The 93,293-nt window shown below is 59.3% G+C and carries 71 protein-coding genes and 1 tRNA gene; 40 read left to right on the forward strand and 32 right to left on the reverse strand.

Annotation, left to right across the window (positions count from 1 at the left end; genetic code table 11):
* Nucleotides 1–346 (forward strand): autotransporter domain-containing protein (locus RIB87_RS11865; protein ID WP_350146884.1); only part of this gene is annotated, 346 nt, incomplete at its 5' end.
* On the opposite strand, the gene RIB87_RS11870 is transcribed toward RIB87_RS11865, so the two are convergent.
* On the reverse strand, nucleotides 318–1,181 hold the full coding sequence (locus RIB87_RS11870; protein ID WP_350147025.1) for an SMP-30/gluconolactonase/LRE family protein: 864 nt from the start codon (nucleotides 1,179–1,181) through the stop codon (nucleotides 318–320). The genes RIB87_RS11865 and RIB87_RS11870 overlap by 29 nt on opposite strands.
* A gap of 424 nt (nucleotides 1,182–1,605) precedes the next feature.
* Here RIB87_RS11870 and RIB87_RS11875 point away from each other — a divergent pair, with 424 nt between their 5' ends.
* Nucleotides 1,606–1,905: a hypothetical protein gene (locus RIB87_RS11875; RefSeq protein WP_350146887.1), complete on the forward strand. Its 300-nt coding sequence runs from the start codon at nucleotides 1,606–1,608 to the stop codon at nucleotides 1,903–1,905.
* A 60-nt stretch (nucleotides 1,906–1,965) separates the two neighbouring features.
* Here the strand turns inward: RIB87_RS11875 and RIB87_RS11880 are convergent, their stop codons facing one another.
* Nucleotides 1,966–3,207 (reverse strand): hypothetical protein, encoded by a 1,242-nt coding sequence (locus tag RIB87_RS11880; RefSeq protein ID WP_350146889.1) that lies wholly within the window; start codon nucleotides 3,205–3,207, stop codon nucleotides 1,966–1,968.
* Nucleotides 3,208–3,788: 581 nt separating this feature from the next.
* Between RIB87_RS11880 and RIB87_RS11885 the strand changes: the two genes are divergently transcribed.
* Nucleotides 3,789–5,711 carry a lipoxygenase family protein gene (locus RIB87_RS11885; RefSeq protein ID WP_350146891.1) on the forward strand — a complete coding sequence of 641 codons (1,923 nt, stop codon included), beginning with the start codon at nucleotides 3,789–3,791 and terminating at the stop codon, nucleotides 5,709–5,711.
* 215 nt (nucleotides 5,712–5,926) lie between these two features.
* Here the strand turns inward: RIB87_RS11885 and RIB87_RS11890 are convergent, their stop codons facing one another.
* From RIB87_RS11890 to RIB87_RS11905, 4 genes are all read right to left on the reverse strand, one after another.
* Nucleotides 5,927–7,435 (reverse strand): hypothetical protein, encoded by a 1,509-nt coding sequence (locus RIB87_RS11890; RefSeq protein WP_350146893.1) that lies wholly within the window; start codon nucleotides 7,433–7,435, stop codon nucleotides 5,927–5,929.
* A 252-nt stretch (nucleotides 7,436–7,687) separates the two neighbouring features.
* Nucleotides 7,688–8,410, reverse strand: coding sequence for a lysozyme inhibitor LprI family protein (locus RIB87_RS11895; protein WP_350146896.1), 723 nt, complete (start codon nucleotides 8,408–8,410; stop codon nucleotides 7,688–7,690).
* Between the two features lie 220 nt (nucleotides 8,411–8,630).
* Nucleotides 8,631–8,762, reverse strand: a complete 132-nt coding sequence (locus RIB87_RS11900) for a hypothetical protein (protein WP_350146898.1) — start codon at nucleotides 8,760–8,762, stop codon at nucleotides 8,631–8,633.
* A 166-nt stretch (nucleotides 8,763–8,928) separates the two neighbouring features.
* A complete protein-coding gene (locus RIB87_RS11905) occupies nucleotides 8,929–9,132 on the reverse strand; it encodes a helix-turn-helix domain-containing protein (RefSeq protein ID WP_350146900.1) in 204 nt (67 codons plus the stop codon).
* A 114-nt stretch (nucleotides 9,133–9,246) separates the two neighbouring features.
* On the opposite strand from RIB87_RS11905, the gene RIB87_RS11910 reads away from it, so the two are divergent.
* The 7 genes from RIB87_RS11910 to RIB87_RS11940 all read left to right on the forward strand — a co-directional run bounded on the left by RIB87_RS11910 (nucleotide 9,247) and on the right by RIB87_RS11940 (nucleotide 15,971).
* Nucleotides 9,247–10,485 (forward strand): hypothetical protein, encoded by a 1,239-nt coding sequence (locus tag RIB87_RS11910; RefSeq protein WP_350146902.1) that lies wholly within the window; start codon nucleotides 9,247–9,249, stop codon nucleotides 10,483–10,485.
* A gap of 134 nt (nucleotides 10,486–10,619) precedes the next feature.
* Entirely contained in the window at nucleotides 10,620–12,044 is a 1,425-nt protein-coding gene (locus RIB87_RS11915; protein WP_350146904.1) for a DNA modification methylase, read from the forward strand.
* Nucleotides 12,041–12,454 carry a DUF5681 domain-containing protein gene (locus RIB87_RS11920; protein ID WP_350146906.1) on the forward strand — a complete coding sequence of 138 codons (414 nt, stop codon included), beginning with the start codon at nucleotides 12,041–12,043 and terminating at the stop codon, nucleotides 12,452–12,454. Before RIB87_RS11915 ends, RIB87_RS11920 begins: the two co-directional genes overlap by 4 nt.
* Nucleotides 12,444–13,895 carry a phage terminase large subunit family protein gene (locus RIB87_RS11925; RefSeq protein ID WP_350146908.1) on the forward strand — a complete coding sequence of 484 codons (1,452 nt, stop codon included), beginning with the start codon at nucleotides 12,444–12,446 and terminating at the stop codon, nucleotides 13,893–13,895. Before RIB87_RS11920 ends, RIB87_RS11925 begins: the two co-directional genes overlap by 11 nt.
* Before the next feature lie 202 nt (nucleotides 13,896–14,097).
* Complete coding sequence (locus tag RIB87_RS11930) at nucleotides 14,098–15,300, forward strand: Fic family protein (RefSeq protein WP_350146910.1); 1,203 nt, start codon at nucleotides 14,098–14,100, stop codon at nucleotides 15,298–15,300.
* A gap of 220 nt (nucleotides 15,301–15,520) precedes the next feature.
* Entirely contained in the window at nucleotides 15,521–15,676 is a 156-nt protein-coding gene (locus RIB87_RS11935; RefSeq protein WP_350146912.1) for a hypothetical protein, read from the forward strand.
* Between the two features lie 103 nt (nucleotides 15,677–15,779).
* Complete coding sequence (locus tag RIB87_RS11940) at nucleotides 15,780–15,971, forward strand: hypothetical protein (RefSeq protein WP_350146914.1); 192 nt, start codon at nucleotides 15,780–15,782, stop codon at nucleotides 15,969–15,971.
* A gap of 122 nt (nucleotides 15,972–16,093) precedes the next feature.
* On the opposite strand, the gene RIB87_RS11945 is transcribed toward RIB87_RS11940, so the two are convergent.
* Nucleotides 16,094–17,383 carry a Fic family protein gene (locus RIB87_RS11945; RefSeq protein WP_350146916.1) on the reverse strand — a complete coding sequence of 430 codons (1,290 nt, stop codon included), beginning with the start codon at nucleotides 17,381–17,383 and terminating at the stop codon, nucleotides 16,094–16,096.
* 594 nt (nucleotides 17,384–17,977) lie between these two features.
* On the opposite strand from RIB87_RS11945, the gene RIB87_RS11950 reads away from it, so the two are divergent.
* Entirely contained in the window at nucleotides 17,978–19,084 is a 1,107-nt protein-coding gene (locus RIB87_RS11950; RefSeq protein WP_350146918.1) for an NAD(P)/FAD-dependent oxidoreductase, read from the forward strand.
* Nucleotides 19,085–19,094: 10 nt separating this feature from the next.
* On the opposite strand, the gene RIB87_RS11955 is transcribed toward RIB87_RS11950, so the two are convergent.
* Nucleotides 19,095–19,928, reverse strand: coding sequence for a sugar transferase (locus tag RIB87_RS11955; protein ID WP_350146920.1), 834 nt, complete (start codon nucleotides 19,926–19,928; stop codon nucleotides 19,095–19,097).
* A 337-nt stretch (nucleotides 19,929–20,265) separates the two neighbouring features.
* On the opposite strand from RIB87_RS11955, the gene RIB87_RS11960 reads away from it, so the two are divergent.
* Entirely contained in the window at nucleotides 20,266–21,702 is a 1,437-nt protein-coding gene (locus tag RIB87_RS11960) for a mannose-1-phosphate guanylyltransferase/mannose-6-phosphate isomerase (protein WP_350146922.1), read from the forward strand.
* A gap of 13 nt (nucleotides 21,703–21,715) precedes the next feature.
* On the opposite strand, the gene RIB87_RS11965 is transcribed toward RIB87_RS11960, so the two are convergent.
* From RIB87_RS11965 to galU, 3 genes are all read right to left on the reverse strand, one after another.
* Nucleotides 21,716–22,354 carry an MlaC/ttg2D family ABC transporter substrate-binding protein gene (locus tag RIB87_RS11965; protein ID WP_350146924.1) on the reverse strand — a complete coding sequence of 213 codons (639 nt, stop codon included), beginning with the start codon at nucleotides 22,352–22,354 and terminating at the stop codon, nucleotides 21,716–21,718.
* Between the two features lie 134 nt (nucleotides 22,355–22,488).
* A complete protein-coding gene (locus tag RIB87_RS11970; RefSeq protein ID WP_350146927.1) occupies nucleotides 22,489–23,805 on the reverse strand; it encodes a UDP-glucose dehydrogenase family protein in 1,317 nt (438 codons plus the stop codon).
* 54 nt (nucleotides 23,806–23,859) lie between these two features.
* Nucleotides 23,860–24,729, reverse strand: a complete 870-nt coding sequence (gene galU, locus RIB87_RS11975) for a UTP--glucose-1-phosphate uridylyltransferase GalU (protein WP_350146929.1) — start codon at nucleotides 24,727–24,729, stop codon at nucleotides 23,860–23,862.
* Nucleotides 24,730–24,926: 197 nt separating this feature from the next.
* Between galU and RIB87_RS11980 the strand changes: the two genes are divergently transcribed.
* Entirely contained in the window at nucleotides 24,927–26,201 is a 1,275-nt protein-coding gene (locus RIB87_RS11980) for a lytic murein transglycosylase (protein ID WP_350146931.1), read from the forward strand.
* A 143-nt stretch (nucleotides 26,202–26,344) separates the two neighbouring features.
* On the opposite strand, the gene RIB87_RS11985 is transcribed toward RIB87_RS11980, so the two are convergent.
* Together RIB87_RS11985 and RIB87_RS11990 are read right to left on the reverse strand one after the other, a co-directional pair.
* A complete protein-coding gene (locus RIB87_RS11985; protein ID WP_350146933.1) occupies nucleotides 26,345–27,046 on the reverse strand; it encodes a glutathione S-transferase N-terminal domain-containing protein in 702 nt (233 codons plus the stop codon).
* A complete protein-coding gene (locus RIB87_RS11990; RefSeq protein WP_502943252.1) occupies nucleotides 27,046–29,109 on the reverse strand; it encodes a 3-hydroxyacyl-CoA dehydrogenase NAD-binding domain-containing protein in 2,064 nt (687 codons plus the stop codon). The genes RIB87_RS11985 and RIB87_RS11990 overlap by 1 nt, the downstream gene beginning before the upstream one ends.
* A 250-nt stretch (nucleotides 29,110–29,359) precedes the next feature.
* Between RIB87_RS11990 and RIB87_RS11995 the strand changes: the two genes are divergently transcribed.
* Nucleotides 29,360–30,310: an AAA family ATPase gene (locus RIB87_RS11995; protein ID WP_502943247.1), complete on the forward strand. Its 951-nt coding sequence runs from the start codon at nucleotides 29,360–29,362 to the stop codon at nucleotides 30,308–30,310.
* A gap of 23 nt (nucleotides 30,311–30,333) precedes the next feature.
* On the opposite strand, the gene RIB87_RS12000 is transcribed toward RIB87_RS11995, so the two are convergent.
* Nucleotides 30,334–32,205, reverse strand: a complete 1,872-nt coding sequence (locus tag RIB87_RS12000) for an autotransporter domain-containing protein (RefSeq protein WP_350146938.1) — start codon at nucleotides 32,203–32,205, stop codon at nucleotides 30,334–30,336.
* Nucleotides 32,206–32,396: 191 nt separating this feature from the next.
* On the opposite strand from RIB87_RS12000, the gene RIB87_RS12005 reads away from it, so the two are divergent.
* From RIB87_RS12005 to RIB87_RS12025, 5 genes are all read left to right on the forward strand, one after another.
* Nucleotides 32,397–33,875: a VWA domain-containing protein gene (locus tag RIB87_RS12005; RefSeq protein WP_350146940.1), complete on the forward strand. Its 1,479-nt coding sequence runs from the start codon at nucleotides 32,397–32,399 to the stop codon at nucleotides 33,873–33,875.
* Nucleotides 33,876–34,253: 378 nt separating this feature from the next.
* Nucleotides 34,254–35,432, forward strand: coding sequence for an SGNH/GDSL hydrolase family protein (locus RIB87_RS12010; RefSeq protein WP_350146942.1), 1,179 nt, complete (start codon nucleotides 34,254–34,256; stop codon nucleotides 35,430–35,432).
* Nucleotides 35,433–35,436: 4 nt separating this feature from the next.
* A complete protein-coding gene (locus RIB87_RS12015; RefSeq protein WP_350146944.1) occupies nucleotides 35,437–36,822 on the forward strand; it encodes an SGNH/GDSL hydrolase family protein in 1,386 nt (461 codons plus the stop codon).
* Between the two features lie 61 nt (nucleotides 36,823–36,883).
* The gene (locus tag RIB87_RS12020; RefSeq protein WP_350146946.1) at nucleotides 36,884–38,359 is read left to right on the forward strand and encodes an MBOAT family O-acyltransferase; all 1,476 of its coding nucleotides are present in this window, start codon (nucleotides 36,884–36,886) and stop codon (nucleotides 38,357–38,359) included.
* A 12-nt stretch (nucleotides 38,360–38,371) separates the two neighbouring features.
* Nucleotides 38,372–38,770, forward strand: a complete 399-nt coding sequence (locus RIB87_RS12025; protein ID WP_350146948.1) for a hypothetical protein — start codon at nucleotides 38,372–38,374, stop codon at nucleotides 38,768–38,770.
* Nucleotides 38,771–38,954: 184 nt separating this feature from the next.
* Here RIB87_RS12025 and RIB87_RS12030 read toward each other — a convergent pair whose 3' ends face one another.
* Nucleotides 38,955–40,382: a glutamate synthase subunit beta gene (locus RIB87_RS12030; RefSeq protein ID WP_350146950.1), complete on the reverse strand. Its 1,428-nt coding sequence runs from the start codon at nucleotides 40,380–40,382 to the stop codon at nucleotides 38,955–38,957.
* 70 nt (nucleotides 40,383–40,452) lie between these two features.
* Entirely contained in the window at nucleotides 40,453–45,144 is a 4,692-nt protein-coding gene (gltB, locus tag RIB87_RS12035; RefSeq protein WP_502943248.1) for a glutamate synthase large subunit, read from the reverse strand.
* Nucleotides 45,145–46,093: 949 nt separating this feature from the next.
* Here gltB and RIB87_RS12040 point away from each other — a divergent pair.
* From RIB87_RS12040 to ccoS, 13 genes are all read left to right on the forward strand, one after another.
* Nucleotides 46,094–46,390 (forward strand): BufA1 family periplasmic bufferin-type metallophore, encoded by a 297-nt coding sequence (locus RIB87_RS12040; RefSeq protein WP_350146952.1) that lies wholly within the window; start codon nucleotides 46,094–46,096, stop codon nucleotides 46,388–46,390.
* 200 nt (nucleotides 46,391–46,590) lie between these two features.
* Nucleotides 46,591–47,427 (forward strand): MNIO family bufferin maturase, encoded by an 837-nt coding sequence (bufB, locus tag RIB87_RS12045; RefSeq protein ID WP_502943249.1) that lies wholly within the window; start codon nucleotides 46,591–46,593, stop codon nucleotides 47,425–47,427.
* Entirely contained in the window at nucleotides 47,427–48,239 is an 813-nt protein-coding gene (locus RIB87_RS12050) for an HvfC/BufC family peptide modification chaperone (RefSeq protein ID WP_350146956.1), read from the forward strand. Before bufB ends, RIB87_RS12050 begins: the two co-directional genes overlap by 1 nt.
* A gap of 46 nt (nucleotides 48,240–48,285) precedes the next feature.
* Entirely contained in the window at nucleotides 48,286–48,759 is a 474-nt protein-coding gene (locus RIB87_RS12055; RefSeq protein WP_350146958.1) for a DoxX family protein, read from the forward strand.
* A gap of 58 nt (nucleotides 48,760–48,817) precedes the next feature.
* Nucleotides 48,818–49,201, forward strand: a complete 384-nt coding sequence (locus tag RIB87_RS12060) for a hypothetical protein (protein WP_350146960.1) — start codon at nucleotides 48,818–48,820, stop codon at nucleotides 49,199–49,201.
* Between the two features lie 377 nt (nucleotides 49,202–49,578).
* On the forward strand, nucleotides 49,579–51,294 hold the full coding sequence (ccoN, locus tag RIB87_RS12065) for a cytochrome-c oxidase, cbb3-type subunit I (RefSeq protein ID WP_350146962.1): 1,716 nt from the start codon (nucleotides 49,579–49,581) through the stop codon (nucleotides 51,292–51,294).
* A 14-nt stretch (nucleotides 51,295–51,308) separates the two neighbouring features.
* The gene (ccoO, locus tag RIB87_RS12070; RefSeq protein WP_350146964.1) at nucleotides 51,309–52,040 is read left to right on the forward strand and encodes a cytochrome-c oxidase, cbb3-type subunit II; all 732 of its coding nucleotides are present in this window, start codon (nucleotides 51,309–51,311) and stop codon (nucleotides 52,038–52,040) included.
* A 12-nt stretch (nucleotides 52,041–52,052) separates the two neighbouring features.
* Nucleotides 52,053–52,229 (forward strand): cbb3-type cytochrome oxidase subunit 3, encoded by a 177-nt coding sequence (locus tag RIB87_RS12075; protein ID WP_350146966.1) that lies wholly within the window; start codon nucleotides 52,053–52,055, stop codon nucleotides 52,227–52,229.
* On the forward strand, nucleotides 52,226–53,212 hold the full coding sequence (gene ccoP / locus RIB87_RS12080; RefSeq protein WP_350146968.1) for a cytochrome-c oxidase, cbb3-type subunit III: 987 nt from the start codon (nucleotides 52,226–52,228) through the stop codon (nucleotides 53,210–53,212). Before RIB87_RS12075 ends, ccoP begins: the two co-directional genes overlap by 4 nt.
* A gap of 148 nt (nucleotides 53,213–53,360) precedes the next feature.
* Entirely contained in the window at nucleotides 53,361–54,941 is a 1,581-nt protein-coding gene (ccoG, locus tag RIB87_RS12085) for a cytochrome c oxidase accessory protein CcoG (RefSeq protein WP_350146970.1), read from the forward strand.
* Nucleotides 54,942–54,955: 14 nt separating this feature from the next.
* The gene (locus RIB87_RS12090) at nucleotides 54,956–55,486 is read left to right on the forward strand and encodes a FixH family protein (protein WP_350146973.1); all 531 of its coding nucleotides are present in this window, start codon (nucleotides 54,956–54,958) and stop codon (nucleotides 55,484–55,486) included.
* A 2-nt stretch (nucleotides 55,487–55,488) separates the two neighbouring features.
* Nucleotides 55,489–57,726 (forward strand): heavy metal translocating P-type ATPase, encoded by a 2,238-nt coding sequence (locus RIB87_RS12095; RefSeq protein ID WP_350147032.1) that lies wholly within the window; start codon nucleotides 55,489–55,491, stop codon nucleotides 57,724–57,726.
* A 3-nt stretch (nucleotides 57,727–57,729) separates the two neighbouring features.
* Complete coding sequence (gene ccoS / locus RIB87_RS12100; protein ID WP_350146975.1) at nucleotides 57,730–57,903, forward strand: cbb3-type cytochrome oxidase assembly protein CcoS; 174 nt, start codon at nucleotides 57,730–57,732, stop codon at nucleotides 57,901–57,903.
* A gap of 6 nt (nucleotides 57,904–57,909) precedes the next feature.
* Here ccoS and RIB87_RS12105 read toward each other — a convergent pair whose 3' ends face one another.
* On the reverse strand, nucleotides 57,910–58,716 hold the full coding sequence (locus RIB87_RS12105) for a DUF2189 domain-containing protein (protein ID WP_350146977.1): 807 nt from the start codon (nucleotides 58,714–58,716) through the stop codon (nucleotides 57,910–57,912).
* Nucleotides 58,717–58,879: 163 nt separating this feature from the next.
* On the opposite strand from RIB87_RS12105, the gene RIB87_RS12110 reads away from it, so the two are divergent.
* From RIB87_RS12110 to RIB87_RS12120, 3 genes are all read left to right on the forward strand, one after another.
* The gene (locus RIB87_RS12110; protein ID WP_350146979.1) at nucleotides 58,880–60,736 is read left to right on the forward strand and encodes an autotransporter assembly complex protein TamA; all 1,857 of its coding nucleotides are present in this window, start codon (nucleotides 58,880–58,882) and stop codon (nucleotides 60,734–60,736) included.
* Nucleotides 60,736–64,941 carry a translocation/assembly module TamB domain-containing protein gene (locus RIB87_RS12115; protein WP_350146982.1) on the forward strand — a complete coding sequence of 1,402 codons (4,206 nt, stop codon included), beginning with the start codon at nucleotides 60,736–60,738 and terminating at the stop codon, nucleotides 64,939–64,941. Before RIB87_RS12110 ends, RIB87_RS12115 begins: the two co-directional genes overlap by 1 nt.
* A 117-nt stretch (nucleotides 64,942–65,058) precedes the next feature.
* Nucleotides 65,059–65,484, forward strand: a complete 426-nt coding sequence (locus RIB87_RS12120) for an Hpt domain-containing protein (RefSeq protein WP_350146985.1) — start codon at nucleotides 65,059–65,061, stop codon at nucleotides 65,482–65,484.
* 8 nt (nucleotides 65,485–65,492) lie between these two features.
* Here the strand turns inward: RIB87_RS12120 and RIB87_RS12125 are convergent, their stop codons facing one another.
* The 4 genes from RIB87_RS12125 to RIB87_RS12140 all read right to left on the reverse strand — a co-directional run bounded on the left by RIB87_RS12125 (nucleotide 65,493) and on the right by RIB87_RS12140 (nucleotide 70,570).
* Nucleotides 65,493–66,503 (reverse strand): alpha/beta hydrolase, encoded by a 1,011-nt coding sequence (locus RIB87_RS12125; RefSeq protein WP_350146988.1) that lies wholly within the window; start codon nucleotides 66,501–66,503, stop codon nucleotides 65,493–65,495.
* 260 nt (nucleotides 66,504–66,763) lie between these two features.
* Nucleotides 66,764–67,240 (reverse strand): Hsp20 family protein, encoded by a 477-nt coding sequence (locus tag RIB87_RS12130; RefSeq protein ID WP_350146990.1) that lies wholly within the window; start codon nucleotides 67,238–67,240, stop codon nucleotides 66,764–66,766.
* A 162-nt stretch (nucleotides 67,241–67,402) separates the two neighbouring features.
* Nucleotides 67,403–69,529, reverse strand: a complete 2,127-nt coding sequence (locus RIB87_RS12135; protein ID WP_350146992.1) for a TRAP transporter permease — start codon at nucleotides 69,527–69,529, stop codon at nucleotides 67,403–67,405.
* Between the two features lie 15 nt (nucleotides 69,530–69,544).
* On the reverse strand, nucleotides 69,545–70,570 hold the full coding sequence (locus tag RIB87_RS12140; protein WP_350146994.1) for a TAXI family TRAP transporter solute-binding subunit: 1,026 nt from the start codon (nucleotides 70,568–70,570) through the stop codon (nucleotides 69,545–69,547).
* A 366-nt stretch (nucleotides 70,571–70,936) separates the two neighbouring features.
* Here RIB87_RS12140 and RIB87_RS12145 point away from each other — a divergent pair, with 366 nt between their 5' ends.
* Together RIB87_RS12145 and RIB87_RS12150 are read left to right on the forward strand one after the other, a co-directional pair.
* Nucleotides 70,937–71,422, forward strand: coding sequence for a hypothetical protein (locus tag RIB87_RS12145; protein ID WP_350146996.1), 486 nt, complete (start codon nucleotides 70,937–70,939; stop codon nucleotides 71,420–71,422).
* Nucleotides 71,423–71,733: 311 nt separating this feature from the next.
* Nucleotides 71,734–72,558, forward strand: a complete 825-nt coding sequence (locus tag RIB87_RS12150) for a hypothetical protein (RefSeq protein WP_350146998.1) — start codon at nucleotides 71,734–71,736, stop codon at nucleotides 72,556–72,558.
* Between the two features lie 58 nt (nucleotides 72,559–72,616).
* On the opposite strand, the gene RIB87_RS12155 is transcribed toward RIB87_RS12150, so the two are convergent.
* The gene (locus RIB87_RS12155; RefSeq protein WP_350147000.1) at nucleotides 72,617–74,173 is read right to left on the reverse strand and encodes an acyl-CoA carboxylase subunit beta; all 1,557 of its coding nucleotides are present in this window, start codon (nucleotides 74,171–74,173) and stop codon (nucleotides 72,617–72,619) included.
* A gap of 20 nt (nucleotides 74,174–74,193) precedes the next feature.
* On the reverse strand, nucleotides 74,194–76,191 hold the full coding sequence (locus tag RIB87_RS12160) for a DUF4838 domain-containing protein (RefSeq protein WP_350147002.1): 1,998 nt from the start codon (nucleotides 76,189–76,191) through the stop codon (nucleotides 74,194–74,196).
* Nucleotides 76,192–76,330: 139 nt separating this feature from the next.
* Here RIB87_RS12160 and RIB87_RS12165 point away from each other — a divergent pair, with 139 nt between their 5' ends.
* Nucleotides 76,331–77,317 carry an alpha/beta fold hydrolase gene (locus RIB87_RS12165; RefSeq protein ID WP_350147004.1) on the forward strand — a complete coding sequence of 329 codons (987 nt, stop codon included), beginning with the start codon at nucleotides 76,331–76,333 and terminating at the stop codon, nucleotides 77,315–77,317.
* 31 nt (nucleotides 77,318–77,348) lie between these two features.
* Here RIB87_RS12165 and hisN read toward each other — a convergent pair whose 3' ends face one another.
* From hisN to RIB87_RS12205, 8 genes are all read right to left on the reverse strand, one after another.
* Nucleotides 77,349–78,167: a histidinol-phosphatase gene (gene hisN / locus RIB87_RS12170; protein WP_350147006.1), complete on the reverse strand. Its 819-nt coding sequence runs from the start codon at nucleotides 78,165–78,167 to the stop codon at nucleotides 77,349–77,351.
* A 60-nt stretch (nucleotides 78,168–78,227) separates the two neighbouring features.
* Complete coding sequence (gene typA, locus RIB87_RS12175; RefSeq protein WP_350147009.1) at nucleotides 78,228–80,066, reverse strand: translational GTPase TypA; 1,839 nt, start codon at nucleotides 80,064–80,066, stop codon at nucleotides 78,228–78,230.
* A 177-nt stretch (nucleotides 80,067–80,243) separates the two neighbouring features.
* Nucleotides 80,244–80,933 carry a YceI family protein gene (locus tag RIB87_RS12180; RefSeq protein WP_350147011.1) on the reverse strand — a complete coding sequence of 230 codons (690 nt, stop codon included), beginning with the start codon at nucleotides 80,931–80,933 and terminating at the stop codon, nucleotides 80,244–80,246.
* 94 nt (nucleotides 80,934–81,027) lie between these two features.
* A complete protein-coding gene (locus tag RIB87_RS12185; RefSeq protein WP_350147013.1) occupies nucleotides 81,028–82,137 on the reverse strand; it encodes a glycosyltransferase family 4 protein in 1,110 nt (369 codons plus the stop codon).
* Nucleotides 82,134–83,165 carry a UDP-2,3-diacylglucosamine diphosphatase gene (locus RIB87_RS12190; protein WP_350147015.1) on the reverse strand — a complete coding sequence of 344 codons (1,032 nt, stop codon included), beginning with the start codon at nucleotides 83,163–83,165 and terminating at the stop codon, nucleotides 82,134–82,136. The genes RIB87_RS12185 and RIB87_RS12190 overlap by 4 nt, the downstream gene beginning before the upstream one ends.
* A gap of 262 nt (nucleotides 83,166–83,427) precedes the next feature.
* Nucleotides 83,428–84,993, reverse strand: a complete 1,566-nt coding sequence (locus RIB87_RS12195; protein WP_350147017.1) for an FMN-binding glutamate synthase family protein — start codon at nucleotides 84,991–84,993, stop codon at nucleotides 83,428–83,430.
* Nucleotides 84,994–85,126: 133 nt separating this feature from the next.
* On the reverse strand, nucleotides 85,127–85,951 hold the full coding sequence (locus tag RIB87_RS12200) for a lytic transglycosylase domain-containing protein (protein WP_350147019.1): 825 nt from the start codon (nucleotides 85,949–85,951) through the stop codon (nucleotides 85,127–85,129).
* Between the two features lie 447 nt (nucleotides 85,952–86,398).
* Nucleotides 86,399–87,394 carry an N-formylglutamate amidohydrolase gene (locus RIB87_RS12205; protein WP_350147021.1) on the reverse strand — a complete coding sequence of 332 codons (996 nt, stop codon included), beginning with the start codon at nucleotides 87,392–87,394 and terminating at the stop codon, nucleotides 86,399–86,401.
* A 324-nt stretch (nucleotides 87,395–87,718) separates the two neighbouring features.
* Between RIB87_RS12205 and cpdR the strand changes: the two genes are divergently transcribed.
* On the forward strand, nucleotides 87,719–88,078 hold the full coding sequence (cpdR, locus tag RIB87_RS12210) for a cell cycle two-component system response regulator CpdR (RefSeq protein ID WP_350147023.1): 360 nt from the start codon (nucleotides 87,719–87,721) through the stop codon (nucleotides 88,076–88,078).
* Between the two features lie 103 nt (nucleotides 88,079–88,181).
* Nucleotides 88,182–88,256 (forward strand) — tRNA-Val (locus tag RIB87_RS12215).
* A gap of 161 nt (nucleotides 88,257–88,417) precedes the next feature.
* Here the strand turns inward: RIB87_RS12215 and RIB87_RS12220 are convergent.
* Nucleotides 88,418–93,293, reverse strand: a 4,876-nt coding sequence (locus tag RIB87_RS12220) for a calcium-binding protein (RefSeq protein WP_502943251.1), incomplete at its 5' end; no start/stop codon positions are given.

The following is a 93,293-nucleotide window of genomic DNA, read 5'->3' on the forward strand; positions in this document are numbered from 1 at the left end:
ACCCACCACCATCAACAGCATGAACATCACGTCTGTCAGGGCTGTGGCAGGTGTGGCAGCGCGCTACACCCACGAACTGGATAATGGCAGCCGGTTCCTGCCCGAGGGCTATGTCCGCGCGCTGCAGGAACTTGCAGACCCCGGCCAGCCAATCTCAGGTTCGGTTGTGGGCGGTGGCACGTTCATCTCAAGCCCCACCAAGCGCGACAAGTTCTCCACCGGGCTCGGCGCAGGCTTCACCTATGAGTTCACGGACGTGTTCTCCGTACGCCTGCTCTACGACGGCGAGTTCCAGGACGATTACCGCGAGGACTCAGTCACCGCTGCGGTGCGCCTGGAATTCTAGCCAGCGTCATTTTGCCAACCTGTGCGCGTGCTGTGGGGCCCGCGCACAGGTTGGTCTCAAATATAAACAGATGACCGGCCTGAGCGTCGCTGGGTGTGGTGCCCTGTTTGGCCGACGTTACGAACATCAGGTTGCCGGCAGGCCCACCAAGCGCTGGACAGGTGGGATTGTGTGTCGGCACCTGAAGCGCGTGAGTTCTGGTTCCGGTAGGATCCGTCGCCACAACGCGCCCCTCGCCCCAGTGCGCAAACCAATGGGTGCCAGCAGCATCTGTTATCGCGCCATCCGGTTCTCCATCAGCAACCGTTGTAAAAACCTGCCAGTCGCCAAGGGTGCCTGTATCGGCATCGTAGGGGCATTTGAGTATCTGGCGCGTGGGGCTGTCGGTGAAGTACATGGTCCGCCCGTCAGGGGCCCAGCAAAGACCATTTGAGATGCGGATACCTTCCTTCTTGATATCCAAAATTCCGTCTTTTCCTGTGCGGTAAAGCCTGCCTGAGGGCACAAGGTCCTCTGACATGGAGCCCACCCAAAAGCGGCCCTTGGGGTCTGTACGGCCATCGTTTAGGCGAAGGCTTCCGCCGAGTTCTTGTGGCTGATGCAGCCAGCGTACGTGGTTTTTGTCGGGCGCATAGATGGCGATGCCGGATGCAAAGGCTGCTAGGATTTCTTGGTCGGTGCCGCTCAGAAAGCTGAAGGAGCAAAGCCGTTCCGGCGTTTCATAAACGGTAAGGGCTAGGGATGGCCATGCGAGCCGATACAACCGGCAGGATTGAACGTCCGTCCACCAAACGCTCTGGTCGCTGTCGCGCCATAGAACACACTCACCGAGCACATTACCAACGCAGATTGTTTCTATGAGACCTGCTTGGAGACCCAAGTTCTTCCTACCTCAGTGTCGGGTGTCATTTTGATGATGTAACAATTTGCCGTTCCGCTGTCGCATGCCGATGGTGGCTGTTGTCACTGTGGGATTGTTGCGAACCGATGCCTTTAGAAATGCCATTCATTGCTATTGGAGAGTGCCATGGTAGAGTTTTTTCAATCAAAGGTTGAGATGGTCGCAACGCCCATCGCCTTGATTGTCCCGGGGGGACACAACAATGACACGCCTCACAAACAGAAAAAACAATGGTGTATTGGCTAGCATGCGTCGAGCATGGACAGCAGCTCTTCTGGCTTTGGGTTTCTTTGGCTTGGGCACTTTGTCCGCGGCTGCTCAGACCAACTCGCCTGAGCCATATCTATTGATCATATCCGTGACTGCTGAAGATGCCACGTTGGGAAGCGACGCTGATGAGGTCTATTTCTTGTTCAGCAGCGGCGAACGTCATCCTGAAGGCACTCATACGATCCGGTCCGGCGAAACGTGGGAACCACATTACTTCATGAGTGCTGCCAAGGAGATAAGCGTTTCATTGATGGAAAGCGATATGCTGGGTACCGATGATGTGATCGGTACATTCAAGATCACGCCGGACAACGCATACGGACGGTTTACCGAACGCATGGTCGGTGACTTTTCATCTTACGTCGTGATCTTTGAAGTGCGGCGCTAGGAAGTGCAGCGCTAGGTGATCTTGATCACGTAGCTTTTGCCCCTTTCCCGCTTCTTTTCGCTATCGAAGCGGGCGTGCGGGTATCCACATGCTCTCGACGCGGTCGCTGCCGTCCATCGCCCAGTCGATTTCCTGGGCGGTGCATTGCAGCGGCTCGTCGAGCGGCTCGTCCGCTAGAATGTTGGTACAAAAATCCGGGTAGTCACGGGACGGATAGGAGAATTCAGCCTCACTGCCATCCTCCTTTAGTGCGTCAGCCACCCTTTGGTAAAATGCCTTCGCCTGCTCAACCCCCGTCAGGCCAACCGGCTGGATCGCCAGGTCAGGCTTTTTCTCCGACATTATTTCCCAATAGTCAGTGCCCGAGGCACTTGAGTATCCAGCATTGGCCCCACCGGCAGGCCGCCTGAGGACGTCCGGGTCCGCCCGCAATACCCTGTTGCAGAGCAGCTTCAAAGATTTCCGCATCTCGGCAGTGGCTGCGACTGTCTTGTCGTTAGCATCATCGACTCTCGCGACCGCTGTTCGGCTCAGTGACCATTGCTTGATCAAATCAGCGCTATGTTGCGTCAGGCACCGGAACCGCCAGTCCTCCGCGTTCAGATCAGCGGGGCGGTGCAGCTTCCATGAAATAAGATCCATGCTGTAGTGCCATTCGATCTTCTCGGTACCGCATTCAGAACCGACTGGTTCAGATCGTTGCACATGAGACGCCGAGTAGGTGTCACCGATCATGTGCATGAAATTGCCAAACTTCCGCGCGCTCTGGTCGTTGTCCTCGTGCGCAAGAGAGACGCACAGAAACTGCGAGGCATTGAGAAGGATTTTGTTACGCACACCCTGATTGGTGTCGTAGGAATAAATTTCTACATCAAGCCGGTTATCCATCAGATCACTCTGGGGTAGCCGTGTAGCTTGTGCGAGTGCTTTCTGGTCATCCTCCGAGTCGGTGTAAATTGGTGCCGTTGGATTGGGGCTGCCATGGATCGACTGGGCTGCGATGCGGATCGTCGCGACATCGCGCTGCTTGCCGTATGAGCCGGGCTCCACCCGCTGCTTGAGCATCTGCAATGAGGAAAAAGCAAGATCGTCAGGCTCAAGAACGCCTTCAATCATTTCTTCGAGAACGTCATCGGAAAGTTCGACGCCATACTCGGCTACACAAATCCGCGCGCCCTCGACAATCGACTCTTCGTGGTTGTCCGGCGAATAGGCAGCTGCGGATGTCACGGGCCCAAACGCAAGTGCACCAATAAGCGGAACCGTAAGTGCGCGCAAATTGCGCAGAGGGAATAAGGCCATAATGCCTCCTTATGGTGCGTGCCGGGTCTGATTTGACGGCTCGCTTCTTGTTTTATGGACATCAGGAGTGTTGACCGAAACGAAACTGACTTGAGCCCTTAGATTTCCTCCAGGCATGAGCAGAGTGCGTCTTGAGTAGGAGCAGGTTAGTAGGAGCGCGACGATGACGCGATCAAGGTTCACTGAAGAGCAGAACATCGCGATCCTGCGAGAGCGGGATGAAGACAGTGTTCATCAAGCCAGGCTCTCCCTATGACAACGGATATAACCAACACTTCAACGGGCAACAACGTTGCGAATGCCTGAGTGTGGACCTGCTCAACGATCTTTGAGAAGCCAAAACCTTCATCGTATGCTGATGCTGCCACTACAACACCGTACGCCGACATGCCTCTCTTGGCTATAGGTCGCCGGCACCTGAGCCATCTCGTCGGCAAATCTGGCCTCCCTTCAAAGGAGCGCAAATGCGTGCTTAAGAGGTGGTTGTGCTAGTGGGGACTCGTCAAGTGAACTAATCAACGCTACCGTCTGAAACAGTGGACGCTGCGGTCCGTTCTTTCGCTCTTTTTGAAAGCTAGACCATGGCAACCAAATCACGCCTGACGATCAATCGCCGCCTTGCACTAGGCGGCGCGTTATCCTTGCCGTTTGTAACAACTGCATGGGCACGAGTCGACGTGTCCTTACCGCAAGACGCATGTGGTTCGGGGCAGTCTCGCGTGATAGAAAATGTCTATGAATTCGATTTAGACGGGAAACCTGTCGAGTGGGACTATCCCTCAGGTAAGGCATCTTCAAACGGATTGACGCTAAAAGGTTTGGGTTTGCAGAGGACCGGATCTGAAAAGAAAACGAATTCCGGCTTTACAGATACATCGGCGCTCGCGGATCGTTTTTTAAACATGGGCGAGTATGTGGATTGGCACCCAACATCTTTGTGGGCACTTCAGTTTGGTGCAAAAGCCGCTATCGCCTTGGACCGTGATGAGGATGTCACCGCCGCGACAGAGATTTCCGATCAATATTTTTCATTCCAAAGGGTCGGAGGCGTGCACCCTTGCATGCTTGAAAGGGTTGTCAGTGATCGTGATTTCAGTACGTTCATTCAGCCAGGGTCTGACTATTACATGGTGGACTACCATGCGCTCAGTACACTGAGGGACAATGCCAGCGTCAGTGACAGTGAAGAACATGGCGAAAGACAGAGACGTCGATATGGTTATCAGCCCAAAGCACTCTTTGTTGTCGTAGACGGACAATTGAAGCCCTTGGCGATTTTGATCCGCCGTGAAAACAAGGCGGAACTCGTTGAGCCTGAGGATCCCAACTGGCAAATCGCGAAATTTGTCGTGCAGAACGCTGACTTCAACCAGCATCAGTTGGTGGGACATTTAGGACGGACGCATCTTTGGATGGAAGCACTTGCTGTTTCGACCGGCATTTGCCTTCCAAAAGACGTTCACCCCATCAGCAAATTGTTGAGGCCGCATCTTGAAGGAACGATCAACATTACGGATTTTGCGACCACCGACCTCATCAACATAAGTCCCCAAAGCAACAATGGCGGCATATTCGACCACAACTTCACGGGCACTATGGCGTCCAATTTTCAGCACATCGCAGAAGAGGTCTTCGGACTTTATGATCAAGGCAAACTGGATTCAGATCCGCAACTGGCCCAAAGAGTTAGAAACCTCTTCAACGAGAATATTTTCCCCCGTGACATTGCCAACCGTGGCGTCGGGCATTTCAGGACGGAAAAAATAAGTCGTGATGGCGAACCGTCCTCTGCGCTGATCGATATTGATGTTCTACATGCATATCCAGGCCCCGAAGGGGCGAAAGGACTCGGCTTTTCCTATCCATATTTGGAAGATGGCAGCCTGCTATGGAACGCGATTACGGATTGGGTTTGCCGTTATGTGTCGGTCTATTACGCCGCCGATCTTGATGTCGAAAACGACTGCGAACTGCAGCACTGGGCTCAAACAATTGTCAGGGACGGCAAAATTCTAGGCTTTGGCGAATATCAAAATGGGCGCACGAACGAAGCCAAAATTTTGACCCGCTCCTATCTTGTTCAAGCTGTCTCGGCGATGATTTTTACGGCTTCCGCACAACACTCTGCCGTTAACTTTCCACAAGCTGACTTTGGCCATGTCATGCCTGCAGGTCTTTATCATGACTACTTTGGAAATGAGCCGGGATCGCTGTCGGACTACCTTCCGAATGCAAAGCATTTCAAAGAGGTTATGGAGTTGTGGAGTGTTTTATCAGCCTCACAATATACGACGCTCGGCAAGTACCATGACAACACATCGTCAGGAAAGAAGCTCAGGTCCGTCGACGACTACTTCGACAATAGGGCTGTGCGCGATTCATTAAAACAATTCCGGCGTACCCTGGAAAACATTGATGAGACGATATCAGAACGAGGCGCGATCGGCGGCTATCGCTACGACTATCTGCGGCCGTCATTGATTCCCCAAAGCGTAAACGTGTAGCTGGAGCCGCTGCATAGTCAGAGGTAACCGCAGTTGAACTGACACAAGACCTTATCGGTCCGCCAGTTAGTTCAAGTGACCGCCGCTTGCATAATTGATGTTTTGCAGTGTAGCGAGCGCTTCGGGACGGAATGGCGCCGGCTGCCTAGCGGTCGCACCAGCGTCAAAATCCGAATAAGTCAGTTGTCCTTCTGACAATGCCCTTGGTGCCGGTCCTAGAGCTCGGACGCGGCCTTGAGCCTAACGGTCTGCGGCGGCGTGCCATCGTCCCATGCCTGCTCACAGCCTTCCTTGAGCAGGCTCGACGATGGCCCATCGATGGCCGAACGGCCTGTGCAGTTTGGCAATAGGCGCTCATCATCAAGCGTTGAAGGTGGAAGCCCCAGCAGTTCGAGTATGAGTGGGGCGTAGCTGACCCACCGAAACGCTGCCGGCGTCCCGTCTGAGTTGTCAGGTGCAAAGCAACGCTCTGGATGCGCCTCATTGTCGACGCAGGCATTGCGAAGCTCGATGGGAATATCCGCCAACGCCTCGAATAGGGCTGGTGACATGGAGAGCTTTGCGGCATCGCTGCCCTCCAGGACAGCCTGATAGCCGTCAAAGAGAGACAGGATGGAATCTTCAACAGCTACTGATGTCCATTCGCCCTGTCCGGGGTTCAGACGCTTGTTGCCCTGGTATTCGTACAAGTCACCGTCCCCCAAAGCCCGCCAGATGTGCGGCAGGTCGCTATGGGGGCGCTGCGTTGTCAAACCAAACTGCGCGGCGCGTGACTTGAGGTTTCGAGCCTCAGCGCCAGCGGCGTTGAAATTATTGTGGAAATTACTCTCGTAACGAGCGTTGCGTATGGTGTTTGACTGCGGCCCCGTCAATACATCCAGATCATTGTCATCTGCCTTTGGGACGGCCCTAAACACCGGACTGCGGCGCAATTGGCCGTCCCGGGGCCCGCCGCCGGAGAATGTTGTTCCCCATATTTCCGCCTGCCACTTGGGAAACGGCGCATTGCGCTGGTCGTTTCCTGTAAGCATAACGTTGGTGGTTTCATAGCGATCTACCAGAACATGTCCTGGGGCAAACAGGTCGGTCAGACTATGAAGTGCGTGCCCTTCGTAATGCATGGCCTTCCAGATCAGGATGTCCCGCTTGTTGGGGTCGGTCTGTGTGGCGGCCTGGGCCATCAGGTAAAAAGCCTGGCGGTGCATGGCGACATACCAGCGCAAAGCTGTTGGCCCAAAATGCCAGTGATTGCCCTTGGCTATCTTGTAGAACTCATCACTCCACGCGCCTTGCGTATTCTTGCCTTCAATCACGCCCCTGTTCGTCAGGAGGACGGTGCTGGCCTGACTTGTAATCAGGTGATCGTCCCAAAAGTTCCATCCCTGTGCCAGATCTTTCATCGCGGCATACCGGGCCTTTTGAAAGGTAGCCTCGTCGTATGTGACAGGTAAGGGAGAGGGCGTATCTGTCAGGCGGCAATCGTTGTTGGTCGCCTTGGCGTCACAGGTGATTATGCGCCTGAAGTCACCGTAAAGTGAGACCAGGTCACCGAACGTGAACCACTCGCCTGAAGATTTGTCTGCTGCACCAACCCAGACAACCAAAGGCGTGTCGACTTCATGGGCGGCCTCGCGCGGAACATATGAACCGTTGAACCGCGGGTCGTCGGGAATGTCTTCGCGCACCACCCTGCGAATCTCACCCTCTTCGCTTTTCGTCTTCAAGAGGTGCGAATTCGCAAGGGTAGCTTTTATATGTGGCAGCGCTGCTTCGGACCCTAGATCCCCTACAGCCTTGTGTTCTTCTGGATTGAAGGCGCTTGCCGGCCCTGTTGTGCTCAACAGGGCATATGCGACAGCAATCAGAATGAATCGGTCCATTGTCAGGCCTCGTTTCTGGCGCCTGCGTAGCCGGGGGTTCAGCAGGGATTGCGTAGAAGTTGAAAGACTACGCGTCGCGCTAGCGCCACGCCGCGTCTAGTTTCCTTCGCCACTTGCACCCAACTGCCGCAGGCTCAGGGCCTGGCGGGCCGTTCTGTCCATCATGCAAAGATCGCCAGAAATAAAGGAGACGGTACCGCCTTTGAACGCATGGCTTAAAGGACAGTAGCTCTGCACGAACTTATTCCAAAGGCGCTGCGCGTCACGCAATTGGGATTTGTGTTCGTCTGACTCAAGTGACGCCATGAGCGCGCGGTAATCTTCGTTGAGGAGACTGTCCCATGCTGCAAATTCGCGATGAATGCACTGGCGCATGGCAGCCGTTGTTCCATTCTCTGGACGCGCCATGCATTCATCCGAGTACGTATTGATGCACGTCGTTGTGTCACGCCCGTCGTTTTCTGCCGTGTCTATGCAGCTCCTGATCGCGGCGCCAGCCTCCGCATCAAGCATTTCGTTGTCTTCATCGCTGTTGCCGTGCATGGGAGCTATGGCGTCTTCGCCTGCAAACGTATCATCTGCACCCATCTGTGCGTCGGCTTCATTGGCCATTTCAAACAGCGTCTGGATATCACCTTCGCATTCGGGCAGCACCTTTTGCCATTGTGCTTCGCCAACAAGGCACTCATTAGCCTGGGCATCACCACATATGTCGGAGAAGTTCTGCAGGCATTTTTCTTCAAGCCCTTGAGCGAAGCCCAAGGTGGTGAAAAATGATGCCGCCGCAATGCCGTAGAAGAGGGATGGGAGAGATCGCATGGATAAACGCCTTTATGTTGTTTTTTTATCGGCAAGATCACGACCTCAGCGTGCACTGCTGGTCCGCTTCGCGAAGCGTGCAGCCGCATTGCCTCGGGGTCAACCTGTAGCTTTTTGACCTCGAATGGCGACCTGCTGTCCTGGAGCTGGCGTGCCGCTATTGTGGGTCATGGCTAGTCATGGACCTGTGGTCCATGACCAGTGGTGATGTGTTGAGGGTCTAGCCGGGGTCTGTCTCAGCGATGCTGGTGACGGCGGCTGCTATCACCTGGGCGTTTGATATCGCCTGGTCGATAGAGATGCATAGGTCGACGGCCATGGCATCATCCACCGTTGCGTGTTGTCCAGCCATCGCCGCATCCAATGCGATTTCTAGATGTTTTGACATGCGCGCAAAGAGGTGCCGTACCAAGTCTTGGGTGGTGCTGTCCATTGCCATATCGAGCTTGTGTGTCTTGTCACACCAACGCTCGTATGGTCGCAGAAGTCCAGCGACTTCTTGGCATGAATGCCCACGATCAGTCGAGAAGCCGTCCTGGCGGCACGCCCAAAGCCTTGCCCAGCTTCTCCAAAATCAAAACTGACGGATTGCGCGTGCCGCGTTCGAGATCGCTTACATATGTGCGATGGAGGTCTGCTTGGTACGCAAATTCCTCCTGCGACCAGCCGCTTTCCTGGCGCAGTTTTCGTAAGTTCCGGGCTAGGCGCTTTCGTATTTCCACCAGTTAAAGGTCGGTGGAGTGTCGACATCTGGTCTACAGACGATCAGTCACATTTATCTTGACTTTGCACCTGAACAAATACGTTCTGTCGTAGGCAAAAGGCAGGGGATAGATTTGGCGAGGACGCAATACTCACGACCCTTTTTGGTGCCGGACGGCGCGCAAGCTGTCGGTCTCGATCGCATTCATCTTGGCGATGGACTTTATGACGAGGCATGGCTTCAGAACCAGATCCATCACCATCCTGAATGCTTACCGATCGATCAGATAGAACCGGCGCTCGATCGACTTGTTCCTGTGTGTTTGGAGATGGAGCTGCCAAACGGATATGTGGACAATGTTTTTGTGACCCCTTCAGGGGATGTTGTGTTGGCGGAAGTGAAGTTGTGGCGCAATCCCGAGATGCGTCGCAAAGTCGTGGCACAGGCTCTCGATTATGCGTCGTGCTTGTTCAAGATGGATTACGAAGCTTTTGAGACGGCGGTTCTCAAAGCACGTTCGCGAAATGGTGATCGTGACCTGTCCATCGCCAGCGGGCAATCACTGTACCAGTTAATGGCTGAGTATGATGCGCTGGATGAAGCGGGGTTTATTGATGCGGTTTCCAACAATCTCCTGAATGGACGTGTGCTCATTCTTGTTGTCGGTGATGGGGTTCATAGTCAGACAGAACAACTGTTTGCGCTCTTGGAGCATCACGCTGGATTGCATTTTACTTTCGCACTAGTCGAACTAGCTATCTTCGCGCTCCCGCACCTGCGCTCCCATCTAATCCTCCCGCGTACGCTTGCCCAAACAACAATGATCACCCGATCGGTGATCGAATTCGCGGACGGTCGGGGGATCATTGAGCAGCCGGTGCCGCATGGTGATGCAAGGACCGGTTCTAAGCTTGCTGCCTTGCCGGAATCCCCGCGTTCTATCTCTTCTGATCAGTTCTTCGATGCTATGAGTGAGATCAGCCCGGCCCTACCAGCCAAGATTCAAACATTTCTCAATGCCGTTTCTCCCTTGGGGGTGTTCCCGGATTTCCGCAAGGCTCTGATTCTTAGGTGGACATCACCACAAGGGATTACCTGCAATCTTGGATACATTCAGCGTGATGGCTTGGTGCAGACCGTCGACGTCCATGGAAAATTGCCGCGGCATCTCACCGAACAGTACATCGCCGATTTGGCAAATCGACTAGAAAAGCCCATTCAAAGTAATCCGGGGAACGGCCTTACATATGTCGGTGACGACCATCGAAAGACGCTTCACATTCATTCGATAGCGGACGACCTTGAAATCTGGCGAGACGCGATCGAGGCCTTCGCGGCAGCGGTAAAGGCGTACGAAGCACAAGATGGTTAGGCCAGCATAAGGTTTGACTGAATCGCCGGACTTGCCGAATCGCCGCGTGATTTGGTAAACTATCAAGGCCACGTCGTATCATGGACGGTTAGCGGCGGGCAGTTGGTGTTAACCGGCTGCTCTCGCTCGATCGGATGAGCTATGCAGCCAAATACAAGGCTGCTGCAATGTCTGACCATCCTAGAATATCCAAAAATTTCCTGACCTTTCGGCGTTCTGCTCAAGATGCACATGTCGAGTACGTGAATCCAGAGTCGCTTTGGATTTCAAACCGACGGATCCGAAAATCAGATCGGGGTCTCGTCCAAAAATGGACCAGAAACCTCGAGAAATTCGGCGTTCTTCTTCCATTCCTGGTTGATGAGACCAATCAACTGCTTCATGCCGAGCCGGCGCTGTCAGCTGCGATTGTGCTGAAGATCCCGCAAGTGCCGGTGGTGCGTGTATGCCATCTCGATGACGAAGACAAGCGACTCCTTCGCATCGCCCTGGATCGCCTCGGTGAGCTGCCTGAATGGGACGAAGCAGCGCTGGCGGAAGAATTTGCGGACCTGATTCGGCTGGACGCTGACGTGACGGCTTCTGGCTTTGATATGCCTGAGGTCGACCTCCTCATTCTCGATCATCTGCCCCGTCCACTGGCTGACGCGCTGGATGATGTGCCCAAAGTGACAAGCGGTGCACCCGTCAGCCACTTGGGTGACGTTTGGCGCGTGGGACGTCATTTGATCGGCTGCGGCGATGCACGTGATGGTGAGTTCGTGGAGAGCTTGATGGGTGGCAGGAAGGCGCAGGCGGTCTTTACAGATCCGCCGTACGGGATTCCGATTGCGGGGTTCGTGTCCGGATCAAGTGGTCCGCAACATGCCGATTTCGCTATGGGTGTCGGTGAGATGTCCGACGTCGAGTTCCATCAGTTCCTTGCTGACTTCATGTCTGTTGCCTCAAGCCATCTATCTGATGGTGCTGTGATCTTCACGTTTATGGATTGGCGTCACATTGATATCCTCGTGGGCGCAGGCAAATCGCTTGATCTGGATCTGCTGAATATCTGCGTTTGGAGTAAACCCAACGCGGGCATGGGCTCAATGTATCGATCTCAACATGAATTTGTTGCGGTCTTCAAAGTTGGCAAGGGTCCGGCCAAAAACAACATCCAGCTTGGAAAATTTGGTCGCAACCGTTCAAACGTGTGGGAATACTCGTCTGCCAACACATTCGACGCGGAAATGCGTGAGGCACTGGAGGACCACCCCACCCCAAAACCAGTCGCTCTTGTTGCTGATGCCATCCGTGATGTCTCGGATGTAGGTGACATTGTTTTGGATCCTTTTCTTGGCGGCGGGACAACTTTGGTGGCCGCACACAACACGCGAAGGACGTGCTTTGGTGTCGAGCTCGACCCTCGTTACGTGGATGTGTCGCTGAGGCGCTGGATCAAGTTGACAGGCAAACAGCCTACGCATTCGCACACCGGCCTTTCGTTTGATGAGACGGCCGCAAAGCGCTCGGCTGGGCCGTTGTCTTTGATCGGAGCCGAAGAAGGCGATCAGTCATGACAAAGTCAAGCGATGACGATAACTACGAGATTGGGTACGGGAAGCCGCCTAAGAAAAACCAATTTAAAAAGGGCAAGTCCGGCAACCCCAACGGTCGGCCAAAAGGCGGTAAAAATCTCAAGACAGATATCCTCGAAGAGTTGGCCGAGCGCATCGCCATCCAAGAATCCGGCAAAATCAAAAAAATCACAAAACAACGCGCCATGGTGAAATCCCTGGTGGCGAAAGGTATCAAGGGTGACGCGAAAGCGACTACCTCTTTGTTCGCCATGGTTTTGAAAATGCTTGGTGATGAAATCGACGCCAACGAGGAACTGCAGCCAACCGCAGGCGACTTGCAAATCCTGGAGCATTTTGAGGCGCGCCTTCGTGAAAAAATCGCAGCGGAGGCGAAGACCGATGGTAACTGATCTTTTGAAAGGCGTTCTCGCGCAGGATTTTCTTGCCTTCGTTGAAAAATGCTTCGAGCAACTGCATGGGCCAAACAAATTTGTGCCCGGCGAACACATTGACGTGGTGGCGTACCATGTCGAGCGCGCGATAGCTGGTGACCACAAGAGGCTCTTGATAAACATGCCTCCCCGTCACATGAAATCGTTCATCGTTAGCGTTTGTCTCCCGGCATTCTTGCTGGGACGAGCGCCCGATACGAAGATTATTCTTGCTACCTACGGTGAGAAGCTGTCGGTCGAGCATGCCAATAAGACACGCGCGATCATGTCCGCGGACTGGTACCAAAAAGTCTTTCCCAAAACCAAGATTGGGGTGAACACGTCAGTCGCAATGCTTCGCACGACACTCAACGGCTATCTGTTCGCGACGTCCGTCGACGGCCCTGCGACAGGTTTCGGTGCTGACGTCATCCTGGTCGATGATCTCGCAAAGGCGGACGCATCACCTTTAGAGCGCGAGAAGGCCAACAAATGGTTTTCTAGCACATTGATGACACGGTTTGATGATCCTAAGAACGGTATCACCATCGTGGCGATGCATCGTACCCATACGGACGATCTGTCAGGGTTTCTCCTTGACCAATCAGGTTGGACCCATGTCAAGCTACCTGCGATCGCTCAGGCTGCAGAGAAAATTGCAAAGGGAGTTGGTTCTTCTTTTTCAAGATCGATCGGTGATCCACTGCACCCTGCGCGGATGTCCGCAGCTGAGCTTAAAGCATTGCGTGTAACGCTGACGCCACCGGTGTTTGCTGCTCAGTTTCAACAAGAACCCGATGCAACCAGCGAGGCGCTTTTTGACAGCAAGTGGTTTAAGGCCATCCCGCAGATCATGCATTTGAATAATTACAATTTCGTTGTGCATTCTTGGGATGCAGCCTCAGGTGAGGGGCCTACGGCATCTTATTCTGTCTGCACTGTTTGGGGTGTTCTCGATGATCGATGCGACCTTGTTTCGGTGTATCGCAAACGCGTAAACTATACGCGGCTCAGACAGGCAGCTCTTAAGCTGGTTCGGACTTTCCCGCCCACGCACATCGTTATCGAAGATGCATCCTCCGGCAAAGCCTTGCTGGCGGATCTCAAGAACACCTTTGCCGGGCGCATTATTTCCTATACCCCGACCGACGGCAAAATTGAACGCGCTGAGGCTGTCCTCGATTTACTCCATGCGCATGGGATCAATTATCCTAAGGACGCGACTTGGGCGTCAGCGTTCTTGCAGGAAGTGCTTACGTTTCCGTCCAGTTTTAACGATGACCAAGTCGATAGCCTGACCCAGTTTTTGGCTCACAAGCGTCACGGATTCGCGCGGCTTCATGCCATACCAACGGCAATGCTCGGCGACTGGATTGACGACAATGGCGGTTATATTCAACCCCTCAGGGTCGATAGTTGATTGCTGCTTGCAGGTTCCTTTGTCCGCCGATGTCCGCCGATGTCCGCGGAGTGGCCGACGATCAAATGTGCAACTTGACCTCCCCCCCCCCGACGACCATCCAGGACAACCATCCGGTTGGAAACAGTGTCCTTTGATTATTTGCACTGCTATCCAACCTTGGACCACTCGGGTCTGGAGTTTTCCGCCCTTCCCAGGTCCGGTGGGCTGGTTTCACCGGCTGAGTTTGCCGCCGATTGCACGCCCGGTGACCAGAAACCGAGATAATGCGCCGTTCGACGCCACCGAGATGATGATGGCGTTATCGGGTATAATTGGGTATGGAATCGAATATCCCGGCGGCCCAAACATGAGGGAGCCAAACATCGTACTGGGCCACGACCCCGTTAAACTCATCGCAGAAATCGACGAGTTTAAGGGACGTTGGGACGCCCTAAAAACACTTTCGCCCGACCGCCTCAATGCGCTTCGCGAAGTGGCGACCGTCGAGAGTATCGGTTCGTCAACGCGTATCGAAGGCGCGAAGCTTTCCGATGCCGACGTCAAGACACTTCTTGCTAACATCAAAATCCAATCCTTCGCTACGCGCGGCGAGCAGGAGGTAGCAGGCTACGCCTTGGTGATGGACCTTGTGTTCCAAACCTATGACGATATGCGGCTCGCTGAGAACCATATAGGTCAGTTGCACCAGACCTTGCTTCGCCACAGCGAAAAGGACGAGCGGCATCGCGGATTATACAAAACGCTCCGCAACGATGTTGTCGCCTTCGATACGGACGGCAACGAGATTGGCGTCATCTTTGAGACGACGACACCGTTCGATACACCGCGCGAGATGGAGGCACTGGTCGCATGGACGCGGAAAGCCATCGAGGAGGAAAGCCTTCACCCGCTTCTCATCGTCGCGGTCTTCGTCGTGCGCTTCCTTGCCAACCATCCATACCAAGATGGCAACGGCAGGCTATCGCGTGTACTGACCACCTTGCTTTTGTTGCGGGCGGGTTACGTCTATGTGCCATATGCCTCGCTGGAGCGCGTGATCGAGGAGAACAAGGACCTCTATTATAAGGCGCTACGCCGCACGCAAACGACGCTGAAAAAAGACAAGCCCGATTGGGCGCCTTGGGTCGGCTTTTTTCTCCGCGCCCTGAAAAAGCAGAAGGACACGCTTGCGGTTCGGCTTGACCGGGAGCGCGAAGAGCAAGACAGCGAAGACGGCTTGCCGGAATTGTCATTGCAAATTTTGGCGCTATTCAAAACACGTGAGCGGTTGACCCTCGCGCAGATTGAAGAACTGACCGGCGCGAACCGCAATACCCTTAAAGTGCGTATGCGTGAGCTCGTTTCATCAGGCCGCATTTCCAAGCACGGCAAGGCCAGGGCGACGTGGTACACAAAGGCATGATCTTCCGAAAATTGCTGGAAGCATCCTGATCAGCCGGGCCGGGCTCACGTGAACCAGCCCAACGTCTCGAAAAGGACATGGCGGCGTTTCTGGGCTGGTTCGAAAAACGGCCCCGATATCGATCCGGTTCTAAAAGCCGGAATTGTGCATCTATGATTTGTGATAATCCCTCCCGTTTGACGATGGCAATGGCCGTATCGCCCGTGCGATTGCCGATCTGATGCTCGCGCGATCCAAGGCAAGCGCCCAGCGATTCTACCTCATGTCGGCGCAGATCAGGGTCGAGCGGAATGCCTATTACGACATTCTGGAATCCACCCAGAAATGCGGTTTGGATATCACGCCGTGGCTGGACTGGTTTTTAGGCTGTCTTTGATCGGGCTTTCGATCATGCCGAAGAGACTCTATCCAAAGTTCTTGCCGAGGCGCGCTTCTGGGAGCGGCATGCCGGTGCTCAGTTCAATGTCCGACAGAAAGATATGCTGGTACGCTTGCTGGATGGTTTCGTCGGCAAGCTGACGACCGGCAAATGGGCGAAGATCGAGAACTGCTCGTCGGATACGGCCCTTCGGGACATTACCGATCTCTTGGAACGCAGGATTCTGGTGAAGCAATCAGGCGGCGGGCGCAGTTCGAATTATGCGTTGAACGCTGACCTTCCCTTCGAATAGAGACGGGGGCTCGTCAGCGTAGCTGCGCGAATCCTGACCAGAGCCCCTTTTTGCCTGAGCTGGCAGCGTCCAAAGCATAGAGCGTATTGAAAAGTTCCCGAGCCAAGTTACCGTCCTTATAGCTATGGGGTGTTAGCTAGCCAGTAGTTGGTGCTACGCCCGCCTTCGGGAAGTTTTTCCAGAACACCTTTTTCAATAAGGTCCATGATGTCCCTGTAAGCCGTATCTTGGGAACATTTTGCGAGTTTGGCCCACTTTGTTGTGGTGAGTTTTCCTTCGAAGCCATCAAACAGTTTGTTGAGGATTTTCACCTGTCGCTCATTCAAGGGGGTGCCGCCCAGTTTTTCCCAGAACTGCGCTTTGCTCAGTATACTGTCTAATGTTCCACCGGCACCTTGGATGGCGCGTAGTAAGCAGTTGAGAAACCACTCAAGCCAATCGGTAATGTCCAACCCGCTTTTCTGCGTGTGTTCCAATATGTCGTAGTAGGCATTCCTTTCCTCCCGAATTTGCTTGGACATGCTGTAGAAGCGTTGAGACGTTTGATCTGCACGTGCCAGACATAAGTCAGCAATCGCGCGCCCAATTCGCCCGTTGCCGTCGTCAAATGGGTGGATGGTTACAAACCATAAATGAGCAATGGCTGCTTTTAGGATAGGGTCGTTTTCTTCATTGCTTTCCAGCCACGCTAGGAAGTGCGTCATCTCTTGTTCCAAGCGGTTGGCTGGTGGGGCTTGGTAATGAACTTTTTCGCGCCCGACTGGACCTGACACAACCTGCATAGGTCCGGCCTCATCGGTGCGATAGTGGCCAACGTTGATTTTTGTCATGCCACTGCGTCCGGTGGGAAACAGGCAGCTATGCCAGCCAAACAACCGCTCGCTTGTAACTGGAGAGAGATAATTGTTGGTGGCATCCAGCATCACTTCCACAATGGCATCGACGTTTCGATCCGCGGTAACGAAGCCACCCGCATCTATGCCAAGGCGTTGGGCGATAGAGGAACGAACCTGCTCATAGTCCAAGTTTTCCCCTTCAATCTCGCTGGTTTTGAGAACGTCCTGTGTGAGTGTTTGGAGGTGGGCTTCATTACGCTGCTGGAAACCAAGGGCTTCCATACGCCCCAGGAGCCGCCCCTGCGCGTGATGAACCGATTTCAGAAGCGTTTCTAGCTTTTCGCTGCTCCTCCTAAAGGTTGGCCAGTCGGCATTTTCCCACGAATACACAATATAATCTCCGCATTTTGTAATGGGATAATAGCCGATAATCTCCGCATAGGCAATTATAATCCGCAAATTATGCGGATATTGTATGCAATAATCTCCGCACCTCTGCTTCAACGGGTGGGGCGTTTTCGTGCCCGAGTGCATTCCGGTGATCGATGTGTCAGCCCACGAAGATGCTTGCACCATTTATCGCAAATCGTGGTTTCCGCTTAGTCGTACATTGTGCTTCGGATAGTGACCTAAGGCCCATTTGCTCTTGCACATTGTCTGTCTCTGTTGTGACAGACTCTCCATTCAAACGCGGGACCAAATGGGTCTCAGGTCAGCGTGACTTATTCCGCCACGGCGATAGAGCAGCTTGCGCACCGGCGCTTCGGGCTCGGTCATGAACTGTGCCCGCCAGAACGCCTCGCCGTAGCGTGCCCTTTGGTAATGATTGATCTGACATGCTCGATCTCCTCTCGCTTTGAAACAACAAAGCCGAGAAAATCGTGAATCTGCCAATGATGCCAAGTGTGTAGGAACTGGACGGTTACATTTTTTCCTGCTTGACGCTCGCTGCGACCTTGCAAGCACGACAAAATTCCCTGTTTTCTTTCTTAGGGAAAATTTGCTAGAGCGGCGCAGTATTCTTGGGGTTTTTTTCGTCTGATTTCGACAATTGGCGCTTTAAGAATGAAATTCCCAGTAAATTTCCTGTTAAACAGGGAACACGCGCTGCGGTGGGAAGAACCCCTGCGACAGCAGCCGCCTGCCTAACAATTGTTGAGCGCGACAGTCTTGGATCACTTTGAGACGGATACGGTCATTGCCGGGGCAGGTGTCATAGGCCTTGCGATCGCGCGTGCGCTGGCGTTGCTTGGCCAGGACGTGATCATCATCGAGCCCGAAACACTGATCGGCAGCCATACAAGTTCGCGCAACAGCGAAGTCATCCATGCGGGCATCTATTACCCCGCGGGATCACTCAAAGCCCGGATGTGCGTTGAGGGCAAACACCAGCTCTATGAATACTGCTCAAAGAGGCACATCCCCCACAAGAACTGCGGCAAGCTGATTGTTGCGACGTCGCCCGACCAGGTCTCGCAGCTTGAAGCCATCAAGGCGCGCGCTGAAGGCAACGGCGTCGATGATCTTGTTGTTCTGTCGCGCGACGACGCCCTGGCGCTTGAACCGCACCTGACATGCAATGCTGCGCTTTTGTCGCCGTCTACCGGCATCATCGACAGTCACGCATTGATGGTGAGCTATCGCGGTGAGGCAGAAGAAAACGGGTCAGTGATCGCTTTTGGGACATCGGTTGAGTGGATTGAACCGACCGATACGGGGTTCCTCATTGATACATCGGGCAGTGCTCAAGCGCAGATCTCCTGCCGCCGCTTCATCAATGCCGCCGGATTGTTTGCCCCGCAAATCGCGGCCCGTATCGCCGGGTTTGCGCCGGAATTCCGACCCCAAGCGCATTACTGCAAGGGCAATTATTATTCACTGCAGGGCCGGGCGCCGTTCGGGCGGCTGATTTATCCCGTACCGGAAGCAGCGGGACTTGGCGTGCATCTAACCCTTGATATGGGCGGGCAGGCGCGGTTTGGGCCGGATACGCAATGGATTGATGGGGTTGATTACACGGTGGACCCCAAACGGGCCGATGGGTTTTACGCTGCCATCCGCAGCTATTGGCCAGGTCTCAAAGAGGGTGCGCTGGCACCGTCTTACGCGGGCATCCGCCCCAAACTTTCGCCCGAAGGTTCAGGCGCGGATGATTTTCGCATTGACGGGCCAGCGCTCCACAAGGTGCCGGGTCTCGTAAACCTGTTTGGAATTGAGAGCCCCGGCCTGACAGCCTCCCTCGCCATTGCGGACGAAGTGGCTGCTTTGCTGGATTAGTAAGGCTGGATTAGTAGGCACCGTCTTTGGCCAGCACGGCAGGGACTGTCTTGAGCACGATTTCAAGATACGACACGACGCTGCGGGTCCGGGTCCACTCAATGTCGAGTGCGATGCGGGTCGCGTAATCGCAGTCGCTGCGGCCTGATACCTGCCACGGGCCCGTGAGGCCGGGGCGCACGGCAAGGTAGCCGGCAGCGTCCTTGCCATACATGGCCAGTTCGTCCGGCACGATGGGGCGCGGGCCAACAAGGCTCATGTCGCCTTTGAGCACGTTCCACAGCTGAGGCAGCTCATCAAGGCTGGTCTTGCGGATGAAGTGGCCAAGGCGGGTGATGCGCGGGTCGTTCTTGAGTTTGCGGTTTTCCGCCCATTCGGCTGCGGCCTGCGGATCGTTTTCCAGCACAGCGATAAGGCGTGCTTCGGCATCAGACGCCATGGAGCGCAGCTTGAAGCATTTGAAGCCCTTGCCGTTCTGGCCAACACGGATCTGGCCGAACAGTGACGCACCGCCGTCGCGGGTAATCATGAAGGCAAGCACGGCCAGAATGGGGGCGGTCAGAATAAGACCGGCCAGCGCCCCGGCAATGTCGAGGGCGCGGATAGCGATGTCGCGCCAGATGCGCTCCTCAACCTGCCGCTCAGCGTCGCGCGCGGCGAGCTGATCTGCAACCGTTGGGACAAGTTCGATAGTGGGTGCGGCTGGTGTTGCATATGCGGCGGCTCGGCGCGCAGTCTGGCGTGCGGCCGGTGCAAACTCTGTCGGTGCAAACTTGGCTGGTGCAAACTGGGCCGGTGCAAAGTGGGCGGCGGCTTTGATGTCGTCTTTGAGCAGTGCTGACATGGGGGGATGCCTCTGGTGCGCGTTAATGTCTGTGCTCTACAGATCAAGTGCCGTGCCACCGGCGGCTGAGGACTGGCGCGCGACTGTTTTTGGCTGTTTTCTAGTGTTTTTGCGCCATTTGTGATGGCAAGGCCGTGGTCAGCGCCGCCCTCACGTGCGGCGTGCGTTAACCTTTGGACCGTCCCACGGCCCCGTTTGGTGCAGACGATGTGCCGTATCGGGACGGTCGCGGGCGCCCCCAAAATCGGCGCGGTTTGTGCTAGAACCCTGCTGGTTATGTCCCGCTGATCTGTGGCGGGACATCTGTCAGGTTTGTGCGCAAAGGCATGGTTGCCCCATGAAACCCATTCGTCCTGTGATTTTGTCCGGCGGGTCCGGCACGCGGCTGTGGCCCACATCGCGCGCGTATCATCCCAAGCAGTTCATGCCGCTCACATCAGAACGATCGATGATTCAGGAGACGGCTTTGCGGGTGAGCAACCCGGAGCGGTTCCTGGCTCCGATCGTTGTGTGCAACGAAGAACACCGGTTCACGGTGGCGTCAGAGCTTCAGGCGGCGGGCATCAAGCCTGAAATGGAAGTGCTGGAGCCTGTGGGGCGCAATACCGCACCAGCCATTGCAGCCGCCGCCGCCCTGTGCGCGGCACAGGCGCGCGATGAAATGATGCTGGTGCTGCCCGCAGACCATCACATTGCGAGGCCTGATCTGTTTTTGGATGTTGTGGCTGCCGGGGCAAAACTTGCTGAAGACGGCAAGCTTGTCACCTTCGGCATCGTGCCCGATGCCCCTGAAACCGGATATGGCTATATTCGCGCCGGTGACACTGTGGCTCACGGTGGCTTTACCGTTGAGGCATTTGTTGAAAAGCCCGACGAGGCCACTGCGCAAACCTATCTTGATGCGGGCGATTATTACTGGAACTCCGGCATTTTCCTGTTCCGGGCCGACGCGATGATTGCCGAGCTTGAAGCTCATGCGCCTGAAATCTGGCGGCTGGCGGCGGCAGCCGTTGCGGGTTGCCAGCGGGACATGGATTTTTTGCGGCTCGCACGTGACGCGTTTGAACTTTGTCCGTCTGACTCGATCGACTATGCGGTGATGGAGCACACAAGCCATGCAGTTGTGGTGCCTGCTGACATTGGCTGGAGTGATGTGGGCTCCTGGACGGCGCTGTGGGGCATCGGTGAAAAAGACTTAGACGGCAATGTGCTGGCGGGCGATGTGATGACCCACGCAACCACCAACACCCTGGTGCGCGCTGAATCCCGGCTTGTGACAACCGTTGGCGTTGACGACCTTGTGGTTGTTGAAACGGGTGACGCCGTTCTGGTGGCCCACCGCGACAAGGTGAACGATGTGAAAGCCATTGTCGGGCGCCTCAAGGCAAACGGACGCCCGGAACAAAAGATTCATGCGCGCGTGCACAGGCCGTGGGGATTTTATGAAGGGCTGGATAGTGGTGATCGCCACCAGGTGAAACACCTTATGGTAAAGCCGGGAGGCAGCATTTCATTGCAGATGCACCATCACCGGGCAGAGCACTGGGTGGTGGTGGCGGGCACTGCGAAAGTGACAGTGGGCGATCAGACCCGACTGGTGGCTGAAAACGAGTCTGTTTACATTCCCATCGGCGCGACACACCGGCTGGAAAATCCTGGCATGATGCCACTCTCCATCATTGAGGTGCAGTCAGGCAGCTATTTTGGCGAAGATGACATTGTGCGCTTTGATGATGCCTATGGCCGTGTCGGCGACATGAACGCCGCTGAATAGTGCTTGCCCGATCTTAGCCTTCAGCAGCTACCGTTGTGGTGTCACCGCTGCGCAGGCGGGCGGACTCCTCATTGAGAAATTCGATCAATGCCTGCACGTCACCGCCGTTTTGGGCGATGTAGGAACCAAACTGGCTGCGCTGCTCAACCGCCAGCCAGATGCCGGCAATGCGCACGTCAAACAATTGCGGGCCGCGCGGAGTGGTCAGTACACGGAAAGCGACGTCAGCAAGTTGCTTGCCCTGTGCATTCTGAATCTCACCCGATACCAGCACGTCCGTATCCGTATTCACAATGGCCTCGGTGACGGAGATGGTCTGTCCACCGTAAAGGCCAAGGCGGCTTTCGTAGCTTGCGGTGGCATAGGCCGTGAAACTGTCAATATAGGCAGCAAGGGTTTGTGGATCCGTGCTCTTGCGATAATGGCCCAACGCGAACAGGGCAACGGATCGGGTGTCGATGATGTCCGCCACGAAAGTGCGAAAGCGGGCCGTGCGTGCGGGATCGTCGGGCTCTGTCTGCTTTAGAATGGCAATCCCCTGGTCAATGCCGTCGCGCACGAAGGCCTGTGCGTCAGCCGCCGGGTCGCTTGCGGCAGCAGGCAGGGTCAAAAGCGGCGTGAGAACAAGCAGTGTCAGTATTTTTTTGAGCATATTCTTTCCTAAGCCAAAAGACCCGCCGCTACGGGCTTGCCGGGTGTGCTGCATCATGTTCATGAGCAACCAGTTTGTGAGAACTCACCTGTGCCACACAAATGGGGCAAAAATCAGCGGGCGACAATCTGCCCTCAGGCCAGCGCCGGAGGGCGGCCCACGGAGTGATAGGAGAAGCCGTGCTTCACCACTTCCGCCGGCGTATAGATGTTGCGCAGGTCAACCACAAGCCTGCCGGGCATCATGCGTGCGACCCGATCCCACTGCAGCGCGCGAAACTCGTTCCATTCGGTGAGAATAAGTAGAATATCCGCACCGCTCATGGCGTTGGTCGCGGTGTCAGCCCAGGTCACGCCAGGGATCAGATTAGCGGCTTCCTTCATGCCCGCCGGGTCAAAGGCGCGAACCTGTGCCCCTGCGTCTATCAGAATAGGCAGAATATCCAGGCTGGGGCTGTCGCGCATGTCGTCGGTGTTCGGCTTAAACGTCACGCCCAACACGGCAATTCTTTTGCCGGTTACAGTGCCGCCCGCAGCCTCAATCACTTTGTGGGCCATCCGCTTTTTGCGGCTGGCATTGGCGTCCACAACCGCGCTTACAATTCCGGTTGGCGCGCCAACATCTTCTGCGGTTTTGACCAGCGCCAGCGTATCCTTGGGAAAGCATGAGCCGCCATATCCTGGTCCTGCGTGCAAAAACAATTTGCCGATGCGCCCGTCAAGGCCGATGCCTTTGGCCACGTCCAGCACATTGGCGCCGGTCTTCTCGCAGATGTCGGCCATCTCGTTGATGAAGCTGATCTTGGTCGCCAAAAAAGCGTTGCCTGCGTATTTGATGAGCTCTGAGGTTTGCCGGTTGGTGATAACCATCGGCGTCTCGCGTAAAAACAGCGGCCGATAAAGTTCACGCATCACGTCTTGCGCGCGTTCGGCGTCGGTGCCGACGACCACCCGGTCAGGCCGTTTGAAGTCCTCAATGGCCGAGCCTTCGCGCAAAAACTCCGGGTTCGACGCCACATCAAAATCGGCGTCGGGCGCAGCCTCGCGAATGATGCGTTCTACTTCGTCACCGGTGCCGACGGGTACCGTGGATTTGGTGACGACCACCGTATAGCCCGTAAGCAGCGGCGCAATTTCGCGTGCGGCGGCATACACATATGACAGGTCTGCGTGACCATCGCCACGGCGTGACGGTGTGCCGACGGCAATAAACACCGCATCTGCTTGTGGCACGGTGTTGGCAAGGTCAGTTGTGAACGACAGGCGGCCAACCTTCATGTTGCCGTTCACAAGTACATCAAGGCCGGGCTCATAGATGGGGATTTCGCCGCGCTCCAGTGTGTCAATCTTGCGCGCGTCTTTGTCAACGCAAGTTACTTCGTGGCCAAAGTCGGAAAAGCAGGCCCCGGAAACGAGACCCACATAGCCTGTACCGATCATTGCGACGCGCATGGCGCACCTCTTTAGGTGTTGGCGACCGTGGCCGCATTTGGTGTGGCGCGGAGGCTAGACGACAGTCCGCAGAAAGTCGCGCAGTTCATCCGCCATGTCGTCGCGCTCAAGGGCGTAGGCCACATTGGCGGCCATGAACCCCACCTTGTTGCCGCAGTCAAAGCGCACGCCGTCAAACTCAAGACCATGAAACGGCTCCTTGCCGATGAGCCGGGCCATGGCATCCGTGAGCTGAATTTCACCACCCGCGCCACGGTCCTGTCGCGAGAGGTGATCAAAGATTGTCGGTTGCAGAATGTAGCGGCCAACCATCACAAGCGTGGAAGGCGCATCTTCGGGCTTTGGTTTTTCAACCATGTCCTCGATTTCAATGATCTTGCCATTACGGGTGCCCGGTTTGATGACACCGTAACGGTCGGTGTGTTCGGGCGGGACATCCAGCAACCCAACGACATTGCCCTGTGTCTCGTTATAGGCCTCCACCATCTGCGCCAGGCAACCCGGTGACGATTTCAGCAGTTCGTCGGCCAGAATGACGGCAAAAGGTTCGTTGCCCACAAGGTCGCGGGCACACCATACGGCGTGGCCAAGGCCCGCAGGTTCCTGTTGGCGCAGAAACGACGCAGCCCCTGCGGGCGGGCGCATGTCAGTGAGCATTTTGAGTGCGTCAGTGTTGCCTTTGGAGGCAAGTGTTTGTTCCAGCTCGTAGGCGTGGTCGAAATAATCAGCAATCGCTGTCTTGCCGCGCCCGGTGACAAAAATGAAGTGCTCGATGCCCGCTTCCTTGGCTTCGTCCACGGCATATTGAATGAGCGGGCGGTCCACCACCGGCAACAGCTCTTTAGGGACGGACTTTGTGGCGGGCAAAAAGCGGGTGCCAAGACCTGCGACAGGAAACACAACCTTGCGGATCGGTTTGGACATAGGGAACCTTGTATTTGGATGCGGCGGACTTTGAGGGTATTTGCCACGCAAAGCCGCGCACCTGCAAGGCGCACGGGTTGCGGGCCTGACACAGGACTAATTGCCCGCATAGGCCCGTATAGCCCCGCATAGAATTGCCACAGTCCATCGCATATGGTTGCGCCACCTGATGATTCACAATAGCGGAACACATGATCATGCGGCAGATTTCAGCTCGTTTTTTGCCAGTTGCAGCGATCGCTGCTGTTCTGGGTGGGGGCTTTGTGACACCCGCTCCGGCCCTGGCCCAGGCGGGCCAGCCGGTGGCGGACGACGTGGTGGTGACGGCGGAAATGGAAGACCGGCTGGCGGAATGGCTGACCGGCTTCAGGCGTGAGGCGCTGGCGCAGGGCATCACGGCATCGACGTTCTCACGCGCGTTTCGCGGCATCTCGCTGGACGTCAAGGTGCTGGAACTCAACCAGAAGCAGCCTGAGTTCGTGCGGCCGATCTGGGGCTATCTTGGCTCTGCATTGTCAGACAAGCGCAAGGCCGACGGGCGTGAACAGTTGCGCGCAAATGATGCGCTGTTCGACCGGCTGGAAGAAACCTACGGCGTTGAGCGTGAAGTGCTGGCGGCGATCTGGGGCCTTGAAACACACTTTGGCACGTATATGGGCAGCCGCAATGTCATCCGTTCACTGACAACACTGGCCTTTGACGGCAGGCGGGCAGACTTTGGCCGCACACAATTGCTGGCCGCGCTCAAGATCATTCAGTCCGGCGATATCACGCCTGAGGCCATGAATGGTTCATGGGCCGGGGCGATGGGGCACACCCAGTTCATTCCCACCACCTACCTTGAACACGCCGTTGATTTTGATGGGGACGGCCGTCGCAATGTCTGGGAAAGCCACGCAGACGGGCTTGGGTCGGCAGGTAACTACCTGCGCGCATCAGGGTGGGACACCGGCGACCCCGCTGTGCGCGAAGTGATATTGCCGCAGAACTTTGACTATTCGCTGGCGGATGAAGGCACCCGCAAGACCGGCGAAGAGTGGCAGGCACTTGGCATTCGCGCCGTGGGCGGCGATACGCTGCCGGGCCGCGAGCGAACGCTTGACGCATCGTTGATTGTGCCGGCGGGATATCGCGGGCCGGCGTTTCTAGCGTATCCCAATTTCCGCACTATCCTGCGCTACAACAACGCCACGTCCTACGCGATGGCGGTGTCGTATCTGGCGCGGTACTTTGCCGATGAGCCTGGCATTCAGGCTACCTGGCCAGAGGACGAGCGACCTTTGACACTGGACGAAGCCAGGGAGATGCAGACGCGGCTCACGGCCATCGGCTTTGATACGGGCGGTGTGGACGGCATCATCGGGCCGATGAGTCGCCGCGCCATTCGCGGGTTTCAGGCACAGTTGAATACGCCGCAGGACGGCTTTGCCACCGAAAAGCTGCTTGAGAAAATCCGCGCGGCTTCGCGTTAGCGGCTGGTTCCCCCGATTTGCCTTTCCGCGGCTTGACCCCGGAATCCAGTGTGGCCGCCTAGATGCTTTGCTGTGTGGCTCTGGGCCCCGCGGACAAGCCGCGGGGAGGCAATGCTCTGGTCCGGTAGATTCAACACGCCGATCTAGGCGGCGATGTCATAGCCTGGCGTTGAACGGCCAAGCGAGCCATGCATTTCAAGAATGCGTTTATACCACTCAGCCACCGGCTCCTTGGGGGCAAACAGCTTGTTGGGATAAACAGCGCGGGCCCACATGAAGGTGCTGGCGGCTACATAGTCGGCGTAGCCCGGCTCCTGGCCATTGAGGTAGGGCGTGTCCATCAGCTTTGCCCGCAGCGGGCCAAGGGCAACGGACATGGCACCCAACCCTTCCTTGCCGCGTTTGTCCGCCTGTTCCAGCGTCATGCCGCCAAGCTGCTTTTCACGGCTTTCGCGCACATAGGCCTTGTCTTCGTCGCGGGCGTGTTCAAACACCTGTTTGACCATCGCCGGGAACATGGCGGTGAACACCTGCGTGAACAGCCAGCGCTCCACAAACTGCGCGTAGTGCAGTGCGTCGAGGCTGGGAAACAACGGCGGCGTGTCCTGAAAGGTCTGATCCAGATAGATCGCGATCTTCCAGCTATCACCGATGAACTGGCCATCATGCTCAATGACCGGAACAGTCCTGAACGACCCGTCACCGATTTTTTTGATTTCGCCAAAGCCGACCGGACGATCTTCCGCAGTGAGCCCCTTGTGGGCCAGCGCATATTTTGTGCGCCAGCAAAAAGGGCTCATGCGGCGACCGTCACGGCCTTCGAGGTCATAAAGAGCAAGCGCCATTAGCTTGCCTTCTTCTTGGCAACCAGGTCCTGCAGCATGGCAGCGGGCTTGAAGTCGTCGCCGTGCTTGTCCTGATAGTGGGTCATGCGCTCCAGCACTTTTTCAAGGCCGACCGAGTTTTCGCCCCACCACATCGGGCCGCCGCGATAGCGCGGCCAGCCATAGCCCATGATCCAGACAATATCGATGTCGGAAGCGCGAATGGCTTTGCCTTCTTCGAGGATTTTGTAGCCTTCGTTGACCATCGGCAGCAGGCACCGTTCGAGAATTTCTTCGTCTGAAATCTCACGCTGCTGAATCTGGCGCTCTTCTGCGTACTGACGAATGATGTCCTCGACTTCCTTGGACGGAGACGGAACACGATTTTCGTCATAGTCGTAAAACCCCTTGGAGGTTTTCTGGCCACGCCTGTCGCGCTCGCACAGAATGTCGCGCAGGGTTTCGCCCTTTGAGGTTTCCTTGTTCCAGCCAAGGTCGAGGCCTGCCAGGTCTGACATGGCAAACGGGCCCATGGGGAGGCCGAAGTCAAACAGCACGCGGTCCACGTCCCACGGCATGGCGCCTTCCAGAATGAGCTTGTTGGCTTCGCGCTGACGCTGGGCCAGCAGGCGGTTGCCGACAAAGCCGGGGCACACACCCACCAGCACGCCGACCTTGCCGATTTTCTTGGCAAGCGACATGGAGGTGGCAATCACTTCGTTGCTGGTCTTGTCGGCGCGGACGATTTCCAGCAGTTGCATGACATTAGCGGGTGAGAAGAAGTGCAGACCTATGACGGCTTCGGGCCGTGTGGTGGCGGTGGCGATCTCGTCAATGTCCAGCGCTGACGTGTTCGTTGCCAGGATTGCGCCCTGCTTGACGATCTTGTCGAGTTTGCCGAACACGTCCTTTTTCACGTCCATGTTCTCGAAGATGGCTTCGATGATGAGATCCTTGTCAGCAAGGTCTTCAAGGTTGGTGGAGCCGGTGAACATGCCCATGCGCTTGTCGACTTCGTCCATCGGGAAGCGGCCGCGTTTGGCTGAGTTTTCATAGTTCTTGCGCACCACGCCAAGGCCCGCGTCCAGACGCTCCTGAGCCTGCTCGATGATGGTGACGGGAATGCCGGCATTGACGAAGTTCATGGCAATGCCGCCACCCATGGTGCCCGCGCCGATGATGCCGACAGACTTGATGTCAATCTGGGGCGTGTCTTTAGGCACATCGGGGATCTTGGCAACCTGACGCTCTGCAAAGAACACATGGCGCTGGGCGGCGGACTGTTCGCCCGTTACCAGTTCGCGGAACAGCTTGGCTTCCACCTTCATGCCTTCGTCGAAGGGCAGGTTTACCGCCGCTTCAATGCACTGAATGTTGTATTCCGGCGCAAGGAAGCCCCGTGTCTTGCGGGCAATGGACTTGCGGAATGCTTCAAAGATTTCCGGCTTGCCACGGGCGTCAGCCACCTTGTCGTCGCGCTCACGGATTTTTGTCAGTGGCGCATTGTCAGCCACAATCTTTCGGGCAAAGGCGATGGCGCCTTCCAGCAGCTTGCCTTCTTCGACGATGGCATCAGCCAGACCGCTTTCATGCGCCTCTTTGGCGGAGGCGTGGCGACCTGATGTCATCATCTCAAGAGCTTTTTCAACGCCCGTGACGCGCGGCAGGCGCTGGGTGCCGCCGGCACCGGGCAACAGGCCGAGGTTTACTTCCGGCAGACCCATGCGGGCGCTGGGCACTACCACGCGGTAATGACACACAAGCGCTACTTCCAGACCACCGCCAAGGGCTGTGCCGTGAACGGCGGCAACCACCGGCTTGGGGGCGTCTTCAATCATTGCCTGCACTTCATGCAGACCGGGGCCTTTGGGTGCCTGACCGAACTCGGTGATGTCAGCACCTGCAATGAAAGTGCGCCCGTCGCAGATCAGCACAATGGCCTTGGCGGCATCGTCAGCGATCGCCGCCTTGAAGCCCTCAAACAGGCCTTCGCGCACATTGGCTGAAAGTGCGTTCACCGGCGGTGAGTTGAGCGTGACAACGGCAATGTCGCCTTCGCGGGTGAGAGTGGTGACATCGTTGATTTTGGTCATGTGGGCTGCCTCCCTGGGCGCTTTTAAGGCGAAGACTTATTGATGGGCGCGCGCTATGCGTCCCGGATTGCCGCGCATTCTAGTCAGCTTGGCGGATGATGCGAGTCTTGGATTCTGCGGATTGTTTCCTATGGGCACGCAACGGGCTTTGCATATCTGTGCCTTGCGCCCTCTGGTTGCCCATATCGGCGGTCTCGCGTATGCCAGTGCGCGAAACAGATAAAAACAGGCAGACCAAAACGTGAGTGACAAACTGAAGTCTGATGCGGTTCAGGCCGATATTGAGCTGATCCGCGAGGGGTTTGAGGTGAGCGGCTATGTGGCCAACACCCACATTGCAACCGCCGTTTTTCTGGCGCAGGCGCTGGACAAGCCCATTTTGGTGGAAGGCCCGCCCGGCGTCGGCAAAACCGAACTGGCCAAGGCCACCGCCGCCTATCTGGGCCGCGAGCTTATTCGTCTGCAATGCTATGAAGGGCTGGATGAAGCCAAGGCGCTGTATGAGTGGAAATACGGCAAGCAGCTTTTGTATACGCAGGTGCTCAAAGACAAACTGGCTGACCTCTTGGATGGCACCCACGGGCTGGACGAAGCCATGGAGCGGCTGCATTCGTTCGACGACACATTCTTTTCGCCGGAGTTTCTGGAGCCACGCCCGCTGTTGAAGGCGTTGCAGGTGCCCGGCGGCGGCGTGCTGCTGGTGGACGAGGTGGACAAGTCCGACCACGAGTTCGAAGCATTCCTGCTGGAAATCCTGTCGGACTTTCAGGTGTCGATCCCTGAAATCGGCACAATCAAGGCGGACGTAAAGCCGATTGTGTTTCTGACCTCCAACAACACCCGCGAGGTTGGTGACGCGCTGAAGCGTCGGTGCCTGCACCTGTACATTTCGTTTCCCGATCAGGCGCTGGAAATGCGCATCATCGAAAAGCGCGTGCCGGGCGTTGATGCGTCATTGCTGCGCCAGCTTGTGACGTTTGTGCAGGAACTGCGCACCAAAACCATCAAGAAGCTGCCGGCGGTGAGCGAGACAATTGATTGGGCACGTGCGCTGTTGCTGCTGCACACGCAGGATCTGGACGAGGAAATGGTGCGCAACACCCTCAACCTGCTGCTCAAGTTTGAAGACGACATTGAAAGCGTCGAAAACGAAATCCCCGGCATGGTGCGCCGGGCGCGCGAGGGTAGTTAAGTGCGCCGGGCGCGCGAGGGTAGCTAGAAGCCGAAATGCACCTGTAGCTGACCTGTGTAGCCCAGTGTGTTCTGCCCGATGCCGATGACACCTGCGTCAAAAGAGATGCGGCTTGACCCGCTGGTGGTGAGTGTTACGCCGGCACCAAGATTCGCGCCCCATCGATCGGACTCGATGACCTCTGTTGCGGACACACGGTAGCTCTCATCCTCGCGAGCGAAATAGTTCACTGTGCCGTTGAGGCGCGGGGTTACCCGACGAAGCCAGCCATTCTCGAAGGCGTAGCTTCGCGATGCTGTCAGCGCTGCGCTCACAGTCGTATCGCCCGACGAAGCGCCGGGAATAAAGATGCCGCGCGAGTCGGTATATCCATCGCGCTGGAAATGGGAATAGGTGACCGCCAGAGAGGGCGATAGCAGCACGGGCTGCAGATATACCGCTCCTTGTACGGATGATGAGATGGACCACAGGTCTATGTCGGCAGAACCACTGCCGGTGGGTGTTTTAATGTCCTGCTCGCCGGTTTCCCGGTTTGCCGAAAGGCCGACGCTCAGGCCCTGCATCAGCGCGTAGCGCATATAGGCGCCTGCACCGGCCTGGGTGGTATCGACTTTGGTATTGGAAATGTCTGTGTCGCTATGGGCGGCGAGGTAGGACCCGTATGCGCCGACGGTCAGCACGTCGTTCAGCCTCAGGGCCGCCCCGGCAAGCAGGTGGGCTGCCCAGCCATCGTAGCCCGCTCGTTTTTGGCGATCAAACAGGGTGCCTCGGCCACGTGCCCATATATTTACCGGCATGCCAGCAATCGTTAGCGAGGGGAGGGACGTAGGGGCGGTCCCGGTATCGTCCAGACGAAGGGCAAAATGCCGACGCAGGGCATCTGTTGATATCTCGAAGTTGACCCCCCGGCCATTCTGGTCCGGCGTGAACAGCACAATGTCGCCATCGCCCAGCTCTTCGGGATCGGCATCGACGTCGGGCTCGGGCTCGGGCTCGGGCAACCCGACCTGCGGCCTGGGGTCTGACATGGGCAGGCCCGCGTCCTCGAAACGCTTGCGGTATTTGTCAATAATCGCCTGGCGGTCGCGGCCATAGGTCCACCCCCGCCGCGTGTCGGCGGATTTTTGGTCGGAGGGGAAGGGCTGGCCGGCGTCGAACAGGCCAATGCCGCGCTTGAAACTCTCTATTGATTTTCCGGTGTCCGGGATGAACTGCTGCTGCTCTTCATGGTCGCGCACATACAGATCGTTCAGCGCCTTCTGGAACTCGTCCCACAATGCCACATGTTCCGTGCGGCTGGCCTGCTCGCGCGTTTGCGTCCGCGCCACCGTGCGGGGGCCAGCGCCGGGCAGGGCCGCAGGCGTGGTTGGCAGACGGTTGGCCATGACAGTTTGTGTTGACGAACTAATTGCATCTGACGTCTGAGAAGGTGTCATGACGTTTGTCGCAGCTGTAGCAACTGAGCTGCTGCTTTGGGGTGTTGCCGCTGCTGCGGTAACCGGAACGCATGTGATGGTGAGTGTGGCGGCCTGAGCGGCGGAGGCCAGAAGCGTAATCCCAAGGCCGGTGACGCCTGCTTCATTGATGGCTACGGTCTGAACCAGATTTGCTGCAGTCCCGAAAATGCCGGTATTGCTGGGCAGTAGCTGAACCGTCGCAAGGTTGGGGTTGCCCGCCGCCGTTATAGTCAGGCTGTCGCCCTGATCGAACGCGCCGATGATACCGACAGCATTTGCACCATTGGCAGGAACATTCTGGTCGAACGCGCCGGCATTGGCTGCCGTGCACCCGGCGGAAGCCGCAAGTGCCTGTGTTGGCGGGATTGAAAAGCACGCGATGGTTGCCAGTACGAAACAGCCCGCAGTTGGCCATGCATGTAATCTGACATCATTCATCACCTGTCCCCCGCTTTGTATCCAAGGCTGAATAATGGGAAGGCTGATATCAACCTACATCATCAATAGTGATGATGTTTTCACTATTTTCGTTTCGAGTCCGGTATAATCAATTCCGGTATTCTTGTGTGCTTAACCGCCGCATTTTCGGTAGAACGAGTGCAAACAAACGGGATCACAAGATGTCAAAAATGATGACCAGTTTCGTGGAGGCGTTGCGCGCAGCGGATGTGCAGGTGTCGCCCGCCGAAACGCTGGAGGCGATGCAGGCCGCAGACCTTGTGGGCTTTGGCAACCGTGCATTGCTGAAAGACACGCTGTCGCTCTCTATGGCCAAGACGCCGGAAGAAAAAGCGTTTTTTGACGAAACGTTTGACCGGTTTTTTTCGTTTGAGACGATGGAGAATGCAGCCGGCGCTGCTGATGGCGATGTCAACGAACAATCTGCTGTTGATGAAGATGCCGGCGAGGGCGATGAGGCGTCGCAGGATGATAACAACCTGCAAAATGACGGCGAACAGGGTGAAGGGTCGCCGAGCGGTGGACCCCCCAGTGGCATGGGTGGCGGCAAACCGTCTGATGAAGGCGAGCCGGGCGACGACGGCGTACCATCGCAAAGCCTGATGGAAATGCTGCGGTCGGGGGATCGCAATGCGCTGTCCATGGCGATTGCGCGTGCGGGCGAGGAAGTTGGCATACGGAACATTCGCTTTTTCACCCAGCGCGGGCTGTATGGTCGGCGCATCATGGAGCGCATCGGGCTTCAGGAACTGACTGACGAGATAATTGCCGCTGAACGCGCTGAAGGCGTTGGCGGGCCTCGGGTGGAAGCCCTCAAGGGTGTGCGCGAAATGCTGCGGCAGGACGTGGACAATTATGTGGAGCGCAATCTGGCGCTGTACGCCCAGCACGAAGGCAAGCGTCTGCGTGAGGAAGTGCTGGAAAGCGTGCGGCTGACAAATGTCGAGATGCGCGACTTTGCCATGATGCAGCAGCTTGTGCGCAAAATGTCGAAGAAGCTGGTGGCGCTGCATTCGCGCCGCCGCAGGAAGGCGCGGCGCGGGCACCTGGATGTGCGCCGCACGATCCGCCATAACGTTGCCTATGACGGCATGATGTTCGACACCCACTGGAAGCGCCGCAAGGTGGACCGGCCGGACGTGATGGCGATTTGCGACGTGTCCGGATCCGTCTCCACCGTCGCGCGATTTTTGTTGATGTTCCTGTATTCGCTGGGCGAGGTGCTTCCAAAAGTGCGGTCGTTCGCGTTCTCCGGGCATCTGGGCGAAGTGACCGAGCTATTTGAGACCATGGACATGGAACAGGCCATTCCGCTGATCCTGCGCGAGTATGGCGGCGGCTCCACAGACTATGGCGTGGCGTTGCAGGATTTTGCCGACATCGCGCTTGGCGACATCGACAACCGCACCACGGTGATTGTGCTCGGCGATGGACGATCAAACCATGTGGACCCGCGTGCGGACATCATGAAGCTGATTTATGAGCGCGCCCGGCGAGTGATTTTTCTCAACCCCGAGCCCGAAGGGCTGTGGGGCACGGGCGACAGCGAGATGCTGAAACTCAAGCCGTTCAGCCACCGCGCGCAGATGTGCGGCTCGCTGAAAGACCTTGAGCGCGTGGTGGACGACATCTTGCGCACGGCGACCTGACGGCCACCTGAAGGATTGGCGCTGATTGAGTTTACGTTAACGGGCACAGCGGTGCCATTTGTACCGTGCGCTGGACTGCGTCATGCGCGGCGCGGTCCTGATCTTGCACAAAATGTCATCAAGGCGTCATGCGGGGCGGGTTCGTTGTGCTGATTTGGCTGTTTCGCCTCGAAGGCCGCGTATCCAGCCTGCACCGTATGACGCTGTTGCCTCACTTTTGGGTCGTTTTGGGCCACAACAAGGGTGACTTGGCCTGCTATCTCGGGCACCATTTGGGTGCTGCGTGGGGGCGGCGATGTACAGGTAACGACAATGATGGCGTGCGTATTCCAGTACCCGGGCAGTTTTAGGGTACGAAGTCCTTGGGGGAGGGCGAACGTGACAGCAAACAGCCGATCTGCGTTTCGCAGTTTGCTTGTGACAGGGCTCGCAGCGCTTGTGCTTTCGGCTGGTGCAGGAGCACAGAGCGCGGCTGCGCAGACGTCAGGTGTTCAGTCCGCCAATCTTCCCGATATCGAAATCAGCGCGGCTCCCGAGGCTGCGGCCAGCATGGCACCTGTCGCGGATGCCGCACCGGCACCCAAGCGCGAGGGGCCGCTGAACGTCCATGTGTTCGGTGACAGCCTGGGAGATGGCATCTGGGCGGGTCTGTACCGTGAACTGCCAAAGGCCGACGGCTATCACGTCACCAAGCATTCACGCGTTTCCACCGGGCTGGTGCGCAAGGATTATTACAACTGGCAAAAGGCTGTCAGGCAGATTGTTGCCAAGCATCGCGTCGATGTGGCGGTGGTGATGATCGGCACAAATGACCGCCAGACGATTGTTGAAAATGGCCGTCACGCGCTGCGCTCTGCACGCTGGGAAGAGATTTACAAAGCCCGCATCGACGACGTGACGCAGGTTCTCAAGGACGAAGGCGCGGACATTTACTGGGTGGAACTGCCTGCCATGCGCTCGCCGCGCTTTGGCGGCGACATGCAGTATTTCAACGGCCTGTTTCGTGAGCGCGCTGAGGCCAACGGCATTGCCTTCGTGCCAACCCGTGACCGCACACTGGACGACAACGGCCAGTATTCCGCCTACGGACTGGACGAGGACGGCCGCACGCGGCAGATGCGCACCAATGACGGCATTCACTTCACCATGCGCGGCTACATCAAGCTCGCCAATTTCGTGACCGAAGCCATGGCACAGCCCAAAGCTGAGGTGCTGCCAGCACCCGACCCGGTGGTGAGTGATTTGCCGCCGGTTGATGGCCCGGTTTCAGCACCAGTGCAGATTGAGCGGCCAACAGCACCTGTTCCGCCTGCTGTTCCTGACGTTGCCCTGCCGCAGGATCCGGGCGCGGCAACGCCAATTCCCGCAGCCCGACCGGATGACCGGGCGGGCGCGCTGCCTCTGCGCCAGACCGGCGAGGATATTCAGCGGTCGGAGCGTGCGGGTATTTCGGATGTGGCCTCAGGCATTGCCAGCGCGCTGTCTGATCTGCGCGGTTTTGTAATGCCTGAACCACAGCCCGGCAGGGCGGATGATCTGCGCCAGCCGGCGGACTGAAGTCATGCGCGGGTTTGTCCGGTATGCAGTCGCGGCGGTATCTGTCGTGCTGTTTCTGGCGGCGGCCCCGCTCGCTGACGTGCCGGCCTCAGACGATATTCCGATGCGGCTGCCTCCCGCCCCTTTGCAAACCCTACCTGTTTCCAAAGCTGATGCGCTCAGCCGGTTTTTTTCGGCGCGTGCGGCAGGTGGTCCGCTGCGTGTGCTGCACATCGGCGACAGCCATATCGCCCGCGACGCTTTTTCCGGTGATCTGCGGGCGATGCTGACGGACGGACATACACCCGGTGCGCGCGGCATGATACCACCGGGTCCGGTGTATCCATTCTTCGCGGCGCGTGGCGTTGAAGTGGATATGTCCGACGGGTGGACGGTTCACCGTGCCCGCAATGACGATGCATCCGGCCCGTTTGGCCTGATGAATGCGCGGGTTGAGGCGGCACCTGCCACCAGCCCGTGGATTGTGCTGTCGGGCATTGACCACCCGGCGGACCGTCTGGTGATCGGCTATTGGCGACAGCCCGACGGCGGGGCCATTCAGGTGCGCGTCGATGCAGCGCTGCACGCTTTTCAGACAGATGGTAGGGAAGGCCCGGCGTTTGCTGCGGTTCCGGTGCCTAAGGGCACACAGATTATTCGGGTGTCTGCAGCGGGCGATGGGCCGATGGCGCTGCTGTCCCTGAGCCTTGAGGCGGGCGAGGCGGGCGTCACGCTCTCCAACACCGGCTGGCCGGGCGCTACCGCGCAGATCATGACCCGGTGGGATGACGATGTGCTGCGTATGGAGTTGGCGCGCTTCGCCCCACATCTGATTATCATCAGCTACGGCACCAATGAAGGCTTTGACGATGAGCTTGATCTTGCGGCCTATGAAACCACCTTGCGCAACCAGCTTATGCGCCTCAAACGGTTTGCGCCCTCAGCGTCGCTGCTACTCACCGGCGGGCCGGACGGCACGCGGTTGCCGTTTTACGCAGACACTGACGCCCGTGCGCCTCACGAATGGACCTGCGCTCCGCTGACGGACGCAGAGCGCCGCGACTACGCAGCCCTCATGGAAGCTGAAAGCGAAACGTTACTGCGCTGGCATGATCCACCGTATCTTTCTTCTGTGCTGGCGCTGCAAGAACGTGTGGCGCTTGAAGCGGGTGTGGCGCACTGGAACTGGCGGCAGGCGATGGGTGGCGCGTGTGCCGTGCATGACTGGCGGCTGGCCGAACCACAATGGGCGCGTCCCGACCATGTGCATCTGACAAGTGCCGGATACGCCGCGTCAGCCGCAGCGCTGGCGGCAGCGCTGAATGGCGCGTTTGTGGCATGGACTGCCTTACGGGAGGGCGAAACCGTTTCAGATCGGGACAGATCGCACTCAGGGGCAACAAAGGATTAAGATGTGTGGCGCGGTTTGACCCGTTCCATGTGTCTTCAATCCCAATGAGACACGTTCGGACATGCTGTTTCCGACACTCGATTTTGCGCTGTTCTTCGTCATCGTGTTCCTTATTGCATGGGAACTGCGGCGGGACATGGACGCGCGCAAACTCGTTTTGGTGCTCGCCTCCTACTTCTTTTACGGCTACTGGGATCCGCGCTTCACGTTGCTGCTGGCCGGGTCGTCGCTGCTGAACTACGCGGCCGGGCGCGCCATCGGCGGCATGAATGACGGGGCAATGCGCAAATGGGTGTTGGGCGTTGCCATTGCGCTCAACCTGGCTGTGCTGGCGTTTTTCAAATATTACGGCTTCTTCCTGGATTCGCTCGCCGACATGCTGGTGACGCTGGGCATCGAGCGCGACCTGCCGTTCCTGGAAGTCATCCTGCCGGTCGGTATTTCGTTCTTCACGTTCCAGGGCATCTCGTACCTTGTGGATGTCTATCGGCGGCACGTGGACGCCTCGCGCTCGGTCCTGGATATTTTTCTCTACATCTCGTTTTTCCCGCAGCTTGTGGCGGGGCCAATCGTCCGGGCTGCGCATTTTCTGCCGCAGCTTGAGCGCACACCGCACGTCAACCGCCGCATGGCGTCGCTTGCCGTGGTGCTCATACTGGTTGGCCTGTTCAAGAAGATGGTGATAGCCAACTATCTGGCCACCGAGGTTGTGGACAATGTGTTCTTCGACCCGACGATCTATGGCGGCGGTGATCTGCTGCTGGGTGTTTATGCCTATGCAGTGCAGATCTATTGCGATTTTTCCGCGTATTCCGACATTGCCATCGGCGTGGCAGCGTTGCTTGGCTATCGCTTCCCGCGCAATTTTGACCATCCGTATCGGGCGGCCTCGTTGCAGGAGTTCTGGCGGCGCTGGCACATTTCGCTGTCCACATGGCTGCGGGACTACTTGTACATTCCCCTTGGTGGCAGTCACGGCTCCACCTTCAAGACCTATCGCAATCTGTTTCTCACCATGTTCCTTGGTGGCATCTGGCATGGCGCTGCTTGGACATTCGTTTTCTGGGGCGCATTCCACGGCGCGATGCTGGGGGTCGAGCGTGCAGTGAGCAGACGTTGGGAAGCCTATGCAGGCAACGGCAACGGCTATGGCGGCGGAGTTCTGGGCACCCTGATGGGCATCGGCCGCGCCATTCAGGGGTCCATCGGTACTGTGCTTGGCATTGTGCTGACATTTCATCTTGTTTGCTTTGCATGGATATTCTTCCGTGCACCAACCTTCTCCAGCGCGTGGAACTATGTAATCGGGTTGTTTGACTGGTCGCAGCCCTCGCAATATGCGTCGCCATTCATTGTCGGCATGGTGGCTCTGTCACTGGCCGCGCACTTCCTGCCGTCAAACTGGGCGGTAGGTGTGGGACGCATGTTGCAGCGCGCGTCGTGGATTGTGTTGGGTTTGATGCTCGGCTTTGGCATTCTGGCGATTGAAGCCATGGCGCCTGAAGGCGTTGCCCCGTTCATCTATTTCCAGTTCTAGGGATATGTCGCGATGATGGAGCATATTGACCCGGAAGCCGATGCCTACGAACCTGGCTTCGAGATGAAGCCCAGGGCATCGCTCAACGCGGAAGCCGAAACCACGCGCACCTTCAAGCGCGTGCTGTACTCCATGCTGTTTGGCTTTGTCATTCTGGCGCTGTTTCACTCAGCGTCGCTGGTGACCTATGTGCGCGGTCTGCCGATCGGGCCGGTGGAAGACACGGTGATTGCCGTTAGTGAAGCCTGGCACGAGCAGATGCAGCGCAACGGCCTGACCGAGCTGTTCACGCTGATGGATGAGCGGATGCAGGCATTGCACGACGCCACATGGAACGATGTGGACGCGGTGCTTGATGGTCGCGCCGGTGCTGATGCGCCGGATGATTTGCGCGGAGGGGTGGCGGAGTAGGCTGCCACTAGGAACGGCGCTGCGTTGGTTGCGCTGAACGGAGCACGGGCAGGTGTTTCCACTTTAATGTTTATGCCTTTCCGCGACTTGATCGCGGAACCCAGGGCGACATTGCGAGGCTTGTCCGGGTAGCCCTGGACCCCGGATCAAGTCCGGGGTGCAAAGTCTTGAGTTTCAGTCATACCTACCGTGGCAGCGTGGTTTCACCCATCAGGAACTTGTCCACCGTGTGAGCGCACTGGCGGCCTTCACGGATCGCCCAGACGACCAGAGACTGGCCGCGGCGCATGTCGCCGCAGGCGAACAGTTTGTCCACGGAGGATTTGTAGCTGTCTTCGCCTTCGGTGTCGGCCTTGATGTTGCCGCGCTGATCCAGCTCCGGGTTCAGGGCTTCAATCATGCCCTCATGCACGGGGCTGACGAAACCCATGGCGAGCAGCACAAGATCCGCCTTGATTTCAAACTCTGAGCCTTCGATGGGCTGCATCTTGTCGTCCACGCGGGTGCAGATAAGGCCCGTTACCTTGCCGTCTTCGCCGACAAACTTTTTGGTCATCACGGCAAAGTCACGGTCAGCGCCTTCTGCCTGACTGGACGATGTGCGGAACTTCATCGGCCAGTGCGGCCAGGTCATCAGCTTGTCTTCTTTTTCAGGCGGCTGCGGCATGATCTCGATTTGCGTTACCGACACAGCGCCCTGACGGAATGATGTGCCGATGCAGTCGGAGCCGGTGTCGCCACCGCCGATCACCACCACACGCTTGCCCCCGGCCAGAATGGGGGCCGCATTGCCCAGATGCTCGTCGCCGACGCGGCGGTTTTGCTGCGGCAGAAACTCCATCGCAAAGTGAACGCCATCCAGGTCACGGCCTTCAATCGGCAGGTCGCGGGGCTTTTCCGCGCCACCGGCAAGTGCCACGGCATCAAACTGGGCCATCAGGTCGTCGGCGGTCATATCAACGCCAATATGCACGCCGGTTCTAAGCGTCACTCCTTCGGCGGTCATCTGCTCGATGCGGCGGTCGATGACGTGCTTTTCCATTTTGAAATCAGGAATGCCGTAACGCAGCAGGCCCCCTGCCTTCTGGTTTTTTTCAAACAGCGTCACGTCGTGACCCGCGCGGGCCAACTGCTGCGCGCACGCCATGCCTGCCGGGCCGGACCCGACGACGGCAACTTTTTTGCCGGTCTTGTGAGCGGGGATCTGTGGCTCAATCCAGCCGTCTTCAATGGCACGGTCCGCGATGGCGCACTCAATTGATTTGATTGTGACAGGTTTGTCGATGAGGTTGAGCGTACAGGCAGCCTCGCATGGCGCAGGGCAGATGCGGCCGGTCACTTCGGGAAAATTGTTGGTGGAATGCAGGTTGCGTGCTGCTTCCTCCCAATCGTCCGAATACACCAGATCATTCCAGTCGGGGATCTGGTTGTTGACCGGGCAGCCGTTGTGACAATAGGGGATGCCGCAATCCATGCAGCGGGCGGCCTGGCTTTTGACGCCCTCTTCGGACATCGGAATCACGAACTCGCGGAAGTGGCGCACGCGGTCTGAGGCCGGTGCTTCCGTGCGGTCCTGACGGTCGATTTCCATGAAGCCGGTGACTTTACCCATCTGGCTTACCCTTTGTGCTCAAACATCTGTGTTCAAATATCTTCGGTGATGCTGGTTCGTGACGGTGTGGCTATTCGCCTGCCGCCTTGAACGGTGTTGCATCGTTTTCGTTGACAGCCTTCATTTCTTCCAGCGCGCGGCGATAGTCCACCGGCATCACCTTCACAAACTTCGGCAGATAGGTATCCCACGCGTCCAAAATCATTTTGGCGCGGGCAGAGCCCGTGTAGTGGGCGTGGTTCTCAATGAGCTGACGCAGACGTTCAGCGTCAAAGCGCGTCATGTCGGTCATCACGTCCACACGGCCATGAGTCTCAAGGTCACCGCCCTGGTGGCCGCGCCGTTCCATGGCATCGTCCTCGGCGGGAATGTGCTCAAGCTCAACCATCGAGAGGTTGCAGCGGCGCTCAAAGTCGCCCGCCTCATCCAGCACATAGGCAATGCCGCCTGACATGCCGGCGGCAAAGTTGCGGCCGGTTTCGCCCAGCACCACCACAACGCCGCCGGTCATGTATTCGCAGCAATGGTCGCCTGAGCCTTCCACCACGGCGATCGCGCCGGAGTTGCGCACAGCAAATCGCTCACCCGCAACGCCGCGGAAATAGCATTCCCCGGTGATGGCACCATACAGCACCGTGTTGCCGACGATGATGCTCTTTTCAGGCACCACTTTTGCGGTTTCATGCGGATAGATGACAATGCGACCGCCAGACAGGCCCTTGCCCACATAGTCGTTGGCTTCACCGGCCAGCTCAAACGTCACGCCGTGGGCCAGCCATGCGCCGAAGCTCTGGCCTGCGGTGCCGGTAAGTTTTACCGATATCGTGTCTTCGGGCAGACCTTTGTGGCCATAGCGCCTGGCGACTTCGCCCGACAGCATGGCACCGGCGGTGCGGTTCTGCGAGTTGATGGTGGTCTCGATCTTTACCGGTGAGCGGTCGGCGAGCGCAGGCTGCGCCTCGTCAATCAGCTTGCGGTCAAGAATGTCCGTGATCGGATGTTTTTGCGCTTCAACGTGGCGAATAGCCACGCCGGGCACGTCTTCAGGCCGCTGGAACAGGCGCGAGACATCAAGCCCCTGCGCCTTCCAGTGGTTCAGCGCTCTGGTCTGGTCGAGGGCATCCATCAGGCCGATCATGTCTTCAAGTTTGGTGAAGCCCATCTCGGCCATGATGGCGCGCAGTTCTTCGGCCACATAGAAGAAGTAATTCACCACGTGCTCGGGCAGGCCGACGAAACGCTTGCGCAGAACCGGGTCCTGCGTGGCAACGCCCACAGGGCAGGTGTTGAGGTGACACTTGCGCATCATGATGCAGCCTGCGGCAATCAGCGGTGCGGTCGAAAAGCCAAACTCGTCCGCGCCCAGCAACGCACCGATGGCAACGTCGCGTCCGGTGCGCAGGCCACCATCCACCTGCACGGCAATACGGCCGCGCAGGCCGTTGGCCACCAGTGTCTGATGGGTTTCGGCAAGGCCGATTTCCCATGGCGAGCCGGCGTGCTTGATGGAGGTGAGGGGTGACGCCCCGGTGCCGCCTTCGTAGCCCGAAATCGTCACGTGATCGGCGCGTGCCTTGGACACACCTGCGGCCACCGTGCCGACGCCCACTTCCGATACCAGCTTTACCGATACCCAGGCATCCGGATTGACGTTTTTCAGGTCAAAAATGAGCTGCGCCAGATCTTCAATGGAATAGATGTCGTGGTGCGGCGGCGGCGAAATCAGGCCCACGCCGGGCGTTGAGTAGCGCACCTTGGCAATGACCGCGTCCACTTTGTGGCCGGGCAACTGGCCGCCTTCGCCGGGCTTGGCCCCCTGCGCCATCTTAATCTGGATCATGTCGGCGTTGACGAGATATTCCGCCGTCACGCCAAAGCGGCCTGAGGCCACCTGCTTGATGGCTGAGCGCATCGAGTCGCCATTGGCGAGCGGTGTGAACCGGTCCACTTCCTCGCCGCCCTCGCCGGTGTTGGACTTGCCGCCGATGCGGTTCATCGCCATGGCCAGCGTGGTGTGCGCCTCACGGCTGATCGAGCCGAACGACATGGCCCCGGTGGCAAAACGCTTGACGATATCTTTTGCGGGCTCGACGTCATCAATGGACACCGGCGCGCGGCCAAGTTCTTCCGCAGACTTCAAGCGGAACAGGCCGCGAATGGTCATCAGGCGCTTGGTCTGATCGTTGATCGACTTTGCAAACGCGTTGTACTTGTCCTGGCTGTTGCCACGCACCGCGTGTTGCAGGTCGGCCACCGTGTCTGCGGTCCACATGTGTTCTTCGCCGCGTACGCGCTGCATGTATTCGCCGCCTACGGTAAGGGCTGTTTTCAGCACCGGGTCGGTAGAGAACGTGCGGTGGTGACGGCGCACGGTTTCTTCCGCCACTTCGGCAAGCCCCACACCTTCAATGGTGGTGGCTGTGCCGTAGAAGTAGTCGTGCACGAACTGCGACGACAAACCAACGGCGTCAAAAATCTGTGCCCCGCAATAGGACTGATAGGTGGAGATGCCCATCTTGGACATCACCTTCAAAATACCTTTGTCGATGGCCTTGATGTAGCGCGACTTGATGGTGGCATCGTCAAGGTCTTCATCCAGCATGGACTTGCCGGCGACCAGCGTTTCGAACGCCAGATACGGGTTGATGGCTTCCGCGCCATAGCCTGCGAGCGCACAGAAGTGATGCACCTCGCGGGCTTCGCCGGTTTCCACCACAAGGCCCACGCGGGTGCGCAGCTTGCGGCGGATCAGGTGATGATGCACAGCGGAAGTTGCCAGCAGCGACGGGATAGCCACCCGGTCTTCGCTCAGCAGCCTGTCGGACAGGATGATGATGTTGAAGCCTTCGGTGACGGCGCGTTCAGCACGCTCGCACAGCGCGTCCAGCGCGGGCTTCATGCCGGATGCGCCGCGGTCTGCAGCGAAAGTCGTGTCCAGCGTCTTGGTCTGGAAATGATTGTCGGCGATGTCACCGATGGCGCGGATTTTTTCCAGATCCTCATTCGACAGGATCGGCTGGCGCACTTCCAGGCGGCGCAGATCGCCCTGGCTGTGCAGGTCCAGCAGGTTGGGGCGCGGGCCGATGAACGAGACGAGGCTCATCACCAGTTCTTCGCGGATCGGGTCAATCGGCGGGTTGGTGACCTGGGCAAAGTTTTGCTGGAAATAGGCAAACAAGGACTTTGACTGGTTCGACAGCACTGCGATGGGCGTATCCGTGCCCATTGAGCCGATGGCTTCTTGGCCTGTGGCGGCCATGGGCGCCATCAACATGCGCACGTCTTCCTGGGTGTAGCCGAACGCCTGCTGACGCTTGAGCAGTGGCACGTTGGGCTGGGGCGGGTTGCCGCCGATGTCGGGCAGCTCTTCAACCGCGATCTGCGCTTTGTCCAGCCATTCCTGATACGGCTCGAGGGCGGCAAGCTTGGCCTTGTTTTCCTCATCGGAAATGATGCGGCCTTCTTCAAGGTCGATGAGCAGCATCTTGCCGGGCTGCAGCCGCCATTTTTCAACGATACGGTCTTCCGGATACGGAAGAACGCCCATTTCAGATGCCAAAATCACGTGGTCGTCGTCGGTGACGAAATAGCGCGCCGGGCGCAGGCCGTTACGGTCCAGCGTGGCGCCGATCTGGCGACCGTCGGTGAACGCCATAGCGGCGGGGCCATCCCATGGTTCCATCAGGGCAGCGTGATGCTCGTAGAAGGCGCGCCGTGCCGGGTCCATCAGCTCATGCCCGGCCCATGCTTCAGGGATCATCATCATCATGGCGTGCGACAGCGAGTAGCCGCCCATCACAAGCAGCTCCAACGCGTTGTCGAAGCACGCTGAGTCCGACTGGCCCTCAACAATCAGGGGCCAGATTTTTTCAACGTCCGCACCCAGAACATCGGACGCCATGGAGCCCTGACGGGCTGCCATCCAGTTGACGTTGCCGCGCAACGTGTTGATCTCGCCATTGTGGCAGATCATCCGGAACGGCTGGGCGAGGCTCCAGGTGGGAAAGGTGTTGGTGGAAAAGCGCTGATGCACCAGCGCCAGCGCTGACACCATGCGATCGTCATGCAGATCCAGATAGTATTTGCCTACCTGGTCGGACATCAACATGCCCTTGTAGTTGAGCACACGAGACGACATGGAGGTGATGTAGGTGTCTGCCGCGCTGGTAACGTCTTCTTCCAGCAGCGAGTTCCAGATCTGCTTGCGGATAACAAACAGCTTGCGCTCGAACGCGTCCTGATCAGCACAGTTTTCGCCGCGCTGAATGAACAACTGCTTGTGATACGGCTCGGTGGGAATAACTGAATAGCCAAGGTCACGGTTGTCCACCGGCACATCGCGCCAGCCCAGAACCGTCTGGCCTTCAGCGGCAACCACCTGTTCGGCACGCTGTATCGCGTGGGCACGCCGGTCATCTTCCTGCGGCAGGAAGAAGTGCCCCACGGCGTAGTTGCCCTCCGCTGGAAGCGTGAAGCCAAGTTCGCCGGTGACAGCGCGCAGGAACGCATCGGGCATCTGAATGAGAATGCCGGCCCCGTCGCCAGCCTTGGGGTCAGCGCCCACAGCGCCGCGGTGTTCAAGGTTGCACAGAATTGACAGACCATCCTGCACGGTCTTGTGGGTTTTGATGTTCTTGATATTGGCGACAAAGCCGATGCCGCAGGCATCTTTTTCGTTGCGCGGGTCGTACAGACCCTTGGGCGCGGGCATACCTGCGGGGCGGAAACCGGGCCGGAACTTTTCATCCTGTGACTTCGTCATGCCGCCAACCTCTTCAAAATCCATATCTTCACATCCGTGTCTCAGGGCCGCTTTGGGGGCGTGCCTGTGACGCAAAACAAACCAGTTGCGGGCACTCATGTTCCCCTTCATGTCGGGGTATCTAGCGCCGTCGGGCAATCGCGCAACCGGCAAGCGTCCCCCGGTCGGCCCGTCATCTCCCGAAGCGCGCGCCCACACATGGGTGGCGCCGGAAGAGGACGCGGGTCGGCAGGAATGCCGCCTTGTCGCGAATTGACCTTGAACCCTCGCTTGGTGCCGCGCTGCCATCATGCTGGCCGGCTCCGGTCACAAGGGCCTTTTGCCTTGTCGGGCGGGTGCTGCCTGATGAGCAACCCAGCTTTTTCGCCCGAATGCTGCTGCCCTGCCTGATACACGGCCGGGTCTGCATCACGGCTGGATAGTGCCAGAGAGGGGCGGGATGAATCAAGGTCAGGAATAGTGACCTTTTTTGTCGCGGGCTTTGCCGTGGCCACCTGTAAAAACGGCTGTTTTCCGGCACAAATTGTGGCGGCTAAACTGTTCACGCTCATTCACACGGGTTTGAAGGCACTGGCGCGCCTTGTGAATTCACCTTTTGAAACGCTTTGGGCACTGTTGGCGAGTCGCAAGGGTGCCTGCCCGCCGGTGGTGTCCCCCGCCGCGTTTGTCCGGGGGGCGGGCACTTCTTGCGCGTTTTTTCCTCTCCTTGAAGTCGGAAAAGCCCGTTTGAGCCCGGCTGTGCCCGGCATGCTGCGCCGGTGCCTGCGGCCAGCATCACGGTCGCTCGCGCTTTTATCACACGGCCTCACAGTCGTTTGAGGCGGCGCGACGGCATCGTGAGTTTCTTTTTTTGAGTGCGGACACGAGGTTGAGGGGGCGGCGGAGACGCACTTCGCCCAACCAACCAACGTCTTCTTCTTATTCACTGTTCAACAAGGAAACGGATCCCATGAAAAACGCTTCAACAACCGCTTTCGCCGTCGCCGGTGCTCTTTCAGCCGCTGTCACAATGGGCGCGCTTGCCGCTTCTCCTGCTGCCGCTGCCGACATGGAAAAATGCTACGGCGTGTCGCTTGCCGGTGAAAATGATTGTGCTGCCGGTGCAGGCACATCGTGTCAGGGCACATCCACCATTGATTACCAGTCCAACGCCTGGACGCTGGTTCCTGCAGGCACCTGCGAAACCATTGAAACGCCAAATGGCACAGGCAGCCTTGAAGCCAGCGACGTCAACGTACCTGCGTAACACAGACCCCTCTTACGCGAGACATGTCCCGAATGACCTGTTCCCCTCACATACTTCCTGCTGGTGCGCAGCTGTTTCGCGCCTCCGCCCCGCCGTATGCCCCCGCGCGTGCACAGGGTGGGACGGGAGAGGTTCCTCAAGGGTCATTCGGGCATGCCGCAGGCGGGCATACCAGGAATGTGCATGAAGCGGTGGCAGGCGTGTCACTGAAGCCGCAGCATTATCAGGAAATTTTGAGCACTGATGATGCAGTGCCGGGCGTCGATTTTTTTGAGGTCCATGCAGAAAACTATTTTGGGGCCGGAGGTGCGCCGCATCGCTATCTCAGCGCTATTGCAGACCGTATGCCGCTTTCCATTCATGGCATTGGCCTGTCGCTGGGTGGTGCCTCGCCGCTGAACCAACATCACCTTGAAAACCTGCGTGCGTTGCTAGAGCGCTATCAGCCTATGCTGGTGTCCGAACATCTGGCGTGGTGCGAAAATGGCGGTGCCTATTTCAACGACCTTTTGCCTGTCGCGCTCACCCATGAAGCGCTGGCGATTGCCATTGACCATGTGCACCAGACCCAGGACGTGCTTGGTCGGCAGATACTGGTCGAGAACCCCTCCAGTTATCTGGCGTTTGCGGACAGCAAAATTGCGGAGCCGGAGTTTTTAAGTGTGCTTGCGCAACGCACCGGATGCGGGCTGTTGCTCGACGTCAACAATGTTGCTGTCAGTGCACATAATCTGGGCACAGACCCTTACGCCTATCTTGACGCATTTGATGTGGCATTGGTCGGCGAGATTCATATTGCAGGCCACAGTGTGGATGTGCGCGGAACAACGCCGCTGCGCATTGACGATCATGGCAGTCCGCCTACGGATGAAGTCTGGGCGTTGTATGCGCATGTGATTGAACGCGCTGGTGCGCGCCCAACCCTGCTTGAGTGGGACACGGATGTGCCGCCACTGAGTGAGCTTGCAAGCGAGGCGCGCAGGGCACGCGACACTATGCACGCGGTAGTGGCAGATGCTGTTGAAGAGCGTGTGTGATGACGAACCTTGAAACCCAGCAACGCCTGTTTGCAGCGTCTCTGCGCGACCCTGACAACAACATGATTTTGAACGAGATGGCGGGCGTGTCCGGTGAAATACTGCCCTCAAAGCCGCGGTTTGACGTGTATCGCAACAATGTATTCAGCAGCCTGACGGATGCGCTGGCGGCACTTTATCCGGTGTGTCAGCGGCTGGTGGGTCAGACGTTTTTCAGGGCGATGGCGCGTGCCTATCTGCAGCGGCCAGCGCCCGATGCATTGCCGCGTCAGGCGTCGCTGATCGGCTTTGCGCCTGACTTTGCAGGGTTTTTGGTGTCGTTCGAGCCTGCGCGCGGCATGCCTTATCTGCCGGACGTGGCACGGCTCGAATATGCGTGGCACCGGGTTTATCACGCAGCCGACGCAACGCCTGTCACCGCGCAGGATTTGCAAGTGGTGCTTGAGCGCGAAGGTGCGCAGGCGCTGGATGGGCTGCGGCTTGCGCTGCCAGCAGCGCATAGCCTGTTGATGGCGCCTTATGCGGTGTCGCGCATCTGGGAAGCCAACCAGCCTGCCAATGACGGCAAGTTAGATGTGACCACTGGCGACGTTGCCGAGCGGTTGTTTGTGGTGCGGCCCGGCGCGCAGGTGGAAGTGCGCCGGTTGTCGCCGGGTGCTTTTTCCTTTGTGTGCGCTGTTGATGGCGGTGTGACGCTTGGCCGGGCGATGATTTCAGCCTTCGAGGCCGAGCCGGACGCAGACCCACAGCTAATTTTTGCAGCACTTTTGACGGCGGGCAGTTTTGTCTGGCCCACGGATGCTGCTGCCTGATGCCATTTCATTTGACGATGTGCATTTTAAAACAGGGGGCGAACCCATGACGTATGCCAACCTTATTACGGCTAGCCAGAACGGACTTGTCGGATTTATCTCACGGGCCATCGACATCATGTCAGCGGTGCCGGAGTGGATATTGGCACTCGGTGCCCGCATCGCAGTTGGCATGGTGTTCTGGACATCCGCCCGTCTCAAGGTCGACGGTTTTGCGCTGAAAGACTCAACCTACTTTCTGTTTGAGCATGAGTATGCATTGCCGCTGATCCCCTCTGACTGGGCGGCGGTGCTGGGCACTGTTGGCGAGCACCTGTTTCCCCTGATGTTGTTTGTGGGACTGGGCGCGCGCTTCGGCGCACTTGGTTTGCTGGTGATGACGGCGGTCATCCAGACGTTTGTGTATCCCGGTGCGTGGGCGCTTCATCTCTTATGGGCCACAGCGCTGCTTTACATCATCATTCGCGGACCGGGCCTTCTGGCGATCGATAATCTGATTGCCCGGCGGTTTGGACGCTGACATGGCGGTGCTGTGGCGGTAGGCTTTGCGGGTCGTTTTCAAGAAGGGAGCAGACCCCATGATGACTCAAGCCATTGCCCTTGGATTTGGGCTCTACATGATTGCCGCCGGTATTGCCCTTGTCGCCACGCCCGACCGGGGCCGCGCCATGCTGCGGGATTTGCGCGAAAGCGCGGGTCTGTCGTTTGTGTGCGGTGTCTTGGTGTTTTTCATCGGTGCCGTGCTGCTGACGGCCCACCACAAGATTGACACGCCACTGGAGACGATAGTCACCATATTGGCGGCGATTACGCTGCTGGAGGGCTTCATCTTTCTCGCCATCGGCTCATCGTTCATGCGGCTGCTCAACCCGCTGGTGACGGGTCAGTTCATCCGGGCGTGGGGAATTTTGGCGCTTGGTGTCGGGGCCGTCCTTACATATGTCGGACTTGGCTGGCACTAGCACCACGCGTTTCGGACGCCTGTTTTCAGGCCCCGGTTTCAGGCCCCAGGTTCAGGTGACTAGCTGAAAGTAGGGTGCGGCACATCCGCCCGCCCTCAGCCCGCTTGGTCGTGTCGGGTGTGCCTGCCAACATGCCGCGCCAGGCCGCAACCCTCTGCCGATAAAGGATGATTGGTCTTGAGGGCTAAAAACCCCTGTTGCCTGTAAGGGTTTTTGTGGGTCAATGGGTCAGCCCGATTGACCAAGGTCAATGTTGTTTCCCGCAGAATCCTGCACCTACCCTGACATGTGCAGCGTTCGCGTAGGCCATTTGCGGCAGTGTATCGTCGGCACGCAGTTTCGATGCGGGACTTTTTAGGCAGGACACAGCGTAGGTCATGACACAAACAACAAATCCCCGGAACAACTCCGGAGCACCGCTCAGCGACGACGGTCGGCTGACGACCACGGGCTGGGGGGCGATCGCGCTGTTCGGCCTTGGCGCGTTTCTGGGTATTTTCGTGATCGCCGGTGCCACCAGCGGGCCGGTGGCGTTTCATGGCGCGCTCATCACGGTGTTCTGCCTGCTTGCCATCATGTGGATCGGCGACCGGCACTTTGATTTTCTCAAGCGCGGGCCAACACCCGCAGCGCCGGACGGCGTGCAGTACAATGACGCGGTGATCCGCTGGGGCGTGATTGCCTCCACCTTCTGGGGTGTTGTGGGGTTTGCGGCCGGGCTGGTGCTCTCCATCCAGCTTGCCTACCCGGACCTGCTGACCGGCATTGCCGAGCTGAACTTCGGACGCCTGCGCCCTGTGCATACGTCTGCTGTGATCTTTGCCTTTGGCGGCAACGTGCTGATCGCCACGTCGTTTTATGTGGTGCAGCGCACCTCCAAGGCGCGGCTGGCGGGCGACATTGCGCCGTGGTTCGTGTTCTGGGGCTATCAGTTGTTTATCGTTCTGGCCGCCACCGGCTATGTGCTGGGTGTCACCCAGTCCAAGGAGTACGCCGAGCCTGAATGGTACATCGACCTGTGGCTCACTATCGTGTGGGTGGTGTATCTGCTGGTGTTCCTTGGCACGCTGTGGCGGCGCCGTGAGCCGCACATCTATGTGGCCAACTGGTTCTACCTCGCCTTCATCGTCACTATTGCGATGCTGCACATCGTCAACAATCTGGCGGTGCCGGTGTCGTTTACCGGCGACAAATCCTATGTGCTGATGTCAGGCGTGCAGGATGCCATGACCCAGTGGTGGTATGGCCACAACGCGGTGGGCTTCTTCCTCACCGCGGGCTTTCTGGGCATCATGTATTATTTCATTCCCAAGCGCGCCGAGCGGCCGGTGTATTCGTACCGCCTGTCGATCATTCACTTCTGGGCGCTGATCTTTTTGTACATCTGGGCGGGTCCGCACCACCTGCATTTCACAGCGCTGCCTGACTGGGCACAGACGCTGGGGGCGACGTTCTCCATCATGCTGTGGATGCCCTCCTGGGGCGGCATGATCAACGGCCTGATGACGCTGGCCGGTGCGTGGGACCGTCTTCGCACGGACCCGGTGATCCGCATGTTGGTGGTGTCGGTGGCGTTCTACGGCATGAGCACGTTTGAAGGCCCGCTGATGAGCATCAAGGCTGTGAACGGTCTGTCGCATTACACCGACTGGACCATCGGTCACGTGCACTCCGGTGCGCTGGGCTGGGTCGGCTTTGTGAGCTTTGGCGCGCTTTACTGCATGACGCCGTGGGTATGGCGTCGTCAGCGGTTGTATTCATTGGCGCTGGTTGAATGGCACTTCTGGATCGCGACCCTGGGCATCGTGCTCTACATCACCTCCATGTGGGTGTCGGGCATTCTGCAGGGCCTGATGTGGCGCGCCTATGATGCGCTGGGCTTCCTTGAATACTCCTTCGTGGAAACCGTGGAAGCGATGCACCCGTTCTATGTCATTCGCGGGCTGGGGGGTGCGCTGTTCGTCGTCGGCTCACTCATCATGGCCTACAATCTGTACAAAACCGCCAAGGGTGAAATCCGCGAAAGCGAGCCCCTTGATGCAACCGCCGGCCGTGCTCCGCAGGGCCAGTTCGTTGCAGCGCCGGCGCAATAGGGAGGGCTGAACAGATGTCCTTATTCAGTCACGCCACCCTTGAGCGCAACTCGATCATTCTGGTGGTCGCCATTCTGGTGGTGGTGTCCATCGGCGGCATCGTGCAAATCGCACCGTTGTTCTTTCTGTCCTCCACCATTGAGGAAGTGGACGGAATGCGGCCCTATTCGCCGCTGGAGCTTGCCGGCCGCAACATCTACATCCGCGAGGGCTGCTACAACTGCCACAGCCAGATGATCCGCTCACTGCGCGACGAAGTGGAGCGGTACGGGCACTACTCGCTGGCGGCTGAGAGCATGTACGACCACCCGTTCCAGTGGGGCTCCAAGCGCACCGGGCCGGACCTGGCGCGTGTCGGCGGCAAGTATTCAGACGACTGGCATGTGCTGCACATGGCAGACCCGCGCGCCGTGGTGCCTGAGAGCATCATGCCGGAATACCCGTTTCTGGCAGAGACGCCGCTCAATTTTGAGGGCATTGCGGACCATCTCAGGACCAACCGCATTGTCGGTGTACCGTACACGGATGAAATGATCGAGAACGCGGAAGCTGACCTCAAAATCCAGGTGCAGCCGTTTGAGGATTATGACGCCATGCTGGCGCGCTATCCAAAGGCACAGGTGCGCGACTTTGACGGCAACCCCGACATGATTTCCGAACTCGATGCACTCATCGCCTACATGCAGATGCTGGGCACCCTCGTTGACTTCTCGGCTTACGAAGCCGAGGGCGAGAACATGCGCTAGGGGGCAGGCATCATGGGATATGACGAAATGAGAAGCATCGGCGGGGCCATTGGCCTGGTCGGGCTGTTTGTCGGGTTTGTCGGTGTCATCGTCTATGCGATGTGGCCCGGCAACAAAAAGAACTTCGACCGCGCGGCGATGGTGCCGCTTGATGATGATACGCCGGCAGATGAGGGGCGTTCAAAATGACCGATAATGCTGACAACAAGCCGGGACATGCCGAGCCTGATGCCCATGTGGATGCCTATACCGGTGTGCAGACAACGGGCCACGAGTGGGACGGCATCCGCGAGCTGGACAACCCGCTGCCGCGCTGGTGGTTGTGGACGTTTTATGCCTGCATCCTGTGGGCGGTCGGCTACTGGGTGCTGTATCCGGCGTGGCCGCTTGCCTCAAGCTACACAACGGGGTTGCTGGGCTACTCGCAGCGCGAACTGGTAACCGAGCAGGTTGCCGCCTCGCGCGAAGCGTTGCGCGAATATGATGTGCAGATACTGGCCGGCGCATTGAGCGATGTGCCGGGCAATCCTGCCGTGCACTCGGTGGCGCTGGCAGGTGGCGAAAGCGCCTTCGGTGACAACTGCGCACCGTGTCACGGACGCGGCGGGCAGGGCTTCAAGGGCTACCCCAACCTCAATGACGACGCCTGGCTGTGGGGCGGCACGCTGGAAGACATTCAAACCACGCTGCGCCACGGTATCCGCTGGGACATTGACCCGGACACCCGCATGAACGACATGCCGAAGTTCCTCGACGACGGCATTTTGAGCCGCGAGGAAGTGGCGGACACAACCCAGTATGTGATGTCGATTTCCGGCCGTGATGCGGACCCTGAGGCTGCCACGCGCGGAGCTGAGATTTTCGCGGCGCAGTGCTCGGTCTGTCATATGGACGACGGACGCGGCAACAAGGAGCTAGGGGCCCCCAACCTGACCGATGCAATCTGGCTGTATGGCGGCGACCAGCAAACCATCTATGCGTCAATAGCCCACAGTCGGCGCGGCGTCATGCCCGCTTGGCAGGGGCGGCTGGATGAGGCGACCATCGCCAAGCTGGCGCTGTATGTTCACTCGCTTGGGGGCGGTGAGCCATCCGCGCCGGTGGCAGAAGTGTTTGGCGACGTGCTGCCCGAAGAAAGCCTGCCGGCGACCGAAGGCGGGGTGCAGGAGTAATCCGGCGATCAGGTTGATCCGGGAACAGCAGGCCACGCTGCGGACTTTGCTGTGCGAAGGGGACACGGCTGTTTGGTCGTGCGTGTGCTGATCGTGCGTGTGCTGATGATGTGTTCCGGATAGGAGGGTCCGGACAGGAAGGATTGCGATGACTTCGAATGATCCAGGTTCGGGCCTTTCAGACCTTGCCCGCGAAGCGGTGGCAAATGTTGTCGCACCCGAACCACCTCCCGCTGCCGCGACAGGACCCGGCGATGGTCGCGCCCACGAAAAAGTGGAGCGCCATGATGTGGAGCCGGTCAACTCGGCTGCCTCACGGTCGCTGTATGAAAAACGCCGCGCCATTCATCCCAAACTGGTGCACGGGGTTTTCCGCAACATCAAATGGGTGGTGATGGCGGTCACCCTTGGCATTTATTATGTGCTGCCATGGATCCGCTGGGATCGCGGCCCCAATGCGCCGGACCAGGCCGTGCTGCTGGATATGCCGGGGCGGCGGTTTTATTTCTTCTTCATCGAAATCTGGCCGCAGGAAATCTATTACATCACCGGGCTGCTGGTGCTCGCCTCGCTGGTGCTGTTTTTGGCCACCTCGCTGTTTGGCCGGGTGTGGTGCGGCTATACCTGTCCACAAACCGTATGGACGGATCTGTTCATCATGGTGGAGCGCATGGTGGAGGGGGACCGCAACGACCGGCTGCGCATGGCCAAGCGCCCCTGGACGCTGGGCAAGTTTGGCAAAAAACTCACCAAGCATTCCATCTGGGTGCTGATCGCGCTGGCGACCGGCGGCGCGTGGGTGTTCTATTTCGCCGACGCCCCCACATTGGCCGTGCAGCTTGTCACGCTGGACGCGCCGGTTGTGGCCTATCTGTTTATCGGCGTGTTCGCCTCTACCACCTACCTGCTGGGTGGCCTCGCCCGCGAACAGGTGTGCACCTATATGTGTCCGTGGCCGCGCATTCAGGGTGCGCTGGTGGATGACCAGTCGTTTCTGGTCAGCTACCGGACAGACCGGGGTGAGCCACGCGGCGCGCACCGCAAGGGCGACACATGGGAGGGGCGGGGCGACTGCATTGACTGCAAGCAATGTGTTGTGGCGTGCCCGATGGGCATCGACATCCGCGACGGCGACCAGCTTGAGTGCATTCAGTGTGCGCTGTGCATTGATGCGTGCAACGACATCATGGACAAGATCGACCGCCCGCGCGGTCTCATCACCTATGATAATTTCGACAATATGGAGCGGCGCGAAAAAGGCCTGGCACCGCGCACGCGCTTGCTGCGTCCGCGCACCATTTTGTATGCGGCGCTCATTGTGCTGGTGGGGGCGATCATGCTGGCCGCGCTTGTCACCCGCTCTCCGCTGGACGTAAACGTGCTGCGCGACCGCAACCCGTTGTTCGTCATGTTGTCTGACGGGTCCATCCGCAACGGCTATGACGTGAAGATCCTCAACAAGCTGTCGGAAGAGCGGTTGTTCAACGTTACTGTCACGGGCCTTGAGGGTGCGCGGCTGTCCACGCTGACACAGACCGGCCTTGAGACTTTGCCGGTGGCCGTTGCGCCCGACCGGTTGCGCAATCTGCGGGTGTTCGTGTCAGTATCAGCCGAGCAGACAGGGCTGGTTGAAGACGGTGTGGCAGATATTGATTTTGTCATCACGGACATGATGGATGGCCGCGAAGTCCGCAACGCCACGACCTTCCGCGTACCTGACCAGCGCTAGGAGGCGCAAAACCAATGGTGCTTTTGAAAAATGGCCTGACCGGGTGGCATGTGCTGGGCGCGATGGTGGCGTTTTTCGGCGTCATCTTCGCAGTGAACGGGTTCATGACCTATCAGGCGCTGAGCACGTTTTCAGGCATCGAAACACCCAATGCCTATCAGGTGGGCCGCGATTTCAACCAGACCCTTGAGGCGGCTGAAGCGCAACGCGCGCGCGGCTGGCAGGTGACATTTGACGAGAAATTTGTCGCCATGCCTGACGGAACGCAGGCCCGTGTCGTGGTAACGGTAGCGGACGCAGCCGGATCAGCCATCAGCGGCCTTGACGGCACCCTCACCTTCTGGCGCCCTGTTGTGCAGGGCAAGGACGTGGTGGCGGTGCTCACGCCGTTCACCGACGGAACCTATGTGGCAGAAGCGGTTCTGCCCGCACGCGGCACATGGGATATGCGGCTGTCGCTTGAAGCCTCAACGGATATGCGGGCGGATGCCGACACAACGCCATATTATCTTGAGAAGCGTGTGTTTGCCGGCGGGCCTTCGTGACCATGACAGATGCTGCTGTTTCGCAAAATGCTCTGAGTACAGATGTTCCTGATATTCCGGAGCATTATGTCAGCACGCTTGAGGGTGGCGGCGCGGTTGTGCACTTTGTTGTGGATGGCGTGCATTGCGGTGGCTGCGTGCGCAAGGTGGAGCGTGCGGTGCATGAGGTGCGCGGTGTCAGTGATGCGCGCCTCAATCTCTCAACCAAGCGGCTGACGGTCAGCTTTGCGCCGGATGCCACCACCCCGCGCGCCATTGTGGCGGCTGTTGTAGGTGTGGGCTACGGCGCGCGGCCGTTTCACCCGCAGGCGCTACACTCCCAACAGGCGCGTGAGGAACGCGAACTGATTACCTGCATGGGGGTGGCGGGCTTTGCCGCCGCCAACGTCATGCTGCTGTCGGTTTCTGTATGGGCGGGCCATGAAGGCGGCATGGAGCCAGCCACGCGCGACATGTTCCACTGGATTTCCGGCCTCATTGCCATGCCGGCCATCGCGTTTTCAGGGCGGCCGTTCTTTCGCTCCGCCGTGCGGGCCTTGCGCGCCGGGACCATGAACATGGATGTGCCCATATCGCTGGCCGTTTTGCTGGCGGCCACCATGAGCCTGGCGGAAACCATTGCCGGTGCGAAGCACGTTTACTTTGATGCCTCGATCATGCTGCTGTTTTTCCTGCTGATCGGCCGTACACTGGATATAAAGATGCGCGGACGGGCGGCGCTGGCAGCGCAAAACCTGCTGGCGCTGCGGGCGGATGCGGCAACTGTCATCGGCGACGACGGCGTGGCGCGGGCGATGCCGGTTGAAGCGCTGCGCCCCGGCATGATCGTTGCGGTTGCCACCGGCCAACGCATCGCGGCTGATGGTGTGGTGGCGCAGGGCCGCTCTGACCTTGATACCAGTCTCATCACGGGCGAGACGGCACCGCGCGCGGTGGAGCCGGGCGGTCAGGTTTTTGCCGGCACGCTCAATATGTCCGGCCCGTTGCGGGTGCGTGTCACGGCGGGCGACGACGACACTTTGTTGAGCGAAATCGTGCGGCTGATGGAAGCTGCCGAGCAGGGCCGCGACAAATATGTGCGCATCGCTGACCGCGCGGCGCGGCTCTATGCGCCGATGGTTCATATTCTGGCAGCGGCCACGTTTCTGGGCTGGTGGCTGGCCGGCGGCATGGCGTGGGACGGATCGCTGAAAATCGCCATCGCGGTTTTGATCATCACCTGTCCGTGCGCCCTGGCGCTGGCGGTGCCGGTTGTGCATGTGGTGGCCAGCGGGCGCTTGCTGGCGCGCGGCATTTTGCTCAAATCATCGGACGCGCTGGAGCGCCTGGCCGAGATCAATACGCTGGTGTTTGACAAGACCGGCACCCTGACCGATGGCGCACTTGAACTGGTGCGCGAAGGTGTGGACGGGCGCACGCTTGAGGCTGCCGCCATGCTGGCGCGGGCGAGCACACATCCGCTCAGCCGGTCGCTGGCCCATGCAGCGGGTGCGGGTGTGTCTGCTGACGCTGTGAGCGAGCATCCCGGCCAGGGATTGATAGGTGACATCGACGGTGTGCCTGCGCGGCTTGGCAGTGCGGCCTTTGTGGGCGCTGATGGCGATGCGCACAGTGCCGGGCCTGAAATCTGGTTCCGTCTTGGCGATGATGCGCCGCAGCGGTTTGGTTTCTCGGACAGCTTGCGGGACGACGCTGCCGAAGTCGTATCATGGGCCAAAGCACGCGGCATGAAGGTTGTATTGCTATCGGGGGATCGCGCGCAAACAGTTGCCAGCGCGGCACGCGCGGCGGGCATTGACGACTATGCCGCTGAATTGATGCCGCAGGACAAGATTGCGCGGCTTGAAGCATTGGCCGCGTCCGGTGCGCGGGTGTTGATGGTGGGCGACGGGCTGAATGATGCGCCCGCACTTGCTGCCGCCCACGTGTCGATGTCGCCAGCCTCCGGCGCGGATGTCTCTCAGGCGGCGGCGGATCTGGTGTTTCAGGGGCAGTATCTGGCACCGGTCACCGTGGCGCTTGACGTTGCGCGCATCAGCCAGAAACTGGTGTTGCAAAACTTCGGCCTGTCGCTGGCCTACAATTTTGTGGCCGTGCCCATCGCGGTGGCAGGCTTTGTGACGCCGCTGATTGCCGCCGTCGCCATGTCATCATCATCCATACTCGTGACGCTGAATGCGCTGCGGTTGCGGCTACAAAAGATTGGGCTGCGCGGTGTCGGTACGGGAGGCGAGAGCTAGAAAATGGACGTACTTGCCCTGCTTATTCCCGCAGCGTTGTTTTTAGGCCTGCTGGGGCTTGCCGGTTTTTTGTGGGCGCTCAAGAGCGGTCAGTTCGATGATCTCGACGGGGCGGCAGAACGCATCCTGTTTGATGACGACGACGATCAGCCGCCCGCACCGCGAGATGAAAAATAGACGCTCTTACTCTGTTGGCGCTGCAATCACATCCTTGTAGGCGTGCCAGGTGGCGTGGCCCACAAGCGGGAATGTGATGATAAGCCCGACAAACAGCGTGGCGATGCCGAAGGCCGTCAGGATCAGCACCAGCCAGGCCCACAGCAGCATCGGCCCCAGGTTGAGCTGAACAGCCTTGATGCTGGTCAGCACCGCAGTGACTGCATCAATGTCGCGTTCCACCAGCATGGGAACGGACACAACGGCTGCGGAAAACACCACAGCCGCAATGGCACCCCCCACCAGCGTGCCGGTGACAAGAAGCGCCAGACCACGCGGCTCAAGAATGAGCGCCGGGAAGAACTCGCTGAAAGGCGGGAAGGATTCCATGCCGAAAAAGATCGCAAACAACAATGTGGCAATGCGGATCCACGCCAGCAACATGAGCGACAACATCACGCCGATGAAGGCAAGCTGCACGGGTGCCGCGGTGGAGACGATGGCCACGTCGGATGTGCTGATCGGTTCGCCGGATTGCAGGCGGCGCGATATTTCATACAGGCCCACGGCGAGCAGCGGGCCGACCAGCATGAAGCCTGCGGCCAGCGCCAGAATGAGCGAGAACAGTTCAAGGTAGAGCAGGCCCGCTGTTACACCGGCTGAGACCGCGACGAAAACCAGACCGTAGCCAAGGCTGAGGCCGGGGCGGCTCCACAGGTCACGCCAGCCCGCAGCCAGCCAGCGCCAGGGGGCGTCCATGGCAATTGTATTGACCACCGGCGCGGCCTTGGGGCCGGGCATGGAGTGGTCGATGGTCTGATCCGGTGTGCTCATTGGACAGTCTCTCCCCTTCAGTGGCCGACACTAAACGTGCCAGCGTCGGCATTATGCGCGATTTGGCGGATTAGTGAATTGATACGGCGCAAATTGGCGTGTTAGCTGGCCTATGGCATCGGCGGGTCGCACGTTCCGGCCGAAGCGGCTATATTGCAGGAATATGGTACTTTTTCTCGGTTTTTTGACAGGTTTGCGGCGCGCCGGGCTGAGCGCGGGCGCGTGCTTTTTTGCCGGTTGTCTGCTGGCAGGTGCAGCACATGCCGCCAACCACGTGCCGGTGGGCGAGCGCGGCTACACTGTGCGGGTTGTGGATGGGGCAGGCGTGCTGCTGCCCGCGCCACTTGCCGGACAGCTTGAAGAGATGTCGCAGCTCGTGGCGCGGCGCAGCGAGCCGCCGCCGGGCATCGGCGGCGTGCGGCGGCGTGCGCAGGGTGATGTGCAGCGTCTGGGCAGGGTGCTTCAGGCGCACGGCTATTTCGAAGGCACGGTGGCCTATGAGCTTGATCTCAAACCCTCCGCGCCCGATCAGCCTGTAAACGTGACACTGGTTGTCGAGCCGGGGCCGCAATATTTGTTGGGCACCAGCACGGTGTCCTACATGGATACGCAGGCCGATACGGCAAGCCTGCCGCAGGGTTTGGGCGACGCGGGCGTTGAGCCGGGCAGGCCCGCAATCGCGGCCGACATTCTGGCGGCGGAAACAAAGCTCGCGGCTGACCTTCGCGCGCGCGGGTTCGCCTTTGCCAGGGTCGCAGATCGTCGGGCACTGGCAAATGTGGAAACGGATGTTCTGGATGTCACGACCTTCATCAGCCTTGGCGACCGCGCACAGTTTGGCGCGCTGACCGTCGAAGGTCTTGAGCGGGTTGAACCGCACTACATCGAGCGGCGGCGCACGTTCAAGCAGGGCGAGGAGTTTGACCCGCAAAAACTTGCCGACATGCGCGCAGGGCTTGCGCGCTCCGGCCTGTTCAACGCCGTGCGGTTTGAAACTGCCGAAACACTGTCACCTGATGGCACGTTGCCCGTGACGTTGATGGTCAGCGAGCGCGCGCCGCGCACGGTGGGGGCGGGCGCCAGTTTCTCCAGTACGGAAGGGTTTGGCGTCAATGCCCATTGGGAGCATCGCAACCTGCTGGGTGGCGGACAGCATTTGCGGCTTGAGGCCACGCTGGCACAAATCGAGCAGGAACTGGCCGTGCTCTACCGGGTGGCCGGGTTCAGGCGTGCCGACCAGACCCTTGAACTTGGGCTTGCCGCCGGCCGCGAAGAAACCGACGTCTATACCCGTACCGGCGCCGTGATAACCACAACCATCGAACGCCCCCTGGCCGACAGGTGGACGGGGCGGGCGGGTCTGTCGCTTGATGTGGCACAGGTAGATGAAGAGGGCGAATCCAGCACCCGGTCCACGCTGGTGGGCCTGCCGCTTCAGGCTCTGTATGACGGCGCGGACAGTGCGCTGGACCCCACGCGCGGTGTGCGGCTTCGGGTGAAGTCCACGCCCTATGCCGGTCATTTTGACAAGGCACTGGCATTTCATGTGGCGGATGTGGAACTGCGCAGCTATGTGCCGCTGGACGATGACGGGCGGCTTGTTTTTGCCACGCGCGGGCGGCTTGGCTCCATTCTGGGCGCGCGCACGGGCGAACTGCCTGCCGACAAGCGCTTTTATGCAGGCGGTGCCGGCTCCATCAGAGGGTTTGAGTTTCAGGAGGTGGCACCGCTGGGTGCGGACGGAACAGCCGAAGGCGGGCGTGGACTGGCAGAGCTGTCGGCTGAGTTACGCTGGCGCTTTGCGGATGATTTCGGCATCGTGCCGTTTGTGGATGCGGGGCATGTGTCAGATGCGCCGATCCCTGATTTTTCAGACGAGATTGCCTGGGCGGGCGGTCTGGGGTTTCGCTATTACACGTCGTTTGGCCCCATCGGCATTGATTTTGCCTATCCCATCGCCACGCCGTCGGATGAAGATCCCAGCCTTAAATTCTACGTAAAGCTGGGCCAGGCTTTTTGATGTTTTCGTTTCTGGATGATGTGGATTGGCCGCGCGTGCGGCAGCTTGGCCTGCGCGGCCTGCGCTATGGCGGCATCGGTGCGGCGGGGCTTGGCGCGCTGACGCTGATGCTGGCGCTGAGTGCGTTTGTCGCGCTGCAGTTTGGCGGCGTGCGCTCTGCACTGGGTGACTGGCTGATTGCGTCGCTCGGCGAAGGCGACGGACTGACCATCGAGATAGACCGCTATCGCGGCGTATGGCCGGTCAGCTTCGGGGCGGACACCATCACCATCCGCGATGGCGGTGAGCTGCTGGCGGAAATCAGCAATGCTGACCTGTCGTGGAAACCGTTCGCGCTGCTGAGTGGCAGGGTTCACGTCACGTCGCTGGAAGCCTCCGACATCACCGTGCATTCGTTCGGCGCGGGCGATGATGCGCCGTCAGAACCCTCCCCGCTCATTCCCCAGCTTCCGGTGTCGGTGCAGGTGGACAGCCTGTCACTGCCGCAGATCACGCTGATGCCCGGTGTTGCGGGCGGTGCACCTGTGACGCTGGCCGTTGAGGGACGTGGCGGGCTGAGCGGCAGCGGTGCCACGCTGGCCCTCACCGTAGCGCGCACCGACGGTGGCCGCTTTGATCTTGATACCTCGCTGACCTACGCACCCGACACACAGACGCTGGCGTTTGACGTGTCGCTGGAGGATGGCAGCGCGGCTGCGCCGGGGCTGATTGCAGCGCTTACAGGCAACACCGACCTTACCCGTGTCAGTCTGAAGGCAACAGGCGATGGGCCAGTAGATAACTGGCAGGGACGCGTGCGGGCCCAGGCAGGACGTTTGGGTGATGTCGACATGATAGCCACAGGCGACCGCCGCGACGGGCGGCCGATGCGGGTTGCGCTTGACCTGCGGCTCGGTCCGGCAGTGGCGGGTGCGCCTGCCGCCGTTACCGCCAATGCCACGCTGGTGCGCGACAATGATCGGTATGCGTTTGATGACCTGCGTGTTGACGCGGGTGACGCCCGCTTTGACGGGCAACTGACTGTTACAGACCCATTGGGTGCACCGGGTGTTGACGCATCGGGCATTCTGGCAGGGCTGGCCGCCCTGCTGGACGCAGACACACACGAGACTTTGGCGGCGGACGCCGTGAATGTGGTGTTGGACATATCCGCCGATGACACGCTGACGCAGTTCGAGATTGCACGCCTGAGCGTTTCCACGCCTGCCACGGATGCAGCGCCGGTTCAGCAGGTGACGTTTGCCGGGGCAGTGGACACTTATGCGCGAACCCTGCGCGGGCAGGCCGCCGTTGCGCTGGATGAGGTTGCACCGTTTGCGGCCCTTGCCGGCATTGAGATGGCTGGCGCGCTGCGCGGCGACCTTGCAATAGACCAGGCAACCTTCGAGGGCGCTGCTGAGGGTACACTGGACGTGGTTTACACACCCACCAGTCTGCCAGACCCGCGCCTGCTGGGGCTTGTGGGTGAGCAACTGAGTATTGCCGCCCGCGTGAGCGCCACAAATGACGGGCAAACACGCATTGAAACCCTGACCCTTACACCCGCCAGTGGTAGTTTTGGCGGTGCAGCGTCGGGCCTTGTTTCAGCATCTTCAGCCGACCTGAACATTGTTCTGAATACGGATGATCTTGCCCCGTTCAGCGACCTTGCCGGCGTGCCGTTGACCGGGGCAGGCACTTTCACTGCGGCACTCACGGGGCCATTCGAGGCACTTCAGACCAACATTGAGGCAACGGTCGAGGGGGCGCAGGTAAGCGGCACACTCCTATCGGGTACGGCAACCACAACGCTGGCGCTTGCGCCCGCGGTCTCAGGCCCTGTTGCGTTCACCGGCACCGTTGCCGGTGCCCCCGCCACAGCGGCGCTGCAACTGAACACCGACGCGGGTGTAATCCGCCTGTCGGATATTTCGGCATCCTTGCTGGGTGTGGATGTGCGCGGCAACGTCACTTTGCCCGCCCGCGACATGCCGTTGGACGCTCAGCTTGAGGGCACAGTCACCGACCTGGCGATACTGGGACGGGTACTTGGCACACCGCTTCAAGGCACCGGCACATTTACGGCGACCAGTGCGCAGGACGCCGATGGTCCACTGACCGCCGATGGCACAATGACCGCCGATCGCCCAATGACCATTGAGGCGGCCCTGCGCGAGGTGTTGGTTTCCGGGGTGTCCATCGCCGCGCTCAATCTGGACGGGACGCTCGCGCAAACCGGTGAAGTTGCGGCACGCCTGCGTGCGCGTGTCATGAGTGTTGCGCACATAGACATTGAGCAGTTGCGCCTTGATGTATCCGGGCCTGTATCGCGGCTTGACGTGTCGGCCGCGCTGTCGGGCATTTCCACCCTTGAAGATGCGCGCGGCACCGGCGAACTGGCTGTGGCTGCGGTTTACAGCGCCACTACGGTGCGTGTGTCATCGCTGAACGGGCGCATCGGCAATGTGCCGCTGGATCTGGCGGCACCTTTCAACGTTGCGTTGGATGGCGGCGTTGAGGTTGCCCCGCTGCAGCTTGCAGTGGGCGAAGGTGAAGTGAATGCCAGCTTCAGCCGGTCTGCCACAGCGCTCGCCGCCACCGCCGAAATGCGCGACGTGCCGCTTCGTTTGATTGCCCTGCTTGCGGGCGACAGCAGCGCTGTGCGGGGTACGCTTGACGGCTCAGCGGAACTGTCCGCATCCGGCAGTACGGGCAGCGGCCGCGCCACGTTCAGGCTGTCGCCGCGTGTGCCCGGTGACGATGCTGATATTCCTGATGTGACGCTGGATGCCACATGGGATGGGCGTATGGCAGCGGGCACGGTGACGTCTGATGCGCCGGGCACGGACGATCTGGTGGCCAGAGCACAGCTTCCACTGCGCGCCCGCAACGGCATTCCCGGTGTGCCGTCTGACGCACGGCTTGAAGCGCTGATGAAAGGCTCGCTTGATGTCGGCGCATTCTGGCCGTTGGTTCCGGTGGACGGGCATCGCCTGCGCGGCGCGCTTGTGCTGGATGCGTCTGCGTCCGGTTTGCTTGATGATCTTGAGCTGTCAGGCACTGCCACCATGCGCGACGGGCTTTATGAAAACTACGATACCGGGCTGCTGTTATCGCCGCTGAATGTATCACTTGATGCGACGTCGCGCGGCGGTCGCGTGGAGGTGAGCGGGCGCGACGGATCGTCAGGCACCATGAGTGGACGCGGTGTGCTTGATCTGCGCGACAGTGCGCAGCAGCGCCTTGATGTGTCGCTTGCGCTTTCGTCCTTTGCCATCGCGCGCCGCGATGAGGTGACAGCACGCGCATCAGGTGACGTGACTGTCACCTGGCCGCGCGGTGAAGATGGCGCGCCGACGCCTGTTGTTGTGGGCGGGCACATTACCGTGGAGCGGCTGGAGGCAGTTATTCCGGACCGGCTCGCATCTGACGTTGAAACAATAAATGTCACCAGAGTGGATGCCGAAGGCGTGCCTTTGACGGGTGAGGCGGAGGCGGCATCCAGGCCCGCATCCGCGGATGCGCCGTCGGCCATCGAGCTTGCACTCACCATTGACGTTCCCAATCAGGCATTTGTGCGCGGGCGCGGGCTTGAGTCTGAATGGGCCGGCAACCTGGCGGTGACGGGCTCAACGGATACGCCAAATGTGCGTGGTGCTTTTGAAGTGGTGCGCGGCACGTTTGATTTTCTGGGCCAGACATTTGATCTGACCGGCGGACGCATCGAGTTTACCGGCGGGCGCGAGATTGACCCGCTGCTCAACGTCAAGGCTGTGTATGAAGATGACGGGTTTCAGGCCGTGGTTGCGGTGACGGGGCCTGCGTCTGACCCTGATATTGCCATTTCGTCCGTGCCCGCCCTGCCCGAAGAAGAAGTGCTGTCGCGCATCCTGTTTGGCACCGGCACCGGGCAGTTGTCGGCTTTTCAGGCCGTGCAACTGGCGCAGACGGCGGCAACTCTGACCGGCCTGTCAGGCGGCGGCGGTGGCGTGCTGGATGCCATGCGCCGCACGCTGGGCGTGGATGTATTGTCGGTCGGCGAGGGTGGCCTTGAGGTCGGCTCATATGTAAGCGACGGCGTGTATCTGGGGGTTGCGCAGGGGCTTGAAGCCAATTCCGGGCAGGTCACCGTTGAAGTGGAACTCACCGATGATATTTCCGTTGAAAGCGATGTGGGCGCTGCCGGGGATACCAGCGTGGGCGTCACCTGGGAGCGTGACTACTAGGCGTATGCGCGCTTTTTGCCTGCATGGCACGTGTTAGCGCCGGGTTAACGGCTCGTCTGCATACTTGAAAATCGGCCCGGCTTGAATGACCGGGCGTTCAATCACGCAGGTGCCCCGATGACTGATGCTGCGCTCGATGACGACATGCTTGCAGCAATTGCTGCCGCTGAAGCCGCCGTGGCAATGATGGCGGATGGCTATCCCGAATTGCTTTTGCAGGACATGGCAGCACTGAACACCGCCCTGGATATGCTTGGCTCAGCGCCGGTCGGCTCGGATGCTCATGCGGCGGCCTGCGTTGATGCGTTCGGTATTCTGCATGACATCAAGGGTCAGGCGGCCTCGTTTGGCTACACGGCGGCCACAGCATTGTGTGACCCGCTGTGCGATGCCTTGCGCGGTGTGCGGACGGTTGACGTACCGACGGTAGCGGTGTTGCGCGCCGCCGGAGCCCTGATGCAGCGGATGGCTGAAGAAGGCCCGTCACCGGTTTTTGACCGTGATGTGGCGTTGCTTGTCGGGCGGGCTAACCTGCCGGGCTAGTCACTGCTTTATTCGGCAGCCTGTGTTGTGCTGCTCTGAGGTGACATGGCAGGCGGCTTTGAGGTCGCTGCCGTTGTGATGGCAGGTGAGCCTATCTCGCCGCGCGCGCGGGCACCCAGAAAGTTGGCCAGCTTGCGGATGGCGGTGGCAGATTCAGGTATTTGCGCGAAAGCCTGAAACACATGCGGCATTCCGGCAAAGGTTTCCAGGTGTGTGTTGACGCCTGCCTGCTTTGCCTTGTCGTGAAGGCGAAGGCTGTCGTCGAGCAATATCTCGTTTTCACCCACCTGAATGGTCATCGGCGGCAGGCCCGCAAGGTCAGCATAAAGCGGCGAGGCAATGGGGTGTGTCGGGCTGGTGCCCTGCAGGTAGTGCCGCGCGCCCAGATTGGCAGACTCCAGCCGCAGCATCGGATCCTTGCGGGCATTGGTCAGCATCGTCCAGCCGGTAAGGGCCAGGTCTGTCCACGGCGACAGCAGGGCCGCACCGGCAGGCATCGGCAGATTTTTGTCACGCAGGGTCAAGAGCAAAGCCAGCGTCAGCCCGCCACCGGCACTGTCGCCTGCCACCACAATGTCTTTGCCTGCGTAGCCTTCATCCAGCAGGTAGCGATAGGCAGCTTCGGCATCTTCGACGGCGGCGGGAAACGGATGCTCAGGAGCCAGCCGATAGTCCGGCACCAGTGCGCGCAGACCTGCGTCCCGGCAGATGCGCGCCACCATGTAGCGGTGGGTGAGCGGACTGCACACGATGTAGCCGCCACCGTGCAGATAGAGCAACACCTTGCGGGCATTTTCATCCGTGGACGGAGCATGTTCGCCGGTTGTTTCCACCCATTCACCGGGCACGCCGTTGGTTGTGGCGGGCGTCACCTTTATCCAGTCGCGTTCCTTGTTGAAGCGCGCCGCCAGCCGGTTGACGCGGGCACGGGCATCAGCGGGCCTGGCGTGCGGGTCAATCCTGCGTTTGACGGTGACACGCAGGAAAAGGCTGGTGAGGATGCTTTGCCAACTGGCCATGGGGTGTCCTGAGATATGCTCGCGGTGGTAGTGGGTGTGGCTGATGAAAAGTCATCACGCATTTCATTATGCATTTCATCACGCAATGTCACGGAAGTGTCGCGTCACGCGACCGGCAAGTCCAGAAAAATGCTGCGCTGCCAGATATATCAGGAAATACCGCATACATTCCGGTACATATGTGCGGTGCACACGGGTGCAGGTGCAAGCAGGGCGCGCACCCTGAATTGGATGCGCGCCCCTTGTGGTGTCAGCCGATGCTAGGCAGCCTGAGCTTTGCCCTCAATCGCGGGACGGCTGGCTTTGCCGCCGGCCTCGATCTTGATGGTGCGGGGCTTGAGGCTTTCAGGGATTTCGCGGCGGGTATCCACGTGCAAAAGCCCGTTTTCAAGGCGCGCGCCGGTTACCTGCACGTGGTCGGCGAGCTGGAAACGGCGCTCAAAACCGCGCGCGGCGATGCCGCGATGCAGGTATTTGCGGCTTGCGTCCTCGTCGGCTTCGACCTTTTTGCCTGAGATTGTAAGGGTCTGATCCTTCACTTCGATCTCAAGCTCGTTTTCAGCGAAACCTGCCACCGCCATGGTCACGCGGTAATCGTTCTCGCTCACCTGCTCCACATTGTAGGGCGGGTAGGCGGGCGACTGGGCGTCCAGGCGGTTGGCGGTGTCCAGCAGGCCTGCAAGCCGGTCAAAGCCAATGGCACTGCGGTAAAGCGGGGAAAAATCGTAACTACGCATGAGACAAAACCTCTTTGAGTTGAGCGTATTGCTGTGCAGGCTGCCTGACGCCACGCGCTTTTTGGCCGCCCCGATTGGGCGCGACCAGCACTGGCGGGCAGCCATGTGGACCCGCACCATGCGGCGTCCACCTGCTATATCTGGGAACGGCTTTTTGGAGCGTCAAGAGGTCTGGAGTGGCGGGTTTGCAGGTTTTTTTGCCTGTAGGCGCCACAAAAAAGCCAGCGCAACGCTCAGCACTCCCGCCAGCGCCGCGTGCTCCCAAAGGCTGCCCCACGGCATGATGATGGCCGCGCCCGCCAGCCCCAACGCCGCGCGGTGGACGAGTGACAGCGGCGCATTCAGGTAGCCGTGCAGGCTGGCCGCCAGCGCCACGAAGGCCGGGGCGGCCATCACGGTTGTCACCAGCGGCTCAAGCCCGGTGCCGGTGATGAGTGGGTGATAGACAAACAACAGCGGCACCAGATAAAGCCCTTTGGCTATTTTCCAGGCAGCGAAGCCGGTTTCCATGGGGCGGGAGCCTGCAATGGAAGCGGCGGCAAAGGCGCATAGCGCCACCGGCGGCGTCACGTTGGAATCCTGACTGAGCCAGAAAATCACCAGATGCGCGGCCAGCAGCATCGAGGTGAGCAAAGCGGGGGCTATCAGCCCTTCGGCCAGCCCGGCACGCACATCAAGCGGCAGAGCCGCGAGGAGTGTCCGGGCGTCAGCCTCGCTCATGGTGCTGCCGATGCTGGCGGCAAGCTCAGGTGCTGTCAGCATCGCGTAGGCGGCAAGGGCGGGCGTGGTGGCCCCGGCCATCAGGGCACGCACCAGTTCTGCGTCCACCATCAGGCCATAAATCGCGGGCGCTGACAGGGTGGCCAGCACGATGTAGCTGGCGGTCACCGGCAGGCCCATACCCAGCACGAGGGAGGCGAGCGCCACAAAAACCAGTGTCAGCAACAGGCTGCCGCCTGCCCAGCCTGACAGCATGAGCGAGAACGTGTTGCCGACGCCGGTCATGCCGACAACGCTGACAATGAGCCCGACGCAGATCAGCAGCATGGCGGTGGGAGCCATCGCACGGGCACCGTCGGCGGCGGCGTGGGCGATGTCGGTGAGTTTCATGGGGGATTTTGACAGCCACGAGGCGGCCACAGTGACGGCGATGGCCGCAGCACCCGCATACACCGGCGTGAAGCCTGCGATCAGCAACCCGGCCAAAGCCGCAATGGGCAACAGGAAATGCCAGCCGTCGCGGATGACCGGCCACAAGGGTTCGATATTGGTATCGGATGAGAGGCCAAGACGGGCCGCTTCAAGGCGGACGAAAATGCCGACGGTGAAAAAATACAGCAGAGCCGGCAGTACCGACACGGCAATGATTTCCAGATACGAAATCTGTGTGAAGGATGCCATGACGAAAGCGCCGGCACCCATGACCGGCGGCATAAGCTGACCGCCGGTGGAGGCCGCAGCTTCCACGCCGCCCGCAAACTTCGGCGGGAAGCCAGCGCGTTTCATCAGCGGGATGGTGATGACGCCGGTCGAGACCGTGTTGGCGACAGCTGAGCCGGTGATCGACCCCATCAGGCCGGACCCCAGAATGGCCACGATGCCCGGCCCGCCGACCATGCGCCCTGCGGCGGCGCGCGCCAGCGCCAGAATAAAATCCCCTGCGCCGGAGCGTACCAGAAACGCGCCGAGCAAAATGAACATGAACACAAACGTCCACGAAATGCGCGCGATCGGGCCGAACATGCCATCGGTGCCAAAATAGCTGCGAAAGAAAAGCGTTTCCGCCGAGAGGCCCGCAAAGGCGAATGCACCGGGCACCAGCGGGCCCCAAAGCACCACATAGGAAAGCGCGAGGGCGGCCAGTATCGGCACTACCCAGCCTGTGGTGCGCCGGGCCAGCTCCAGCACAATGACAACGGCTATGATGGACGCGACCCAGTCAGACGCAATGAAGCTGACGCCGCGGTCATACAGAGCGTCCTCGGCAAGGTAGAGATAGACGGCTGCGCCCATGGCTGCGGCGGCGATGGTGCTGTCGATGGTGATGCGCAGCCAGCGCACGCGGCTTGCGGGAAACAGCAGCACACACAAAACAGCGAACAGACCGAAGTGAAAGCCCGCAGCCTGGAGTTCGGGAAGCGTTGCGAACGCATTGGCCCACAGATGGGCGAGCGAAACAAAAATCGCGAATCCAAACCCCGCGCGGCCAAGCGCCATAGGTTGCGGCATACCGCCTGAGGAAGGGCTGCCCGAAGACAGGTCGGAGCGTGTGCTCGACGGGGGTGTCACGACCTGCCTGCCCGATTATTCGCTGCGGGCAATAAGACGGTCCGGGATGGCCAGCCCTGCTTCTGAAAAAAAGCGCATCGCACCGGGGTGCAGCGGCAGGGGCAGCCCGTCGATGGCGTTTTCAAGGGCCATGTCCCTGGTGGCAGCGTGAATGCCCGCCAGAAACGGCAGGTTCTCATATAGCGCCTTGGTGAGGGCATAAACGTCTTCTTCGGGTACATCAGCGTTGACGGCCAGAAAGTTTGGCTGGGCGATGGTGGCTACAGGGGCGATCTGGCCGGGATAGGTGTCGGCGGGAATGTCGAACCGGCTCCACAGGGCGCTGTCATCTGACAGGGCGGTGTTGATGGCGGCAATCTGCTCATCAGTGAAACCAAGCACCACAAGGTCGCCGTTGGCGGCGGCAAAGGCGCGGGTAACGGCGCTGACGGGCACGCCTGCTGGCGTGTTCATGCCCGCAGCCTTGTTGTCCTGCATGGCGTCGGCGCTGGGGCCATAACCCAGATTGATGGTGTCAAAGTCAGTGCCGGGCTCAATACCCAGTGCTGCGAGAATATGCAGCGCCGAGCCTTCCGAGCCGGAGTTGCGCTTGCCCATGGAAAACGGTTTGCCGAGATTTTTGAGGTCGGAAATCGTGCCCGTCTTTGCATCCTCGGCGCGCAGCACAAAGTGCTCCACGTTGCGCCAGAGCATGGAGATGGAGCGCAGGTTTTGCTGCGGACCGTCATTGGCTATCTGGCCTGTGCCGGTGGCCGCCCAAGCGCCGTACAGGCCTTGAAGAATGGCAAACTGCGCTTCACCGTCGCGCATCAGCTTCACGTTTTCGCCGGAGCCTGCAGAACTGATGGCCGACAGGGAAAAGCCATACTCCGGTTCAAGTCTGATCTTGCTCAGCGTGGCGATGGCGACGCCGACGGGATAGTAGGTGCCGCCGGTGGTGGCGGTTGCCAGAATGTATTGCCGGTTATCAGCGCGTGCCGTGATGCTTGTGGACGCAACGAAAGCTGCGGCAATAAGGGCGAAAACTGAAAATCGACGCATGGGTTTTGTCCGTGTACTGGCAAGGGCAATGGTGTTTCAGGCGCCAGCGTAACATGCGCGAGGACGCGGTGGAGAGGCGCATTGCCGGGTCGCCGCCAAATCGCCTTTATTGGCGGCGATCGTGCCGACAATTAACCATCTAACCCATTCATCTGTATGATATTTTGGTCATGTTCGTGACCAACGGGTTAACGTTTTATGCAGGGTGGGTTCAGGCCAAATTGCAGAAACTCTTGTGCGTGGGGACATGCGCCTCGCATCCGGCGATGTACTGGCCGGGCGGCGCATCACACGGGACGCGTTTGGACCGGCGCTGTCAGGTGACACGCAGCAGGGCGTTCCTTAGAAAATGCAAGGAGTGCAGCGATGAAGAGATTTTTTGCTTATGCAGTGAGCGGCATATTGGGGGCGGCCGCACTTGGTGTTGTTGCCGCAACGCCAGCGCAGGCGGCACCGCTTGCGGCCGGGTATGTCGGCAGCGGCGATGTGAAGGCCGGTGTGACGCTGGCAGGCCACAAGAACCACCACGGCCACTACAAAAATCACGGCTACAACTATTATGGCGGCTGGCGGCAGTCCGGCTGGCATCAGCGCCATTACAACAAGCATCGCAACTATAATTACGGCCCCCGGTATCACCACCGCAGTTACGGCAATGTGCGGCCGTTCAGGAACTTTGTGCAGGCGCTGCGCCACAGCGGCTACCGCAACTTTCATCGTCCGCAGTTCCATGGCCACGGGCGCAATTGGACTCCTCACTATTTTGTGAGCGCCTACGACGGATATGGCCGGGGTGTGAACCTGCGGGTGTGTGCGTACACCGGAAATGTTTTGGGCTGGCGTTACCACTAGACAGCCAACACACACCAAACGGCTTGAATGCGGGCGTTTCCGATGATTTTGGAAGCGCCCGTTTTCTTTTTTGTCAGCGCATTGCTGGCGGTTTGTATCGGTTGGCTGAGTGTGCGCGTCGGCTGCGGTTCATCTGTGTGACGCGTGTCTTAACAGCCTGCCCAGAAAGGGTTCAGCGCGGCTTTGCAAATCTTTGTCTCACGCAACGGGGACACACCTTTCCCCGGCTTAAGACCAGCCACCGCAGTAGAGGTGGCTCCCTTCAGACCCGGTTCCAAACGCCGGATAATGTGAAAGACGGAGAGACCAAAATGAAAAAGCTTCTTATCCTCGCAGCAGTTGGTGGTGTTCTGGCCGCCACGGCCCCCGCACACGCCGGTGGGTTCTCATTCAAGATCAGCAACGGCCAGGGTGGCGGCATTGTGTTCAGCAATGGCCAGGTCCACCACTACAACGCCAACCAGCATTCAGGCTGGCACAAGACAGACTTCTATCATCAGGCCCGCAAAGGGCAGCAAAGCCAGCCGCGCCAGGGCTTCAACTATATTCCCAAGACCGTGAACCTGATCGAGCGGCGCACCGGCTCCACAGTGACGGACATCGTGTTCCGCAACGGCGTCTATCATGTGCAGGGCTTTGGTCCGCGCGGTCGCTTCAACCAGGCGAAGGCTGACCCCTATACAGGTCGCCTGTTTGATGTGGGCCCGGCGAACCCCCACGAAGTGCCCAACCGTCAGGTGATTGGCATCAACAAGATGCTGGCGGGCCTGCGCAACCAGGGTTTCAGCCGCTTCGACCGGGTGGACCTCAAGGGCAATGTGTACAAAGTGCGTGGCCTGAACAATCGCGGCAAGGCCAAGCTGATTACGGTCAACTCGCGCAACGGCCACATCAAGAATGTGCAAAATGCCCAGCGCTACAACCTGGCGTCCGCCCAGCCCCAGCGTAAGGCCTTCAACACCTTCCGTGGCGGTCTGCAGAACCAGAAATACTCGCACTTCTCCAATGCGCAGTATCACGCTGGTGACAACGACTGGACTGACCACTACCAGGTCAATGCGCGCCACAACAACCGTCCTGTGGATCTGCGGGTCTGCGCCTACACCGGCAGCGTGCTTGGTTACCGTTACCTCTAGACCAACACCACGCGACCAGAAGCGCCCGGACAGAAATGTCCGGGCGTTTTTCATGGGGTTAAGCCATGGGCCGCAGATAGGGGCCGCGCTGATGCTCCAAAGTGGGCCATGCCCAATCCAGCCAATCGTTGAGGCGGGCGCGGGTTTCGCGCGGGTCAATCAGTTCATGCACTGAAAATCCCTCAGCGCGCGGGAAGGGCGACTGTGCGGAGGCCAGCATTTCCTCCAGCTCGCGGCGTTTCGCCTCCGGATCCGCGGCGGCGGCAATCTCGCGGCCAAAGGCAACCGCGACGCCGCCTTCAACCGGCAGTGCGCCCGTTTCCGCACTGGGCCACGAAAACACATGCGCGTTGGGAGCAAAGTGAGCCGCACCCGCCACACCAAACACTTTTCGGACGATGACGCTGGCCCACGGCACGCGGCCATTCATAACGGCGGCGATGGCTTCCGCGCCTGCGCGGATGGTGCCCGTGGTTTCTGAATCAGGTCCGATCATGAAGCCCGGTTCATCCACCAGCGCGACCACGGGCAGGTTGAAGGTGTTGCAAAAATCAATGAAGCGGCGCGTCTTGCGGGCAGCATCTGCTGTCATGGCACCTGCGTAGTACGTGCAGTCATTGCCCAGAATACCGACGGGTCTGCCGCCAAGGCGGGCAAGGCCCGTAATAAGCGAGGGGCCGTAGCGGCGTGACATTTCAAACCACGAGTCCTCATCCACTACTGCCTTAATGATCTTGCGCATGGCGTAGGTCTTGCGGCGTTCACGTGGCACGATGGACAGCAGCTTGTCGTCGGCGCGGTCCACCGGGTCATCGGTTGTCAGCACCGGGGCTGCTTCCCAGACATTTTGCGGCAGGTACGACAGGAACTGCGCGATTTCATCCAGCGCTGCTTGTTCGGTCTCCGCCACACTGTCGATGACGCCTGATTTGGCGTGGATGTCTGGCCCGCCCAACTCCTCCTTGGTCATTTTGTGGCCTGTCGCGCGTTCCACCACGGCGGGGCCGGCGATCAGCACCTGCGCGTTCCTGGCCATCACAGTGAAATGCGATGAGACGAGCCGGGCTGCAGGCATACCCGCGACCGGGCCCAGGGCGGCGCTTGCCACGGGGATGGTGCCAAGGGTTTTTGCCAGCGAGACAAAGCGCGGCGTTGAAAACACCGGATCACCGACCGGGCGCGATCTGGCGCGTCCACCGCCGGAGCCTGCCACCGACCCACCACCACCTTCATGCAGGCGGATGAGCGGCACTTTGTATTGCAGGGCCACGTCTTCGGAATAGACGCTTTTGCGCAGGCCCGCCGGGTTGGGTGAGCCACCCTTGAGCGTAAAATCCTCGCCGCCAATAACGACACGGCGGCCACCGATTTTTGCAAAGCCCAGCACGAAGTTGGCAGGAGTGAAGCCCGTACGGTTGCCGTCATCGTCAAACTCAGGTGCGCCCGCGCCCTCGCCCAGTTCCTGGAAGCTGGCGGCATCGGCCAGATGCGCAATGCGCTCGCGGATGGTAAGGCGGCCTTTGGCGTGTTGTTTGGCAATCCCTTCATCGCCGCCCTGTGCCTTGGCCTCAGCGCGGCGGGCAGCGATTTCTCTTGCTTCTTGTTCCCAGCTCATCGGTATTTTCCTGTATGCAATCAGGTGGTCCACAATGCGCGACCACGGGCGAACCGTGCCTGCATGTCGCGTTGACGCGTTTGTCTCACAGCGTCGCGGGCAGCACCCGCTGGTGTGGCGTCTTCACGGATATTGTCGAGACGCAGCCGCCAGAACAGCCAATGCAGCAGCTTTGTGTTTTCGCGGTAGCGCGGGTCTGCGATGTTGATGTCGGCCCACTCGTCAACGGCATCACACACGGCATACGCCTCTGCCAGCGCATTCGTAATGTCGGTTTTCTGATGAACGGCGCTGTACAGCGACAGGCGCGCAAAGTGGAAATCAAACCACAGGCGCGTGAGTGCAAACTCAGCCTGAAGGCCGGCAATATGGCGCATGTCAGTTGCGCTGTTGCCTGCCTGAAAAAGTGCGTCCGCAGCGCTATCCAGCAAGATGGAGATGGCGGGCCGCAGCATCGCGCGTTGGGAAATATCGTTTGGTGTGGCGTGCCAGGGGTCGCCCATGTCGGTTGGGGGGGTATCCAGAAAATCAGCCGCACCGGCAGCAGCGCCGGGGCGCGCCTCGCGCGGCTCGAAGGTCAGGGCCATGGAAAACGCGTTGGCCAGCGCTTCATAGTGGCCGGTCAGGGCGTCGGCCGCAGCCTTGCCGACGAGGCCCGCACAAAATGATCGGGTCAGGGTTGCCGGGCTGGCATCAGGCCGCCACGCCAGATGCGCGAAGGCATAGGCGTTGATCTGCGGGGCACACCACGGCCGTCCACCCACCATGAGAGCCTGAAGCGTATGGACGCCCGCCGCGCGGTAACCTTTTGCATCCTGTGCCATCAGGTCGGCGAGGGGTGGCAATACGGATTTGAACAGGATGGCATCCAGATAATATTCGAATACCCGCGTCGGCGGCGCATTGGCCTCGTTGAACAACGCCATGTTGGCGGCAAGCTCGCCGGGGTAGCGATGGTTGACGGATGAGTTCTTGTCGAACGCGCCATCCGCATAGCTGCGCATCCGCGGGGCCCACAGCAGCGACACATTATGGCGTGGCCGCGCAGTGGTAGGTGCGGGCTCGGTATCGTGATAGGCGATGTGGGCAATTTGCGCGTCGGGGCTTATGGCGTTGAGTTCTTCCGCCAGCGCATTGGTGGCAATCAATGCCTGATCCGAGGCGCTTAGTCCCTCACATTCAGGGCTTTGCGACCAGCCGCCACCGGGAATATCGTCCGGCCACAGATGATATATGTCGGCACCGGGATTGGCCTGAAACCACGCATGAGCGTTTTTGCGAACTTCCGCCATGCCTTGCGCATTGAGCGGCTCAAGGTTGTGGTCCGGCGTGCGCACACCGTCTTTCATGCGGAAGGCATCCGGCATTTCATCAAACAGTGTGCGCGGCAGGAGGCGTGACAGGCCGTGCCCACCAAGCTCAAGGGTCATGCCGTAGTGTGTGCAGTGGGCGCGCACCTGCGTGCTCACGTCATGCCATTGACGCACCGGCACGGCACCCAGCGCCAGACCTTCTTCTGCGGTGTGAACAAAAATAGTGTTGAGGCGGTTGCGGGCCGCCCAGGTTATCCACTCCATGTATTCTGCCAAAAAGGCATGATGGCCAAGGATCAGGCAGCGACCTTCAAAGCCCGGTGACTCGGCGCTGGCGTGCGCGATGGAAAAACGTGAGCCTTTGGGCTGGCATGTGTCCTGCGGTTTGTGTCCCGGCCAACTGAACCCCATGGCCATCAAAAATGAATAGACGCAATACAAAAGCCCGCGCGCACTGTTGCCATTGAGGTGAACAACGCCGTCCTTGATGTTCCAGGTAAAACCATCTGACGATGATGTGCGATGTTGCAGAATGAACTGCACGGGTGCCTGGGTGCTATTTTGCGGCGCGAGTGTGGTGAGCGCGTCGTGAAGTTCGCGCGCTGCGGTGGCGGCTGGCGATATGTCCGGCGCGCGCGCAGCGTCAATGTGCCATCCCGCCGTCAGGTCCAAAGTCGCAAGATCAGAGTGGGCAGGGTTTGACATGGATGATGAGGTGCCGGGCATTGTTTTGAACTGTTGGTTTAGCGATGGGCCGCATCGGGTGATAGTGTAGGCCCACCGGTTGTAAATCCATACAAGCCTTGTTTTGCGTTGTTAGCCACCCAGGAAGGATAGTCCGCCCGTGTCGTCACCTGCGCCGCTTATTGATATTTCACAAAACCCGGTGCCGGATGGCGGGGAAGCGTTCTGGTTTGACGGTTTTGATGGCGGTCGGTTGAGAGGCGCCGTGTGGCCTGCGACTGCGGACACGCCTGAGGGAACGGTAGTGCTGCTGAGCGGGCGCACCGAGTTCATCGAGAAGTATTTTGAGACTGTAACCATGCTGCGGGAGCGTGGTTTCGCGGTTGCCACCCTCGACTGGCGCGGACAAGGCATGTCGGTGCGCGAGACGGACAATCCGTTGCGGGGCCATGCGGACCGCTTTTCTGATTTTGACCGTGACTTTGCACTGTTCCTCAAACAGGTTGCGGCGCGCAATTTGCCTGCACCGCTGATCGGGCTGGCGCACTCCATGGGCGGACACATCGCGCTGCGCTGGCTTTATCTGGCAGACACGCGCGCGGCGATTGCGCAGGGGCTGCCAAGGATCGGGCGCATGGTGCTGTCAGCGCCGATGGTTGATCTTGCCATCAGTGCGCGCGCGATGCTGGCCATGCGGCTGCTCAGTTTTATCGGTATCGCTGTGGGACTGGGTAAACGCTATCTGCCCGGCGGCAGTGACGACAAGGCCACCGGCAGTGATCCGTTCGAGGGCAATCTGGTGACGTCGGACCCGCAACGGTTTGCACGCCAGAATGCCATTGTAGCGGCCAAGCCTGACTTGCGGCTGGCGACGCCGACGCTGGGGTGGGGCGGCGCAGCGATTGAAAGCATGGATTTTTTGCAGTCAGACCAGTGTACTGACGCAATCACAACCCCGGTATTGTTCGCAGGCGCCAGCCGCGACGGGCTGATACGGCCCCGTGACGTAGAGGCGTATGCAAAGCGTCTGGCCAACGGGCGCTATATTTTGTGTGAAGGCGCGAAGCACGAGATTTTGATGGAGCGTGACGACATTCAAAAACCGTTCTGGGAGGCATTTGATGCGTTCGTCGGCGTGGACAGGTAGCGTGCTCCGTCAGCCTGCCACTAGCCTGCCACTAGCCTGCAAGTGACAGGTGCGCGACAGCAGCTTGATGAACGCGCCTGTCGCCCGCAGCCAGTGTCATGCCGCCGGAGCGATCAAAGTCCGCGCCTGACCGCAGGGGGCGTCCGGCCCAGTCGCTGACAATGCCGCCTGCGGCTTCAATAACCGGCACAAGCGGCAAAATATCGTAGGGCTGGTTGTAGGCCTCCACCACAAGGTCAATCTGGCCCAGCGCCACCATGGCGTAGTTGTAGCAGTCACCGCCATAGCGCAGCAGCTTGATGTCGGCGGCCAGTGCGGCAAAGACTTCCTTTTGAGGTGACATGCCGAACATGCGCGGGTCCGTTGCGGCCATCACGGCATCCTTGAGGCCTGCGCACGAGCGGACAGACATCGGCTGTTCGCCATCGCGGGTGATGAACTTTGCGCCTGAGGGGCCGCCAACAAAACGTTCGCCGGTATAGGGCTGGTCCATCACACCCACGACGGGCACGCCATCATGCATGGCTCCGATGAGCGTGCCCCAGGTTGGCAATCCCGACATGAACGCGCGGGTGCCGTCGATCGGGTCAATGATCCATGACACCTGCGACGCACCATCCTTCGCGCCTAACTCTTCGCCCAGAATACCGTGGGCTGGATAGGTCGCGCCAATCAGATCGCGGATCGCGCGTTCTCCCGCCCGATCGCCTTGCGTTACCGGATCAAACTGGCCGTGGGAGCGTTTGTCCTCCACCTCAAGGCGGGTGCGGAAATACGGCATGATGGCCGCGCCCGACGCATCCGCCAGCGTGTGGATGAAGGCCTCAAGCTCATGCAGGTTCTCATTCATGCGTCTTGGGTATCGTCCTCAGGTCGAGGCGACAAGCACTAATCGAAAAGCTGCCTTGGCTTACTGTGCCGCAGCAGCGGCGCTGCGGTTACGCTTGCGCTCATTGGGGTCCAGGTAGCGCTTGCGCAGACGTATGTTCTGCGGGGTTATTTCCACCAGCTCGTCGTCGCCGATGTAGGATATAGCCTGTTCCAGCGCCATCGGTTGCACGGTTGTGAGCTTCACGGCTTCATCGCGCGAGGTGGTGCGGATGTTGGTGAGCTGCTTGCCTTTGAGCGGGTTCACCTCCAGATCGTCGGGCCGCGAATTGGCGCCGATAATCATGCCGCGATAGACCTTGGTGCCCGGCGTAATGAACAGCGAGCCGCGGTCTTCGAGGTTCCACAGGGCATAGGCCACCGCTTCGCCATCACTGTTGGCGATGAGGACGCCATGGTGGCGTCCGCCAATCTCGCCCACGTAAGGCACCCAGCCATGGAAGATGCGGGACATGATGCCGGTGCCGCGCGTGTCGGTCATGAACTCGCCCTGATAGCCAATGAGCGAGCGGGCCGGGCAGATGAATGTGAGGCGCGTCTTGCCGGCGCCCGACGGCACCATGCCCATCAACTCGGCCTTGCGCTGGGTCAGCTTGTCGATGACAACGCCGCTGTATTCCTCGTCCACATCAATCTGAACTTCTTCGGCAGGCTCAATCTTTTTGCCGTTCTCGTCCTCGCGCATCAACACGCGTGGACGGGAGATGGATACCTCAAAGCCTTCGCGGCGCATGGTCTCGATCAGAATGCCAAGCTGCAACTCGCCCCGACCGGCCACCTCGTAGGCGTCGCCGCCGGGGACTTCGGTGATTTTGATGGCCACATTGCCTTCGGCTTCACGCAGCAACCGTTCGCGGATGACGCGGCTTTGCACCTTTGAGCCTTCGCGACCTGCCAGCGGGCTGTCGTTCACCATCATGGTTATGGCGAGGGTAGGCGGATCAACGGGCTTTGAATCAAGCGCTTCGGTAATGGAGACATCGCACAGGGTGTCTGACACGGTGGCGTTCTTGAGGCCGGCAATGGCAACAATGTCACCGGGTTCAGCGCTGTCCACCGCTTCACGCAGCGGGCCACGGAACGCCAGCACCTTGGTGACGCGGCCGCGTTCCCGCTCCTTGCCGTTGCGGGTCAAGACCTTGATCTGCATGTTGGGTTTGATAGTGCCCGCCTTGATGCGGCCTGACAGCAGGCGACCAAGGAACGGGTCGGATTCAATGCCGGTTGCTAGCAGTTCAAACGGCGCGTCGGTGTTGCCAAGGTCAACGGGGGCGGGCACATGCTCAATGATGGCATCCAGCAGCGCGTCCATGTTCTCGCCGCTGGTGGCCTCTGTGGCTGACGCCCAGCCTTCGCGGGCGGACGCATAAAGTACGGGAAAGTCCAGTTGCTCGTCGCTGGCTTCAAGGTTTGCGAACAGGTCAAACACTGCTTCATGCACGTAGTCGGCGCGCGCATCCTTGCGGTCCATCTTGTTGATGACCACGACCGGGCGCAGGCCCAGCGCAAGTGCCTTCATGGTCACAAACTTGGTTTGCGGCATGGCGCCTTCGGCGGCGTCCACCAGCAACAGCACGCCGTCCACCATGGAGAGAATGCGCTCGACTTCGCCGCCAAAGTCGGCGTGGCCGGGCGTATCCACCAGGTTGATGCGAACGCCTTTCCACTCGAAGCTGGCTACCTTGGCTGAAATGGTAATGCCGCGCTCGCGCTCCAGATCGCCCGAATCCATCGCGCGGTCTTCCACTTCCTGGCCTTCCCGGAACACGCCGGAGGCCTGAAACAGCTTGTCCACCATGGTGGTCTTGCCGTGGTCAACGTGGGCGATAATCGCAATATTGCGGCGTTCCTGAGCGGGCATAGGGGTGGTCTTTCGTGGGTTAAATCATATGTGCGCCCATGCAAGAAGGGCGCGGAATCGGGATGTCCCCATTTCCGCGCCCTTCTTATGAGGACGTTGCTGGCGCCGGTATAGGCTTTGGCGCGCGCTATGTCGAGAAAATGTTGCGGCGCAACACTTTAGCCGGTTTTTTCCGTATCAGCCTTCTTCGGCGGCATCGGCTTCCTCGCGGATGCCTTCAACCTGAATCATCAGGTCAATGTCCTTGCCGATGGCCGGAACCCCGTACTCCATGCCCCATTGCGTGCGATCCAGCGTGCCGGACGCTGAAAATCCGGCAACATATTTGCCAGAAAACGGGTGAGCCCCCGCCTGGTTGAACGTTACGTCGAGGGTCACCGGATGGGTCTGGCCCAGCAGGGTGAGGTCGCCGGTAACCGTGGCGGACATCTCGCCGGTCGGCTCAACGCTGGTGGAGACAAAGGTCATTTCAGGAAACTCTTCGGTTTTGAAGAAGTCGTCACCGCGCAGGTGCTCGTCGCGCGCATCCCAGCCGCTGTCGATGCTGGCTGTGTCGATGGTGACGGAGACACTGCTGGCGGCCAGATCTTCCGCGTTCAGCGTGAACGAGCCGGAGATTTTATCAAAACCGCCGATGGTGTCGGAGAAGCCAAGATGGCTGACCTTGAAGGCCGCGTGCACATGGCTTTCGTCAATGGTGAAGGTGCCACTTTCAGCAACCGCATCAGCGTCCTGCGCAAAGGCCGGGGATGCAAACGCTGCCCACAACAAGGCGATGGCAGCTAGAATGGCGGTCGCAGTCATGATGGCGGTGCGGGTGCGAGTGTCGTTCTGCGCTGCTTTGGCGCGCGCATGGTGGCGTGTCATGGATACGTCTCCCTGAATACACAACGGGTGTCTGTCACGGATCAGCCTAGCACGGCGGCGCGTGGTTGCCAGCGAAACCGGCGAGTGCGGATTGCTAGCGGTGCAGCAGGCGCGGCCGGGCACGACCGGTAGGCTCAGAGGTGCGCTGGATGGCGAGGTTGGAAACAAACTGCCGCGCGCAGGCTTCCCACGAGTAGTCCAGCGCAAAAGAGCGGGCACATTGCGGTGAAATGGTAACGGCCGTGCGTGCCGCGCTGGCCAGGTCATCCCGCAAGCAGCCAACAGGCGCATCGCCGATGACATCCTTTGGCCCCTGAACGGGGTAGGCGGCTACCGGTGTGCCGGATGCCAGTGCTTCCAGCGTCACAAGGCCGAATGTGTCGGTTTTGCTGGGAAACACGAAACAGTCGCTGGCGGCATAGTGCTCGGCCAGCTCCTCGCCGAACCGGGGGCCGACAAAATGCGCCTGGGTATATTTCCGGCGCAACGCATCAAGCTGCGGGCCGCTGCCCACCACGAGTTTTGAGCCGGGCAGGTCGAGTTCCAAAAACGCCTCGATATTTTTTTCAACCGCGACGCGCCCGACATAGAGCCAGATCGGGCGCGGCAGGCCAAGAAAATCAGCCGACCTCAGGTCAGGGCGCGGGCGGAACAATTCAGTATCAACACCCCGTGACCAAAGCGCTGTGGAGGGAAAATGCCGCGCCTTCATTTCGTCCTGCAACGAACGTGTGGCCACCATCATGGTTGTGGCCGGCCCATGGAACCAGCGCAGGAAATGGTAGCCGAACGACACCGGTATGCCGAAGCGGGCCTTGATGTATTCGGGAAAGCGGGTGTGGAACGATGTTGAAAACGGCAGGCCGTTGCGCACGCAATAGTTTCGCGCCACAAGCCCCAGCGGCCCTTCGGTGGCAATATGAATGGCACTGGGGGCAAATTCTTTCACCGTTCTGCGCATCCATGTCAGTGGCCAAAGAGACAGCCTGATCTCCGGATAGGTTGGCGCGGGAACCGTTTTGAAGTCTTGCGGTGTGACATAGCGGACTGTGTGGCCCATGTTGCACAGTTCGCCGCCAAGCTGTTGCAGAGAACGCACCACACCGTTCACCTGCGGATCCCAGGCGTCGGTTATAATGAGAACACGCTGCGGCGCCCCGCAGGCGGAACTTGCACCATGCTCGATGGTCTGGAGGAAAGTCATGCGGCGGTGCTTGCCGCTTCGGTGTCGGCTGTTTTGGTAACAGGCGCTGCGTCAGCGCATGACGGGCGCGCTTGCAGTGCGGCGCGTTCGGCCTCCACGTCCGCTGCAAACCGTGTCCAGTGAAGAACAGTGAAGTTCCCTGCATCGTCCTCGGCCAGCGCCGTGCAGCTTTCCACCCAGTCGCCGTCATTCATGTAAATGACGCCATCCATCTCGCGTATCTCCGCATGGTGGATGTGGCCGCACACCACACCGTCAACGCCGCGGTCGCGGGCTTCGCGGGCAACGGCGTCTTCATATTTCGAAATGTATTCGACGGCGTTTTTCACCTTGTGTTTGAGGTATCCCGACAGCGACCAGTAAGACAGGCCAAGGGCACGGCGGATACTGTGCAGGGCACTGGAGCAGGCAAGCGCGAAGTTGTAGGCACGGTCACCTGCATGGGCCAGCCATTTGGCATAGCGTACGACGCCGTCAAACTGATCACCGTGCAGCACCAGATATGACTTGCCGTCGGCGGCGCGGTGAATGTCTTCATTGATGACTTCCACTCCGGCCAGTGTCACGCCGACATAGTCACGCAGCGCTTCATCATGATTGCCGGGCACATAGATGACGCGGGTGCCCTTGCGGGCCTTGCGCAATATTTCCTGAATGACGTGATTGTGGGCATCGTTCCAGTACCACGCGCGCCTGATGCGCCACCCGTCAATGATGTCGCCCACCAGATAGAGCGTCTGCGCCTCATTGTGGCGCAAAAAATCAGCCAGCAACTCAGCCTTGCAGCCCGGCGTGCCCAGATGGGTGTCGGAGATAAACAAAGTGCGGTGGCGGGTTGGTTTGCGGACAATCAGGTGGCCGCGTTTGACACGCTTGCGGCCTTTGCGGCCCATGCTGAACAGCGCCAGACGCTTGCGGAATGACCGGGGCTTTGGCCCGCCGGCATCCGGAAGGCTGTCGTCGCCCGTATCCGCATCGCGGGCGTAGCGCGCCACTTTCTGCATCAGGGTTGCGTGGGCCATAGACATGGTTGCTGCCGCGTGTCCTTTGACGGGAAGGCGCGGGCGTAACCGCACGCGCTTTGGCCTGTTCATCTGCAAACGGCGTTGCTTGGCCGGGGAGGCGAATCAAATACGTCGGCAGCGACTTGCGCGGACTATTGCGATGCAGCTTGAAAGATCTGTGACGACTCGATGAACCATTTGTATGCGGACGTTAAATCCGCAAGGGATGGCGCACGGGGTGCACAAGGTGCCTGTGACCGAGTGGTATGTCTGCGCTGACGGGACGTTATTGCGCGGCGACGCTGCCGTCGGTGATGGTATCCGTCCGGTCGCGGGCGGGTGCGAAGCTGCCGCCGGGAGGGTACATTTCATGCAGGCCGATTGTGCGGCTGTTGGCCCCCATGATGCGACAGTGATGGCGCTTGAGCATACGCGGATCATCCACTCCACATGAGTGGGCAACCGTACCCACTTCCTTGTGCATTGTGGTGGCGTAGCGATAGACACGCTCGGCTTTGTCGGTGGCCACGAGGCCGCGCTGCAGGTGCTTCTTGTGGGTAGCCACGCCTGACGGGCACTCGTTTGTGTTGCACTGGAGTGCCTGAATGCAGCCCAGAGCAAACATGAAGCCGCGCGCGGATGTTATGAAGTCCGCTCCGGCGCACAATGCCCAGGCGACGCCAGAGGGAGTGGTGAGCTTGCCCGATGATATGACCTTGATGCGGTCGCGCAGACCATGCACCAGCAAGGCGTCCACCAGCGTCGGCAGGCTTTCCTGTATTTGCAGCCCCATATAGTCGATCAATGGTTGTGGCGCAGCACCGGTGCCGCCGTCAGCGCTATCCAGGGTGATGAAATCCGGCGCACTTTCAATGCCGCGCCGGTTGATTTCCTCGCACAGCCCGGACAGCCAGCCATAAGCCCCCAGCACCAGTTTGATACCGGTCGGTTTGCCGGTGATGCTGCGCACACGCTCGATGAAGTCAAGCAACTCGCCGACCGAGTTTACCTCCGGATGACGGTTGGGGCTGATGGAATCCTGACCCTGCTTGATGCCGCGAATCTCTGCGATTTCGCGCGAGACCTTTTCGGCAGGCAGAATGCCGCCCTTGCCTGGCTTGGCACCCTGGCTGAGCTTGATCTCGAACATCCGCACTTTTTCATGCGATGCGACGTCGCGGAGTTTTTCTTCCGACAATCCACCTTGCTCGTTGCGCACACCATATTTTGCAGTGCCGATCTGAAAAACAATGTCGCAGCCGCCTTCAAGGTGAAACGGCGACAAGCCGCCTTCGCCGGTGTTCATCCAGATTCCGGCCCGCGCAGCCCCGCGCGACAGCGCTTGTACAGCGGGTTTTGAAATGGCGCCGTAGCTCATGCCGGATACATGAAAATATTTGTCCGTGGTGTAGGGCGTGCGGCAGTAGGGCCCCACGGTAACGCCTGCGGGTGCCTCGCTGTCCTCGCCAAGCTGGGGGAACGGGCAGTTCACGAAAATCTTGGTGCCCACATGGCTGAGGTCGCGGGTGGAGCCAAAGGGCACTGTTGTGTCCACGCCCTTGGCGGCGCGATAGACCCATGCCCGCTGGGCCCGGTTGAACGGCAATTCCGAGCGGTCGTCTGCAAAGAAGTACTGGCGGAAATATTTGCCAAGATCTTCAGCGACATAGCGCAGTCGGCCGATCACCGGGTAGTTGCGGCGGATGGCGTGGGTGGTCTGCGTGCGATCAATGACATAGAGCACCAGCACCGTCAAAAAACCCGCGCCGATGGCAAACACAAACAGGGCGGACAGAATGTCCACCACATCTGTAACGGATGAAACCTGCATGGCAGCGATGATGTCGTTCATTCGTGATGTCCCCGGTGACGGTCATGAGTGCCACTGACCCTGGCGGCGCTGATGGCACGATACACAAGTGATACTAGGGTACTGGATGGCTCACGCGATAACACGATGATGCCATGTCTTTGTGAACGCCGTTTCAGCGTGCTGCAATTTGCCGTGACGTTTCAGACGCGGGACTGATTGCATTGCGCTTTGGCTTAGGCGTTTCCGGCATATCAAGACCGCGGCGCAGACCGGGAACCAACGTGGGTCGTAGCCCAAGATCAGCCACCGGCGTTATCGATGCGGTTGTGATCGGGTCGCCTTCTTCTTCGGCGGCTGATGGAAGAGGCGCGCGAACCGTACCAAGGCTCGCAAGCACCTTGCGCTCGCGCGTCAGTATCTTGTCCACCCGCGCGGAATATTTTTCCCGCAGGGCGGGATTGTAGCTGTGGTAGCGCGCGCTTGCGGCCCGCCAGTTGCCGTGCCTGTCTTTGAGGTTTTGCAGAAACGAAGCGGCATAGGCCATGTTGGCGGCAGGGTCGAAGGCTTCGTCAAGGCTGGTGAAGGCGCGCGGGTGGAAGCGCAGGTTTATCTGCATACATCCCACATCTATGGAGCGCACCCCGTCAGCCATCAACCGGCGAACGGCCCAGATGGCATCTTGTTTGGTGGCAAACCTCATGCCCTTGCCTTCAGCATTGATGGTCCACGGCCATGCCGTGTGGCGACCCTCAGGACCGCGACGGCCTGTCTCGACCAGCGAAATGGCCTGCAACAGGGCATGGGGCATATCGCGCGCGCGCTCCACCTTCTGGGCGGCGGTACGGCACATATGCCAATCAGTGTGGGGGGGCGCTGCGGCGTTGGTAACGGGGGCTGAAGCGGCAGGATAAGCGACGGCTAAGGCAAACACTCCGACCATGACCGCGCCGGCAAACAGGCGCAGACCATGTGCAAGGCCGTTGGGCGTCGATTTCATGCCGCGTGTCATCGCGCTGACCTCTGCGGTTTGCCACCCATACAGGCAGCAGGATGCAAAATTGCCGTTTCACAATGCTGCTCAAAGGGTTAATGGCCCCTTACCATGAAGTCGCCGGTGCGCCCGCCGGAGGGTCCGGGGAATTGTGCAGTGCAATCAATGGCTTGTGAGAATTGCACCAGAGATGCAGCTCCGCACACCTCCCATGCACTGTTATGCCAAGAGATTTTCCCGATTGTCCTTGAAGTTTGTGCGGCGCAATGCCAAATTGTTGCAATGCGGCATAGCAAGCTGTCCAGCCTGCGGTGCCGCTGCCCTTCCTGGGCGTTTCCTCCCTGAACTTGGGCCGTCTGGTTTTTACCAGACGGCCTCTTTTTTTGCCGTTTCAGGTTTCGCCGTTTCAGGTTTTGGCGTTTCAGAAGATGCCAACGCGCGGGCTGGCCGGATCTATTCGGCTGACAGGGCGCCGGGCGGTGCGGTTGGAGCCAGGAAGGCGCGATCCATGAGCGCCAGGCGGGCCACAAACTCGCTCATGTCGTGGCGCAGGCGCTTGAGGCCGTCCGACCGGGTCACCCGCACTTCATCCATGTATAGCGCGCGATTGAGTTCAATCTGCAGGGCATGAAGGCCCTGCGCGGGCCTGCCGTAATGCTCTGTATTGAACCCCCCTGCATAGGGCGTGTTGCGCACAACCGAATATCCAAGATCACGCAAAATGCGTTCAGCGGCGTCAGTCAGCGCCGGGGAGGCTGATATGCCATAGCGGTCGCCCAGCACGATGTCGGCGCGGGTGCCGCTCAGATCATCCTCCATCGGTCCGGCCATGGAGGGCATGGAGTGGCAGTCCAGCAGCACAGCACAGCCAAAGCGCCGGAACGTATCCTCCAGCAGGTCAGACAGGGTCTGGTGGTAGGGCATGTAGAGCGTACGGATGCGGTGGTCGGCTTCCGCATAGCTCAGGGGCGAACGATAGATTTCAGTCGAGTCAGCCACCACCCGCGCGATCGTGCCCAAACCGCCCGCAACGCGCACCGAGCGCGTGTTGGCGTGCGGTGGCAGCGCATCATGAAACATGGTGGGGTCAAGCTCATACGGCTCGCGGTTTGTATCAAGATAGGCGCGCGGAAAGTTGGCCTGCAGCAATGGCGCTCCCAGGCGCGGGCTGCCGCCAAAAACCTCGTCCACGAAACTGTCCTCCGAGCGGCGGATCGCCAGTGCGTCCAGCCGCGAGGCCGAGAGGAAGGCAGGCGGGTAGATGCGACCTGAGTGCGGCGAGTTCAGCACGAAGGGCACGGTCTGGGTTTGGGGGGCTGACACGGTGAACGGCGGGTTGAAGTCACGGTGGGCATCAGCATTGTCGCTGGCGCCATCGCCTCCGGTGTGCGCAGAGGGGCTGGAGGCCGGCACCATGGGGCCGTTTGCTTTAGGAGTGTGTCCCGCCATTCAAGGCTCCTGGCTCAAGTCGTACGTGCCGCCTCAATCTGGCAAAGGCTTAGGCGCGGGCGAAGCAGTGGGTGTTTCAGCCGCCGGTCTTTTGCAAATGTAGCACGCGGGCTGGCGTTTTTAATGCCGAAGCGCGGATTATGCGGCGAATTATCGGTAAAAGTGGCCGCATTCAAGGCTTGCAGCGGGTGCCGGGCCAACCAGCGATAACCCCGCGTTTACCATTTGGTTCCTATAAATCGAGGGATGGCGGGGCGGTTCTCAAGGGCCGATTCGCCTGTGGTAAGGCACTCAGGGTGCTGATTTTTCGGGGGCTTTTTACACATGGCGCGCATTCTGCTGGCGGAAGATGATGAAAGCATGAGGCGGTTTCTCGCCAATGCGCTGGAAAAAGCCGGCCATGAAGTCATTTCGTTTGGCAGCGGCGACCTGGCCCACGAAAAGCTGATCGGCGACGTATTTGACGTGTTGCTGACTGACATTGTGATGCCTGAAATGGACGGCATCGAGCTGGCCCGTCGGGCCGCTGAACTGGACCCGACCCTGCGCATCATGTTCATCACGGGGTTTGCCGCTGTGGCGCTTAATCCTGAATCAGAAGCGCCCAAAGACGCACGTGTTCTGTCCAAGCCGTTCCATCTGCGTGAACTGGTGCAGGAAGTGGACCGGCTGCTGGTTGCCTGACCTGCAACCCTGCGCCATGCGGCATGGTTGCGCGGCGCACACAATCCCGATATACGGATCGCCCTCACACGCCGCTGCTGTTTTCAGCATTGGCAGACGTGACGGGCGCGTAGCTCAGTGGGAGAGCACTACGTTGACATCGTAGGGGTCGCTGGTTCAATCCCAGCCGCGCCCACCATTTTTGGATTTTTTGTACTCACGGAAATCTCGTTTTGCTCGGCGTCTCCAAGGGGGGGCGGGCAACACGCCCGGGCTGCGGTCGCGGCCTTGGTGCCTGAAACAAAAACGGCGCTGCCTGGGTTTTCAGGCGGCGCCGTTGTTGTGTTTATCGGGCGGGTCTTACCATTCGATGCGTTCGATGCCTTCGAAGCTTATCTCGCTGCCGTCTGACAGGGTGATGATGCCTTGGGCACCGTCTGACAGCTCGATCGAGTCGCCGCCCTTGTCGATGATTGAACCTTCGTCGAGGGTCAGCGTCCAGTCGTCACCGGAAATGGATGTGCCGTCGTCGTTTTCAAGGCGGATGATGTCCGTCCATGAGCCGCCGCCGCCATCTGCCTTGTCAGAGCCACCGCCTGAGCCAAAGATGAATGTGTCGTCTCCATCCTTGCCTTCCATTTTGTCATTGCCGGCACCGCCGCGCAGAACGTCATTGCCCTTGCCGCCGTCCAGTTCGTCATTGCCGGAACCACCGTCAAGGTAGTCGTTGCCGTCATCGCCCTTGAGCTTGTCGTCATCGGCACCGCCAAACAGCGTGTCGTTACCGTCGCCGCCCTTGAGTTCGTCGTCGCCACCGCCGCCACGCAACTCATCGTCGCCGTCTTTGCCTTCCAGCTTGTTGTCAACAGAGCTGCCGACCAGCAGGTCATCGCTATCGCCGCCTTTGGCCTTGTCGTCATCATTGGCATAGATGACGTTTTCAGGTGTCCAGCCGTCCGGGGTACCGGCATCGCCAAGCGGTGTTGCACCATTATCACCGGAAGATGTCAGTTCCATATTATCCAGCCGGAAGGTTTCACTGCTGTCCGTCGTTTTGGCTTCAAACTCGATCGTGACCTTGTCGCCTTCGGGAATGTTGGTGAGCGTGAAGGTCTGTGTGCCGGACATGCCCGCATCACCGTCCTGCACCATCAGTTCGGTGCGCTCGCCATCCACAACAGCGTAGGCCTTGAAGAAGTCGTGCCAGCCGCCGCTCTCTTCCATGTCGCCGGTTTCCGCCAGATCGAAGCTGAGCGTCAGGCCGGTCTTGCCGGAAATGTCAATCTGCTCGCTGCGCCACACTGCGACCGACTCGTCGTCATTGGACGTAGCCGTTGTTCTGCCAAACTCATAGGCGCCGTTGTCCACGCCATGCTCGGCGGATGAGCCCAGGCTTGTCGGGCTTTCATCCACGCTCCACGCAGTACTGCCGGTGTCGGACTGCGTGCCATTGCTCAAGCCGTTGAAGTTTTCGCTCCACAAGGTCTGTGTTTCGTTCACATCGCTGACGGAAACACTGAAGCTCTCTGTATATGCGAGACCGGCACTGTCGGTGGCTGTCACGTCCACGCTTACAGTGTCGGCAGCTTCATGGTCGAGGCTTACACCGTCCTTGAGCTTCAAGGCACCATCGACAACTTCAAAGCGATCATCAGACACGGTGTAGGTGTGTGTGTCGCCCGCGTCGGCGTCGGTCACAGACAGGTTGCCAATAACGGCCCCGGCATCGTTTTCCGCCACGGACGTATTGTCCAGCGCCATATCAGTTGCGGCTTCTTCGACGTTTGCAACATGGACCTGAAGCGTTGATGTGGTGGACGACGTGGCACCACCTTCTGATTCAGTCGAGGTTGCCGTGACCTGAAGGTCAACCGTGCCGGTGAAGTTGTCCGGCGTGGTGATGGTCATGCTGTCGAGGTTCCAGTCGGAGACATCAACATCCGTGTCGCCGCTGGTTGCCGTGAAGGTGTTGGTGCCATCGGACAGCACAGCACCTTCAGGAATGGCGCTGATGGAGACAGCCAGGCTTTCAGACCCGTCAGTATCGGTCAGGGTTGCACTGATGTCGGGCAGCACGATGGTGCCGCCTTCAACACCACTGGCTGCACCATCAAGGGTTTCCACCATCTCGATGTTGTCGATCATCATGCCGCGGCCGTAATCCGTATCAACACCGGCTTCGCGGAACTCAATCTCTGCCGGGTTGCCGTCACCGCTGACGGTCAGCGTGTGCGACTGCCAGTTGAGATCTGTGTCGTTGGTGCCATCGGCAGAAATGGTGGCAACCACTTCGCCGTCCCACACTACTTCCATGACATTGACGGACGCGTCATAGCCGGGGCGCGGTGCGAAATCGAAGGTGATCGTGTAGGATCCTTCGTCCACGGTATCGACGGTGCGGGCAAGGTTTGGCGCATCGTCGTAGCTGTCCGTAGGATCGTTATTCAGTTCGGCATGGTGGACGGAACCTGCCTCAGAACCATTGCCATCAGCGCCGGTGTCGCGGATCTCCGCCACACCATCAGATGACCAGCCATTCTGTGCGGCCAAATGGTCTCCGCCTTCATCCACAACCGTCCCGGACCAGCCTTCAAAGTCTTCGCTGAACATAACGCGGCTGGTGCTGCCCAGGCTGAGGTCCGGCGCCGAGGCCACTTCGTCCACATCGCCAACGGCAATGTCAAAGCTTTCGGTGCGGGCCAGGCCGCCCGCATCGGTTGCCGTGACGTCAACGGAGATCGAGTCCGCCGTTTCGTGGTCCAGCGCCACGCCATCTTTCAGCTTGAGCTGACCGTCCACGACCTCAAAGCGGTCGTCTGACACGGTGTATGTGTGGGTGTCGCCCGCGTCGGGATCAACGACTGAAACGGTGCCGACGACAGCGCCAGTATCATTTTCCGCGACGCTCGCACCATCAAGCGCAATATCCGTCGCAACCTCATTCGCATCGCCAACCGCGATGTCGAAGCTCTCCGTGCGTGCAAGGCCGCCTGCATCAGTTGCGGTTACGTCAACAGAGATCGAGTCCGCTGTTTCGTGGTCCAGCGCCACGCCATCTTTCAGTTTCAACTGGCCGTCCACGACCTCAAAGCGGTCGTCGGACACAGCATAGGTGTGTGTATCGCCCGCGTCGGGATCAACAACCGACAGGTTGCCCACAACGGCACCGGCATCATTCTCGCTGACGGTGGTTGCATCAAGGGAGATGTCTGTAGCGACCTGGTTGATGTCGTTGACTGTGACGTCAAAGCTTTCCGTACGTGCCAACCCGCCTGCGTCGGTGGCTGTGACCTCAACGGTTACGTTGCCGTCCGCGCTGTCGAGGCTTACGCCGTCTTTCAGCTTCAGTTCGCCGTCCACAACTTCAAACCGGTCGTCAGACACGGTGTAGGTGTGGGTGTCACCCGCGTCGGGGTCAACGACGCTGATAGTGCCGACAACGGCCCCGGCATCGTTCTCTGCAATGGCAGAGCCGTCCAGAGAAATATCCGTCGCAACTTCGTTGGCATCGTTGACGGCAATGTCGAAACTTTGCGTGTGCGTCAGGCCGCCTGCGTCTGTTGTTGTGACCTCTATGGTCACACTGTCGGTTGTCTCGTGGTCGAGGCTCACGCCGTCCTTGAGTTTGAGCTGGCCGTCCACAACCTCGAAGCGGTCGTCTGACACGGTGTATGTGTGTGTGTCACCTGCGTCGGGATCCGAGGTGGACAGGTTGCCGATTGTCGCCCCAGCGTCATTTTCGCTGACGGCATCAGCACTGCTTTCCGCACGGATTGATTCAAGGTCTGCATCTGCAAACACGCGCACGCCGGGACCGTCAATCGTGCCCTGGAAATCACCGCCCGTGTTGCCCTGTGTGCTGCCATGATAAGTGCCAACGCCCAGACCATCGCCGCCATCCCAGTCGCGGTCGGTCCAGTCCGACTGTGACGCAACAAGGCTGTTGTCCTCGGTCATGTCACCGGGGGCCAGTTCATCAGATAACAGCAGCTTCAGCGTGTCGCTGCCTTTGTCGAGCTCCAGCGCCATATTGTAGGACGTACCGCCCTCAATGGGTACGCTGAGTTCAAGGTCGTTGCCGCTGCCGGCATAGACGTTGAGTTGGCCATCTTCGATCACAATGTTGAGGCCGGTTCCACGGCCACCTGTTTCAAACAGGGTTTGCGCACCAGACACATCATCAGAGGTTGTGAACGAGATTGTCACAACGGCTGAGTCGGTTTCCAGACCACGCTCTGAAATGCTGTCCTTGGACCTGTCACCATCCTGGCCGGTGAAGTCGGCAGCCACATAGTCGGCGTTGGACAGCGTAATGCTGACCGGAGCTTCGTTGGCATCTGCCACTGAAATATCGAAACTCTCGGTACGTGCAAGGCCGCCTGCATCGGTTGCCGTGACGTCAACAGAAATCGAGTCTGCTGTTTCGTGGTCCAGAGCCACGCCATCTTTCAGCTTGAGCTGGCCGTCCACGACCTCAAAGCGGTCGTCTGACACGGTGTATGTGTGGGTGTCGCCCGCGTCGGGATCAACAACGCTGATGGTGCCGACAACGGCTCCGGCATCGTTCTCGGCCACGCTCGCACCATCAAGCGCAATATCCGTCGCAACCTCATTCGCATCGCCAACGGCAATGTCGAAGCTCTCGGTGCGTGCAAGGCCGTCCGCATCGGTTGCGGTTACGTCAACGGAGATCGAGTCCGCTGTTTCGTGGTCCAGCGCCACGCCATCTTTCAGCTTGAGCTCGCCGTCCACAACCTCGAAGCGGTCGTCTGACACAGCGTAGGTGTGCGTATCCCCTGCATCGGGGTCAACGACTGAAACGGTGCCGACGACAGCGCCAGTATCATTCTCTACGACGCTCGCACCATCAAGGGCAATGTCGGTGGCCACTTCGTTTGCATCGCCAACGGCAATATCGAAGCTCTCGGTACGTGTAAGGCCGCCCGCATCGGTTGCGGTTACGTCAACGGAAATCGAGTCTGCTGTTTCGTGATCCAGCGCCACGCCATCTTTCAGCTTGAGCTGACCGTCCACAACCTCAAAGCGGTCGTCTGACACGGTGTATGTGTGGGTGTCGCCCGCGTCGGGATCAACGACGCTGATGGTGCCGACAACGGCTCCGGCATCGTTCTCGGCCACGGTCGTGCCATCAAGGCCAATGTCGGTGGCCACTTCGTTTGCATCGCCAACCGCGATGTCGAAGCTCTCGGTACGTGCAAGGCCGCCCGCATCGGTT

This window comes from Pyruvatibacter sp. (genome assembly GCF_040219635.1).
Classification (GTDB): domain Bacteria; phylum Pseudomonadota; class Alphaproteobacteria; order CGMCC-115125; family CGMCC-115125; genus Pyruvatibacter.

Bases quoted from the DNA above. Each gene is read 5' to 3' on its own strand.
- RIB87_RS11880 (WP_350146889.1), bottom strand. From the start codon at position 3,207: ATGGCCTTATTCCCTCTGCGCAATTTGCGCGCACTTACGGTTCCGCTT.
- RIB87_RS11885 (WP_350146891.1), top strand. From the start codon at position 3,789: ATGGCAACCAAATCACGCCTGACGATCAATCGCCGCCTTGCACTAGGC.
- RIB87_RS11895 (WP_350146896.1), bottom strand. From the start codon at position 8,410: ATGCGATCTCTCCCATCCCTCTTCTACGGCATTGCGGCGGCATCATTT.
- RIB87_RS11900 (WP_350146898.1), bottom strand. From the start codon at position 8,762: ATGGCTGGACAACACGCAACGGTGGATGATGCCATGGCCGTCGACCTA.
- RIB87_RS11915 (WP_350146904.1), top strand. From the start codon at position 10,620: ATGAGCTATGCAGCCAAATACAAGGCTGCTGCAATGTCTGACCATCCT.
- RIB87_RS11920 (WP_350146906.1), top strand. From the start codon at position 12,041: ATGACAAAGTCAAGCGATGACGATAACTACGAGATTGGGTACGGGAAG.
- RIB87_RS11925 (WP_350146908.1), top strand. From the start codon at position 12,444: ATGGTAACTGATCTTTTGAAAGGCGTTCTCGCGCAGGATTTTCTTGCC.
- RIB87_RS11935 (WP_350146912.1), top strand. From the start codon at position 15,521: ATGCTCGCGCGATCCAAGGCAAGCGCCCAGCGATTCTACCTCATGTCG.
- RIB87_RS11940 (WP_350146914.1), top strand. From the start codon at position 15,780: ATGCTGGTACGCTTGCTGGATGGTTTCGTCGGCAAGCTGACGACCGGC.
- RIB87_RS11945 (WP_350146916.1), bottom strand. From the start codon at position 17,383: ATGGTGCAAGCATCTTCGTGGGCTGACACATCGATCACCGGAATGCAC.
- RIB87_RS11955 (WP_350146920.1), bottom strand. From the start codon at position 19,928: ATGTCAGCACTGCTCAAAGACGACATCAAAGCCGCCGCCCACTTTGCA.
- RIB87_RS11960 (WP_350146922.1), top strand. From the start codon at position 20,266: ATGAAACCCATTCGTCCTGTGATTTTGTCCGGCGGGTCCGGCACGCGG.
- RIB87_RS11965 (WP_350146924.1), bottom strand. From the start codon at position 22,354: ATGCTCAAAAAAATACTGACACTGCTTGTTCTCACGCCGCTTTTGACC.
- RIB87_RS11970 (WP_350146927.1), bottom strand. From the start codon at position 23,805: ATGCGCGTCGCAATGATCGGTACAGGCTATGTGGGTCTCGTTTCCGGG.
- galU (WP_350146929.1), bottom strand. From the start codon at position 24,729: ATGTCCAAACCGATCCGCAAGGTTGTGTTTCCTGTCGCAGGTCTTGGC.
- RIB87_RS11980 (WP_350146931.1), top strand. From the start codon at position 24,927: ATGCGGCAGATTTCAGCTCGTTTTTTGCCAGTTGCAGCGATCGCTGCT.
- RIB87_RS11985 (WP_350146933.1), bottom strand. From the start codon at position 27,046: ATGGCGCTTGCTCTTTATGACCTCGAAGGCCGTGACGGTCGCCGCATG.
- RIB87_RS12000 (WP_350146938.1), bottom strand. From the start codon at position 32,205: ATGAATGATGTCAGATTACATGCATGGCCAACTGCGGGCTGTTTCGTA.
- RIB87_RS12005 (WP_350146940.1), top strand. From the start codon at position 32,397: ATGATGACCAGTTTCGTGGAGGCGTTGCGCGCAGCGGATGTGCAGGTG.
- RIB87_RS12015 (WP_350146944.1), top strand. From the start codon at position 35,437: ATGCGCGGGTTTGTCCGGTATGCAGTCGCGGCGGTATCTGTCGTGCTG.
- RIB87_RS12020 (WP_350146946.1), top strand. From the start codon at position 36,884: ATGCTGTTTCCGACACTCGATTTTGCGCTGTTCTTCGTCATCGTGTTC.
- RIB87_RS12025 (WP_350146948.1), top strand. From the start codon at position 38,372: ATGATGGAGCATATTGACCCGGAAGCCGATGCCTACGAACCTGGCTTC.
- RIB87_RS12030 (WP_350146950.1), bottom strand. From the start codon at position 40,382: ATGGGTAAAGTCACCGGCTTCATGGAAATCGACCGTCAGGACCGCACG.
- gltB (WP_502943248.1), bottom strand. From the start codon at position 45,144: ATGACGAAGTCACAGGATGAAAAGTTCCGGCCCGGTTTCCGCCCCGCA.
- RIB87_RS12040 (WP_350146952.1), top strand. From the start codon at position 46,094: ATGAAAAACGCTTCAACAACCGCTTTCGCCGTCGCCGGTGCTCTTTCA.
- RIB87_RS12050 (WP_350146956.1), top strand. From the start codon at position 47,427: ATGACGAACCTTGAAACCCAGCAACGCCTGTTTGCAGCGTCTCTGCGC.
- RIB87_RS12055 (WP_350146958.1), top strand. From the start codon at position 48,286: ATGACGTATGCCAACCTTATTACGGCTAGCCAGAACGGACTTGTCGGA.
- RIB87_RS12060 (WP_350146960.1), top strand. From the start codon at position 48,818: ATGATGACTCAAGCCATTGCCCTTGGATTTGGGCTCTACATGATTGCC.
- ccoN (WP_350146962.1), top strand. From the start codon at position 49,579: ATGACACAAACAACAAATCCCCGGAACAACTCCGGAGCACCGCTCAGC.
- ccoO (WP_350146964.1), top strand. From the start codon at position 51,309: ATGTCCTTATTCAGTCACGCCACCCTTGAGCGCAACTCGATCATTCTG.
- RIB87_RS12075 (WP_350146966.1), top strand. From the start codon at position 52,053: ATGGGATATGACGAAATGAGAAGCATCGGCGGGGCCATTGGCCTGGTC.
- ccoP (WP_350146968.1), top strand. From the start codon at position 52,226: ATGACCGATAATGCTGACAACAAGCCGGGACATGCCGAGCCTGATGCC.
- ccoG (WP_350146970.1), top strand. From the start codon at position 53,361: ATGACTTCGAATGATCCAGGTTCGGGCCTTTCAGACCTTGCCCGCGAA.
- RIB87_RS12090 (WP_350146973.1), top strand. From the start codon at position 54,956: ATGGTGCTTTTGAAAAATGGCCTGACCGGGTGGCATGTGCTGGGCGCG.
- RIB87_RS12095 (WP_350147032.1), top strand. From the start codon at position 55,489: ATGACAGATGCTGCTGTTTCGCAAAATGCTCTGAGTACAGATGTTCCT.
- ccoS (WP_350146975.1), top strand. From the start codon at position 57,730: ATGGACGTACTTGCCCTGCTTATTCCCGCAGCGTTGTTTTTAGGCCTG.
- RIB87_RS12105 (WP_350146977.1), bottom strand. From the start codon at position 58,716: ATGAGCACACCGGATCAGACCATCGACCACTCCATGCCCGGCCCCAAG.
- RIB87_RS12110 (WP_350146979.1), top strand. From the start codon at position 58,880: ATGGTACTTTTTCTCGGTTTTTTGACAGGTTTGCGGCGCGCCGGGCTG.
- RIB87_RS12115 (WP_350146982.1), top strand. From the start codon at position 60,736: ATGTTTTCGTTTCTGGATGATGTGGATTGGCCGCGCGTGCGGCAGCTT.
- RIB87_RS12120 (WP_350146985.1), top strand. From the start codon at position 65,059: ATGACTGATGCTGCGCTCGATGACGACATGCTTGCAGCAATTGCTGCC.
- RIB87_RS12125 (WP_350146988.1), bottom strand. From the start codon at position 66,503: ATGGCCAGTTGGCAAAGCATCCTCACCAGCCTTTTCCTGCGTGTCACC.
- RIB87_RS12130 (WP_350146990.1), bottom strand. From the start codon at position 67,240: ATGCGTAGTTACGATTTTTCCCCGCTTTACCGCAGTGCCATTGGCTTT.
- RIB87_RS12140 (WP_350146994.1), bottom strand. From the start codon at position 70,570: ATGCGTCGATTTTCAGTTTTCGCCCTTATTGCCGCAGCTTTCGTTGCG.
- RIB87_RS12145 (WP_350146996.1), top strand. From the start codon at position 70,937: ATGAAGAGATTTTTTGCTTATGCAGTGAGCGGCATATTGGGGGCGGCC.
- RIB87_RS12150 (WP_350146998.1), top strand. From the start codon at position 71,734: ATGAAAAAGCTTCTTATCCTCGCAGCAGTTGGTGGTGTTCTGGCCGCC.
- RIB87_RS12155 (WP_350147000.1), bottom strand. From the start codon at position 74,173: ATGAGCTGGGAACAAGAAGCAAGAGAAATCGCTGCCCGCCGCGCTGAG.
- RIB87_RS12160 (WP_350147002.1), bottom strand. From the start codon at position 76,191: ATGTCAAACCCTGCCCACTCTGATCTTGCGACTTTGGACCTGACGGCG.
- hisN (WP_350147006.1), bottom strand. From the start codon at position 78,167: ATGAATGAGAACCTGCATGAGCTTGAGGCCTTCATCCACACGCTGGCG.
- typA (WP_350147009.1), bottom strand. From the start codon at position 80,066: ATGCCCGCTCAGGAACGCCGCAATATTGCGATTATCGCCCACGTTGAC.
- RIB87_RS12180 (WP_350147011.1), bottom strand. From the start codon at position 80,933: ATGACACGCCACCATGCGCGCGCCAAAGCAGCGCAGAACGACACTCGC.
- RIB87_RS12185 (WP_350147013.1), bottom strand. From the start codon at position 82,137: ATGACTTTCCTCCAGACCATCGAGCATGGTGCAAGTTCCGCCTGCGGG.
- RIB87_RS12190 (WP_350147015.1), bottom strand. From the start codon at position 83,165: ATGTCTATGGCCCACGCAACCCTGATGCAGAAAGTGGCGCGCTACGCC.
- RIB87_RS12195 (WP_350147017.1), bottom strand. From the start codon at position 84,993: ATGAACGACATCATCGCTGCCATGCAGGTTTCATCCGTTACAGATGTG.
- RIB87_RS12200 (WP_350147019.1), bottom strand. From the start codon at position 85,951: ATGAAATCGACGCCCAACGGCCTTGCACATGGTCTGCGCCTGTTTGCC.
- RIB87_RS12205 (WP_350147021.1), bottom strand. From the start codon at position 87,394: ATGGCGGGACACACTCCTAAAGCAAACGGCCCCATGGTGCCGGCCTCC.
- cpdR (WP_350147023.1), top strand. From the start codon at position 87,719: ATGGCGCGCATTCTGCTGGCGGAAGATGATGAAAGCATGAGGCGGTTT.